Origin of the sequence: Labrys sp. (in: a-proteobacteria) (assembly GCF_047605565.1) — a bacterium.
In the GTDB taxonomy this organism is placed as follows: Bacteria; Pseudomonadota; Alphaproteobacteria; order Rhizobiales; family Labraceae; genus Labrys; species Labrys neptuniae.
Window position 1 is genome coordinate 1 of the sequence record NZ_JASGFM010000003.1, and the last position, 115343, is coordinate 115343.

Annotated in this window: 98 protein-coding genes and 1 pseudogene (1 of these 99 running past the window's edge); 48 read left to right on the forward strand and 51 right to left on the reverse strand. The window is 63.1% G+C overall.

Annotated features, from left to right (window positions below; all coding sequences use genetic code 11):
- Positions 1–715 precede the first annotated feature (715 nt).
- Positions 716–1903, reverse strand: coding sequence for a DUF2778 domain-containing protein (locus QM672_RS03835; protein ID WP_415080742.1), 1188 nt, complete (start codon positions 1901–1903; stop codon positions 716–718).
- Between the two features lie 415 nt (positions 1904–2318).
- The gene (locus tag QM672_RS03840; protein ID WP_415080744.1) at positions 2319–3740 is read right to left on the reverse strand and encodes a PLP-dependent aminotransferase family protein; all 1422 of its coding nucleotides are present in this window, start codon (positions 3738–3740) and stop codon (positions 2319–2321) included.
- Between the two features lie 156 nt (positions 3741–3896).
- On the opposite strand from QM672_RS03840, the gene QM672_RS03845 reads away from it, so the two are divergent.
- Together QM672_RS03845 and QM672_RS03850 are read left to right on the forward strand one after the other, a co-directional pair.
- Positions 3897–4316, forward strand: a complete 420-nt coding sequence (locus QM672_RS03845; protein WP_394315621.1) for a DUF983 domain-containing protein — start codon at positions 3897–3899, stop codon at positions 4314–4316.
- A 128-nt stretch (positions 4317–4444) separates the two neighbouring features.
- A complete protein-coding gene (locus QM672_RS03850; protein ID WP_415080746.1) occupies positions 4445–5353 on the forward strand; it encodes a hypothetical protein in 909 nt (302 codons plus the stop codon).
- A 4-nt stretch (positions 5354–5357) separates the two neighbouring features.
- Here the strand turns inward: QM672_RS03850 and QM672_RS03855 are convergent, their stop codons facing one another.
- The gene (locus QM672_RS03855) at positions 5358–6815 is read right to left on the reverse strand and encodes a DHA2 family efflux MFS transporter permease subunit (protein WP_311944252.1); all 1458 of its coding nucleotides are present in this window, start codon (positions 6813–6815) and stop codon (positions 5358–5360) included.
- Positions 6816–7221: 406 nt separating this feature from the next.
- Between QM672_RS03855 and QM672_RS03860 the strand changes: the two genes are divergently transcribed.
- The 3 genes from QM672_RS03860 (at position 7222) to QM672_RS03870 (ending at position 9062) form a co-directional block, all read left to right on the forward strand.
- Positions 7222–7401, forward strand: coding sequence for a hypothetical protein (locus QM672_RS03860; protein ID WP_394315617.1), 180 nt, complete (start codon positions 7222–7224; stop codon positions 7399–7401).
- 295 nt (positions 7402–7696) lie between these two features.
- Positions 7697–8233 (forward strand): HNH endonuclease, encoded by a 537-nt coding sequence (locus QM672_RS03865; protein WP_311944254.1) that lies wholly within the window; start codon positions 7697–7699, stop codon positions 8231–8233.
- Positions 8234–8336: 103 nt separating this feature from the next.
- Positions 8337–9062: a haloacid dehalogenase type II gene (locus QM672_RS03870; RefSeq protein WP_311944256.1), complete on the forward strand. Its 726-nt coding sequence runs from the start codon at positions 8337–8339 to the stop codon at positions 9060–9062.
- 8 nt (positions 9063–9070) lie between these two features.
- Here QM672_RS03870 and QM672_RS03875 read toward each other — a convergent pair whose 3' ends face one another.
- Entirely contained in the window at positions 9071–10108 is a 1038-nt protein-coding gene (locus tag QM672_RS03875) for an aldo/keto reductase (RefSeq protein ID WP_311944258.1), read from the reverse strand.
- A gap of 92 nt (positions 10109–10200) precedes the next feature.
- Positions 10201–11085, reverse strand: coding sequence for a LysR family transcriptional regulator ArgP (locus QM672_RS03880; protein ID WP_311944259.1), 885 nt, complete (start codon positions 11083–11085; stop codon positions 10201–10203).
- 108 nt (positions 11086–11193) lie between these two features.
- On the opposite strand from QM672_RS03880, the gene QM672_RS03885 reads away from it, so the two are divergent.
- The gene (locus QM672_RS03885; protein ID WP_415081131.1) at positions 11194–11805 is read left to right on the forward strand and encodes a LysE/ArgO family amino acid transporter; all 612 of its coding nucleotides are present in this window, start codon (positions 11194–11196) and stop codon (positions 11803–11805) included.
- A 340-nt stretch (positions 11806–12145) separates the two neighbouring features.
- On the opposite strand, the gene QM672_RS03890 is transcribed toward QM672_RS03885, so the two are convergent.
- From QM672_RS03890 to gloB, 9 genes are all read right to left on the reverse strand, one after another.
- Positions 12146–12826, reverse strand: a complete 681-nt coding sequence (locus tag QM672_RS03890; RefSeq protein WP_394314213.1) for a response regulator — start codon at positions 12824–12826, stop codon at positions 12146–12148.
- A 99-nt stretch (positions 12827–12925) separates the two neighbouring features.
- Positions 12926–15595, reverse strand: coding sequence for a DUF4118 domain-containing protein (locus QM672_RS03895; protein WP_415080751.1), 2670 nt, complete (start codon positions 15593–15595; stop codon positions 12926–12928).
- A gap of 204 nt (positions 15596–15799) precedes the next feature.
- Complete coding sequence (gene kdpC, locus QM672_RS03900; protein WP_311937467.1) at positions 15800–16405, reverse strand: potassium-transporting ATPase subunit KdpC; 606 nt, start codon at positions 16403–16405, stop codon at positions 15800–15802.
- A gap of 167 nt (positions 16406–16572) precedes the next feature.
- On the reverse strand, positions 16573–18624 hold the full coding sequence (gene kdpB, locus QM672_RS03905) for a potassium-transporting ATPase subunit KdpB (protein ID WP_415080753.1): 2052 nt from the start codon (positions 18622–18624) through the stop codon (positions 16573–16575).
- A 12-nt stretch (positions 18625–18636) separates the two neighbouring features.
- The gene (gene kdpA, locus QM672_RS03910) at positions 18637–20346 is read right to left on the reverse strand and encodes a potassium-transporting ATPase subunit KdpA (protein ID WP_415080755.1); all 1710 of its coding nucleotides are present in this window, start codon (positions 20344–20346) and stop codon (positions 18637–18639) included.
- A 196-nt stretch (positions 20347–20542) separates the two neighbouring features.
- Positions 20543–20641 carry a K(+)-transporting ATPase subunit F gene (gene kdpF, locus QM672_RS03915; protein ID WP_195826137.1) on the reverse strand — a complete coding sequence of 33 codons (99 nt, stop codon included), beginning with the start codon at positions 20639–20641 and terminating at the stop codon, positions 20543–20545.
- Between the two features lie 201 nt (positions 20642–20842).
- The gene (locus QM672_RS03920; RefSeq protein ID WP_415080758.1) at positions 20843–21277 is read right to left on the reverse strand and encodes a hypothetical protein; all 435 of its coding nucleotides are present in this window, start codon (positions 21275–21277) and stop codon (positions 20843–20845) included.
- Entirely contained in the window at positions 21274–21699 is a 426-nt protein-coding gene (locus tag QM672_RS03925; protein ID WP_311937452.1) for a cupin domain-containing protein, read from the reverse strand. The genes QM672_RS03920 and QM672_RS03925 overlap by 4 nt, the downstream gene beginning before the upstream one ends.
- 29 nt (positions 21700–21728) lie before the next feature.
- A complete protein-coding gene (gene gloB / locus QM672_RS03930) occupies positions 21729–22496 on the reverse strand; it encodes a hydroxyacylglutathione hydrolase (RefSeq protein ID WP_367624865.1) in 768 nt (255 codons plus the stop codon).
- A gap of 114 nt (positions 22497–22610) precedes the next feature.
- Here gloB and QM672_RS03935 point away from each other — a divergent pair, with 114 nt between their 5' ends.
- The 3 genes from QM672_RS03935 to QM672_RS03945 all read left to right on the forward strand — a co-directional run bounded on the left by QM672_RS03935 (position 22611) and on the right by QM672_RS03945 (position 26925).
- Positions 22611–24098: an HAL/PAL/TAL family ammonia-lyase gene (locus QM672_RS03935; RefSeq protein WP_415080760.1), complete on the forward strand. Its 1488-nt coding sequence runs from the start codon at positions 22611–22613 to the stop codon at positions 24096–24098.
- Positions 24099–24163: 65 nt separating this feature from the next.
- Positions 24164–26035: a hypothetical protein gene (locus QM672_RS03940; RefSeq protein WP_415080762.1), complete on the forward strand. Its 1872-nt coding sequence runs from the start codon at positions 24164–24166 to the stop codon at positions 26033–26035.
- 35 nt (positions 26036–26070) lie between these two features.
- On the forward strand, positions 26071–26925 hold the full coding sequence (locus tag QM672_RS03945; RefSeq protein WP_311937441.1) for an amidohydrolase family protein: 855 nt from the start codon (positions 26071–26073) through the stop codon (positions 26923–26925).
- 197 nt (positions 26926–27122) lie between these two features.
- Here QM672_RS03945 and QM672_RS03950 read toward each other — a convergent pair whose 3' ends face one another.
- Together QM672_RS03950 and QM672_RS03955 are read right to left on the reverse strand one after the other, a co-directional pair.
- A complete protein-coding gene (locus QM672_RS03950) occupies positions 27123–28577 on the reverse strand; it encodes a M48 family metalloprotease (protein WP_311937438.1) in 1455 nt (484 codons plus the stop codon).
- 22 nt (positions 28578–28599) lie between these two features.
- On the reverse strand, positions 28600–29328 hold the full coding sequence (locus tag QM672_RS03955; RefSeq protein WP_367624862.1) for a thermonuclease family protein: 729 nt from the start codon (positions 29326–29328) through the stop codon (positions 28600–28602).
- Between the two features lie 170 nt (positions 29329–29498).
- Between QM672_RS03955 and QM672_RS03960 the strand changes: the two genes are divergently transcribed.
- The 10 genes from QM672_RS03960 (at position 29499) to QM672_RS04005 (ending at position 40861) form a co-directional block, all read left to right on the forward strand.
- A complete protein-coding gene (locus tag QM672_RS03960; RefSeq protein WP_068293571.1) occupies positions 29499–29837 on the forward strand; it encodes a P-II family nitrogen regulator in 339 nt (112 codons plus the stop codon).
- Positions 29838–29884: 47 nt separating this feature from the next.
- On the forward strand, positions 29885–31198 hold the full coding sequence (locus QM672_RS03965) for an ammonium transporter (protein WP_311937432.1): 1314 nt from the start codon (positions 29885–29887) through the stop codon (positions 31196–31198).
- A gap of 349 nt (positions 31199–31547) precedes the next feature.
- Complete coding sequence (locus QM672_RS03970) at positions 31548–33119, forward strand: ABC transporter substrate-binding protein (protein ID WP_311937430.1); 1572 nt, start codon at positions 31548–31550, stop codon at positions 33117–33119.
- A gap of 227 nt (positions 33120–33346) precedes the next feature.
- Positions 33347–34297 (forward strand): ABC transporter permease, encoded by a 951-nt coding sequence (locus QM672_RS03975; protein WP_311937427.1) that lies wholly within the window; start codon positions 33347–33349, stop codon positions 34295–34297.
- Between the two features lie 10 nt (positions 34298–34307).
- The gene (locus QM672_RS03980; RefSeq protein WP_068293556.1) at positions 34308–35141 is read left to right on the forward strand and encodes an ABC transporter permease; all 834 of its coding nucleotides are present in this window, start codon (positions 34308–34310) and stop codon (positions 35139–35141) included.
- A gap of 10 nt (positions 35142–35151) precedes the next feature.
- Entirely contained in the window at positions 35152–36777 is a 1626-nt protein-coding gene (locus QM672_RS03985) for an ABC transporter ATP-binding protein (RefSeq protein WP_311937422.1), read from the forward strand.
- Positions 36778–36847: 70 nt separating this feature from the next.
- Entirely contained in the window at positions 36848–38848 is a 2001-nt protein-coding gene (locus QM672_RS03990; protein WP_415080767.1) for a CocE/NonD family hydrolase, read from the forward strand.
- A 70-nt stretch (positions 38849–38918) separates the two neighbouring features.
- Positions 38919–39269 (forward strand): ferredoxin FdxA, encoded by a 351-nt coding sequence (fdxA, locus tag QM672_RS03995; RefSeq protein ID WP_367624860.1) that lies wholly within the window; start codon positions 38919–38921, stop codon positions 39267–39269.
- A 147-nt stretch (positions 39270–39416) separates the two neighbouring features.
- Positions 39417–39755 (forward strand): ferredoxin FdxA, encoded by a 339-nt coding sequence (gene fdxA / locus QM672_RS04000; protein WP_311937414.1) that lies wholly within the window; start codon positions 39417–39419, stop codon positions 39753–39755.
- Between the two features lie 515 nt (positions 39756–40270).
- Positions 40271–40861 carry a CarD family transcriptional regulator gene (locus tag QM672_RS04005; RefSeq protein WP_367624859.1) on the forward strand — a complete coding sequence of 197 codons (591 nt, stop codon included), beginning with the start codon at positions 40271–40273 and terminating at the stop codon, positions 40859–40861.
- 149 nt (positions 40862–41010) lie between these two features.
- Here QM672_RS04005 and QM672_RS04010 read toward each other — a convergent pair whose 3' ends face one another.
- The gene (locus QM672_RS04010; RefSeq protein WP_394314236.1) at positions 41011–42228 is read right to left on the reverse strand and encodes an MFS transporter; all 1218 of its coding nucleotides are present in this window, start codon (positions 42226–42228) and stop codon (positions 41011–41013) included.
- 229 nt (positions 42229–42457) lie between these two features.
- On the opposite strand from QM672_RS04010, the gene QM672_RS04015 reads away from it, so the two are divergent.
- Positions 42458–43369: a LysR family transcriptional regulator gene (locus QM672_RS04015; RefSeq protein ID WP_415080770.1), complete on the forward strand. Its 912-nt coding sequence runs from the start codon at positions 42458–42460 to the stop codon at positions 43367–43369.
- A 17-nt stretch (positions 43370–43386) separates the two neighbouring features.
- Here QM672_RS04015 and prmC read toward each other — a convergent pair whose 3' ends face one another.
- The 6 genes from prmC to QM672_RS04045 form a co-directional block, all read right to left on the reverse strand.
- Positions 43387–44256: a peptide chain release factor N(5)-glutamine methyltransferase gene (gene prmC, locus QM672_RS04020; protein ID WP_415080772.1), complete on the reverse strand. Its 870-nt coding sequence runs from the start codon at positions 44254–44256 to the stop codon at positions 43387–43389.
- Positions 44253–45332, reverse strand: coding sequence for a peptide chain release factor 1 (prfA, locus tag QM672_RS04025; RefSeq protein ID WP_415080774.1), 1080 nt, complete (start codon positions 45330–45332; stop codon positions 44253–44255). Before prfA ends, prmC begins: the two co-directional genes overlap by 4 nt.
- Before the next feature lie 108 nt (positions 45333–45440).
- Positions 45441–47705: a phosphoenolpyruvate--protein phosphotransferase gene (gene ptsP / locus QM672_RS04030; RefSeq protein ID WP_367624854.1), complete on the reverse strand. Its 2265-nt coding sequence runs from the start codon at positions 47703–47705 to the stop codon at positions 45441–45443.
- A 264-nt stretch (positions 47706–47969) separates the two neighbouring features.
- The gene (locus QM672_RS04035) at positions 47970–49220 is read right to left on the reverse strand and encodes an aspartate kinase (protein ID WP_415080776.1); all 1251 of its coding nucleotides are present in this window, start codon (positions 49218–49220) and stop codon (positions 47970–47972) included.
- A gap of 232 nt (positions 49221–49452) precedes the next feature.
- A complete protein-coding gene (locus QM672_RS04040; protein ID WP_415080778.1) occupies positions 49453–51525 on the reverse strand; it encodes an OmpA family protein in 2073 nt (690 codons plus the stop codon).
- 192 nt (positions 51526–51717) lie between these two features.
- Positions 51718–52146 carry an Lrp/AsnC family transcriptional regulator gene (locus QM672_RS04045; RefSeq protein WP_068293722.1) on the reverse strand — a complete coding sequence of 143 codons (429 nt, stop codon included), beginning with the start codon at positions 52144–52146 and terminating at the stop codon, positions 51718–51720.
- Between the two features lie 123 nt (positions 52147–52269).
- Here QM672_RS04045 and QM672_RS04050 point away from each other — a divergent pair, with 123 nt between their 5' ends.
- The 6 genes from QM672_RS04050 to QM672_RS04075 all read left to right on the forward strand — a co-directional run bounded on the left by QM672_RS04050 (position 52270) and on the right by QM672_RS04075 (position 60831).
- Positions 52270–53358, forward strand: a complete 1089-nt coding sequence (locus QM672_RS04050) for a saccharopine dehydrogenase family protein (RefSeq protein WP_311937392.1) — start codon at positions 52270–52272, stop codon at positions 53356–53358.
- A 182-nt stretch (positions 53359–53540) separates the two neighbouring features.
- A complete protein-coding gene (locus QM672_RS04055; protein ID WP_415080780.1) occupies positions 53541–54812 on the forward strand; it encodes an ROK family protein in 1272 nt (423 codons plus the stop codon).
- A gap of 122 nt (positions 54813–54934) precedes the next feature.
- The gene (locus QM672_RS04060; protein WP_415080782.1) at positions 54935–57511 is read left to right on the forward strand and encodes an ATP-binding cassette domain-containing protein; all 2577 of its coding nucleotides are present in this window, start codon (positions 54935–54937) and stop codon (positions 57509–57511) included.
- On the forward strand, positions 57508–58518 hold the full coding sequence (locus QM672_RS04065) for an ABC transporter permease (RefSeq protein WP_311937384.1): 1011 nt from the start codon (positions 57508–57510) through the stop codon (positions 58516–58518). The genes QM672_RS04060 and QM672_RS04065 overlap by 4 nt, the downstream gene beginning before the upstream one ends.
- Before the next feature lie 54 nt (positions 58519–58572).
- Positions 58573–59583 (forward strand): rhamnose ABC transporter substrate-binding protein, encoded by a 1011-nt coding sequence (locus tag QM672_RS04070; protein ID WP_394314250.1) that lies wholly within the window; start codon positions 58573–58575, stop codon positions 59581–59583.
- Positions 59584–59796: 213 nt separating this feature from the next.
- A complete protein-coding gene (locus QM672_RS04075) occupies positions 59797–60831 on the forward strand; it encodes a hypothetical protein (RefSeq protein ID WP_415080785.1) in 1035 nt (344 codons plus the stop codon).
- A 39-nt stretch (positions 60832–60870) separates the two neighbouring features.
- On the opposite strand, the gene QM672_RS04080 is transcribed toward QM672_RS04075, so the two are convergent.
- On the reverse strand, positions 60871–61518 hold the full coding sequence (locus tag QM672_RS04080) for a glutathione S-transferase family protein (RefSeq protein ID WP_415080787.1): 648 nt from the start codon (positions 61516–61518) through the stop codon (positions 60871–60873).
- Between the two features lie 159 nt (positions 61519–61677).
- Here QM672_RS04080 and QM672_RS04085 point away from each other — a divergent pair, with 159 nt between their 5' ends.
- From QM672_RS04085 to QM672_RS04105, 5 genes are all read left to right on the forward strand, one after another.
- A complete protein-coding gene (locus tag QM672_RS04085; protein WP_415080789.1) occupies positions 61678–62592 on the forward strand; it encodes an aminotransferase class IV in 915 nt (304 codons plus the stop codon).
- Between the two features lie 573 nt (positions 62593–63165).
- On the forward strand, positions 63166–64200 hold the full coding sequence (locus QM672_RS04090) for an alpha/beta hydrolase (protein ID WP_415081133.1): 1035 nt from the start codon (positions 63166–63168) through the stop codon (positions 64198–64200).
- A 147-nt stretch (positions 64201–64347) separates the two neighbouring features.
- Positions 64348–65355 (forward strand): alpha/beta hydrolase, encoded by a 1008-nt coding sequence (locus tag QM672_RS04095; RefSeq protein WP_415081135.1) that lies wholly within the window; start codon positions 64348–64350, stop codon positions 65353–65355.
- Between the two features lie 130 nt (positions 65356–65485).
- A complete protein-coding gene (locus QM672_RS04100; RefSeq protein WP_376717675.1) occupies positions 65486–65923 on the forward strand; it encodes a carboxymuconolactone decarboxylase family protein in 438 nt (145 codons plus the stop codon).
- A 42-nt stretch (positions 65924–65965) separates the two neighbouring features.
- Entirely contained in the window at positions 65966–66400 is a 435-nt protein-coding gene (locus QM672_RS04105; protein ID WP_415081137.1) for a cupin domain-containing protein, read from the forward strand.
- 51 nt (positions 66401–66451) lie between these two features.
- Here the strand turns inward: QM672_RS04105 and QM672_RS04110 are convergent, their stop codons facing one another.
- Complete coding sequence (locus QM672_RS04110) at positions 66452–67342, reverse strand: LysR family transcriptional regulator (protein WP_415080791.1); 891 nt, start codon at positions 67340–67342, stop codon at positions 66452–66454.
- A gap of 469 nt (positions 67343–67811) precedes the next feature.
- Between QM672_RS04110 and sthA the strand changes: the two genes are divergently transcribed.
- Positions 67812–69200: a Si-specific NAD(P)(+) transhydrogenase gene (sthA, locus tag QM672_RS04115; protein WP_415080793.1), complete on the forward strand. Its 1389-nt coding sequence runs from the start codon at positions 67812–67814 to the stop codon at positions 69198–69200.
- A gap of 54 nt (positions 69201–69254) precedes the next feature.
- Positions 69255–69932, forward strand: a complete 678-nt coding sequence (locus QM672_RS04120; RefSeq protein WP_394314261.1) for an HAD family hydrolase — start codon at positions 69255–69257, stop codon at positions 69930–69932.
- Positions 69933–70207: 275 nt separating this feature from the next.
- On the opposite strand, the gene QM672_RS04125 is transcribed toward QM672_RS04120, so the two are convergent.
- Complete coding sequence (locus QM672_RS04125; protein ID WP_311937358.1) at positions 70208–70837, reverse strand: DUF4893 domain-containing protein; 630 nt, start codon at positions 70835–70837, stop codon at positions 70208–70210.
- Positions 70838–70990: 153 nt separating this feature from the next.
- On the opposite strand from QM672_RS04125, the gene QM672_RS04130 reads away from it, so the two are divergent.
- From QM672_RS04130 to QM672_RS04145, 4 genes are all read left to right on the forward strand, one after another.
- On the forward strand, positions 70991–71836 hold the full coding sequence (locus QM672_RS04130; protein ID WP_415080796.1) for a lytic transglycosylase domain-containing protein: 846 nt from the start codon (positions 70991–70993) through the stop codon (positions 71834–71836).
- A 463-nt stretch (positions 71837–72299) separates the two neighbouring features.
- Positions 72300–72566 (forward strand): hypothetical protein, encoded by a 267-nt coding sequence (locus QM672_RS04135; RefSeq protein ID WP_311937349.1) that lies wholly within the window; start codon positions 72300–72302, stop codon positions 72564–72566.
- 419 nt (positions 72567–72985) lie between these two features.
- A complete protein-coding gene (locus tag QM672_RS04140; RefSeq protein WP_311937346.1) occupies positions 72986–73489 on the forward strand; it encodes a class I SAM-dependent methyltransferase in 504 nt (167 codons plus the stop codon).
- Between the two features lie 52 nt (positions 73490–73541).
- Positions 73542–73901, forward strand: a complete 360-nt coding sequence (locus QM672_RS04145) for a DUF4180 domain-containing protein (RefSeq protein WP_367624840.1) — start codon at positions 73542–73544, stop codon at positions 73899–73901.
- Positions 73902–75057: 1156 nt separating this feature from the next.
- Here QM672_RS04145 and QM672_RS04150 read toward each other — a convergent pair.
- From QM672_RS04150 to QM672_RS04175, 6 genes are read right to left on the reverse strand one after another with little or no spacing between them, the layout of a single operon-like run.
- Positions 75058–75396 carry a slr1659 superfamily regulator gene (locus QM672_RS04150; RefSeq protein WP_311937522.1) on the reverse strand — a complete coding sequence of 113 codons (339 nt, stop codon included), beginning with the start codon at positions 75394–75396 and terminating at the stop codon, positions 75058–75060.
- A gap of 21 nt (positions 75397–75417) precedes the next feature.
- Positions 75418–75972: a slr1658 superfamily regulator gene (locus tag QM672_RS04155; protein ID WP_311937338.1), complete on the reverse strand. Its 555-nt coding sequence runs from the start codon at positions 75970–75972 to the stop codon at positions 75418–75420.
- A 4-nt stretch (positions 75973–75976) separates the two neighbouring features.
- Positions 75977–78325, reverse strand: coding sequence for a SpoIIE family protein phosphatase (locus QM672_RS04160; protein ID WP_415080799.1), 2349 nt, complete (start codon positions 78323–78325; stop codon positions 75977–75979).
- Positions 78322–79497 (reverse strand): methyltransferase domain-containing protein, encoded by a 1176-nt coding sequence (locus tag QM672_RS04165; protein ID WP_415081139.1) that lies wholly within the window; start codon positions 79495–79497, stop codon positions 78322–78324. Before QM672_RS04165 ends, QM672_RS04160 begins: the two co-directional genes overlap by 4 nt.
- Before the next feature lie 5 nt (positions 79498–79502).
- Positions 79503–80027 carry a ubiquinone biosynthesis methyltransferase UbiE gene (locus QM672_RS04170; protein WP_311937334.1) on the reverse strand — a complete coding sequence of 175 codons (525 nt, stop codon included), beginning with the start codon at positions 80025–80027 and terminating at the stop codon, positions 79503–79505.
- Positions 80028–80068: 41 nt separating this feature from the next.
- Positions 80069–81787, reverse strand: a complete 1719-nt coding sequence (locus QM672_RS04175) for a putative bifunctional diguanylate cyclase/phosphodiesterase (RefSeq protein WP_311937331.1) — start codon at positions 81785–81787, stop codon at positions 80069–80071.
- A 1179-nt stretch (positions 81788–82966) separates the two neighbouring features.
- Here QM672_RS04175 and QM672_RS04180 point away from each other — a divergent pair.
- Complete coding sequence (locus QM672_RS04180) at positions 82967–83437, forward strand: MucR family transcriptional regulator (protein ID WP_415080802.1); 471 nt, start codon at positions 82967–82969, stop codon at positions 83435–83437.
- Positions 83438–84114: 677 nt separating this feature from the next.
- Positions 84115–86835, forward strand: coding sequence for an excinuclease ABC subunit A (locus QM672_RS04185; protein WP_415080804.1), 2721 nt, complete (start codon positions 84115–84117; stop codon positions 86833–86835).
- Positions 86836–87100: 265 nt separating this feature from the next.
- Here the strand turns inward: QM672_RS04185 and QM672_RS04190 are convergent, their stop codons facing one another.
- The 19 genes from QM672_RS04190 to QM672_RS04280 form a co-directional block, all read right to left on the reverse strand.
- Entirely contained in the window at positions 87101–87853 is a 753-nt protein-coding gene (locus tag QM672_RS04190) for a siderophore-interacting protein (protein ID WP_311937323.1), read from the reverse strand.
- The gene (fhuB, locus tag QM672_RS04195) at positions 87850–89826 is read right to left on the reverse strand and encodes a Fe(3+)-hydroxamate ABC transporter permease FhuB (protein ID WP_415080806.1); all 1977 of its coding nucleotides are present in this window, start codon (positions 89824–89826) and stop codon (positions 87850–87852) included. Before fhuB ends, QM672_RS04190 begins: the two co-directional genes overlap by 4 nt.
- On the reverse strand, positions 89819–90718 hold the full coding sequence (locus QM672_RS04200) for an ABC transporter substrate-binding protein (protein WP_394314282.1): 900 nt from the start codon (positions 90716–90718) through the stop codon (positions 89819–89821). The genes fhuB and QM672_RS04200 overlap by 8 nt, the downstream gene beginning before the upstream one ends.
- A complete protein-coding gene (locus tag QM672_RS04205; RefSeq protein ID WP_415080809.1) occupies positions 90718–93093 on the reverse strand; it encodes a TonB-dependent siderophore receptor in 2376 nt (791 codons plus the stop codon). The genes QM672_RS04200 and QM672_RS04205 overlap by 1 nt, the downstream gene beginning before the upstream one ends.
- Before the next feature lie 204 nt (positions 93094–93297).
- Entirely contained in the window at positions 93298–94296 is a 999-nt protein-coding gene (locus tag QM672_RS04210; protein WP_367624832.1) for a FecR family protein, read from the reverse strand.
- A 98-nt stretch (positions 94297–94394) separates the two neighbouring features.
- Positions 94395–94913 (reverse strand): RNA polymerase sigma factor, encoded by a 519-nt coding sequence (locus QM672_RS04215; protein WP_311937310.1) that lies wholly within the window; start codon positions 94911–94913, stop codon positions 94395–94397.
- A gap of 360 nt (positions 94914–95273) precedes the next feature.
- Complete coding sequence (locus QM672_RS04220) at positions 95274–95450, reverse strand: hypothetical protein (RefSeq protein WP_187829455.1); 177 nt, start codon at positions 95448–95450, stop codon at positions 95274–95276.
- Between the two features lie 122 nt (positions 95451–95572).
- Positions 95573–95914: a helix-turn-helix transcriptional regulator gene (locus tag QM672_RS04225; protein WP_311937305.1), complete on the reverse strand. Its 342-nt coding sequence runs from the start codon at positions 95912–95914 to the stop codon at positions 95573–95575.
- A gap of 511 nt (positions 95915–96425) precedes the next feature.
- Positions 96426–97223: a class I SAM-dependent methyltransferase gene (locus QM672_RS04230; RefSeq protein WP_367624831.1), complete on the reverse strand. Its 798-nt coding sequence runs from the start codon at positions 97221–97223 to the stop codon at positions 96426–96428.
- A 77-nt stretch (positions 97224–97300) separates the two neighbouring features.
- Positions 97301–97519, reverse strand: coding sequence for a hypothetical protein (locus tag QM672_RS04235; protein ID WP_311937299.1), 219 nt, complete (start codon positions 97517–97519; stop codon positions 97301–97303).
- 179 nt (positions 97520–97698) lie between these two features.
- Complete coding sequence (locus QM672_RS04240) at positions 97699–98004, reverse strand: zinc ribbon domain-containing protein YjdM (RefSeq protein ID WP_149249269.1); 306 nt, start codon at positions 98002–98004, stop codon at positions 97699–97701.
- A 30-nt stretch (positions 98005–98034) separates the two neighbouring features.
- Entirely contained in the window at positions 98035–99033 is a 999-nt protein-coding gene (locus QM672_RS04245; RefSeq protein WP_415080812.1) for a spermidine synthase, read from the reverse strand.
- 53 nt (positions 99034–99086) lie between these two features.
- Complete coding sequence (locus QM672_RS04250) at positions 99087–99605, reverse strand: NADH-quinone oxidoreductase subunit B family protein (RefSeq protein WP_311937290.1); 519 nt, start codon at positions 99603–99605, stop codon at positions 99087–99089.
- Positions 99606–99615: 10 nt separating this feature from the next.
- Positions 99616–101139 (reverse strand): hydrogenase expression protein HypE, encoded by a 1524-nt coding sequence (locus tag QM672_RS04255; protein WP_415080815.1) that lies wholly within the window; start codon positions 101137–101139, stop codon positions 99616–99618.
- Positions 101140–101149: 10 nt separating this feature from the next.
- Positions 101150–102598 carry a hydrogenase 4 subunit F gene (locus QM672_RS04260; protein ID WP_415080817.1) on the reverse strand — a complete coding sequence of 483 codons (1449 nt, stop codon included), beginning with the start codon at positions 102596–102598 and terminating at the stop codon, positions 101150–101152.
- Positions 102595–103257: a hydrogenase-4 component E gene (locus QM672_RS04265; RefSeq protein ID WP_149249274.1), complete on the reverse strand. Its 663-nt coding sequence runs from the start codon at positions 103255–103257 to the stop codon at positions 102595–102597. Before QM672_RS04265 ends, QM672_RS04260 begins: the two co-directional genes overlap by 4 nt.
- 1 nt (position 103258) lies before the next feature.
- Positions 103259–104209, reverse strand: coding sequence for a respiratory chain complex I subunit 1 family protein (locus QM672_RS04270; RefSeq protein WP_415080819.1), 951 nt, complete (start codon positions 104207–104209; stop codon positions 103259–103261).
- On the reverse strand, positions 104200–106209 hold the full coding sequence (hyfB, locus tag QM672_RS04275; protein ID WP_415080822.1) for a hydrogenase 4 subunit B: 2010 nt from the start codon (positions 106207–106209) through the stop codon (positions 104200–104202). Before hyfB ends, QM672_RS04270 begins: the two co-directional genes overlap by 10 nt.
- A gap of 4 nt (positions 106210–106213) precedes the next feature.
- Complete coding sequence (locus QM672_RS04280) at positions 106214–106507, reverse strand: helix-turn-helix domain-containing protein (protein WP_415080824.1); 294 nt, start codon at positions 106505–106507, stop codon at positions 106214–106216.
- Between the two features lie 335 nt (positions 106508–106842).
- On the opposite strand from QM672_RS04280, the pseudogene QM672_RS04285 reads away from it, so the two are divergent.
- The 9 genes and pseudogenes from QM672_RS04285 to QM672_RS04325 form a co-directional block, all read left to right on the forward strand.
- A pseudogene (locus tag QM672_RS04285) lies at positions 106843–107601 on the forward strand (YoaK family protein); the annotation flags it as partial.
- A gap of 432 nt (positions 107602–108033) precedes the next feature.
- On the forward strand, positions 108034–108921 hold the full coding sequence (locus QM672_RS04290; RefSeq protein ID WP_415080826.1) for an amino acid ABC transporter permease: 888 nt from the start codon (positions 108034–108036) through the stop codon (positions 108919–108921).
- The gene (locus tag QM672_RS04295; RefSeq protein WP_311937271.1) at positions 108918–109679 is read left to right on the forward strand and encodes an amino acid ABC transporter ATP-binding protein; all 762 of its coding nucleotides are present in this window, start codon (positions 108918–108920) and stop codon (positions 109677–109679) included. The genes QM672_RS04290 and QM672_RS04295 overlap by 4 nt, the downstream gene beginning before the upstream one ends.
- Positions 109680–109705: 26 nt before the next feature.
- Entirely contained in the window at positions 109706–110533 is an 828-nt protein-coding gene (locus tag QM672_RS04300) for an ABC transporter substrate-binding protein (RefSeq protein ID WP_415080828.1), read from the forward strand.
- 84 nt (positions 110534–110617) lie between these two features.
- Complete coding sequence (locus tag QM672_RS04305; protein WP_311937267.1) at positions 110618–111496, forward strand: polysaccharide deacetylase; 879 nt, start codon at positions 110618–110620, stop codon at positions 111494–111496.
- A gap of 1 nt (position 111497) precedes the next feature.
- A complete protein-coding gene (locus QM672_RS04310) occupies positions 111498–112406 on the forward strand; it encodes a polysaccharide deacetylase family protein (RefSeq protein ID WP_415080831.1) in 909 nt (302 codons plus the stop codon).
- Positions 112399–113799, forward strand: coding sequence for an MmgE/PrpD family protein (locus tag QM672_RS04315; protein ID WP_415080833.1), 1401 nt, complete (start codon positions 112399–112401; stop codon positions 113797–113799). Before QM672_RS04310 ends, QM672_RS04315 begins: the two co-directional genes overlap by 8 nt.
- The gene (argH, locus tag QM672_RS04320) at positions 113796–115202 is read left to right on the forward strand and encodes an argininosuccinate lyase (protein ID WP_415080835.1); all 1407 of its coding nucleotides are present in this window, start codon (positions 113796–113798) and stop codon (positions 115200–115202) included. Before QM672_RS04315 ends, argH begins: the two co-directional genes overlap by 4 nt.
- 86 nt (positions 115203–115288) lie before the next feature.
- Positions 115289–115343 carry the 5' end (the start) of a LysR substrate-binding domain-containing protein gene (locus tag QM672_RS04325; RefSeq protein WP_415080837.1) on the forward strand. 854 nt of this gene lie beyond the right edge of the window, so 55 of the gene's 909 nt are visible here — the first part of the coding sequence; the start codon lies at positions 115289–115291; its stop codon lies off the right edge, out of view.

Below are 115343 nucleotides of genomic sequence, written 5' to 3' on the forward strand. Positions count from 1 at the left end.
GCCGTGCCGATCGATGTGGAACTCAAGCCGGTTTCCTCCTTCACGCGTTCTTGTTCGAATGCAATTCCCGGACCAGACGAGCGCGGGGCGACGCCACGATGGCCGGTCGGCCTATGCGGGGGATGGCCCGCATGCAAAACGGGTACTTGGCCTGCTGCTCATCGTCCGCGCGGGGGCGCAGGCAAAGGCAAGCAGACATGACCTAGCGAGTAGCGTGCCGCGGCGCGTTCAAGGGCCTGAGGCGAGAGAGTGCAGCGTTCCGGTCTCCCTTGGCCAGCATGCACTCGAAGAATTGATTTAGCTCTATTGATTGCAGCTATGATCCATCAGGATAGAAGCCCTTGGAAGTGGCTCCCGATCGGAAGGACTTCCGCGCCAGATGTGATAATGCCTGTGTAGCGCGGTGGGCAGGGGCTGCGAATATTGCGGTGCCGGCATCAATACGATGCGGCTACTCGGCCGGTGCAGCCAAGGTGCGAGCCGGATCTGCCAGATTGAATGACAGGCTGTGATCCTAAAGCAAAAAGTGCTTACTCACGAGAGCCATCCCGGACGCACTGCAGCATGCAGCGATGCGGTGCAGATCCAGGATGACCAAAAGGTGAGTAATGAAAGCAAAAGCGTTCGGGCGCAAACGCTTCCTTATCTGCGTGCTTTGGTTCGAAGTCGCTTCGCGATCGACGCTTGCCTTCCGTAGCAAAAGGCTTCGGCAGGCTCAGCGCCCGGACGCAAACCACCAGCGGCTCTTGTTGCGCGAGGCGATCTGGTTGCTCGCCTTGCCGTTCCCGGTGACGACCACCAGCCTGTTGACCTCGCCATTGCGATAGGCGCGCAGGAAGCGGGCATAGTCCTTGAAGGAGACGCAGCCATTCGAATCGCCGCGCGGCCCGAGCATGTAGGTATGCGCCAGCAGGCCGTCGCGTCCGAGCACGGTGCCCGATCCGTTGGCAGGGATCATGCGCAGGGCGGCAACGCCATGGAACAGGGCTTCGCGCGGCTTGAGGTCATAGGTCTGCGGCGGCGTGGCGCCCCGGTTCTTCACATGCACCGAGCCGGGATCGTCGAGATAGGGGCCGAGGCCGGAATGGGCTTCGAGACGCTCGCCACTGGGCAGATAGACCGTGCGGGCGGAGATATCGTAGATGGCGGTGCGATTGCCGGCCATCGGGCGCGACAGCGGAGGCTCGATGGCGGGCCGGTCGAGGGGGCGTGCCTCATCCGGGTCGATGGAGGCGAGGGCCGTCAGGGGGATGGCCGGCCGGGTGGGCGGCAGCGGGACCAGATCGGCCGGATCGTTCTCGGCCAGGCCAGCGCCGATTTGACCCTCGGCGATCTGGCCGCCGTCGAGGGGGCGGATCGGCGGCAGGGGTAGGGCTTCGGCTGCGGTATCAGGCACGCTGCCGGTGGCGACGACATCCGGGGCCGCCGCTTCCGCCGGCGGCGAGGGCAAGGCCGCGACCGTCTGCACGGAACGGATGACGGGGAGGGCCTCATGCGTGCCGTCGTCATCAGGGGCAAAGGCCATCAGGCTGGCGAGCATGGGGGCAGACGGGTGAACGCGGCCGTCTGCGGCTGGCAGGCGCACACCCTGCGCGATTTCGGGACCGGTGTTGTCGGTTGCCGGTTTGGGTGCGGCGGCGGCAACCTCATGTTCCACCGGCAGTGGCGCTGGCCGGAGCACGCTCGCCTGTACCAGGGCCTTGGGCGCAAAGGGATCCTCGGCGCGCAGATGCAGATGGGAAGGCTTGGAAGCGGAGACCATCGAAGGCGCTACCAGTGCGACCGCCGTCCAGGTCGCGGCAGCAGCCCCGAAGCACAGGCCCGCAAGCGCCATCCAGCCGGTGGTGTTCCGGCGAGGCCTGCGGCTTCGGACATAGCTGCCGGTGGAACGGGCGTGGGTCATGCTACTCGCTTCCGGGTGGCCAGGCGGCCTTGCGGCGCGAGGACCCCAAGACGCGTCGAACCAAAGAGCTAGAGCAAAAAAGCGTTCACGCCTGAACGCGCTTTGCTCTAGGGGTGGGTACTGTTTGCGGGTGGTTGCGAGGGGGAACGCCCAGCGCCGTCGATCCGCCGACCGACGCGCAAATCTTTGCCCAATCTTGGTAACCAAACCCTTTACGCACGGGCCCGGATTGTCCCGTTCGCGTAATTGCGCGGTTGGTTGGATGTGGAGAGCATGGAAGTATCAGCCTCACGGCTCTATCCGATGATGGAGCGGGGCTGACATCTCGCCGATCGGCGCATGCTTCGTTTCTACGATGTCAGCCGGAGGCTGACACTCCGCATGGATGTGTCTCTTCGTTCTAACACGCCCTCGGTCAGACGATTCCCGGCACGCCCTCCGGTGGTACCGAAAGCAGGGCTGCCAGCGTGTTGAGGCCTTGGCGCAGGGCGTCGTGGCTCGGTGCCGCACCGAGCGAGATGCGCAACGCCGGCGGCGGGGCGCCGACTGCGAAGGCAGCGCTGCCGACCAGGGCGAGCCCGGCTTTGCGGGCGACGGCGCTGAGATCGGCCCCGACCCAGGCCGGCGGCAAGCTCAGCCAGAGATGGTGCGCATCCGCGGCCGCGCGATAGGTGAAGCCATTCAGCGCCGTCGCGGCGATGGCCTGGCGTGCATGGTTCTCGCGCCGGATGGCGGACGTCAGGCGGGCCATGGTGCCGTCCTTGATCCAGGCGGTCGCCAGGCCGGACATCAACGGGGGCGCCATCAGATTGATGATCCGGGTCTGGGCCGTGATTTCGAGCGCCTCGGCCTGGCCCGGCGTGGCGACATAGGCCAACCTCAGGGCGGGCGTCGCGCATTTGGACAACGTGGCGACGTGCCAGCTTCGTTCGGGGGCAAGGGCTGCAAGCGGGGCCGGCGCGTGTTCGGGCAGCGCGCCATAGGCATCGTCCTCGATGAAGGCGACATCGTACCTGCGGGCGATGGCGACCAAGGCCTGCCGCCGCTCGGCGGGCAAGGTCGCGGTGGTCGGGTTGTCGAGCGTCGGCACGCAATAGAGCGCTTTCGGCCGGTTGGCACGGCAGAGCGCTTCGAAATCGTCCGGCAGGAGGCCGTTCTGGTCGGTGCGCACCGCCGCTAGCCTCACGCCGCAGCGAGCGGCCACCGAACGCAGACCGGGATAGGTAACTTCGGGCGCCGCCAGCACCGATCCCGGTTCGAGCAGGGCCGAAACCACGGCGAAGAGAGCCGCTTGCGAACCCGAAGTCACGACCAGCCGCTCCGGCGCCACCGGACCGAGGCGGGGCGCCAGGAAACGGGCGCCGGCTGCACGGTCGCCGGGAATGCCGGCATTGTCCTGGTAATGCAGCCGCGCCAACGCATGGGGGGAGGCAAGGACGGTGGCGATGCCTTCGGCGATCGCCTCGCGCAGGCCGGCTTCGGCCGGCTGGGGCGGCATGTTCATGCTCAGATCGATCAGGGCCGTCGCCTCGGCCGGGCGGTGCTCGTCGACGATGATCCGGGCAGGCACGGTCCGGGAGGGGCTGACGATGGTGCCGCGTTTGGTGTTGCCCTCCACCAGCCCGGCGCGCCGGACCTCGTTGAACGCTCGCGTCACCGTGGTGAGGTCGACGCCGAGTGCCTTGGCGAGCTGGCGCTGGGGCGGCAATTGCACGCCCGCTGCCAGGCGTCCGGAGCGGATGTCGGCCGACAGCGCCTGGGCGATGGCGAGATATTTGGGTGCATCGCGGGCCAGTTCGGCGGGGAGCCAGAATGCCGCAGGCGAATTGTCTTGCATTTGTATGCCTACAATAATACAAAGCGTGTGTTGATTGACCCAGAAAATCGCAAAATTCTTCGATTCCAGGTCGATCCCTTGATTCTTGATGGCAGGATAGTCACATTTGTATGGAAATTCAATCCATACATTCTGCCGGAACGAAGGAGCCCTTCGATGGAAGAACAATCGGCAGCCTCTCAATCGATCTGGCGCTGCGGTATGCGTGGCCGTTGCCCGCGCTGCGGACACGGCAAGCTCTTCAACGGCTTCCTGACGCTTGCTCCCAAATGCAATGCCTGCGGGCTCGATTACTCCTTTGCCGACCCGGCTGACGGCCCGGCCTTCTTCGTGATGATGACCATGGCCTTTCCGGCCACCGGCTTCGGCATGTGGATGGAACTGAGCTTCGAGCCGCCGCTCTGGGTGCATTTCGTCACCACATTGCCCTTCCTGCTGCTCTCCTGCATTCCCATCCTGCGTCCGATCAAGGGCGTATTGGTGGCGAGCCAGTACATCAACAAGGCGGAGGAGGGGCGCCTGGTGCTGCAGGACGAAGCCCCGCACGAGCAGCCGCGCCTGGCCCGACAGAGCTGACGGGCCCGATTGCCTCACCCGGTCGCAATGGGCCAGAATGACGCTTCTTCCGGTGCAAACGCATTCGTGACCGAGCGCTGGGTTGCGCCGGTCTTGGGTTCGATACCTGAAACAGCGGGGCTCGCCTCATGTATTCGTCCTTCGCCGTTCCGGTGTCGCCGCGCGGTTTCCATGACCGGATCTATGCCGGCGAGATCGCTCGCTTTGGCGGGCTCTCGCCGATGCAGGCATTGGTAGCCTTCACCCGAGACCTGCTGGAAGAGGCCTTCCTTCCGCACCAGCCGCCGGAGATTCATCGTCATCTGTCTCACGACCGGCAGGTCGAGGAGTTTTCCCGGCTGCAGAAGGCGTTCGTCCAATCGGCGGAAGTCAAGCGCCTGTGGAGCGAGGTTTTCGCGGTGCTCGGGCTCGATCCGGAGAAGCTCGCGCGTGACCGGCTGCATCTCCGCTTCCAGCCTCACCAGGCGCCCGAAGCGAACCTGCCGAGGGCTCGCAGCACCGCCACCATCGCCTTTCACCGCGACACCTGGGGCTCCAATCTGTATGCCCAGACCAATTGGTGGGCGCCGATCTATCCGATCACGGCCGGGCGCACCTTCGCGATCTATCCGGATCTGTGGACCCGGGCGGTGCCCAATACCAGCGCCTCCTTCGATTTGGAGGCCGTGCTGGCCCGCGCCAAGATCGCCGGCCGCCATGCCGTCGATGCCGACGATGCCATTCCGCATCTGAGCGGGGCCGTGGATGTCGGGGCCGTCGAACCGGTGGTGGTCGAGCCAGGCGAGGTGATCGCCTTCTCCAGCGCGCATGCCCATGCCGGCGTGCCCAACAGCACCGACTTCACGCGCATTTCGCTGGAGACGAGGACGCTGTGGATCGAGGATGTCGCGGCCGGACGCGGCGCCCCCAATGTCGACGGCGATGCGCCCTGGATGGCCCCCGGCTGGTTTAGGCGCGTCAGCGACGGTGCCAGGCTGACGGAACTCCTGGGCCTCAACGCCCTCGAGCCTTACCGGCGCGAAAGCCCGGCGGCCTGACGTCTCACGTCGCCTGTTCGGCCTCGTGCCGCTTGCGGTGGCCGCTCATCGAGGCCCCCGCATTGTAAGGCAGCTTGGCGTTCACCGGCGAAGCCAGCAGGGAGATCGCGGTGACGAACAGGAAGGCCATCGAGAAATCCGTCAGCGTAGCGTGCTCATGGCCCAGGACCAGCTTCGAGCCGGTCAGAGCGAGGGCGCCGGCGCAGATGCCGAACGATAGCATCAACTGCTGGAAGGTGGTGTAGAAGCTGTTGGCCGAGGAGGTGCGGGTTGGCGGAATGTCGTCGTAGCAGACGGTGTTGTAGGCGGTGAACTGCAGCGACATCGAGAAACCGCAGACCAGCAGCACGGCGAAGATGGCCCAATGCGGCCAGTCGGGGCGGAACAGGGCACAGGCTGCATAGAGCAGGCTGGAAAAGATGCTGTTCCAGATCAGCGTGGTGCGGAAGCCGAAGCGCTTGAGGATCGGCTTGGCCGCCGCCTTCATCAGCATCGAGCCGCAGGCGGTGGCAAGGGTGAGCAGGCCGCTTTCCGCCGCCGACATGCCGAAGCCGATCTGCATCATCAGCGGCAGCAGGAAAGGCTGGGCGCCCTGGGTGATGCGCGAAAGCGAGCCGGCGACCAGCGAGATGCGAAAGGTGCGCACCCGCATCAGGCTGAGGTCGAGGATCGGGGCGAAGTCGCGCGGCTTGCGAGCATGGACGACATAGATCGCACCACTGACCAGGCCGATCACCAGGAGGGCGATGGCGAGCGGCGCCTCCTCGGCGCTGCCGCGGCTGGTCATTTCGAAGCCGAACAGCAGGCAGGCGAGCGAAATGCCGGAGAGCACGAATCCCTTCATGTCGAAGGGCTCGCGCTTGTCTTCCTTCATGTTGGGAATGAAAATCTGGGTCAGCACCAGGCCGAGCAGGCCGATCGGGATGTTGATGTAGAAGATCCAGCGCCAGTCGAGGAAGGTGACGATGAAACCGCCGACCGGCGGGCCGAGGATCGGGCCGATCAGCGCCGGCACCAGCAGCCATCCCATGGCGGAGACGAGGTCCGACTTGTCGACGGTGCGCAGCAGTACCAGGCGGCCGACCGGCACCATCATCGCCCCGCCCGCGCCCTGCAGGAGCCGCGCGGCGACCAGGACGGGCAGAGTCGGCGCCCAGGCGCACAGGATCGAGCCCAGCATGAACACCGCGATGGCGATGGAAAACACGCTGCGGGCGCCATAGCGGTCGGCGATCTTGCCACTGGCGGGAATCAGCACGGCCAGGCTGAGCAGATAGGACGTCAGAGCGATGCTCATATGCGCAGGCGAGACGTCGAAGGATTTGGCCATGGTCGGCAGGGCTGTCGCCAGGATGGTGGCGTCGAGCTGTTCCATGAACATGGCGCTGGCAATGATCAGCGCGGTGGTTCTGAAATTGGGCCGTGCCATCCGGGGCATCAGGCCAGCGGTCACTTCGGACATTGGAGCAGGCAATTCATGACAAGGCCCGTCCCGAGGGGCGGGCCAAAATGGTGGCCGACTCGACGCCGGTCATGACGCTTGATTGGTTATAGGCACGCTTTTGTTCTGACGAAATGGCAAAAGTAGGGAGAGGCAACATATAGTTTCGCATAGCTGAATCGCGCTGCGCGAGACACAGGTCGCTTGGCAGGCCGGATGCGCTACTGCCGGATGTTCCCAATATCTTATCCAGGGATATAAGATATTATCCATTTGGATCGCTCTCCTTGGAAAAGAGCTCGATTCTTCCGAAATTTTTGCTGTTTTTGCGCAGTGATGGTGCTTTCTCGCTTGATTTTTGTCGTTTTCGGGCGGCATAAGCCTAGTCATCGGGAAGGGGATGGGCCTCTTCCTTCAAGAGCCGGACATGCCGTTGCCGACCCATTTCGACATCTTTGCGTTTGCGGATGACGCCTCCTCCCTGCCGGCTTGCATGCCGGGCATGGGCGTGGCTACCCGCAGCCAATGCAAAGGTGCCGGCCGCGACCTGTCGAATGCGAACCGTATGATCGTCGCCCGACTGGCGCAGGATCACACGAGAATCTGAACCGGCGGCAGGGCAGTCCCCTCCGCCTTGATGGCAGGAGGGTATGTACGCCCGCGACACACTCCAGACAATCCGGACAGTCGGCATGCTCCGCATGCCAGTGCGTGACCGCGTGCACATCATCGTGCTGTCATCATTCCGTCTTTTCGTTGCCGGACAACTGTCCAGCTAGACCAGCCAACGGGGCTGGCGGGAGTCAGACAGCGAAAACCAGAAGCACCAGAAGCCGGCCGGGCGACCGGTCATCCATTCCTCCAACCAGTGTTAACTCCAGGAGTCGAGCGTTGAGGTAGTCATGTCGTCCCACCCTGCTTTGATATTGAATGCCGATTTCAGACCCTTGCGGTATTTTCCGCTGTCGCTGCTGTCGTGGCAGGATGCGCTGAGGGCCGTGTTTCTCGACCGCGTGAGCGTGGTGGCGGAATATGATGCCGTGGTGCGCAGCCCGTCGACGACGATGCGTCTGCCCTCGGTGGTTGCCTTGCGCGACTACCAGAAGGTGGAGCGCATGGTGCCGTTCACCCGTTTCAACCTGTTCTTGCGCGACGGCTTCACCTGCCAATATTGCGGCGATGGTTTCCAGGCCCGCGATCTGCAGTTCGAGCATGTGGTTCCCCGCTCCAAGGGCGGGGCGACCTCGTGGGAGAACATCGTCGCGGCCTGCGGCGACTGCAATGCCCGCAAGGCCGACCGCATGGACATGAAGCCCTTGCGCCAGCCGGCGCGGCCTTCGCCCTGGGAACTCCTGGAGGCGAGCCGGCATTATCCGCACAACTATCTGCACGAAAGCTGGGTCGACTATCTCTACTGGGACAGCGAACTGGTTTCGTGACAACCAAAAGGACAGGGAGGGCGGTGGCGACACCGCCCTCCTTGCGTTTGCGGCATGGGCGTCACGGCGTCTGCTGAATTCAGGGATTTTCGAGGAGGAACCAATGCCGGAACTGGCGGACTTCAAGGTCTTGACCTTCGATTGCTATGGCACGCTGATCGACTGGGAAACCGGCATCTGGAATGCGCTCCAGCCCCTGCTCAGTGCCGGCGGGCGGGTGATCGGCCGCGAGGAGGCGCTCGCTGCCTTCGCCCGCCGCGAGACCGAGCAGGAGCTCCAGACGCCTTCGCTGCTCTATTCGTCCCTGCTTTCAGTCACCCATGCGCGGCTGGCGCAGGATTGGGGCATTGCCGCCCATGCCGACCTGCATGAGCGTTTCGGCGCCTCCGTGCCGGACTGGCCTGCCTTTCCGGATTCGGCGGGGGCGCTCTCCTATCTCAAGCGCCACTACCGGCTGGTCGTGCTCTCCAATGTCGATCGCCGCAGCTTCGCGGCCAGCAATACCAAGCTCGGTGGCCTTTTCGATGCGGTCTACACCGCCGAGGATGTCGGTTCCTACAAGCCGGACCCGCGCAATTTCAGCTACCTGCTCGAGCATCTGTCGCTGCAGTTCGGTCTCGAGCCGGCCGATGTCCTGCACACCGCCCAGAGCCTGCACCATGATCATATGCCGGCGGCCCGTATCGGCCTGGCGCGAGCCTGGATCGACCGCCGCGCCGGCAAGCAGGGCGGTGCCACCTTGGTGGTGGAAGGCGTGCCGGAGCCGGATTTTCACTTCCACAGCCTCGACGCATTGGCCGAGGCGCATCGCAAGGATCCTGCCGGCTGAGGGCGACCCTATGGCGCCCTCGCATCGATCAGCCCCTGCTGGCGCAGATCGCTCCAGAAGGCGTCGGGAATGGCGACACCCAGCAGGCTGACATTCTCGGCCGCCTGTTCCGGCGTAACGGCGCCCGAGATCACGCTCGCCACGATCGGGTGGCGCAGCACGAACTGGAAGGCTGCCGCCTTGAGCGGCACCTTGTGGGCAGCGCAGACGGCCTCGATCTTGCGCACCTTCTCGATGATCTCCGGGGCGGCCGGGGTGTAGCGATAATAGGGCGTGGGCACGCCGGCACCGGTGGCGAGAATGCCGGAGGCGAAGGGCGAGCCGATCACCACGCCGACGCCGCGCTCCTGGCAGAGCGGGAATTCGAGGTCGAGCGGGCCCTGGTCGATCAGCGTGTAGGGCATGGCGACCAGGAAGAAATCGAGGTCGAAGCGCTTGAGCATTTCGGGAATGGTGCCGAGCACGTTGACGCCGGCGCCGATGCCCTGGATCTCGCCGTAGTGCTTGAGCATTTCGAGCGCCCGCCAGCCCGAGCGCTCCAGGTCGAGGAAATGCTGGGCGACGAGGTCGGCCGAGCCGACATGCGGAACGTCGAGGTCATGGATGAGCAGGAGGTCGATACGGTTGATGCCGAGCCGCATCTGGCTCTGCTCATAGGCGCGCATCACGCCGTCATAGGTGTAGTCGAAACGCTCCTGGAAGGAGAGGCCGCCATACCAGAACGGTCCCTTGAAAGTATCGACGTCCTTGGGTCGGTGGAAGGTGCGCCCGATCTTGGTGGAGAGGATGAAGTCCGAGCGCGGCCTCTGCCGCAGCGCCTCGCCGAAGCGCAGTTCGCTGAGGCCGCGGCCATACCAGGGCGAAGTGTCGAAATAGCGGATGCCGGCGTCCCAGGCGCCCCTGAAGGTGGCGCGAACCTTGTCCTCGTCGAGGTTCTCGAACATGTCCCCCATCGGGCCGCCGCCGAGGCCGACGGGCGTGAGCATGACGGAGGTCTTGCCGAGCCGGCGGGGCGCGGCATTGCCGGGCATGATGGGGAGTTGCATGGATTTCCGTCCCTGACGTCCTGAAGGTTGGATTCTGATTTGTCCGACAATGGTAGTGGCAAACTCCGTCCTGTCCAGAGGCCATGGCACCATTATGCCTGTTCCAGCCTCGCCCGCGCCGTACGCAGGATGGAGGCGGTGATGTCCTGGAGGCCCTTTTCCACGGCCCGGCTCCAATGCCAGTAGAGCGGCACCAGCAGACGCGAGCCGGGATGTATGGTGACGAGAGACCCCTCGTCGAGATAGGGAGACACCAGCGACAGCGGGTTCATGCCCCAGCCGAGCCCGGCCAGGGCAGCGTCGACGAAGCCGCGCGAGGAGGGGATCCAGTGGCTGGGCCGGCTTATGGGCCGGCCAAAGGTCTCGACCAGCCAGCGGTCCTGCAAGGCGTCCTTGATATCGAAGGTGAGGCAGGGGGCCTGCCGCAGAGCCTCCTCGCTGAGACCGTCGGGAAACCAGCGCCTGACGAAGGCGGGACTGGCCGTGGCGACATAGGTCTGCACGCCCAATGCGCGGCTGCCGCAGCCCTGGAAGGGGCCCGGTGCCATGGCGACTGCCGCGCTGACCTCGCCGCGTCGCAGCCATTCGGCGGTGTTGCTCTCATCGTCGAGCACCAGATCGAACAGGCGCCCCTCCAGCCCCGACAGGGCAGGGAGGAACCAGGTTGCCAGGCTGTCGGCATTGACGGCGATACGCACGGTAGGGGCAGCCCCCGACGGCATCAGGCCGCCAAGTTCGCTGCGCAGCGCATGCTCCATCAGGCCGACTTCCTCGGCATGGCGGCACAGCCGCCTGCCGGCCGATGTCGCCGTGCAGGGTTGGCCCCTGACGACCAGGCCGGTGCCGAGGCGCTCTTCCAGGAGCTTGACCCGCTGCGAAATCGCCGAGGGCGTCACCCCGATCTCCTGCGCCGCCTTGTCGAAGGAGCCGCTACGCACCACGGCGGCCAGGGCTTCCAGCAGGGCGTAATCCAGCATCGGATTAATTTTCCTAATCTAGAGATAGATTAATTAAATTCTCTAATTTCATCGGTGCGTGTAGTCAAACGCCGCCGCGACCAGTGGGTCGGATCGGGACAGCCCGTGATGGGGGAGACCATGACCAACGCGCTCATATCCGGATTTCTGCTCGGCCTCAGCCTGATCGTGGCGATCGGCGCGCAGAACGCCTTCGTGCTGCGGCAGGGCCTCAGGCGCGAGCATGTGTTCTGGGTCTGCCTCGTCTGCGCCCTGTCGGATGCCGTGCTGATCAGCGTCGGCGTTGCCGGCTTCCAGGCTGTCGGCGTAGCCGTGCCCTGGATCGAACCGGTGATGCGCTATGGCGGCGCCGCCTTCCTCATCCTGTACGGTCTCCGCAGCTTCCGCTCGGCGCTTGCCGATCATGGCGGGCTCGATCCGGCCGAGGGTACGGGGCTTGGACTTGGCCGGGCGCTCGCCACCTGCCTCGCCTTCACCTGGCTCAACCCGCATGTCTATCTCGACACGGTGGTGCTGCTCGGCTCGATCTCCACGCAATATCAGGGGGCCAAGCTCGCCTTCGGTGCCGGTGCGGTCACCGCCTCCTTCCTGTTCTTCTTCTCGCTCGGCTATGGCGCGCGCCTGCTGCGCCCGCTTTTCGCCCGGCCCGGCGCCTGGCGGGTGCTGGACGGGCTGATCGGCATGACCATGTGCGGGCTGGCGCTGAAGCTGGTAATGTGAGGGCATTGGGAGCCGGCCCTCGGACCGGGCTGGACCCGCGGCTTTTCCGGCAAAGGACGCCTTGAGAAGGAGGTGCTCTTTCTTCCCTTATTTCGTAGCCCCTCACCCTTACCCTCTCCCCGTAAGAACGGGGCGAGGGGGACGCAAGCGTCTCGACTTGTCTTCGAGACAGACACTCATCTCGCCCGACGGTTGGGCGAGATGAGACCGTGTCGGCAAAAACGAGTCGTCGAAGTTCCCCTCGCCCTGTTCTTACGGGGAGAGGGTAAGGGTGAGGGGCTGCGTTACTGATCAAACAAAGTACTTATTCTTTGGCCGGCCCGAAGACCGGCCCCCGCGCTCACTCCTCGTCCTTCAGGCGATAGCCGATGCCGGCTTCTGTCTGGATGATGCGGGGATTGGCCGGGTCGCGCTCGATCTTGGCCCTGAGCTGGCCGATGAAGACGCGCAGGTAATGCAGGTCCTCGGCATGCGCCGTGCCCCACACCGAGGTCAGCAACTGGCGGTGGGTGACGACGCGGCCGGCATGACGCGCCAGCATGGCGAGCAGGTCATATTCCTTGGGCGTGACGCGGATGGCCTCGCCGTCCCGGCTCACCAGCCGCTTCAGCGTATCGATCACCAGGCCGTCGCTCTCGAAGCGGGTGGCATTGCCCTCCTCATGGGCCCGATGGCGCAGGGCGGTGCGGATGCGGGCGATCAATTCGCCGATACCGAAGGGCTTTTCGACGTAATCGTCGGCACCGAGGTCGAGCGCGGCGATCTTCTCGCTCTCCCGATCCCGGGCCGACAAGACGATTACGGGTACTTTCGACCATTCCCGCACCTTGGTGATGATGTCCTTGCCGTCCATGTCGGGCAGGCCAAGGTCGAGAATGACGAGATCCGGCGCGGTGGTGGCGATCAGGCGCATGGCGTCGGTGCCGTTGACGGCCGGCGTCACCTCATAGCCGGCGGCGATCAACGCCGGTTTGAGGAAGCGCTGGATCTGCGGCTCGTCGTCGACAACCAGGATGTGCATAGGGGAGGGAACTCTCATTCACGGGGTGCGGATTTTCGGACTCGCTTTTTCGATGCGCGTCGTCAGGCGGGTCCGAAGACCCGCCCCCCAATGTCTTCATCATGCCTCGGCTGGCAGGCGGATGACAATGCGGGTGCCGCGCTTGCGCACGGCCGGGCTCTCGGCTGTGATGGTGCCGCCCATGGCCTCGATGAAGCCGCGGCTGATCGAGAGCCCGAGGCCGGTGCCTGGTGCCCGGCCGTCGACCTTGCCCCGCCGATAGAATTTGTCGAAGATCTTTTCCAGATCGGCCGGCGGAATGCCCTTGCCCTGGTCGGTGATGGTAACCACCACTTCGTTGTCCTCGCGCCGGGCGAACACGGCGGTCGAGGAATCCTCCCCGCCATATTTGTGGGCATTGTCGAGCAGGTTGAACAGGACCTGGCCGAGCAACGCCTGGTCACCGCGCACCAGCGGCAGGTCGGTTGCCAGGCTGGTCTCGACCAGGCGGGTCGGAAAGGCTTTTCGCGCGCGCTCCACCGCGCCGCGGACGACGTCGGCGACATCGAGGAGGTCGCGTCGTGCATTGAGGGCGCCGGCCTCCAGGCGGCTCATGTCGAGGAGATTGGCGACGAAGCGGCTCAGCCTGGCTGCTTCCTCCTCGATGGAGGCGAGCAGGTCGTCGCGGCTTTCCTCGTTCATCTTGGTGCCGAGCTGGCGCAGCGTGGTGACGGCCCCTGTAATGGAAGCCAAGGGCGTGCGCAGATCGTGCGAGAGCGAGGAGAGCAGGGCGCTGCGCAGCTTCTCGCTTTCCTCGAGCGCGGCGGTGCGCACATTCTCCTTGGCGAGCTTGGCCCTGTCGATGGCGATGGCGGTCTGGTCGAGAATGGCGACCAGAATACGCTCCTCGGCCGGGGAAAGTGGCTCGGCCCCCTCAGGCTGCGCCAGGCCGAGCACCCCGACGGCGCCATTCGGGGTCAGGATCGGCCTGAACTCGAAGGCGATGTTGGGCAAGGTGCCGGTGCCCCGACCGGCGATCTCCTTCTTCTCGAAGGCCCAGCGCAACGCCGTCATGTCGGTTGAATCGAGGTTGATGTCCGGTGGCCAGGCGGCCGTGACGGTGAGTTCGTCCTCCTGGGGCACGGCGATGACCACCCGTCCGTGCAGCGTCGCCTGCGCATGGGCGACGGCGGCCCAGAGCACGTCGTCCAGGCTGGTGATGCCCGAGAGCTTTCGGGAGAACTCGTAGAGCGACATGATGTTGGCGGCGCGCCGCCCTTCGCCCTCTGCCCGCTCGCGTACCCGGCCGGCAAGGTCGCCCGCCACCACCGCCACGATCAGGAACACCGCCAGGGCGAAGACCTCGTGCGGCTCGGCGATGGTGAAGTTGTAGAGCGGCGGGATGAAGAAGAAATTATAGGCGAAGAAGGACAACACCGCCGCCGTGATGGCACTCCAGCGCCCGACCGTGAGGGCACTGGCGAGCACCGCCATGAGGAAGAGCATGGAAGCGTTGGGCAGATAGACGAAATGCCGGAGGCCGACCCCGATGCCGACGGCGGCCGCCACGCAGCCCACCGCCATGGCGAGGCCGGCGAGCGAGGGCTGCAGGGCAAGCCGGCGCCACCAGCGCCGTGGGGGCGGGGCCTCGGTTCCGGTGTTGGTGATGACGGTGACGTTGATCTCGCCGGAGCGGTGCAGCAGGTCGTCGGCGAGAGAACGCCCGGTGACGCGCTGCCACCAGCTCGCCTTGCCGCTGCCGAGCACGATCTGGGTGACGTTTTCGGCGCTGGCGAGCCTGAGGATCTCGCCGACATAGTCATGGCCGTTGAGCCGCCTGACCTCCGCGCCCAGGCGCTCGGCGAGGCGCAGATTGGCCTCGAGGCCGGCAAGCGCCTCACCGCCGATTTCCTGGCCGGGCCGCTCGACCGTCACGGCCAGCCAATCGGCATTGAGCCCGGTCGCCAGGCGTCCGGCCGCCCGCACCACCTGCTGAGAAAACATGTCGGGCCCGACGCAGACGATCAGTCTGTCGGCCGTTTCCCAGGGCCCTTCGATGGCGTTCTGGCGCAGATAGGCCAGCATCTGGTCGTCGACGCGCTCGGTCGTGCGACGCAAGGCGAGTTCGCGCAAGGCAGTGAGATTGCCGGGCTTGAAGAAGCCGTCGGCAGCGCGCCTCGCATTGTCGGGCAGATAGACCTTGCCGTCCTCCAGGCGCTGGATCAATTCGGTGGGCGTGATGTCGACGACGATGACCTCGTCCGCCTTCTTGATCACGCTGTCCGGCACGCTTTCGCGCACCGTCACGCCGGTGATGCGCGAGACGACGTCGGTGAGGCTTTCCAGGTGCTGGATGTTGAGCGCCGTCCATACGTCGATGCCCGCGCCGATCAGTTCCTCGACATCCTGGTAGCGCTTGGGATGGCGGCTGTCCGTGGCATTGGTGTGGGCGAGTTCGTCGACGATGATCAGGCGCGGCCGGCGGGCGAGCGCAGCGTCGATATCGAACTCCTCGAGCTGGCGGCCGCGATAATCGACCCTGCGCCGCGCCAGCAGCTCGAGCCCGTCCGTCAGGGCGGCGGTTTCGCTGCGGCCATGGGTTTCGACGATGCCGACGACGACGTCGACGCCGGCCTGCTTCTCCCGCCGTGCCCGCGACAGCATGGCATAGGTCTTGCCGACCCCCGGCGCCGCGCCGAGAAACACGGTGAGGCGGCCGCGCCCCTCCCCTCCCGCCAGGCTCAGCAGGGCATTGGGATCGGGACGTCTGTCGGAGGGGCTTACGGGCAAACTTGCTTTCCAGGACTGGCGCCGATGCCTTCTCCACGAAGTGGGGAAGGTGTCATTGCGGAGCAATGACGGATGGGGTGTGGGCCGCTAGCTCTTGCCATCTTGATAGGGAGCATGAGCGGGCCGCACCCCATCCGACCCGACTGCGTCGGGCCACCTTCCCCACTTCGTGGAGAAGGCGCCCGCGCTTGTCCGGCAATCGTGTCACTTCGGCTTCATAGCATCAAGCGCCAGGTTCAGGGCGAGAACATTGACGCGCGGCTCGCCGATCAGGCCGAGGAGCCGGCCCGATGTCTGGCTGTCGACCAGGGCCTTCACGTCGGCTTCCGGCAGGTTGCGGGCCTTGGCGACACGCTGGATCTGCAGGGCGGCGTCGGCCGGCGAGATGTCGGGGTCGAGGCCCGAGCCTGAAGTCGTCACCGCATCGGCGGGAACGGCGCCGGTCACGCCCTGCTTGCGCAGGTCCTCGACCGAGGCGGCGACCCTGTCGGCCAGTGCCTTCGAGGTCGGGCCGAGATTGGAGCCGCTCGAATTGCTCGCATTGTAGGGTTGCGCCACGGTCTTGCTGGCGTCGTTGGGATCGGTGCCCGAGGTTGCCGAGGGCCGGCCCTGGAAATAGCGCTCGGAGGCGAAGTTCTGGCCGATCAGGGACGAACCGATCACCGTGCCATTGCTGGTGATCAGGCTGCCATTGGCCTGGCCGGGGAGGGCGACCTGCGCAATGCCGGTGATGGCGAGCGGATAGAGAATACCCAGCAACAGGGTGAACAGGGCCATCATCACGATGGCGGGGCGAAGATGGATCAACATGGGCTTGCTCCCTTGGAGCGTTGAAGGTTCTACCCTCCCCTGGAGGGGGAGGGTCGGCCAAAGGCCGGGGTGGGGTGGGAAACACATCGGTGGGCTGGCGTTGCGCTGCCACCCCACCCCGACGCTGACGCGTCGACCCTCCCCCTCCAGGGGAGGGTGTGTTGCCGTCACGCCAGGTGCAGGGCGGCGATGACGAGGTCGATCAGCTTGATGCCGATGAACGGCACCAGCAGCCCGCCGAGACCGTAGACCAGGAGGTTGCGCCTGAGCAGCGCGGCCGCGCCGACCGGCCGGTAAGAGACGCCCTTGAGGGCCAGCGGGATCAGGGCGACGATGATCAGGGCGTTGAAGATCACCGCCGAGAGGATGGCCGACTGGGGCGAGGCCAGGTTCATGACATTCAGGGCGCCGAGTTCGGGATAGGTCGCGATGAACAAAGCCGGGATGATGGCGAAATATTTGGCGACGTCATTGGCGATCGAGAAGGTGGTGAGCGAGCCGCGCGTCATCAGCAATTGCTTGCCGATGCCGACGATCTCGATCAGCTTGGTGGGGCTGGAGTCCAGGTCCACCATGTTGCCCGCTTCGCGCGCCGCCTGGGTGCCGGTCTGCATGGCGACGCCGACATCGGCCTGGGCCAGCGCCGGGGCGTCGTTGGTGCCGTCGCCGCACATGGCGATCAAGCGGCCGCCCGTCTGTTCCTTGCGGATATAGGCGAGCTTTTCTTCCGGTGTCGCCTCGGCCAGGAAGTCGTCGACGCCGGCCTCGGAGGCGATTGCGGCGGCGGTGATCGGGTTGTCGCCCGTCACCATCACGGTGCGGATGCCCATCGAACGCAGTTCGGCGAAGCGCTCCTTGATGCCGGGCTTCACCACGTCCTTGAGGTGGACGACGCCGAGGACGCGGCTGCCGTCGGTGACGCCGAGCGGGGTGCCGCCCGTGCGGGCGACCTTTTCGACCGCCTGCCGAAAGGCTGCGGGGGCGGCCTCCAGCGTGGTGCCGGCGAACTTCACGATCGCATCGACCGCGCCCTTGCGGATGGAGCGGCCGTCGATGTCGATGCCCGACAGGCGGGTCTGGGCGGCAAAGGCGATGGTGGTGATCGCCTTGCAGGTCAGGTCCGGCTGGGCCAGGCCATATTCGCCCTGGGCGAGTGCGATAATGGAACGCCCCTCGGGCGTCTCGTCGGCGAGGCTGGCCAGCAGCACGGCCTCGGCCAGGTCCTGTTCGCTGACGCCGGGTACCGGCAGGAACTCGGTCGCCATGCGGTTGCCGAAGGTGATGGTACCGGTCTTGTCGAGCAGCAGGGTGTCGACGTCGCCGGCGGCCTCGACCGCGCGGCCGGAGGTCGCCACCACGTTGAAGCGGATCAGGCGATCCATGCCGGCGATGCCGATGGCCGAAAGCAGGCCGCCGATGGTGGTGGGGATGAGGGTGACCAACAGTGCTACCAGCACGGTGATGGAGAGCAGCGTGCCGGAATAGCCGGCAAGGCCCCACAGCGTGACCACGGCGATCAGGAAGATCAGCGTCATGCCCGACAGCAGGATCGACAGGGCGATCTCGTTGGGGGTCTTCTGGCGCTCGGCGCCCTCGACCAGCGCGATCATGCGATCGATGAAGGAGGAGCCGGGCTGGGTGGTGATGCGCACCTTGATCCAGTCCGACAGCACCTGCGTGCCGCCGGTGACGGCGGAGCGATCGCCGCCGGATTCGCGGATCACCGGGGCGGATTCACCGGTGATGGCGCTTTCGTTCACCGAGGCGACGCCCTCGATCACCTCGCCGTCGCCGGGAATGAGGTCACCGGCTTCGACGATGACGATGTCGCCGACCACGAGCTTGGTGGCGTCGATCACCTGGAAGTTTCCCAAGGCAGCCGCGGCCGAAGGCATGCGCTTGGCCTTGAGGTCGGACTTGGTGCGCTTGAGGCTCTCGGCCTGCGCCTTGCCGCGCCCTTCGGCCACGGCTTCGGCGAAGGTGGCGAACAGTACGGTGAACCACAGCCACGCAGCGATCTGCGCGCTGAAGCCGATGCCGGCGCCTGTAAAGGCGTCACGCAAGCTGAGCACGGTGACCAGGGCAGCCACGACCTCGGTGACGAAGATCACCGGATTGCGGACGAGGAGTCTCGGGTCGAGCTTGACGAAGGCATCCTTGATGGCGGGCAGCAGGATGGCCGCGTCGAACATGGAGGGGAAGGTTGGTTTGGATGACATGATAGCCATTCCTCAAAAAGTCTTGCCGGCGAGCATGACGAAGTGCTCGACGATCGGCCCCAGCGCGAGCGCGGGGAAAAATTGCAGGCCGCCGACGATCAGGATGACGCCGACCAGAAGGCCGACGAACAACGGCGTGTGGGTGGGGAACGTGCCGGCCGAGGCGGGAACCCTGGTCTTGGCGGCCAGGGAGCCGGCAATCGCCATCACCGGCACGACATAGGCAAAGCGTCCGAGCAGCATGGCGATGCCGAGCGTGGCATTGAACCAGGGCGTGTTGGCCGACAGGCTGCCGAAGGCCGAGCCATTGTTGGCTGTCGTCGACGTATAGGCGTAGAGCAGTTCCGAGAGGCCGTGCGGACCGGCATTGCCGAGCTGCGACAGGGCGAAGGGCGCCATGGCCGAGATCGCGGTGAAGCCGAGGATCGCGGTGGGCAGGATCAGGATCGCCAGCACGGCGAATTTCATCTCGCGCGACTCGATCTTCTTGCCGAGGAGTTCCGGCGTGCGGCCGACCATCAGGCCGGCGATGAACACGCTAAGGATGGCGAAGACGATCATGCCGTAGAGGCCGGAGCCGACGCCGCCGGGCAGGACTTCGCCGAGCTGCATCAGGAACATCGGAATGAGGCCGCCGAGCGGGGTCAGCGAGGAATGCATGGCGTTGACGGCGCCGCAGGACAAGCCCGTGGTGACGGCCACGAAGACGGCGGTCATGGCCTGGCCGAAGCGGATCTCCTTGCCTTCCATGTTGCCGAGGTCCCCGTCGAGGCCGAGATGCGCCAGGATCGGATTGCCTGCCGTTTCGGACCAGTACACCACGGCCACACCGGCGATCAGAAGGACGCCCATGGCCGACAGCAGGGCCCAGCCCTGGCGGCGGGAGCCGACCATCTGCCCGAAGGCGTAGACCAAGGCCGCCGATATCGACAGCATCGAGAAGATCGACAGGAAGTTGGCCAGTGCGGTGGGGTTTTCGAAAGGATGGGCCGAATTGACGTTGAAGAAGCCGCCACCATTGGTGCCGAGCTGCTTGATCGCCTCCTGGCTCGCCATCGGCCCCATGGCGATGGTCTGCTTGGCGCCTTCCAGCGTGGTGGCGTCGACACCGGCCTGCAGCGTCTGCGGGATGCCCATGGCGACGAAGGCCAGCGCCACGACGATGGCGATCGGCAGCAGCACATAGAGAGTAGAGCGGGTGAGATCGACCCAGAAATTGCCGAGAGTCGTGCCGCCCGAGCGCATGAAGGCGCGAGTCAGGGCGAGGGCAAGGGCAATGCCGGTGGCGGCCGAGACGAAATTATGCACGGTAAGACCGGCCATCTGGCTGAAATGGCTCATGGTGCTTTCGCCGGCATAGTTCTGCCAGTTGGTGTTGGTGACGAAGCTTATCGCCGTATTGAAAGCCAGATCCGGCGCCACATTGCCGAAACCCTGCGGATTGAGCGGCAGATAAGCCTGCAGCCGCAGGATCGCGTAGAGCGAGGCAAAGCCCGCCGCACTGAAGAACAGCATGGCCAGCGTATAGGCAAGCCAACCCTGTTCCCGGGCGGGATCGATACCGGATAATTTGTAGAAACCCTTCTCGACCGGGGCCAGCACGGGCGTGAGGAAGGTTCTCTCACCGGTGAAGACACGGGCCATGTAGGCACCCAGTGGCTTCACCGCTACGAGCACCAGAGCGAACAGAAGGATGATCTGAAGCCATCCGTTCAAGGACATGGAAATTCTCCAAAACAACGCGAGCCCCGCCGATCCTCAGGGGAGATCGTCCCTTGGGGGATTGGCGTGGAGCCCGAAAAAGCGAGAATGAGCAGGGAGCGGGACCGTTTCCCGATGAGCCGGTCCCGCGCCCCGTCACGCGCCATCGCACCGGTGCGGGGGCAGCCGGCGTGGGAGGGCGGTGAAGCCGTGGAACTCAGAAGCGTTCGGGGCGCACCAGCGTGAAGACGAGATAGGCGCCGAGCAGGACGGCCACGAGGAGGCCGAGGAGGGGATCGAACATGATGCGCCTCACAGCCTGTCGAGGACGCGGGCATAAAGGACCATCAGCAACAGGCCACCGAGCCCCAGCGCCATATAGGCAAGATCTAGCATGACAAACTCCAACCCGATTGGGCATGGGTGTGGTTTGCCACCAAAGGGCGTCAGGGTTCGATTCCGATTATCGAGCCCGGGCGTAAGGAAAGTGTAAGGATTGGGGGCGGCGCCGACGACGTCAGAGTGTCCCCGGAGTCCATTTCAGATCGATGATCTTCCAAGCGTCGTAGAATCGCTCGTCAAAGCGAAGAGCATCCTTGCGCGCGAGACACCGCGTGGCGGCGCGAAGGACGTTGGCCCCGACCGTGGCGCTTGTGGCAGCAACCAATTCAGGTCGTCGCGCAAGCGTGCTGTCGCGATTGAAGAAAATACGCACGGTTGCCCATTGGGTGCCGGATTGCCCGATCGCGGGTGCCACACAGGGGCGCATGGCACGGGTCAAGATCTCCTGCATTTGCATGATCTGCGCAGGGGCGATCCTCGCTCTATCTGCCCGTGCTGCTGCCCCAGGGATCGCGAAGCAGGCAATGAGGGTCAGCCCAACCGCGACCGAGCGCAGGCCCGCGCCTTTCCAGATCAGGTTCGTACATGGCAAATTGCGTCGCAGGATCACTGTCCCGGCGCCCAATCAGGCAACGCCAGTTCGAAGCCTTCGAAGCGGAAGCCGGGGGCAACCGTACAGCCCACCAGAGTCCAGTCGCCGAGGCTGCGAGCCGCCTGCCACACGCCCGTCGGTACCACGCCCTGCGGCCGTTGGCCTGCGGCGAAATCGGTGCCGAGGATCAGGCGCTTGGTGGCAATTCCATCCGCCGAGAGGTCGAGGGCCAGCGGCGCGCCGGCATGGAAATGCCAGATCTCGGCGGCGTCGACCCGATGCCAATGCGAACGTTCGCCGGCCTGGAGCAGGTAATAGATCGCGGTCGAGGCCGACCGGTCGCCGTGAAGGGCGCTGTCTTCGAACGTGCGGACATAGTGGCCGCCCTCGGGGTGGGGCTGCATGTCGAGGAGGGCGATGATCTCGGCGGCGGTCTTCATGATCATTTCCATTGTGTCGAAGAGGGTATTCAGAACCGGTTCTTGCGCTCGCGCAGTTCGGTGAACACGGCGACGGGATCGGCCCCGGCCAGCCCGACGGCCTTGGCGACGCCGGGATCGTCGGCGCGCAGGAACGGATTTTCCTGCTTTTCGGCGCCCAGCAGCACCGGCAGGGTGAAGCGGTGGGCGCCGCGCTGGGCCTCGACCTCGGCGGCGCGCCTGGCCAGAGCCTGGTTGGCGGGATCGACCGTGAGGGCGAAGCGGGCATTGGCAAGCGTGTATTCATGCCCGCAATAGAGCTGCGTATCGTCGGGCAAGGCTCGCAATTTCAGCAGGGACTGCCACATGTCGGCCGGCGAGCCCTCGAACAGCCGGCCGCAGCCCAGCGAGAACAGGGTGTCGGCGGCAAACAGCAGCTTCTGCTCCCGGAACCAGTAGGCGATATGGCCCACCGTGTGGCCCGGGGTGTCGATGATCTCGGCCACGAGCGAGCCGACATTGACGGTGCCGCCCTCCACGACGGTTTCGTCGACGGCCGGGATGCGGTGGGCATCGGCTTTCGCTGCGACCACCCGGCAGCCATAGGAGGTCTTCAACGCCTCGATGCCCTCGACATGGTCGGCGTGATGATGGGTGACCAGGATGTCGGTCAGCCGCCAGCCACGTCGTTCGAGGGCGGCTTCGATCGCTTCGGCCTCCGGTGCGTCGATGGCCGCGGTGCGTCCGGTCGCCTCGTCATGAAGCAGCACGCCGAAATTGTCGCTCCGGCACAAGAACAGTTCGATCAGCGCGCTCATTCTCATCCTCGCGGCATGCACATTTATTTGGAGATGCGTCCCCTTCTATGCGATTGGCGGTGCGAGGTCACGCAAACGATGGCGCGGGCCGACAGTGATGAGGGAACCCTGAAAATGTCCGGCGGAACTGTGGTGATCGGCGATGCGCCCCTGACCATCGATGCGCTCACCGCCATCGCCCGCGAGCGTTGCCATGTGATCCTGTCGCCGGCCGCCCGCGAACGCATCGGTGCGGCGCGCTCGGTGATCGAGCAGGCCATTGCCGAAAACAAGCCGGTCTATGGCCTGACCACCGGGCTTGGCGCGGGCGTCGACACCCGGCTTTCCGCCGACGATCTTGCCGCCTTCCAGCGCCGCGTTGCCTTTGCCCGCGCGGTCGGGGTGGGTGATGAAATGCCGGTCGCCGAGGTCAGGGCCATGATGGCGGCGCGTATCGCCGGCATGAGCGTCGGCCAGACCGGCGTGTCGCTCACGGTCGTGGAAGCGCTGGCCGCGGCCCTCAATGCCGGATTTCATCCCATCGTGCCGACGATCGGTTCGATCGGCGCCGCCGATCTCGCACCGCTTGCCCATATGGCCCTGGCACTGCTCGGCGAAAGCGAAGCCGACTATCGCGGCGAACGCCTGTCCGGTGCCGAGGCGCTGCGGCGGGCCGGGCTGCAGCCGGTGCCGATCGGACCGAAGGACGGGCATGCCCTGGTGGTGGCCAATGCGGCCTCCACCGGCCGCGGCGCCCTGGCGCTCGCCGAAGCGCGCCTGGCGCTCGATACGCTCGACCGCGCCGCGGCCCTGTCGATGGAAGCCTTCGGCGCCAATATCACTCCCCTGTCCGAGGCGGTGAACGCGGCCCGTCCGGCCCCGGGCCAGCGCGAGGCAGCCCGCGCGATCTATGCCCTGCTGGCCGGCGGCCCGCTCGGCGACAACAAGGCGAGCCGGCGGGTTCAGGATCCGCTCTCCTTCCGTTGTGTCGCACCGGTGCACGGTGCCGCGCGCATCGCCTTTGCCGAGGCGGAGGCGATGGTGCTGCTCGAACTCAACCATTCCGGCGACAATCCGGTGATCGTCGAGGGGCAGCTGGTTTCCAACGGCAATTTCGACATGACCGGCTTTACCCTGCGCTTCGAGGCGCTCTCGCAGGCGCTCTCCCATGTGGCGACGATCTCAGCCCAGCGCGCCTTGAAGCTGATGTCGCCCGTCTATTCCGACCAGCCGCGTTTCCTCACCCCGATGGGGCAGAGCCGCACCGGCTTCGCCACGCTGCAGAAGGCGATCGGTGCCCTGGAGGGCGAGATCCGGGCGCGGGCCCAGCCGGCGACCCTGGCCTTGCTGCATGCCGCCGACGGTGTCGAGGACCATGCCGCCAACGCGCCGGCGGCGGTGACCAAGCTCGGAGAAAGCGCGTCGCGGGTGCTGGTGCTGGCGGCCTGCGAGATGGTGGTGGCGGCGCAGAGCATCGACCTGCGCGGTACGGTTGCGCTGGGAGAGGGGACTGCGCGCATCCGCGATTTCGTGCGTGCCCATGTCGAGCGCCTGGAAGAGGATCGCCCGAGCGGCCCCGACGTCTCCCGCCTGGCGGAGGCAATCAGGGCGCGGGGGTGGTGAGGCTTTACGTATCGTTACGCCTACGATAGCTCTTCGAGGCACAGTCAAGTCCTTGAAAGTTGCCCATGTCCTGGTTGCGCCGCTGGTTCGAACGTAAGCCCGTCCGAGCCGTCCCCGTGCGGGACGAGCCCGACGAAGTCGAGGAATCCTCCGGTTGTAGCCATGATCAGGCCGAGATCGAGCAGCGGATCGGCACGCCGGACTTCGATCTCTTCGTCGCCGAGGGCGAATTGGAGATCGGCGGAAATCTGAAACACGGTGCGCATCATCTTGCCTGTCTGTTGCTGATCGATCCGAGCCGGCCCGATTGGCGCCAGTTGGCAGATCGCTATGTGGCGAAGGCCGGCAGTCGGCTCGACCGGCTCATCCCCGAAACCGCCGAGCGCTATGCGGCGACGGAAGCCTTGCGTGCCTATTTCTGGCACGCCCAGGGACGTGTAGAGGAAGCACTCCGGCACCTCGTCGGCGTTACCGAGGCGATGCATGATAAACGCTATCTCGATGCATGGGCGCATGAATGGCTGGCAGTCTCCGGCGCAGTCGAGGCGCTGCCGCCCGATCTCATTCTGAGGCTGCTGGGCTATGTCGTGACGAGGGCGCCAGAGCCTCACAAGGCATCGTTGCCGCAGTTGCGTATGGCCGAGCGCTGGGCGGATCTTGCTTGCCGTGCTCTGCCGGGGGAATTGTCCGGATTGCAGGCCATGTTCAAGGCGGGGTTGTTGCGCAAGGCTGCCCGCTATGAAGAGGCGCTCGTGGCTGTCGGGCCGTTGGCGCAAAGCGATGAAAATCAGGCGATGGCGCGCGGCTTGGTCCTGCGCCGGCTGAACCGTCCCGAGGAATCGCAGGAGGCCTTCGCCCGTGCCATCGAGCTTTCGCCGGGCAATGAGAGTCCTTTTCTGGAAGTTGGTGATACCTGGTTCGATCTTGCCCAGTGGCAGCATGCCCTGACCTGGTATGAAGGTGCGCTCGCCGTTGAGGCTGACCAACCCTGGGCGAAGGCCTCAGCTGCGTTTTGCCACTGGAAGCTGGAAGGAGGCGAGGCCCGCTACCAGCAGTTCATTGAACTAGCCAGGGAGGGGAACGGCAGAGCGAGGCAGATCTGGTACGCCCATTTCGACGCCTTGCCGCAATTCCATGATGCCACCGCCAATTGCTGGCGTCAGATGCGCTCTGATCTTGCGAAGGCAGCGCCGGGCCGGCCGGAGGGCGACCGGTTCGAATTCAAACTGGGGCTTTCGGCTCTGGAGGCTCCGAGCAATCGGCTGGCCATCGCGCTGGATTGTACCGCCGCCGGCAAAGCCCCGGCGATGGAGATCAGCGTCGATGCGATTCCTAGCCCGGATCCTCGTGTTCCTCTTACCACGGTCGACTACCTCCTATGGCGTTACGACGGTACAACGCCATTTGCTGCCGTTGATCCGCCTCGCGAGGCGATCTCGGAGCGCATCGCCGCGATGGCGCGCAAGCGCTATTCGATGGAGGCCAATTGCGCCGAGGCCAGCTTCGCCGCCGCCGAATTAGGCGTGGAAGCAATAGGGGATCTGCTCGCCGTTATGCTCCATCCGCCGGCCGTGCCGGAGGACGATCAGGCCTTGGCGTGGGTGCCTCGCATCCAATTGACGGCGGCTCTCGTCCTGGCGCAGATCGACCAGGGGTGGGACATATCGGAGCGGCGCAAGGCGTTGTATTCGATGTTGTTCGGGCCTTCCGACTGGATTACCGGAGCGGCCATTCGTGCCCTGGCCTGGATTGCGCAGACAGAGCAGGCACATGCCATGGATATCCACGAGCAGTTCCTTTTCCTGGAGCGGCAAATACCGGATATGGGAGGTTGCTGCTGGGCTGACATACTCTATGACCAATGGCGACATCTGCCCTTTCAGTCCGACGCTGAACGAGAACGATATGAGAAACGGCTGCAGGAACTGAGCGAATAGCAGTTTCGCGGCGGCGCGCCTCCACGGAGATCCCCATGCTCGACTACCCCATCATCGACAGCCATGTTCATCTGCTCGATCCGGCGCGCCTGGGCTATGCCTGGGCCGAGGGCATCACAGGCCTGCGCTCGAAGGCGGTGCCGGCGGATGTGTTCGCTGCGGCCAGACCCGTCGAGATCGAACGTTTCGTCTTCGTGGAAGTCGATGTCGATGCTGGCCAGCATCTCGACGAAGCCGCCTGGGTCAGCGAGCTTGCGGCGGCCGAGCCTCGGCTCGGCGCCATGGTCGCGAGCCTGCCGCTCGAAAAAGGGGCGGCGGTCGAGGCGGATCTCGATCGCCTGCGCGAGCACAAGCCGCTGCGTGGCATCAGGCGATTGATCCAGGGCCAGGCCGATCCGGAATTCTGCCTGCAGCCCGGTTTTCTGGCCGGCCTCAAGCTGCTGGCCCGCCACGATCTCTCCTTCGACATCTGCATCCTGCATCACCAACTGCCGAACGCGGTCCGCATGGTGCAGCAATGCCCGGACGTCCGATTCGTGCTCGACCATATCGGCAAGCCGGCGATCAAGGCGGGCGAAATGGAGCCCTGGCGCGCCGATATGAAGCGGCTCGCTGCCTTGCCCAACGTGCATTGCAAGATCTCGGGCGTATGCACCGAGGCCGATCACCGCAGCTGGACGCGCCAGGAGATCACGCCCTATGTCGAGCATGCCCTGGAAAGCTTCGGTTTCGAGCGCGTGATGTTCGGCTCGGACTGGCACGTGCTGGAATTGGCGGGGACCTATCCCGACTGGGTGCATGTCGTCGACGAGATCACGCATGACTGCTCGCCGTCGGAACGGCGCAAGCTGTTCAGGGACAATGCCGCGGCGTTCTATCGGCTGAGGTGAGGAGGCCGAGGATGGCGTTCTGTCGGGCGGCACCCCTCATCCCCCTGCCGGGACCTTCTCCCGCAAGGAGAGAAGGAATTTGATTGGGATGGGCCGCAAAATCTTGCATGCGGCCAGACCGCGCCCCTTGCCAAATGGAGCCCCTTCTCCCCTTGCGGGAGAAGGTGGCGGCAGCCGGATGAGGGGTGGACCGCCCTCTACTGCGTGACGACCTTGACGCGGTCGCCCGGCCTGAGCGGGCTGGTTTCGTCAAAGCCGTTCAACACCAGGAAGCGCTCGAGCTGGTCCTGGGGGCCGGCCATGCGGGCTGCCAGGGACTGCAGCGTGTCACCCGAGCGCACGGTGATGATGTCGATATGCTCGGGCCGCACGTTGCGCAGCTCGTCCGGCGTCATTCGCCGGAAGCTGTTGGCGGTTTCCTGGAACAGGGCGTCGGTGGCGGGGTTGAGGTCGCGGGCCGCCAGGATCAGGCGGTAGACGTCGCTGCCGAAGCGGATGGCATAGAGGCGGAAGCTCCAGTCCGTGCCACGGGCGAGGGCGGTTGCCGCCTCGTTGCCGTTGATGCGCAGGGTGGAGACGGAGGAGGTGTCCACGCCGCTGATCCAGCCGGAGGCAAGATAGTCGGAAAGCGACTGGCCGTCCTTGGTCTTGACCGTGTCGAGGCGCAGCGCACGGCCGTTGCCGTCGACGCCGAGAATGGCCTGCGGCGTGTTGTCGAGGGTGAAATTGGGGGGCGCGGTGAAGGTGAAGGCCAGGCGAGGCTGCCAGAAGATGCGGCCCTGCACATAACCCTGCGCGGGATCCTCGCCATAGGTGATGCCGTCGATCACCGACAGATAGCGGAACTTGTCATGCTCGCCCGAGCCGGGAGCGCCATATTGGGCAGCTTCGGTGTTGGCCTTGGCGATACGTTCGGGCGTGGAGGGATGGGTCGACAGGAAGTCCGGCGTCGCCTGGCGCGAACGCGCCTCCACCTGCCGGCGCATCGAGGTCAGGAAACGCGCGGCGCCATAGGGATCGAAGCCGGCCTTGGCGATCGTGCGAATGCCGATCTCGTCGGCATTCAGCTCCTGCTGGCGCGAAAAGCTCGCCAGGCTGTTCTGGCTCGAGGAGACCAGGCCGGGATTGTGCACCATGCTCGCCACCTTGGAGACGACCAGGGATTGGCGCTCGCGATCGGCACGCGCGGCAGCGTGGCGCGCCGAGACATGCGCCATCTCATGGGCGATCACGGCCGCGATTTCGGCATCGTCATTGGCCAGCGCGAGCAGGCCGCGCGTCACGTAGAGCCGGCCGGAGGGCAGGGCGAAGGCGTTGATCGACGAGGCGTTCAGCACCGTCAGCTTGTAGGGAATGTCGGGCCGGTCGGACTGGGCGGCAAGACGCTGGACGAGATCGTCGAGATAGCGTTCCAGGGCGGCGTTGCGATAGGCGCCGCCATAGGAAGCGAGAACGCGGGCGCTTTCGCGGTCCTCCGCATTGGGGGGAGCGATGACACGCGGGGCTTCGGCCGGAAGGGCTGCGGGCGTGGCGCGCGGAAGATCGCCCGCCTGGTCGTTGTCGCCCACGGTGGCGCAAGACGACAGGCCGAGCGCAAGCGCCAGGGCGCAAGCCCTCCGCCAGTTCGGTTGTCTCGCCGCGCCCCCCAGCATCTCGCTCAGCTTCCCACTCCTCCTACGGCGACACCGGTGCGACCTGTTCGATCGCCGCCGGCTCGGTAATTTCGATGCGGGGCCCGTCGCGCATCGTCACGACGCCACGAGCCCTGACATAGCTGCCCTCGAGAGCGGCAGCGGTGTGACCGGTTGCCTCGAAACGTGGCCATTGTTTGGCGGGTATCGCCAAAGTCACGTCTTCGCGCCAGATTTTGCCGAAATCGATCCACACGGTCGTCTTCGTCACTCCAACATGCAGCACGCGTCCCGCCACGATGGCGAAGCCATCGGCGTGTCGGGCAACGGCCTCAGGAGTCGCCGCATCGGCGACTGCATAGCCCGGTTCGGCCCAGAGGCCAAGCCGAGCCCGGCGGGCATTGTCTTCTGCAGTCATTAATTCTGTGTAACACACATCTTCCCCAACGGAAGGCCGAATGCGCGCCAAGCCGCGGGCTGCGAGATCGGCCGCCAGATCGCGGCCTTCGAAATAGAGCGCTCCGCGCCATGCGCCGTGCCTGTCGGGCGTGGCCGGGCCCACCAGGGTCGCAGTGGCATCGGCAAGATCGGGCAGCCTCAGCGAGGAAAGATCCACGCCCGCAAGCCTTATCCTGCGGCCGTCCGCGAGCAGGAGGTGGCCCTGTTCGTCCTTGCCGGCAATCGTCACATTCTCGCCTGCTTCCGCCGGGACGGCGCACGGATCAGCGAACGCCTTGTGCACGTTGCTCGAAAATATCGCAACGACGGCCATTGTGCCTAATATTTGCGCAACCCTTGGCAAGCGAGTGGTCCTTACATTGGGCAGAGGTAATTTTTATCGTGATTTTTCATGATCTTAGCATGGCGTTTGGCAGTTGGCACGCGGCTTGAAAGAGGATGTCTGACGCCAAATTGCAAAACGCCTTAAGGGGATAGAGCAGCATGAAAATAGTGATGGCCATCATCAAGCCGTTCAAGCTCGAGGAGGTGCGCGATGCCCTCACGGGTCTGGGCGTGCACGGTCTGACCGTGACCGAGGTGAAGGGGTATGGCCGCCAGAAAGGGCATACCGAGATCTACCGCGGCGCCGAATATGCCGTGAGTTTTCTGCCCAAGCTGAAGATCGAGGTCGCGGTGCCCAGCGAGCTGGTCGCCAAGGTGATCGATGCGATCACGGCGGCCGCCAAGACCGGCCAGATCGGCGACGGCAAAATTTTCGTCATGCCGATCGAAACTGCGGTGCGCATCCGCACCGGCGAGCGCGACGGCGACGCGCTCTAGGTCTGCCGCTGATGCCCTCGACTCCCATGAGACAGGATCCTTTCCCGATGACTTCCCTCCGTTTCCTCAAATCCGCCGTCATGGCCCTCATGGGCGCCGGGCTGCTTGCGGGCCCCGCTCTCGCCCAGACCGCAGCGCCGCCGCCCACCCTGAACTCGGGCGACACGGCCTGGATGCTGGTGTCCTGCGCGCTGGTGCTGATGATGATCGCACCGGGCCTCGGCCTGTTCTATGGCGGCCTGGTGCGCGCCAAGAACATGCTCTCCATCCTCATGCAGGTGCTGATCGTCGCCTCGGTGGTGATGGTGATCTGGGTCTTCTACGGCTACACCCTCGCCTTCAGCGACGGCGGTCCCCTCTTCGGCGGCTTCTCCAAGGCCTTCCTCGCCGGCATTACCAAGGACACGCTGAGCGGCACCATTCCTGAATATGTGTTCGTCTGCTTCCAGATGACCTTCGCGGCGATCACGCCCGCCCTCATCGTCGGCGCTTTCGCCGAGCGCATGAAGTTCTCGGCTGTGGTGCTGTTCTGTCTGCTCTGGGTCACCTTCATCTACATCCCGGTCGCCCATTCGGTGTGGCAGTCGACGGGCTGGCTGTTCAAGCTGGGCGCCTTCGATTTCGCCGGCGGTACCGTCGTGCACATCAATGCCGGTGTCGCCGGCCTGGTGGGCTGCCTGATGATCGGCAAGCGCACCGGCTTCGGCAAGGAGCAGATGCCGCCCCATTCGCTCACTCTGTCCTGGGTCGGTGCCGGCATGCTGTGGGTCGGCTGGTTCGGCTTCAACGCCGGTTCGGCCCTCTCGGCCGGCGCCAGCGCGGGCCTGGCCATGATGACCACCTTCGTCGCCACGGCGGGCGCTATCCTGGGCTGGTCGCTGGTCGAATGGTTCACCCATGGCAAGCCCTCGATGCTGGGTGCGGTCTCGGGTGCGGTCGCCGGCCTGGTGGCGGTGACGCCCGCTGCCGGCTTCGTCGGCCCGGCCGGCGCCATCGCGCTTGGCTTCATCGCCGGTATCGTCTGCTTCTTCTTCGTGACGACCGTGAAGAATGCCTTCGGCTATGACGACAGCCTCGACGTCTTCGGCGTGCATGGCATCGGCGGTATCCTCGGCGCTCTCGGCACCGGCGTGCTGGCATCGCCGTCGCTGGGTGGCGTCGGCTATGCCGATGGCGTGACGATGGGCGCCCAGCTCTGGGTGCAGGTCGAGGCGGTTGCCTTCACCATCGTGATGACGGGCGTGGGTTCGGCGATTCTGTTCAAGCTGGTCGATCTCGTCGTCGGCCTGCGTGTCGACCGCCAGACGGAGGCCGAAGGCCTCGATATCGTCGAACATGGTGAACGCGCCTATCACAGCTGACGTGATGGCATACGCAAGATCCGATCCCCGGCCGCATGGCCGGGGGTTTTCTGTTTATGGGCGGATGGATCCGATATCATCCGTTGTCGCTCGCGCCGGGCGAGATCCTTTTTGGCCGAAATTGACGAAAATTAGGCCTGCTGATTGAAAATTGGCCTTTACCCGACGTTCAAATTCGCAAATCGAGCCTGATTTGGGTTTCATGAAAATGAAAGAACGTCGCCCTGCTGTCATTTGATGTCGTTTGTAGGTCTCTTGCACAGCGGCTTGCAGGACACGATAGTGGGCAGGTCGAACGCTCGGGCAACGAGCGCAAATTCCATACAGGCGAGCCGCAGGGAACATTGACATGACGGGTAAGAACTTTACGCAGGGATCGGGCCTGATCCTCGACCGCCGCGAATTGATGAAGAGCGCTGCTGCGCTCGGTTTGAGCCTTGGTGGCCTGGGCGCGCTCGGCGGCTCGGCCCTGGCGGCTGATACCCCCAAGAAGGGCGGCACCTTGAAGCTGGGCATGGAGGGCGGTTCGGCCTCCGACAGTCTCGATCCTCGCACCTATGCCGATTCCGTGCCGATTTCCTACGGCTACCAGATCTGCAACGGGTTCGTCGAAATCGGCGATGACGGACTGCCCAAGGGCGAGTTGTTCGAAAGCTGGGAATACAAGCCCGGCGCCAAGGAATGGATCTTCAACATCCGCAAGGACGTGACGTTCCACAATGGCAAGACGCTCGATGCCGATGATGCGATCTATTCGATCAACCTGCATCGCGGCGACACCAAGTCCGCCGCCAAGGATCTGCTGAGCTCGATCACCGACGTCAAGAAGCTCAGCGCCAACCAGATCCAGATCACCTTGTCCGAGGGCAATCTCGACCTGCCCTACAACCTTTCCGATTATCACGTCCTGTGCGTGCCCAACGGCTATAGTGACTTCTCCAAGCTGGTCGGCACCGGTGCCTACAAGCTCGAAGTGTTCGAGCCCGGCGTGCGCGTGGTCACCAAGAACACCGGCAATTACTGGAAGCCTGGACGCGGCAATTTCGATGGCATCGAACTGCAATACATCCAGGACCAGGCGTCGCGCCTGCAGGCCCTGATTTCCGGCCAGGTCGACGCCATCAACCGTCTCGATGCCAAGACCATGGACATCGTGACCTCCTCGCCCGACGTGAGCGTGGTGCAGAGCAAGGGCACGGGCAACCGCTTCGCCTTCGTGGCGCTGTGCGACACCGATCCCTATACCAATGCCGACCTGCGCTGGGCGCTCAAATATGGCATGGACCGCAAGAAGATCGTCGACACCGTCTACCAGGGCTATGCCACCGTCGGCAACGACACCACCATCAGCCCGTCGCACAAATACTATGCCAAGGACGTGCCGCAGACGCCCTACGATCCGGAGAAAGCCGCCTTCCACTACAAGAAGGCCGGCAGCCCCAAGCTGGAACTCAAGGTTTCGGAAGGCGCTTATAACGGCGCAACCGACGCTGGCTTGCTCTACCAGGAAGCCATGAAGCAGGCGGGCATCGACCTGACCGTCACGCGCGTTTCGGGCGATGGCTACTGGTCGAATATCTGGCTGAAGGAACCCTTCTGCGCAGTCTACTGGGGCGGGCGCCCCAACATCGATCTGCAGCTGTCGCAGACCTTCCTGTCCACCGCCAATTGGAACGACACCCATTGGAAGCGGCCGGAATTCGACAAGCTCTTGATCTCCGCCCGCGTCGAGACCGACGATGCCAAGCGCGCGCAGATCTACTCGGAATGCCAGAAGATGATCCACGACGATGGCGGCATGGTCTGCTACGCGGTCGGCGATTATCTCGACGCCTACTCCAAGAAGATCATGGGGACGGCTCCGCATCCGCGCTACGACATGTGCGACCAGCGTGTCGCCGAAAAGGGCTGGTTCGCCTGAGAGCTCTGGAGCCGGGGGCGTTTGGCGACAAACGCTGCTTCGCCCCTGCTCCTTGTTTCGACGTGTCCTTGCGAATCCTGGCCTAGCCGCCAGATCGCAGGGCGTGTCGGGGGCGACGCGCGTGAGGCGCCTCGCTCTTTTCCTTTCATACTGCAGAGGGACGGGCGCGTGCGGGGGGAACTGCAGCGTGCCCGGCCTCCGTCGGCAACAGGTCGAAAGGGCACATTGTGGGACGTCTTATCGGTTGGCGCATCGTCCAGGGGGTGGCGACGCTCTTCGCCATCTCCCTCATCTTGTTTATTCTAACCCTCAACCTGCAGGGAAATGCGGCGGATGCCGTGCTCGGCCAGGCCGCAACGGCGGAAACCAAAGCCGCCTTCGAACGCAGCATTGGCCTCGATGTGCCGGCCTGGCAGCGCTATCTGAGCTGGCTGTGGAACATCATCACCCATTTTGATTTCGGCCGGTCCTATACCAACCAGAACGTCATCGTGAACGATCTGTGGCCGCGTTTCACCAACACGCTGTTCCTGGCTTGCTATGCTGCCGTGATCGCCGTGCCGCTCGCGGTCATCACCGGCATCACCTGCGCCATCACCGAGGGACGTCTGGCTGACCGGGCCGCCAACGTGCTGGCGCTGATCGCCATCTCGCTGCCGGAGTTCTTCATCGGCGGCGTGCTGATCCTGCTCTTCGCCGGTTATTGGCGCTGGTTCCCGCCGTTGGCGGCCGTCAACCCAGACATGGGTTTCTTTACGCGCCTCTACGTGACTTTCCTGCCGGCGGTGGCGCTGACCTGCCTGGTCACCGCGCATATGATGCGCATGACGCGCAATTCGGTGCTGTCGATCATGTCGACGCCCTATGTCGAAATGGGCTTCCTCAAGGGCCTGACGCGGGCCCGCGTCGTCACCAAGCATGCGCTGCCGAACGCGGCCTCGCCGATCATCTCGGTGGTGGCCCTGAACATCGCCTATCTGGTGGTCGGCGTGGTCGTCATCGAGAAGGTGTTCACCTATCCTGGCGTCGGCCAGTACATGATCGACGCGGTGACCAAGCGCGACGTGCCGGCGATCCTGGCCTGCGGCATCCTGTTTGCGGCCGTGTTCATCATCCTCAATACGATTGCCGACGTGCTGGCGATCATCCTCAATCCGCGTCTGCGGCATCCCCGGTAGAGAGGGCAGCATGGTCATTTTCGGACACAAGGCGCCGCTCACCGCCGTCATCGGCCTGTTCATCATCGCGCTCAATGTCGTCGTCGCCATAGCCGGCCCTTGGCTCGCGCCCTATTCGGAGACGCAGACCGTCGGCAAGACCTGGGCGACGATTTCAGCGACCAGCTGGCTGGGGACCGACCAGATCGGCCGCGACATGCTCACCCGCCTGATCTACGGCGCCCGCCTCACCATCGGCATCGCCCTGGTCACCACCATCCTGTCCTTCGCCATCGGCATCACGCTCGGCCTGGTAGCGGCCGTGACGGGGCGCTGGATCGATGCCGTGCTCTCGCGAACCGTCGACATCGTCATGTCGGTGCCGCTGCTGATCTGGGCGCTGATCATTCTGTCGATCTTCGGCCAGACCCTGACTTCGCTGGTGCTGACCATCGCCTTCCTCGATTCCAGCCGCGTCTATCGTCTCGCCCGCGCGCTCGGCATGAACCTCGCCTCGCTCGATTTCGTCGAGGTGGCCAGGCTGCGCGGCGAGGGCATCTGGTGGGTGGTCTGGCGCGAGATCCTGCCCAATGCCGCAGCACCGCTGATGTCGGAGTTCGGCCTGCGCTTCTGCTTCAACTTCCTGTTCATCGCCGCGCTGAGCTTCATCGGCCTCGGCGTGCCCCTGCCCTATGCGGACTGGGGCGGCATGGTGCGCGACAACATCACCAGCCTCAAGCTCGGGCGGGCAGCGGCCCTTTATCCGGCTGCCGCCATTGCTCTCCTCACCATCGGCATCAATCTGGTGGTCGATTGGTTCCTGTCGATCGATGCCCGCCCGTCCGGCGCGCAGGCGGAAATGTAAGGGGGCTGAGATGGCAAACGACAAGACCTCTTCCGATCTGATCCTCGAACTCGAAAAGCTCAGGGTCGAGACCATCACCGGCCGCGTTCTCGTCGACAATGTCGACGTGACGCTGCGGCGGGGCGAAATCCTCGGCCTCATCGGCGAATCCGGTGCCGGCAAGTCGACCATCGGCCTGGCGTCGATGGCCTATGCCCGGGCCGGCATGCGCATCACCGGCGGCTCGATCAAGCTCGACGGTACCGAGCTGCGCGCCTCCACCGCCGCGCAGCGCCGTAATTTCCGTGGCAAGAGCATCGCCTATATAGCCCAGAGCGCCGCCGCCTCCTTCAACCCGGCCATGACGCTGATGGACCAGGTCTGCGAGGCGCCGGTCGTGCATGGCGTGATGACGCGGCCGGAAGCGGAAGCCTATGCCCGCAAGCTTTTCCGCATCCTGCAGCTGCCCAATCCCGACACGATCGGCGATCGTTACCCCCACCAGGTCTCGGGCGGCCAGCTCCAGCGTGCCATGGCCGCGATGGCGATGAGCTGCCGGCCCGATGTGATCGTGCTGGACGAGCCGACCACGGCGCTCGACGTCACCACCCAGATCGAGGTGCTGGCGCTCTTGCGCGACCTCATCCGGGAATTCGGCACGGCCGGCCTCTACATCACGCATGACCTTGCCGTGGTGGCCCAGATCGCCCATCGCATCATGGTGTTGCGCCATGGCAAGACCGTCGAGGTCGGCGAAGCCCAGCAGGTACTGGAGGCGCCGCGGACCGACTATGCCCGCGCTCTGGTGAACGAGCGGCGCGAGGCCGAGCATCTCCAGCTGACCGCGCCGGCGGAGGGCGCCGAGCCCGTACTCTCCATGACCAACGTCACCGCTGGCTATGGCCCGGTTGCCATCGTCAAGAACGCCTCCTTCAAGCTCGCCAAAGGCGAGACGCTGGCGGTGGTGGGCGAGTCCGGTTCCGGCAAGAGCACGATCGCGCGCATCATTGTCGGCCTGCTGCCGCGCTGGGAGGGCGATGTCTCGCTGAACGGCAAGACCCTGCCGCCGGCACTGCCCCAGCGCAGCAAGGACATCCTGCGACGCCTGCAGATGGTGCACCAGATGCCGGATGTGGCGCTCAATCCGCGCCAGACCCTGGGGCAGATCATCGGGCGCCCGGTGAGCTTCTACTTCAACCGCTCGGCCGGCGACGTGCGCAAGCGCGTGCTCGAACTGCTGCGGCAGGTCGGCCTGCCGGAGGAGTTCGCGGATCGCCGGCCCGGCCAGCTTTCGGGCGGGCAGAAGCAGCGTGTGTGTATCGCCCGCGCCCTCGCCGCCGAGCCGGAGGTGATCATCTGCGACGAGCCGACCTCCGCGCTCGACCCGCTGGTGGCGGAGGACGTGCTCAAGCTCCTCAAGAAGCTGCAGGACGATCTCGGCCTCGCCTACATCTTCATCACCCACGATCTCGGCACGGTGCGCCGCATCGCCCATCGCACGGCGGTGATGTTCAAGGGCGAGATCATCGCCCAGGGGCCGACGGCGGATATCTTCGCCCCGCCGTTCCATCCCTATACGGAGAAACTGATCAGCTCCGTGCCGGAGATGGATACGCATTGGCTCGACAATATTCTCGCCAGCCGCAAGGTGGCGTGATCCAATGGTTCGTTGAAAGGGCCGGTCTTCTGACCGGCCCTTTCGTTCGTTTTTCTTGAAGTATTTTCCAATGTCCCCAGTCCGCACGATCGAACATTTCTTCATTCCCCTCGCCGATGGTACCCGGCTTGCCGCGCGCCTGTGGCTGCCCGAGGATGCCGAAGCCAAGCCGGTGCCGGCGATCCTCGAATATATCCCCTACCGCAAGCGCGACGGCACGCGCGGGCGGGACGAGCCGATGCATGGCTGGTTCGCAGCCAATGGCTATGCCGCCATCCGCGTCGACATGCGCGGCAGCGGCGAGTCCGACGGCCTGCTCGAGGATGAATATCTGCAGCGCGAACTCGACGATGCCTGCGAGGTGATCGCCTGGCTCGCGGCCCAGCCCTGGTGCTCGGGCTCCGTCGGCATGATGGGCAAGAGCTGGGGCGGCTTCAATTGCCTGCAGGTCGCGGCGCTCAACCCGCCGGCCCTCAAGGCCATCATCACCGTCTGCTCCATCGATGACCGTTACGCCGACGACATCCATTTCATGGGCGGCACCTTGCTCAACGACAATCTGTGGTGGGGCTCGATCATGCTGGCCTATCAGGCCAGGCCGGCCGATCCGGCGCTGGTCGGCGAGGCCTGGCGAGCGCAATGGCAGTACCGCCTCGACCATCTGCCCTTCTTCCCGGCGCTCTGGCTCGCGCATCAGAGGCGCGACGCCTATTGGCGGCACGGTTCGATCTGCGAGGATTTCTCGGCGGTACAATGCCCGGTCTTCGCCGTCGGGGGCTGGGGCGATGCCTATACGAATGCCATTCCCCGCCTGCTCGAGGGCCTCACCGTACCCAGGCTCGGCCTGATTGGGCCCTGGGCCCATATCTATCCGCAGGACGGCGTGCCGGGGCCGGCCATCGGCTTCCTGCAGGAAGCAACCCGCTGGTGGGATCACTGGCTGAAGGGGACGGATCGCGGCATCATGGCCGAACCGATGATGCGGGCTTTCGTCGAGGAGTGGACGCCGCCTGGTCGTCGCGATCCGGTGCCTGGCCGCTTCGTCGGCGAGGCGACATGGCCTTCGCCGGCGATCGTCGCCAAGACCGTCCATCTGGCGCCGGGCACCCTGGCGGTTGAAGCTGGACCGGCCAGCGAGATCGCCTTCACCTCGCCGGCCTGGACGGGAGCGGCAGCCGGGGAATGGATGGGTACCGGCGTCACCGGCGAGGAGCCAGCCGATCAGCGCCATGACGACGCCTTCTCCTGCTGTTTCGATGGCGAAGTCCTGACCGAACGGCTCGAACTGCTCGGCGCCCCGGAGATCGAGGTCGAGATTGCTTCCGACAAGCCCCTGGCCCAGCTCTGCGCCAGGCTCTGCGACGTTGCGCCGGACGGCTCCTCGCGCCGTATCGCCTATGCGGTGTTCAACCTGACCCACCGCGACAGCCATGCCGAGCCCGAGGCGCTGGTGCCTGGCCGCTTCTATCCCATCCGCCTCAAGCTCAGCGATTGCGGCTATGCCCTCGCGCCGGGCCATCGCCTCCGGCTTGCCCTGTCGACCGCCTATTGGCCGCTGATCTGGCCGGCGCCCGAACCGGTGACGCTCACCCTGCGCTGCCCGGGCCGATTGGCCCTCCCGGTGCGCCAGGCCCGCGCGAACGACCCCGTCGTTGCCTTCGAGCCGGCGCTGAGCGCTGCCCGCACCCCGACGACCAAGGTCGCCGAAGGCCGCATGGCGCGTACCACCTCGCTCGACCTGCTGACGGATACGGCTACCTATGTCACGGAAGGGGAGGGCGGCCTGTTCGGCGAGGGCGTGCTGCGCTTCGACGAGATCGACACCACGCTCTCCCACAGCCTCCGGCGCGAGCTGACCGTCAGGGGCGATGACCCTCTCAGTGCGCGCTACCGCCTCAGCGAGAGCTATGAGATGGGGCGCGAGGGCTGGCAGATCCGCATCGAGGTGAAGACCGCGATGCAGGCGACCGCCACCGATTTCATCCTGGAGGGCGAACTCAGGGCCTCAGCCAATGGCGAGCTGGCCGCCGAGCGCCGCTGGTACGAGAAAATCCCCCGCGATCTCTTGTGACCGCAATTGCGCCTTAGGCGCGCCATAACCGGCCGTTCCACTGAGGGCTCCCTCCGGATGGAACGGCGCCATGGCCTATGTGGTCACCGAAAACTGCATCAGATGCAAATATATGGACTGCGTGGCCGAGTGCCCGGTCGATTGCTTCCGGGAGGGCGAGAATATGCTCGTCATCGATCCCCTATTATGCATCGATTGCGGCATCTGCGAACCGGCCTGTCCGGCGGATGCCATCCGCTCCGATGCGGAGCGCGGATTGGAGGCCTGGGTTGAATTGAACGCGCGCTATGCCCATCTCTGGCCGGAGATCACGGCGCGGCGCGAGCCGCCATTGGATGCTAAACAATGGGACGGCGAGCTTGGCAAGCTCGCCTTGCTCTCGCCTCGGCCGGGCGCCGGAGACGCAGGACAGGCCGGGTAGAGGACAGGTCCAGTGCTCCGTTTGTGATGAACTGAGTCAAAGCCTCTACCGCGGCGAATGGCTGCTCTGTGCAAGCGCGCCTTGAACCGTCGGCGCAGTTCGGCTAGGCAGTTTTAGCAAGATTATAAACTTTCGGGATTTTCTGGCATGACCTACGTGGTCACTGAGAACTGCATCAAGTGCAAATACATGGACTGCGTGGAAGTCTGCCCGGTGGACTGTTTCTACGAGGGTGAGAATTTTCTCGTCATCCATCCCGACGAATGCATCGATTGCGGTGTCTGCGAGCCCGAATGTCCGGCGGATGCCATCAAGGCCGATACCGAAAAGGGCCTGGAGGCCTGGCTCGAGCTGAATGCGAAATTCGCGCAGAGCTGGCCCAACATCACGGTCAAGCGTGACGGTTTTCCCGATGCCAAGGAGTGGGACGGCAAGCCGGACAAGCTGCCGCTGCTCTCGCCGGAACCGGGCCAGGGCGACGCCTGATTGCAAATTCCGGCCGAATCCGACAGGGTTCGGTTTCCCCTGCACGGGTAGCATGGCTGCCCGTTTTCGGGGCTTCGGCAGCGGGCATCTGTCGAGGCACCCTTTTGGACTGCCCGGCGCTTTTTGCATAGCGGCTATTCACAAAAACCGCGCAGTATCAACCTTAACGAGCGCTTTACGCGCCGTTTTGGCGTGTAAAAGCGTTGATTTTTGCCGATTTTTGGTATATACAGGGGCATGGTCAAGAGAGAGACCGAGTTACCCCGCCGCTGCTCCGCACAGGGGCAATTTTTTTGTGCTCAGCTTCAAGGGACCTCAGTCGGTCGGTGCGGGTAGCGCCGATAGATACATGGAATTTTTGACCGTCCTTCATTTCGACGTTCCTCGCGGCGGCTCTTGAAGCTTTGGCCTGGTTTCACTGTCGAATGGTGTTTGCGGCAACAGGCGTGAGCCTGCCCGTGGTTTGGTGCGGCTGCCGATTCGGCATCCGCCAATGATAGGAGCGTTGAAGCGTCATGACGACAGCGAAGAAGACGTCCACGAAGCAGGGTTTCAAGACGGGCGAGAGCATTGTGTACCCCTCGCATGGCGTCGGCAAAATCGTGTCGATCGACGAGCAGGAAGTAGCCGGTTTCAAGCTTGAGCTGTTCGTGATTTCCTTCTCCAAGGACAAGATGACGCTGCGCGTGCCCACCACCAAGATCGCTTCCGTCGGCATGCGCAAGCTGTCCGAACCGGCCGTGGTCGCCAAGGCGCTCGAAACGCTCAAGGGCCGTGCCCGCATCAAGCGCACCATGTGGTCGCGCCGTGCGCAGGAATACGAAGCCAAGATCAATTCGGGCGATCTGATCGCCATTGCCGAGGTCGTGCGCGATCTCTATCGCTCCGATGCTCAGCCCGAACAGTCCTATTCCGAGCGTCAGCTCTATGAAGCGGCTCTCGATCGTATGGCGCGCGAATTGGCCGCCGTCGACGACCTCATCGATTCCGAGGCCGTAAAGGTGATCGAAGCCAATCTCGCCAAGGGTCCCAAGCGCGGTGGTGCCAAGGAAGCCGAGGCCGAGTTCGACGATGCGACCGAGGAAGAAGAGGAAGCCGCCGCCTGAGGCGTTTCCCCATCAGACATACGGAAAACCCCGCTTCGGCGGGGTTTTCTTTTGGCTGCGAGGCCGAGAATGGCGGAAAGCCCAGACAGCAAGGGAGCAGGTAGGCCCTGGGTCTCGTCGTGCCCGGGTCCTGTCTCGCGGCAATGGCCTCAGGTCGGGTCGGGGCAGTCGGACCAAACCTCCGGCTTGGTTGCCTTCTCGGTGCCGACGAAGGTGAGGGCGAGGCCGACAAGGGCCAGCAATCCGCCGGCAATCGGAATGGCAGCATAGCCCAGGCCCAGGCTGAGGGTCGCGCTGCCGATAGCCGCGCCAAGGGCGTTGCCGAGATTGAAGGCGCCGACATTGATCGAGGAGGCCAGGCCCGGCGCGGCCGACGCCACTTGCATCACCCGCATCTGCAGAGGCGGCACGATGGCGAAGGCGGCCATGCCCCAGACCATGAGGCCGATGGCGGCGCCGTAGCGGGAGGTCAGGGCGAGCGGCAACACAGCCATGATCAGGCCGAGGGCCGCGAGCGAGAGCCTGGCGGCACCGTCGAGTGACCAGTCGGCCAGGCGCCCGCCCAGCGCGTTGCCCAGGGTCAGGCCGATGCCGATCAGGGCAAGGGCGAGGGTGATGAAGCCGGCCCCGGCGTGGGTAATCTCGATCAGGACCGAAGTCACATAGGTATAGAGCACGAACATGGCACCTGCTCCCATCACGGTCGCGGCCATGGCGGTCAGCACGCTGGGCTGGGCGATGGCGCCGAACTCCCGGCGAATGTCGGGCATGCGGCCGGGCTCCCCCTTCGGCAGGGCGAGGAAGAGCGCCAGGATGGCCACCAGCCCGAGCAGGGCCGTCGCTGCGAAGGTCTGCCGCCAGCCGATGGCCTGGCCGATCCAGGTGGCTGCCGGTACGCCGCCGACAGTGGCGATGGTCAGGCCCAGGAACATTGCGGCAATGGCGCTGGCCTGGCGTTCACGCGGCACGAGGCTGGCAGCAACGATGGAACCCAGGCCGAAGAAGGCTCCGTGATTGAGGCTGGTGATGATGCGGGCGGCCATCAGGGTCCAATAACCCGGTGCGATCGCGGCCAGCAGATTGCCGAGCGCGAAGATGCTCATCAAGGCGATCAGGGCCGTGCGTTTGCGTAAACGCGCCAGCAACAGCGTCATGATGGGAGCACCGGCCATCACGCCGATGGCATAGGCGCTGATCAGCAGGCCAGCCGTCGGGATGTCGACGCTGACGCCCTGCGCGATGTCGCGCAGCATGCCCATCGGCGAGAATTCGGTGGTGCCGATGCCGAAGGCCCCGATGGCCAGGGCCGTCAACGGCCAGAAGCTGGAAGGTGTATCGGTGTTGGCGGTGCGTGGTTGTACGGCCATGGCATCCATTGCGTCTCGACTTTCGATTTCATCGGTTCCAGTCAGCCGCGGCCCAGGCGGGGTTGGATATTCTGCGGAGTCCGCCTGATCGTGCCCGTGGCTCGATCAGGAGCCCCCTGCCTGGTCGCTGCTGAAGTCGGGATGGAAATGGGCTCGTCGACGAGCGCTGGAAAGGCGCCCGGGATCACCTTATTTATGAAATCGTTTCATCAATGAGAGAGGCCCGACCATGGACAATCGCTTCGGCGAAATGCAGGTGTTCCGGCTGGTCGTCGAAACAGGCAGCTATTCGCGTGCCGCCCGGCAGCTGCGCATGACGCCCTCCACTGTGAGCAAGCTGATCGCGCGGATCGAGGCGCGCCTGGGATTGCGCTTGTTCGAGCGTTCCACCAGGCGCCTGTCTCTCACCGAGGAGGGACGGGCCTATTACGAGCGCGGCGGCGCCGTCATCGACGATCTCGATGCGATCGAGCGGGATTTGAGTGGGCAAGCCGTCACGCCCACCGGCACCGTGCGCGTGACGACGTCGCTGGCCTTCGGGGCAATGGCGATCGAGCCGATCCTGCCGGCCTTCTGGCAGGCCTATCCGGAGATTGCCGTCGACCTGGCGCTTTCGGAAGAAAAGCTCGACCTCTATCTGGAGCGCATCGACGTCGCTTTCCGTGTGGGCGCCTTGCCCGATTCGCGCCTGCGGGCACGTCGTATCGGCACCTCGCGACGTCTGATCGTCGCCGCCCCTGCCTATCTCGACCGCCACGGCACGCCGCGATCAGTCGACGATCTCGTGCGGCACAATTGCCTGGGCTTCAGTTTCCGCCGCGCTGTGCCGGTGTGGCCGCTCAGCGAGAGCGGTCGTATCGTCGACCGCGCCGTCCGCACGACCCTGCTTGCCAACAATGGCGAGACGCTGCGCCGCATGGCCGTCGCAGGCATAGGCCTGGCGCGCCTCGCCGACTATCATATACGCGACGATCTCAAGGCGGGGCGCCTCGTCGAGATCCTTGCAGACGTCGTCGCGCCGGATGAGGAGGACATGCATGCCCTCTTCTTCGGCGGGGACAACATTCCCCATCGCGTCAGGGTATTCCTGGATTTCTGCGTACCGAGGCTCCAGCGCTTTCTGCGGGAGGCTGCGGGTTGAAGGCATATCCGCGCAAATCAGGCCGGTCGCGGGTTCCCCGGCCACCTGCCTGCCAAGGCGCGGGGAACGCCCCCGAGGTCCCTGCGCGCCGGACCGAGCATCTCGAAGCCTGCACGGCGCATCAGCCCGGCCACAGCCTCTTCCTGGCCGATGCCGAGCTCGAAGACCAGCAGCCCGCCGGAGCGCAGCAGGCGAGGGGCGTCGGCGGCAATGAGGCGATAGGCATCGAGGCCGTCGAGGCCGCCGTCGAGCGCGAGCAGGGGATCATGCTCACGTACCTCCGGTTCCAGCCCGGCAATGTCGGCGGAAGGGATATAGGGCGGGTTGGAGACGATGAGGTCGACTTCATCCTCCAGGCCCTCCATCCAGTTTCCCAGCCGGAAATCGGCTCTATCGGCAACGCCGTTGTCGGTGGCATTCAGGCCTGCGACCGTCAGGGCGTCGGCCGCCTGGTCGATCCCGATCCCGCTCGCGCGCGGTCTTTCATGCAGCAGGGCGATCAGGATGGCGCCGGTGCCGGTGCCGAGATCGAGCAGGCGGTAGGCCGCTTCGCGGTCGGGCAAGAGGGACAGGCAGGTCTCGACGATCGTCTCCGTATCCGGCCTTGGCGACAGCGTGGCTGGGCCCAGGCGAAATTCCAGGCTCCAGAATTCCCGGTGCCCGAGGATACGGTCCACCGGTTCTCCCTGCAGGCGCCGGGCCTGGAAGGAGCGGGCCTTATCCGCAGCCTCGACCGTCACAGAGCCGTCGGGGGAAAGCGTGATTGCGGTCGCCGGCAGGCCGGTGGCTCCAGCCACCAGCCAGCGGGCATCGAGTTCAGGCGTGGGCAGTGCGGCAGTGCGGAAGGCAGCGAGGAGTTCCCGGTAAAGGCCGCCGAGCGTGCTCACGCCCTTGCCTCGCTGGCGGCGAGGAGCCTCGCCTGGTTCTCAGTCACCAGCGCGTCGATCACTTCATTGAGGGCGTCGCCGGCGATGATCTGGTCGAGCTTGTAGAGGGTGAGGCCGATGCGATGGTCGGTCAGGCGTCCCTGCGGAAAATTATAGGTGCGGATGCGTTCGGAACGGTCGCCGGAACCGACCTGGTCGCGCCGATTGGCGGCGCGGGCACTGTCGACGCGTTCGCGTTCAGCTTCGTAGAGGCGCGCGCGCAGCATCGCCATGGCCTGCGCCCGGTTCTTGTGCTGGGAGCGCTCTGCCTGCACCGCCACGGCGATACCGGTGGGCAGATGGGTGATGCGCACGGCGCTGTCAGTGGTATTGACGTGCTGGCCGCCCGCGCCGGAGGCCCTGAAGACATCGACCTTGAGGTCCTTCTCCTCAATGGCGATGTCGACCTCCTCGGCCTCGGGCAGGACCGCGACCGTGGCAGCCGAGGTGTGGATGCGCCCGCCGGCTTCCGTCACCGGCACGCGCTGCACCCGATGCACGCCGGATTCGAATTTCAGCTTGGCGAACACGCCCTTGCCCCTGATGGCCAGCGCGATTTCCTTGTAGCCGCCCATGGTGCCTTCGGATTCGGACAGGATCTCGGTCTTCCAGCCCTGGAGATCGGCATAGCGCATATACATGCGCAGGAGATCGCCGGCGAAGAGCGAGGCTTCGTCGCCGCCGGTGCCGGCGCGCACTTCCAGAATGGCGGATTTTTCGTCGGCGGCATCCTTGGGCAGCAGTGAAAGCTTGATCGCCGTCTCCAACTCGCCGAGGCGATCGAGCAAAGTCTTGCGCTCCTCCTCCGCCATCTCGGCCATCTCGCCGGCCATGGCCGGTTCGGCGATGATGGCCTCGACGCCTTTCAACTCGTCCTGCGCGCCCTGCCATTCGCGGATGAGCGCGGCAACGGGATCGAGCTCGGCAAGTTCGCGCGCCAGGGTCACATAGGTATCGGCGTCCGGGCCGGAGGCGAGCTCGGCCTCGACGAAATCGCGGCGGCGAAGCAGGGCATCAAGGCGGTCGAGGGGAAGCATAGGGCGGTCCTGGGAGTGTCGGAGCGCGGACATCCTGTCCGCATCTGGAAACGATGTGCATGGGGAGAAAAAGCGGACGAGGACGTCCGCGCTCCCAGGGCAGCCTCGCTATAACGGAATGCCGCGTTCGGCGGCGAATTCCCTGAGAGCAAGGCGCAGCGGCCTGTCCGCTTCCGGCTTGAGATGATGATCGACGAGCTCCATGATCTCGGCTGCGTCGATCTCGAGCAGCATGGCCTTGACCGGGCCGATGGCGGACGGCGTCATCGACAATTGCCGGAAGCCGAGGCCGATCAGGGCAAGCGCCTCCAGCGGCTTGGAGGCCAGCTCGCCGCACAGCGTCACCGGCACGCCGGCCGCGTTGGATTTATCGGCGATCATCTTCAGGGCCCGCATCACCGAAGGTGAGAGCGTGTCGAAACGGCCCGCCACGCGCGCATTGCCGCGATCGACCGCATAGAGGAACTGGAAGAGATCGTTCGAGCCGACGGACAGGAAATCGGTGCGCTGCAGGATCTCGTCGAGCTGGAACAGCAGGCTCGGCACTTCCACCATGGCGCCGAGCTTGACGAGATCGGGCAGGGGTTTGCCGTGGCGGCGCAGGAAGGTAATCTCGCGCTCCACCACTTGACGCGCCTGGTCGAATTCCTCGGAGGCCGAGATCATCGGGAACATCACCCTGAGCTCGCGCCCGGCGGCGGCCTGCAGCAAGGCGCGGAGCTGCGAGCGCATCAGGCCGGGACGGTCGAGGCCGAGGCGGATGGCGCGCCAGCCGAGCGCCGGGTTCTCTTCCTCGATCTGGTGCATATAGGGCAGCACCTTGTCGCCGCCGATATCGAGGGTGCGGAAGGTGACCGGCCGGTCGCCGGCAGCCTCCAGCACGGCCTTGTAGAGCGCATATTGCTCGCCGGTGCGCGGGAACTGCGAGGCGATCATGAACTGCAGCTCGGTGCGGAACAGCCCGATGCCATCGGCGCCGCTTTCCTTGATGTGCGGCAGGTCGACCAGGAGGCCGGCATTGATATAGAGCTTGATATCGCAACCGTCGCGGGTGCGGCTGGGCTTGTGGCGCAGGGCGAGATATTGCTCCTGGCGCTTGGCCCGGAAGCGCACCTTCTCGGCATAGGCATGCTCGACATCCGGGGCCGGGCGCACCTGGACCTCGCCGACCGAGCCGTCGACGATGATGGCATCGCCCTGTTCGACCAGGCTGGTGATGCCCTCGACCTCGCCCACGGTGGGAATGCCGAGTGCCCGCGCCACGATGGCGACGTGGCTGGTCGGCCCGCCCTCCTCGAGAATGAGGCCGCGCAGGTTGTCGCGCGAATAGTCGAGCAGGGCCGCCGGCCCCATCGAGCGCGCCACCAGCACTGCATCCTTGGGCATGGACTCGGAGGGGACGTGATGTCCGTCGCCGGTGAGCTGGCGCAGCAGGCGATTGGCGAGATCGTCGAGATCGTAGAGACGCTCGCGCAGGATCGGATCGGCGACGCGCTGCATGCGTGCTCGCGTATCGGACTGCACGCGCTGCACCGCCGCCTCGGCGGTGACGCCGGTGGCGATGACCTCGCGCATCTTGGTGATCCAGCCGCGATCCTGCGCGAACATGCGATAGGCTTCGAGCACGTCGAGCGTCTCGGTGGCGCGGGCGAGGTCGCCGCGGTCGAGCATGGCGTCGATCGCATCGCGCAGGCCGACGATGGCATTGTCGAGGCGATCGGTCTCGCGGCCGACATCGTCGGCGATCAGGGTCTTCACCACCACCCGCGGCTCGTGCAGCACGACATGGCCGAGCCCGACGCCTTCGGAGAGCGGTGCGCCGGTCAGCTGCAAAGCACGGCGGCTGGCGAGGTCGGCGCCCGGACGGGCCAGGGCCTGGAGCTCGCCGGAAGCGATCATCTCGGCCAGCACCATGGCGACCGTGGCGAGCGCCTCGATCTCCTCTTCCGAATAGGCTCGCTGGGCCTTGTTCTGCACGACGAGGACGCCGAGCGTCTCGCCGGCACGCAGGATCGGCACGCCGAGGAAGGCGTTGTAGATCTCTTCGCCCGTTTCCGGCTTGTAGGCGAACAAGGGATGGTGCTGCGCGTCCGAGGTGGTGACCGGCTCGGCTTCCTTGGCGACGAGGCCGACCAGGCCTTCGCCCTTGCGCATGGTGGTCAAATGCACCGCGTTCGGATTGAGGCCTTCGGTGGCATAGAGTTCGAGCGTACCGTCGGTGCGCAGGACATAGACCGAGCAGACCTCCGCGACCATGTTCGCGGCGATCAAGACCACGGTCTTGTCCAGCCTCTCCTGCGCCGAAACAGGCTCCGCCATGACTTCGCGGAGCCGCTTGAGGAGCAGGCGCGGGCCGCCGATCGCGCCACGCATCCGATGCCTCCATGTCCTCGACAGGTCAGGTGACCCGGCGAACCCGGGGCCGTCCGCTGCCTCAGAGGGCCGGCCGGTTCTGGCGAAGCGGCCGGTCATAGAATGAATAGGGGGCGTGCCTCGCGCGAGAATCCAAACGAAGCACGCACTAACTTTTTGTTCTGTCGCAAGATTTCACGGAAATTGAAAGAAGTATTTCCGTTTCTGCCAGGCACTGCGTCATCGGGGCGCTGTGCCGTCGTCGTGAGAACAAGGCGCGGTTGCTCAGGCCTTGTCGAGCCCGTAGAGCGTGTGCAGCGTGCGGACCGCCAGTTCGGTATAGGCCGCATCGATCAGCACCGAAATCTTGATCTCGGAGGTGGTGATGGCACGGATATTGATACCGCGGCCGGCAAGGGCCTGGAAGCAGGTTGCCGCCACGCCGGCATGGCTGCGCATGCCGATGCCGATCACCGAAATCTTCGAGACGTCCATATTGGTCTCGACATTGTCGCACACCACGTCCTTGCGGGCCTTGTCGATCACGTCCTTGGCGCGCTGGAACTCGGCCTGCGGCACCGTGAAGGTGATGTCGGTGGAGGCGCCGTCGGCCGAAATGTTCTGGACGATCATGTCCACATTGATGTTGGCGTCGGCCAGGGGCACGAAGATGGCGGCGGCGACACCCGGGCGGTCGGCCACGTCGCGCAGGGTGATCTGCGCTTCATCCTTCGAATAGGCGATGCCGGTCACAACCTGCTGTTCCATGATGTCTTCCTCGTCGCAGATCAGGGTTCCGGGATTGGGGTTTTCGGGATCGTCGAAGGACGATCTTACATAGGTTTTCACCTTGTGGACCATGGCGAGCTCCACCGAGCGCACCTGCAGCACCTTGGCGCCGAGGGAGGCCATTTCCAGCATTTCCTCGAAGGCGATGCGGTCCATGCGCTGCGCCTTGGGCACGATGCGCGGATCGGTGGTGTAGACGCCGTCGACATCGGTGTAGATGTCGCAGCGCTCGGCGCCGATCGCGCCGGCGATGGCGACGGCCGAGGTGTCGGAACCGCCGCGCCCCAGCGTGGTGATGCGCCCGCTCACGGGCTCGATGCCCTGGAAGCCGGAAATCACCGCGACTTCCCCGGCGGCGAAGCCGTCATCGAGATTCTTGGAAGGGATCGCCGAGATGCGCGCGGAACCGTGGGCGGCCGAGGTCTCGATCGGCACCTGCCAGCCCTGCCAGGAACGGGCCTTGATGCCGATGCTGCTGAGCGTCAGAGCCAGCAGGCCCGAGGTGACCTGTTCGCCGGAAGCGACGATAGTATCGTATTCGCGCTGGTCATATAGCGGCGAGGCCTCGTTGCACCAGCCCACCAGCTCATTGGTCTTGCCGGACATGGCGGAGACCACCACCGCCACGTCATAGCCGGCGGCAACCTCGCGTTTGACATGCTGCGCCACATTCTTGATGCGCTCGACAGTGGCGACAGAGGTGCCGCCAAACTTCATGACAAGACGGGGACGCGGGCTGCCGGACATACGGCCACTAGGCTCCGATGAATTCTCGAACGTTGGTAAGACGCTCTCGATGAGGGGACGCCGCACAAAAGCGGGCCAGGATGCGGTCCCGGCCGTGGCTACATGCATGAGGCGAGGAGATGCGGAGACCTGCGGTCACCGCGCCGCGGGATTTAAGCGAAAGGGCCGAGGATGGCAAGCAAAAGCGGCGCGCATCCGACAGGGATGTGCGCCGCGATCGTGATGGTAGCCGTCAGTTCTGCAACAGGGGCGTGATGCGGCGCAGGGTCACGCGGCGATTCTCCTGCTCGGGCTCGGGCGTCGGGATCTTGAGATAGCGCTCGCCGAGGCCCGCCGTGACCAGGTTGTCGGGCGCGATCACGTAATATTGGGTCAGGGCCTGCTTCACCGCCTCGGCCCGCTCCTTGGACAGGCGCAGATTATAAGCATCGTCACCCACCGCATCGGTATTGCCCTCGATCACGAAGACCTCGTTGGGATGGGCGGCCACGATCCGCTCGATGATGCGGCCGATGCGGTCGAGATTGGCGATCTCCTCCTCGCGCACGAATGATTCGTTGAAGCCGAAATGAATGGTGTCCAGTTCCACGCTGGGGATGGACTGACGGATGGCCGGCTGTTCCATCACCGCTTCGGGCTGGGCAAGGAATTCGGACCGTGCATAACGGCGCGGCAGCGGCTTGAGCGGGCGGGAGGCGAATTGCTGCTCGATCTGGTCGTCGTCGACTTCCGCCGCCCAGACGCTCTGATAGCGCTGTCCGCGCGGATTGATGTCCACGTCGAAGCGTCCGTCGCCTTCATAGCGCCGTAGGCGATCGGTGCGCTGGCCGCGATCGCTCAGCAGGCGGCGGCGCAGGTCGTTGCGATCGTCCTGCAGATATTGTGCGAAGGCCTCGCGGTCCTCGGGGTTGTAGCGCTGGTCGTTGGCGGCATCGCGATAGACCAGGATGCGCCGGTTGAGCTGGTCGACGGTCAGCACGTTGGAGGGGCGCCGGTCCGCCAGGATGGCGGGGATGTCCTGCGGCCGGGGCGAGCCCTGGCGGAACTGGGAGCGGCCGAAGGGCGAACCCTGCCCACTCTGGCCCTGCTGTTGTTCGCCGCCATATTCCTGGTCGGCCACGCGGTTGCGCAGGGCGGCGCGCGCGCCGTTCAGGCGCTGGATCAGGGCCTGTTCGGTGGCTTCCGACAGGTTGCCGGCTGACAGGGCCGAGCGGTAGACGTTGAGGCGCTGGCGCAATTGCTGGTCGTTGAGGCGATCGGGCGGCGTGGCATCACCCAGCAGGCCGATGGCGCGCTGCTCCGCTGCCCGGTCGACCGGGCCCTGCAGGGGGCGGCCCTGGCCTTGCTGGCTGCCGTTCTCCGGCTGCGGCGGAAGGCCCGGTCGGCCTTCCTGACCCTGTTGCGGGCCGTCGGCCGGCAGGGGAATCCCGCCTTGCCCGGGGAGCTGGTTGCGACCGCTGGGGCGACCATCCAGGGGGCGGCTGTCCGGCTGGCCGTTGTCGAGGCCCTGCGGCGCCCCCTCGGTGCCGGGCTGGCCCTGGGTGCGGTCGCGACGCTTGCCGCGCGGTTCAGGCGTGCCACCGTTTTCCGGTCCTGCACCCGGCTGGCCGTCGCCGGCGGCGGGCTGCTGGGGCACAGGCTTGGGCTGGACGGGCTTGGTCTGCGCGGGCGCGCCGCTGCCTTGATCCGCATCCGGCTCGGTGGGAGTGCGGGGTTTTGCTGCGGGCGTGTCTTGTCCCGTGGTGTCGCTAGGCGCTGTGGGCTTTTGGCGCTTGGGCTTTGCAGCCGGGGCCTCCTGTGCAGGTTCTCCCGCGGTTGGCTTGCCGGGAGCTTCCTGGCCGGCCGAATCGGCGGCCGGCTTCTGGCGCTTGGGCTTGGCAGCGGGGGGCGCTTCGCCGGGCACGGGTTCGCCGGGCGCGTCCTGGCCGGCGGCCCCGGGGGTCGGCTTCTGGCGGCGGGGCTTGGCGGCAGGCGTTTCGTCACCGCCTGAACCGGATGCTGCGCCGTCCTGCTCGGCGTTCGGCTTCTGCCGCTTCGGCTTGGCAGCCGGAGCGCCGCCGTCCTGGTCCTGCGATTCGGCGGGAGCTGCCCGTTTTGCCGGCGCGCCCTCGCCATCCTGGCCGCCGCCCTTCTTGTGGCGCTTCAGCACGTCCTCGATCGAGGGCTTGGCACCCGGCGCGGGCGCTTCCGTGGTGGGCGCCTGGGCATCCTGCGCCAGCGCGTCCTGCACCAGCACGATCGCCGTGGGCGAGACGGCGAGCATCAGCGTACCAGCCAGACTGATCAGTTTCTTGCGCAGGAGCATCGCGACCTCTCTTGATTGGGCCGCCATCATCCCGATTGCGGCTGAACCGAAACTGAACGCGGATCGTCGAATATCCGTCGGTGCCGGGACACGCCTCACACGGCCGTGCTCGATTCCGAAATCGAGCCCGTTATCGTAAATCATTGTTATTGCATGGTTTTTCAGGGCCCGGCGCGCGTTTTTCGGTACGCCCTAGCGTTCGATCCGCGTCGACAGGATGAGGGAGGTCGACGTGCGCTCGACGCCTTCCAGCGCGCCGATGCGATCGGCCAGTTCGTCGAGCTCGCCGACCGAGCGAGCCTCGATCACCGCGATCATGTCGAAATTGCCGCTGACCGAATGCAGCGTGCGTACGGCCGGAATCTCGCGCAGGCCCGCCTCCACCTGGCGAATCAGCTTGGGCACGGTGGTGAGCAGCACATGGGCGCGCAGCAGCGAACGGGTATGCTCCTCCGAAAGCCGGATGGTGTAGCCGGCGATCACGCCGCGATGTTCGAGACGAGCCAGGCGGCTCTGCACTGTGGTGCGGGAAACGCCGAGGCGCCGGGCGATCTCGGCTGTGGAGGCGCGGGCGTTCTCGCGCAGGATGGCAATCAGGGCGTCATCGGCGGGCGTCGTCATAACGACGATATAGCGGATGGCATTGTGCAAAGATAGCTCGGCATTTCGTCGAAATGCAGGCTTCGAAAAGCAGGGAGGCAGGCGTAGGCTTTGCTTAGGGAAACACGGCAGGGGAGGCGGACAATGCGCAAGATCGTGGTGGCGGGAGCAGGCAAGATCGGCGCATGCATCGCCGATATCCTGGCGGTCAGCGGGGACTATGAAGTCACGGTGATCGACCGGTCGGCCGCGCAACTGGAGGGCGCCGAACTGTCGGCGGGCGTGGAGCAGCGTGAACTCGATCTCGAGGACGGAGCAGCCCTGCGCACCGTCCTGGACGGTGCCTATGCCGTGCTCAGTGCCGCGCCCTTCCATCTCACCACCCGTATCGCCGAGGCGGCGGCGCGCGCCAACGTTCATTATCTCGACCTGACCGAGGACGTCGCCTCGACCCGCCGGGTGCGTGACCTCGCGGCTTCGGCCAGGAGCGCCTTCATCCCCCAATGCGGTCTGGCGCCCGGCTTCATCTCGATCGTCGCCAACGATCTCGCCCAGCAGTTCGACAGCCTCGATTCCATCCGCATGCGCGTCGGCGCCCTGCCGCAATATCCCTCCAACGCGCTCAACTACAACCTGACTTGGTCGACGGACGGGGTCATCAACGAATATTGCGAGCCTTGCGAGGCGATCGTCGACGGTCATCGCGTCGAGGTGCCGGCGATGGAGGAGCGCGAGGAATTCTCGCTCGACGGCGTCACCTATGAGGCCTTCAACACCTCGGGCGGGCTCGGCAGCCTGTGCGAAACCTATCTGGGGCGGGTGCGCACGTTGAACTACCGTACCATCCGCTATCCCGGCCATGCGGCGATCATGAAGGCGCTGCTCAACGACCTCGATCTCCGGCATCGCCGCGACGTGCTCAAGGACATTCTCGAAAATGCCCTGCCGGCGACGATCCAGGACGTGGTGGTGATCTTCGTTACCGTCAGCGGCAAGCGCCACGGCCATCTGGTGCAGGAAACCTATGCCAACAAGATCTACAACCGCCGCGTCGGCTCGCGCCTGCGCAGCGCCATCCAGGTGACGACGGCCTCGGCCATCTGCGCCGTGCTGGACATGCTGGCCAAGGGCGAGCTGCCGCAGAAGGGCTTCATCCGCCAGGAGGATATCGCGCTCTCGGCCTTCCTCGCCAATCGCTTCGGCAGCGCCTATGCGCAGACGGCGGCGCGATAGGTTTCCAGAGATCGCGGGCGTCCTCGCCCGCATTCGCTTTCCCTGCGTAGCCAGAGTTTTCAAGAGCGGGCAGGGTGCCTGCGGTCCCAGGACGTCCCCCTTGATAATTAAGCATAGTGCTTTAATAATTGAAGGATCTTTCCGGCTCGAGATCCTTCATTCCTTGGAGCACGATGGCGATCATGTCCCAGCCGAACGCGCCCGCGAGCCGCAAGGGCAGCAATTCCGTCCAGGTGCGGCGCTACAATGAGCGCGTGGTGCTCGAGGCGTTGCAGCGCCTTGGCCAGGCTTCCAAGGCAGAGCTCGCCCGTTCCGCCAATCTCACGCCCCAGGCCGTGGCCGTCATCGTCGATCACCTCGAGGAAGTCGGGCTGGTCCGCCATGAGGGCAAGCGCGCCGGACAGGTCGGGCAGCCTTCCACCCTCTATGCGCCGGCGCCCGACGGCGCCTTCTCGATCGGCCTGCATGTCGGCCGGCGGGCCTTCGATGCCGTGCTGGTCGATTTCACCGGCCGCACCCTGCGCATGGAAACCAGCGAATACGAATATCCCGAGCCGCAGATGGTGGCGGAGCTGGCGGCCGCCTATGTCCGCACCTTCCGGGCCGGCCTGGCGCCCGATTTGCGCAGCCGGGTGGTCGGCGTCGGCGTGGCGATGCCCTATTTCATGGATAGCTGGACCAAGGAACTGGGCATGCCGGGCTCGATCACCCAGGCCTGGGAGGATTTCGACTTTGCCAAGGCCCTGAACGACAGCATCGACCTGCCGTTGTTCTTCGAGAACGACGCCTCCGGCGCGGCGACGGCCGAACTGGTCTATGGCCGGGGCCGGGAGGTCCGGGACTTCATCTATCTGTTCATCTCCACCTTCATCGGTGGCGGACTGATCATCAACGGCAATCTGGAGACCGGCCCGAACGGCAATTCGGCGGCCTTCGGTCCCTATCCGGTGACGCCTTCGCTGCTGTCGAGCGTGCCGGCGCCGAAGGGACCCTTCGAGATCCTGCTGCGCCGCGCGTCGATCTATGTGCTGACCAATCATCTGCGCGAGAACGGCGTGCCGATCCGCCGGGCTCTCGAGCTCGACGAAATCGGCGAGAAGGCCGAACCCTTTCTCGGCGAGTGGGTCGAGGACTGTGCCGATGCCCTGGCTCAGGCCATCGTCGGTGCCATCGCCGTGGTCGATGTCTCGGCCATCGTGATCGACGGCATCCTGCCGGCGGCCATCCTGCAGCGCACGGTCGAGGCGGTGTCGCGTCGCTTCGGCGAGATCGTACCCGAAGGCCTGTTCGCGCCCGAGATCGCGGTCGGCACCATGGGGCCGCGCGCCGCAGCGATCGGCGCAGCCATCCTGCCGCTCTATGCCATGTTCGCGCCGGACAGCGCCACGCTGGTGAAGGCCAAGGCGCCGGGCATCGGGCGCGCCAGCCTGAGAACCTATATCGGTGCCGCTTAGGCGCGAGGGCATGCGCTTGACAGTTTGGGGTCATCGATATATCCATTTGCTTTAATAATTAAAGGTGAGGGGACGTTGATGATGGGCGCATCTCGGTCGCATCGTCGCCGGCGGGCAAGGCCATGAAGAGCAGCCTGGCGGATGAGGATTTCGGAGCCTCGATCGCGTCCCCCGTCGCGGCCGCCGGCTTGGTGAACGCCTCCAAGCGCTTCGGAGGAACGATCGCCCTTTCCCACGCCAGTTTCGATCTCCTGCCCGGTGAGGTGCTGGCCCTGTTGGGCGAGAACGGTGCGGGCAAGAGCACCTGCGTCAAGCTGCTTGCCGGCGTCTACAGGCCGGACGAGGGTGCGGTGACCATCGGCGGCGATCCGGTGGAGCATTGGTCGCCCCTCGAAGCGCAGCGACGCGGCATTGCGGTGATGCACCAGCATCCCGGCCTGTTCGGTGACCTGACGGTGTTCGAGAACATTTTCGTCGGCCACATGCCGCAGCGTGCCTTGGGACGCATCGACTATGAACGCATGCGCGAGGAAGCGCGCGCGCTGCTCGATGTGGTCGGGCTGCAGTGCTCGCCCGAGGATCCCTTGAAGGAGCTGCGCACCTCCGAGCAGCAATTGGTCGAGATCGCCCGCGCCCTGTCGGTCAATGCCAAGGTGCTGATCATGGACGAGCCGACCGCGGCGCTGTCCCAGCGCGAAGTCGAGCGTCTCTTCGCCGTGGTCGCCGACCTCAAGGCCCGGCAGGTGGCGATGATGTTCGTCGGCCATCGCATGGAGGAGATCTACCGGATTGCCGACCGCATCGCCGTCCTGCGCGATGGGCACCTCATCGGCGTGAGGCAGGCAGCCGAGCTCGACCGCGACCAGGCCGTGCAGATGATGATCGGGCGGCCGCTCAAGGCCATCTATCCGCAATGGGAATCAAAACCCGGCCAGGAGGTGCTCTCCGTCTCCGGCCTGTCGCGCGAAGGGGCGTTCGAGGATGTCTCCTTCAATGTCCGGGCCGGCGAGATCGTCGGCCTCGGCGGGCTGGTAGGCAGCGGGCGCACCGAGATCGCCCGCGTGTTGTTCGGCATCGACCAGCCGACGGCGGGCCGCATCGAGATGGAGGGCAAGGCGGTGGCCTTTGCCGATCCGCCCGCCGCCATGGCCGCCGGCATCGCCTATGTCTCGGAGGACCGGCTCGGCCAGAGCCTGGTGATGGATTTTCCCATCCTCGACAATGCGTCCCTGCCGGTGATCGAGAAGGCCACGATGGCCGGGCTGGTGATGCGGCGGCAGGAACTGGCTTTGGTCGAGCCGCATCTCAAGCGCCTGAAGCTGAAATTCCGCAGCTTCGACCAGCCTGTGAAGACACTCTCGGGCGGCAATCAGCAGAAGGTGGTGCTGTCGAAATGGCTCGCCACCCAGCCCAGGCTGCTCATCCTCGACGAGCCGACCCAGGGCATCGACGTCGAGAGCAAGTCCGAAGTCCATACCATGATCGCGGAACTTGCCCAGCAGGGGCTGGCGATCATCCTGATCTCCTCGGAGCTGCCGGAACTGGTCAGCATGTGCGACCGCATCGTGGTGCTGCGCGAAGGCCGGATGGCCGGCGCCTTCACCCGCGAGGAGGCCGACCAGGAAAAGGTCATACGCGCGGCCACGGATGCCGGCGGGGTGATTGCGGACAAGCAACCGGCGCTGGCATCGCGGGATGACGCCACCAAGGCCGATGAGGCCAAGGCGGGCTGGCTCAAGGCGCTGCTGCGCCGGCGCGAGGTCGGGCTGGTCGGGGCCATGGCCGCCGTGGTCCTGCCGGTGATGTTCCTCAATCCGCGCATGGTCAGCCCGGAAAACCTCACAGCCATCGCCATGGACGCGGCGCTGCTGATGATCGTCGCCGTGGCCCAGATGCTGGTCCTGCTCACGCGCAACATCGACCTGTCGGTGGCCTCGGTGATCGGCCTGTCGGCCTATGGCGCGGCGAGCTTCATGCATGCCCACCCGGACAGCTCGGTGCTTCTGGGCGTCGGCGTGGCCTGTGTGGTCGGCCTGGCCTGCGGTGCCCTCAACGGGCTGGTGGTGACCCTTGGGCGCGTGCCGGCCATCGTGGTCACGCTCGGGACGCTTTCGGTCTTCCGGGGCCTGAACAGCCTGTGGGCGGGCGGCCGACAGATCAGCGCCGACCAGGTGCCGCAGGCTTGGCTCGACATGACCAGCGCCCGCATCGCCGGCATTCCAGCCGTGATTCTCATCGCCCTTGCCTGCCTGGTGGTGATCGGGCTGATCCTGAGGCACTGGCCTGTCGGCCGGGAGCTCTATGCCATCGGCTCCAATCCGGACGGCGCTGCCCTGATCGGCATCCGCCGTACGGCCCTCGTGCTCGGGGCCTTCATGCTGGCAGGCCTGCTGGCCGGCTTCGACGGCGCCCTTTGGGCCTCGCGCTATGCCACCATCGACGCCCGCGTGGCGCTCGGCTTCGAACTCACCGTGATAGCCTCGGTGGTGGTGGGCGGCGTCGCCATCAGGGGCGGGGCCGGAACGGTGCTCGGCGTCGCCCTGGGGGCGCTCACCTTGCTGGTGATCCAGAACGGACTGACGCTGGTGCGCGTCGATCCCCTCTGGCTGCAAGGGGTCTATGGCCTCGTCATCCTGCTCGCCATCGGTGTCGATACCATCATCGGGCGGCGAACCCATCAGGGACGGAGGGCGCGATGAAGACCAGCCTCATCGAAAGGATCGCCAGCTGGGAGAACTTCCTGGCCCTGTTGACGGTGGCGGTTCTCGCCTATGCGGTGTTCGCCGTGCCGAACTTCGCCACGGTCTTCAACATCTCTCAGGCCATTGCAGGCGCATCCGAGCGGGCGCTGATCGTGCTGCCGATGGTGCTCCTAATCATCGCCCGCGAGATCGACCTCTCCGTCGCCAGCATCCTGGCGCTGTGCAGCGTGGTGTTCGGCGTGCTGATCCGCGAGGGCCTGCCGCTGGAGGGGGCGATCGCGCTGGCGCTGCTGGCGGGCATCCTGGCAGGCGCCTTCAACGGCGTGCTGGTGACCTATCTCGGCCTGCCCTCGCTGGTGGTGACCCTCGGCACCATGGCGATGTTCCGCGGCATCGGCTACATCCTGCTCGGCACCGGCTCGGTGAACGAGTTTCCCGAGAGCTTCACCGATTTCGGCATCGACACGCTGGGCGACACGCCGATCCCCTGGACGATCGTGCCCTTCCTCGTGCTGGCGCCGGTCTTCGCCATCCTCCTGCAGATGAGCAGTATCGGCCGGCGTATCTATGCCATCGGCGGCAGCCCCGATGCGGCACTCTATGCCGGCGTGCGGGTGGCGCGCATCCGCCTCGGCCTGTTCGTGCTCAGCGGCTTCATCTGCGCCATTGCCTCCATCGTATTCACTGCCCGCCTTGCCAATGCGCGGGCCGACAATGCCATCGGCCTGGAGCTCGACGTGATCACCATCGCGCTGCTCGGCGGCGTCAGCGTGTTCGGCGGCAAGGGCAAGCTCACCGGCGTGTTCCTGGCGCTGGTGCTGATCGCCACGCTGCGCAACGTGCTGGGCCTGAGCCAGATCGGCGGCGATGCACAGGGCACGGTGATCGGGCTCTTGCTGATCGTCTCGCTGCTGCTCAGCACCACGGCCCAGCGCCTTTATGGCGGTCTCCAGGCGAAGTTCAAGACAGCCAGCCTGCCGAAAGGGCCGGAACGAACGACCTGACTGAAAGCGTAGACAACAACGACCTCGAGAAAGGCGTGAAGGAGGAGACAAGCCATGAAAAAAGCGACGAGAACCCATCTGATCCTGACCACGGCCATCGTGCTGGGCGCCCTGGCGGCGCCGGCTTTCGCAGCCGAGAAATGCGCGAAGGAACCCGTCACCGTCGGCTTCCTGCCCAAGCTCGACACCGATCCCTATTTCCAGGTGGCCAGGACCGGGGCGGAGGAGGCCCAGAAGGAGATTGGCGGCAAGGTGATCCAGCAGGCGCCGTCCCAGGCGACTGCCGAAGCCCAGATCGAGTTCATCAACAATCTCGTGTCCCAGAAGGTCGACGTCATCGCCATCTCCGGCAATGACGCCAATGCCGTGGCGCCCGCCCTCAAGCGCGCGGCCAAACAGGGCGTCAGGATCGTCTCCTATGATTCCGACGTTTCGGAAGCCGCCCGTTCACTGTTCTTCAACCAGGCCAAGGGCGACAGCCTGGCCGAGATGATGCTGGAGAGCATGGGCCAGATGATCGGCTATGAGGGGGATTTCGCCATCCTGTCCTCGACCCCGACGGCGACCAACCAGAATGCCTGGATCGACTTCATCAAGAACAAGATGAAGGAGCCGAAATTCGCCAAGATGAAGCTGGTGCAGATCGCCTATGGCCAGGAGAGCGAGCAGGTCAACCAGCAGCAGGCCCTGGCGCTCGTCCAGGCCTTCCCGAACCTCAAGGGCATCATCATCCCAGCCGGCATCGGCCTGCCGGCGGCGGCGCGCGCCCTCGACCAGGCGGGCAGCCTCGGCAAGGTCAAGCTGACGGGGCTCGCTCCTGCCACCCTGATCAAGAAATACATCCAGAACGGCTCCGTCCAGGACATCTGGTGGAACGTCAAGGACCTCGGCTACCTGACCTATTACGGCGCCCAGCAACTGGCGCAGTGCAAGATCGCCGGCAAGCCGGGCGACAAGTTCAAGGCCGGGCGCCTCGGCGACTACACGGTGGGCGAGAAGGGCGAGGTGGTCCTCGGTCCTGCCAAGATCGTCACGCCGGCCAATGTCGAGGAATTCAAGTTCTAGCCGAACCGGCGAAGGGAGTGAACTTTGTCATGCCCGGGCTTGACCCGGGCATCCAGTGAGCCGGTCGTCGCCGCTTCGAGCGGAAGGCTGGATTGCCGGGTCAAGCCCGGCAATGACAAGGCTCGCGCCACTTCAAACCGTGTAGCGCGGGACAGTCATGCTGTTGTAATCGCAGCTCGATCTGCCCTCGGTTAGACATTTGGGAACATCCACATGCCGCAAACCTGGTCGCTCGACTGGTCGCATGGCCAGGTGACGGTACATGCCGGCGCCGCCGCCCTGGGCCGCACGCGCTTTCGCCTCGACGATGGCCGTTTCGTCGAACCCTTCCACGAGGCGCCCTGGATCACGGCCGGCGAAGCCGTCGAACCCGGCCTGGAGAACCTCAGGGGCGACTGGCCCTGCCTGCCCTTTGGGCGGCTCTACGGCCGCGATGATCCCCTGGTCGGTGCCTGGAGGGGGCTGGTCGATGCTCCCTTGCCGCAGGCCGCCGATCCGCTCGGCCCGAGCGATCATTTGCTGCATGGCTACAGCGCTGCCTCCGAATGGAAGCTGATGTCGCTCACGCGGGAGGCGATCACCCTCGACCTCGATTATCCCGGCGACTCGCCGATCGAGCGGATCACGCGCACGATCCGGCCGATCGACGGGCAGGCCGGGCTCGATGTTTCCGTCGAGATCCAGGCCCGGCGCCCCTGTGTCAGGCCTTTCGGCTTTCACCCCAACTTCGCCCTGCGTGGAAATCCCGGATCCTTCCGCATCGAGCCCGGACCTTATCGCTTCGGCCTCAGCCATCCCGTGGCCGAGGCGGCGGCCCGGGCCGAGCCCGACAGGAAGTTCACCACGCTTGCCGAGGTCGCAATCAAGTCAGGCGGGCACGAGCGTTTCGACAGGCTGCCCTTCGCCGATGACCGCGAGGACATCCTGCAACTCTGCGGCATCGAGGGCGGCGTGCATCTTGTCGACGAGCACGACCGAGTTGCCTGGGATCTTTCCTGGGACACGGCGAAGCTGCCGTCCTGCCTGCTATGGATGAGCAATCGCGGGCGCAAGTTCGCGCCCTGGAACGGGCGCCACCTATGCGTCGGCGTCGAGCCGGTGGCCTCGGCCTTCGATTTCGGATCGGTGATCGCCGCCTCGGACAATCCCATCGCGCTTGCCGGCGTGCGCACGGCAATCACACTCGAGCCGGGAACGCCGCTCACGCTCGGCTGGCGCATTCGTGGCCACGCCTTGGCGCCAATTTAGCTCGTAGATTCTGTCGGCTGGACTTTGTGAGCGTATGTTTTAACGGTCTGATGGGGCGTTGACCGCAAATTGGGCGGCAAAGGCCCTGACATAGGCGGGCCGGGCTTCGCCGCGAGCGACATAGGCCGCCAGGTTTTGATATTCGTCCAGCAGGCCCGACATTCTCAGGCGCAGCAGCACGGACACCATCAACAAATCGCCTGCGCTGAACGCACCGTCGAGCCACTCGGCGTTGCCCAGCCGTGCTGAAAGCTGGTCGAGCCTAGCCCGAACGCGGTCCTTAACCAGGGGCAGGCGCTCCGCGCTCCAAGGCTTGTCGGCTTCGAATATCCTGGCTGTCGTCAGGTCGAGGATCGGCGGCTCGACGGTGTTGAGCGCGGCAAACATCCAGGTGATCGCCCGCGCCCGTGCATCGCGCCCCTGCGGGAGCAGGCCCGCATGCTTCTCGGCAAGGTGAAAGACGATCGAGCCGGTCTCGAATAGGCACAGAGAACCCTCCTCATAGGTGGGAATCTGGCCGAAGGGATGGAGGGCCAGATGGCCGGGCGCCTTCATGTCTGCGAACGAAACCAGGCGAACCTCATAAGGCTGGCCCACTTCCTCGAGCGCCCAGCGAACGCGCGTATCGCGCGCCAGTCCCTTGCCGCCATCGGGCGAACGTTCAAAGGCCGTGATGGTGATTGTCATCGCATCGGTTTCCTGCCTGGCCGACTTGCTCGGCCGCCTATCGTGACGACGAACGAGCCTGCCGGAGGGCGACATCGGCCTTGAATTATTTTCATTGCCGGGCGCAGATCGCATAGGCCCGATTCCGATCTAGGGGCGTGGGTGCAAGAGCGAGGTCGCATGAACTATCCTGCCGGAACAGCCTATATCGATGGCGCCTTCGTGCCCATGTCGGAAGCCAAGATCTCGGTGCTCGACTGGGGCTTCCTGCATTCGGATGCGACCTATGACGTCGTGCATGTCTGGAAGGGGCGCTTCTTCCGCCTCGACACCCATGTCGAGCGGTTCCTGCGCTCGGCCGACAGGCTGCGCCTCACGCTGCCGGTCTCGCCCGGAAAGCTCGTCCAGATCCTTGGCGAATGCGTCGCCCGCTCCGGGTTCGAGGATGCCTATGTCGAGATGGTGCTGACGCGCGGCCTCTCGCCGACCTTCTCGCGCGATCCCAGGGAGGCCCATAACCAGCTGATCTGCTTTGCCATTCCCTTCGGCTGGATCCTCAAGCCCGAACAGCGCGAGGGCGGGCTTTCCATCGTGCTGTCCGACATCCGCCGCATCCCGCCGGATTCGGTCGATCCCACCGTCAAGAACTATCACTGGCTGGATTTCGTCATGGGGCTCTACGATGCCTATGCCCGTGGTGCGCAAAGCGCCGTGCTGACGGATGTCGATGGCAATCTCGCTGAAGGCCCGGGCTTCAACATCTTCACCGTGCGCCAGGGCCGGATCGCCACGCCGGATCGCGGCGTGCTGCGCGGCGTCACCCGCCAAAGCGCCATCGAACTCGCCGCCGAGTTCGGCTTTCCCCTGGAGGAGCGGGTCGTGGCGGCGGCCGAGGCGCTGGCAGCCGACGAGGTCTTCATCACCTCGACCGCCGGCGGCATCATGCCGGTGACGCGGATCAATGCCGCCGCCGTCGGCGAGGGGCGTATGGGGCCGGTCACAAGGGCGCTGCTCGAGGCCTATTGGGCCAAGCACACGGATAGCGGATGGTCGACGGCGGTCGCGGATGTGCTGCCGGGCCGGCGGGCAGGGTAGGGCGCGACCGGCCCGATGCACTCGGACGAAGTTGATCTTGTCATTCCGCGCGCATGGCAGCACGCAGTGATACGATGCAGAGGCGGGGTCGCCAGACGACAAAGAGATCCTTTCATCGTGGCTCCGGGTCTCTTTGCTTATTCATCGGGTCCACGATTGAGCATCTAAGCAGGCCAGTTCTTCTGCTCACCAGACTTGGCTCATCCCAGAGATTGAGGGACTGTCCGATGCCTTTGAGCTTAGCACTCTGAAGCATTTCGAAGTCCCAGCTGATGTCAAGAACGGCTATACCGAAGGCGATGGAGATCACGCGATTGCTTGGATTCTCGCGTCCGGGATTCTTGTCATTGATCACATTGCCCAGCCTGGTTGCTTCCTTCGAGCCAGGCAGCCTGCTCGGATCGAATGCATCTTAAGATTGTTAAGCTAAACTTAAAGACGCATCCGAATATATGCCACTAATCAAAGAATGCGATTGGCTCTATCCCTTTCTCAACGGTATGCAGGTTGAAAGGGACGGGTGCCTTGAGTTCTCGCAATCGGTTCGTCGCATCGTCGCTCGCGGCTGCAGCGATGCTTGCTTGTGCCGCCGCAACAGCTGATCAAAAAGGAAAAACGGAACCTCTGACCATCCTGGAGCAAGGTAGCTTCGCTACCGGTGGGAAAGTGGTGAGCACTCCAGGTACCTACAACAACAACAAGCCGACGGCCGAGGGGCAGACATTCCACGGCGATCATCTCTACACCTTTTATCAGATCCCGCTGACCCTCAAGGCGCTCCCCATCGTCATGCTGCATGGCGCCTACCAGTCGGGGCGCAGTTGGGAGACCACGCCAGATGGCCGCGAAGGATTTCAGAGCATTTTCCTGCGTCGGCACTTCACGACCTACATTGTCGATCAGCCACGCCGCGGCCGGGCGGGCAACAGCACCGCCGCCGCGACCATTGAGCCGACACCCTATGACCAGCTGTTCTTCGACCAGTTCCGCCTCGGAAAATGGCCGAACTTCTTCGATAACGTGCAGTTCGATCGTAAGTCTGAAACGCTGGATCAATTCTTCCGCTCTGTCACGCCCAACACGGGACCCTACGATGCCGGTGTGATCTCGGATGCGATGTCGGCGCTGTTCGACAAGATCGGTCCCGGCATCCTCTTCACGCATTCGCAGGCTGGCGGACCCGGTTGGCTGACGGCGATCAAGAGCCCCAATGTCAAGGCGATCGTCGCTCTCGAACCAGGCAGCGGCTTCATCTTCCCGGAAGGTGAGTTGCCTCCTGCGATGCAGAGTGCCGCCGGCACCTTGTCGCCCGAGGCCGTTCCGCTGCGGGATTTTCAGAAGCTCACCCGTATTCCGATCGTCATCTATTACGGCGACAACTTCCCGACCGAGCCGACCACTGAGCGGGGACAGGACAACTGGCGGGTGCGGCTCGCCATGGCCAGGCTCTGGGTCGATGCCGTCAACAAGCATGGCGGCGACGCACGGCTGGTGCATCTGCCGGACATCGGTATTCGCGGCAACACGCACTTCCTGATGTCCGATCTGAACAATGTCCAGATCGCCGACCTGATCTCGCAGTTCCTTGCCGAGAAGAAGCTGGATTGACCCGTCCGCGCGAACACTCGGTGGCACAAGTTCGCTGATCAAAGAGTGGAGTTCGATATGGCCAACGAAGTCATCGACGAGAGAAGGCGCGAGTTCCTCGGAGCCTCCGTGCTTGTTCTGTCGGGTGCAACGCTAGGAGTTACAGCAATGACCAATGCTACCGCCGTCGCGGCCGATTTTAAGCAAAATCCGTTCTCGCTGGTCTATGACGGCGCGATCACCGAGAACGCGCCTGGCAAGGTCAATATCCATCCGGTCAAGTACAAGCTCAATGGCCTGGATATCGTTGCCAACGTCTATACGCCGGCGAACTACGATCCGAACCGGAAATATCCGGCGATCGTCGTTGCGCACCCCAATGGCGGCGTGAAGGAACAGGTTGCGGGCCTCTATGCCCAGCATCTGGCGCAACGGGGCTACATCACGATCACGGCGGACGCCGCCTACCAGGGTGGCAGCGGCGGCGAACCGCGAAACGTGGACAAACCCGCATCTCGCATCGAGGACATCCACGGCATGGCGGACTTCATCACCCGCTATCCGGGCGTCGATGCCACACGCCTTGGCCTGCTCGGCATCTGTGGCGGTGGCGGATACTCGTTGGCGGCAGCCAAAACCGACAAGCGCTTCAAGGCCATTGCGACGCTCAGCATGTTCAACTCCGGGCGGGTTCGCCGCAATGGCTTTGCGGATTCGCAACTGGGCACCATCCAGGAACGCCTGAAGCAGGTTTCGGCTGCCCGCGCCCAGCAAATGGCCGGTGGAGACATTCTCTATGCGGGGGATGCCAATCTGACCGACGCGCAGATCGCCGCGCTGCCGTTCGAAATGTATCGCCAGGGGTACGAGTACTACTGGAAGACGCATGCGCATCCCAACTCGACATTCAAATACACCATGAGCAGCCTGCTCGAGCTGATGCGTTGGGACGCAACGGATCAGGTCGACCTGATCGACCAGCCGCTGCTGATGATCGCCGGAAGCAAGGCCGACAGCCTGTATATGACCGAGGAGGCATTCCCCAAGGCCGGTGGAACAAAGGACAAGGAACTGTTCAAGATCGAGGGTGCGACCCACATCGAGACCTATTGGGTTCCCCAATATGTGGACGCCGCATTGGGCAAGCTGACGCCATTCTTTGCCCGAACCATCTAATTGCTGGCCGCGATCAAACCCAATGGCCCAGCATGGTCTCCAGGGGGCAGGCAATAAGAGCCTTCAGCAACACAGCGGCCGAAGGTCTGCCCCATCGCTGAGTCCGCCTCCAACGGCGAGGAAAAATCCATTGAAGAAACACACCCGAAATCTGTTCGTCGCAGCCGGTCTGCTTGTGTCCGGAGGAATTTCCACCATGGCAATCGCCCAGAACCAGCCTCCCGCCACATCCGATGCAGGACCGGCCCAGCAGCCGTCCCGCGCGCAGCAATTGATGGGAGGGACCGCACCCAAGCTCGCTGAACTGACAGACGATGTCCTCTACGGTGATATCTGGGAACGCCCAGGGCTTTCAAAGCGAGATCGGAGCCTTGTCACGATTTCCGCCTTGATCGCACTCAATCGCCCGGATCAGCTTCGATCGCACATCAAGATTGGCCTTCAGAACGGCCTGACCAAGGACGAGGTCGTCGAGACGATCACCCACATGGCCTTTTATTCGGGCTGGCCGAGTGCGGTTTCCGGCGTCGCGGTCGCCAAGGACGTCTTCCAGGAAAATGGAAAGTGAATGGGAAAGGTGAAGTCCCGTGCCGCGATCATCCTTTCTCTCATGTTCACCTCGTCGGCCTCGGCCCAGTCGAATCCAATGATCAGCGTTACGCGTCCAGGCTTACAACCGTCCATCATCGCCCCGGCCGACCATTTTACTGGTTCGGTGCGCGTGGATTCGCGTTTCAAGGGCAGCGACCCAGCCCGGATAAGCGGCGCGATCGTCACATTCGAGCCGGGGGCGCGGACTGCCTGGCACACCCATCCCCTCGGCCAGACGCTCATCGTCGCGGTGGGCGTGGGGCTCGTGCAGGAATGGGGCGGTCCCGCCCAGGAAATCCGGCCCGGCGATGTCGTCTGGATTCCGCCCGGGGTGAAGCATTGGCATGGTGCAAGCCCTGCTGTCGGCATGAGCCATATCGCTTTCTCCGAGGCGCTCGATGGAAGGACCGTCGAGTGGATGGAGAAAGTTTCGGACGAGCAGTACCGACGCTGACCTGATTCACCCCGAAATGGCTCCTCGGGGTGAACGGCCACAAGGCTTCCATCAGTCGCCGCGATATCGGAGGAGGTCCGCAAACAGGGCCAGCGCCGGCGACCGCTGCCGCCGGCTCGGATAGTAGAGGTGATAGCCGGGAAAGGTGGGGCACCAATCCTCAAGAACGCGGATCAGCCTACCATCTGCGATATAGGGCATCGCATGGTCTTCAGGCATATAGGCGACCCCCAGGCCGTCCAGTGCCGAACTCAACCGCATGCTGAGGCTATTGAAGACGAGTTGTCCCTCTCCACGGACCTTGACCTCGCGCCTGTCTTTTTCAAGGTCCCAGGCAAACAGCCCGCCATAGGTTGGAAGGCGAACATTGATACATTTGTGGGCGGTCAGATCCTGCGGGATCTTCGGGGCTGGATTCCGCTCGAAATAGTCGGGCGAGGCGACAACTGCCATGCGCATGTCCGGCCCAATACGGACAGCGATCATGTCTTTGGCGACCTGTTCGCCCATGCGAACGCCCGCATCATAGCCTTCCGCCACGATATCGGTGAGGCCATAGTCGATAATGATCTCGACCTGGATATCGGGGTAGTCCGGTAGAAAGCGTTTGAGTGCCGGTTGCAGGACCGAGATCGCGGCATGTTCGCCGGCGGTAATGCGAACCGTTCCGGCCGGCTTGTCGCGAAGTTCGCTCAAGGCCGCCAGTTCGGCTTCTATCTCTTCGAAGCGCGGCGTGATCGTGCGCAGCAGCCGCTCGCCTGCCTCGGTGGACGCAACGCTGCGCGTGGTGCGGGTCAGGAGCCGCAGCCCCAATCGCTCCTCGAGATTACGGATAGTCTGACTGAGAGCGGACGGCGAAACGCCAAGCTTGGCGGCAGCGCGCGTGAAGCTCCGCTCTCGGGCAACGGCCGCAAACGCAGCGAGGTCGTTGAGGTTTTCCATCGTGATTTATTAGTCCAGCTTAATGGCTCATATGAATTATGTCATCTTATCGCAAGCTCAGGCAGGGGCTAAATTGCAGGCATCAATAAAACAGATCAAAATGGCCGGCCCTTGATGGCGGTCCCATTTCTGCAAATCACCAAATTCCAGGAGAATTGAAGATGGAGACCTTGATCGATCTGGGTTCAGCGGTCGTGCTCATGAGCGTTGCAGGCTTGTTGGCGCACATGGCTTTTTGCTGAATCCGCCATCCTGCCTTGCGGGGAGCAATGCGCCCGCAATGACCATGTCGTGTCGCTCACCCGATTGCCATGGCTGCCTACCTTCCCAGACAGTGCCGTGGCATTTTTTCTTGTCTCTTGGCAGACGGCAGCCCTATGTGCATTCATGCTGTCATGCAGCATGACGATGCTGCGGGGCATTTCCCGCCTTTCGACACCTTGTTCCAACGGCCTAGAGACTTCCCTCCATGTATGATTATGACATGCTCGTCATCGGTTCGGGCCCGTCCGGCCGGCGTGCCGCCGTACAATCGGCCAAGCTTGGCAAGTCGGTCCTGGTGGTGGAGAAGGGGCGGCGCGTCGGCGGCGTGTCGGTGCATACCGGAACGATTCCCTCCAAGACGCTGCGCGAGACGGTGCTCAATCTTTCGGGCTGGCGCGAGCGTGGCTTCTATGGCCGGGCCTATCGGGTCAAGCAGGATATCGGCGCCACCGACCTGATGGTCCGCCTGCAGAAGACGCTCGACCACGAGGTCGAGGTGTTGGAGCACCAGTTCAGCCGCAACACCGTACGCACGGCCCGCGGCGAGGCGCGCTTTCTCGGCCCGCACGAAATCGAGATCACCACCGAGACCGGAACCAAGAGCACGGTAACGGCGAACTACATCCTGATCGCCTGCGGCACGCGCCCCTTCCGCCCCGACTACGTGCCGTTCAATGCCGACAATGTCTTCGACAGCGACGAGATCATCGAGCTGCCCCGGTTGCCGCGCAGCCTCACCGTGATCGGCGCCGGGGTGATCGGCGTCGAATATGCCACCATCTTCAGCGCGCTCGACGTCGCCGTCACGCTGATCGAACCGCGCTCGAGCTTCCTCGATTTCATCGACAAGGAACTGATCGAGGAGTTCATGCATGAACTGCGGGACCGCAACGTCTCGCTACGCCTGGGCTCCCCGGTGGTCTCGATCGAGCGCGAGGACAGCCGCGTCGTCACCAAGCTGGGGGACGGGCGCAGGGTGTCCTCGGAGATGCTGATGTTCGCCGCCGGGCGCGTCGGCAATACGGACAGGCTGAACCTCGATGCGGCCGGCCTGAAGACCGATCACCGGGGACGCATCGGCGTCACGCCCGCCACCCTGCAGACCGAGGTGCCGCATATCTATGCGGCCGGCGACGTCATCGGCTTTCCCAGCCTGGCCTCCACCTCGATGGAGCAGGGGCGGGTGGCCGCCTGCCACGCCTTCGGCCTCGATCCGCCGCCGCCGCCGGAATATTTCCCCTATGGCATCTATTCGGTGCCGGAGATCTCCACCACCGGCCTGACCGAGGAGGAAGTGCGCCAGAAGGGCATTCCCTACGAGGTCGGCATCGCCCGCATGCGCGAGACCTCGCGCGGCCACATCATGGGGCTCGACAGCGGCATCATGAAGATGATCTTCTCGACCAAGACCCGCCGCCTCCTCGGCGTGCACATCCTGGGCGAGGGGGCGACCGAACTGATCCATATCGGCCAGGCCGTGCTCAACCTCAAAGGCACGATCGATTATTTCATCGAGAACACCTTCAACTATCCCACCCTCGCCGAGGCCTACAAGATCGCTGGCCTCGACGCCTGGAACCGGATGGGGCGCTGACGCGGTTCGTTCCGTGCCACGCCCGCCGTTCGCGTAACCTCACAGGAGTTCGCCGTGTCCCCTGACCGCAAGCTCGTCGTCCTTCTCGACGTCGACAACACGCTGCTCGACAATGACCGCTTCGGCGAGGACCTCGGCGACCATATCGAGGAAGCCTTCGGCGCCGACCAGCGCGCACGCTACTGGGCGATCTACGGCAAGATCCGCGACGAATACGGCTATGCCGACTATCTCGCTGCGCTGCAGCTCTTTCGCGCCGGGCTGGACGATGATCCCGACCTCCTGCAGATGTCGAAATTCCTGCTGGAATATCCCTTCGCCGAGCGCGTCTTCCCCAAGGCCCTGGAGGCGATCGCCCATCTCAAGACGTTCAGCGCTCCCGCCGTGCTCTCGGATGGCGACATCGTGTTCCAGCCGCGCAAGGTGCAGCGCGCGGGCCTGTGGGACGCGGTGGAAGGGCGGGTAATGATCTATCTGCACAAGGAGCAGATGCTGGATTCGGTGCAGCGCCACTACCCGGCCGAGCATTACGCCATGGTCGACGACAAGCCGCGCCTGCTCGCCAAGATGAAGGCTGTGATGGGCGACAAGCTCACCACCATCTTCGTGCGCCAGGGCCACTATGCCCTGGAGGCGGACATGAGCACCATCGAGCCCAAGCCCGACGTCACCATCGAGCGCGTCGGTGATCTCCTAGCGCTGGATCGGACGGCCTTTACAAAGGTGGCATGAAACCGGGGGCGAGTTTTCGACCCCCCATCTCAAGGTCCTTCGAAACAAACCGGAGAAAGGCTGGATAGCGCATCACGACCCCTCATCCGCCCCTACCGGGCACCTTTAGTCAACTCAAGAGCGTTGACGACACCCGCAAGGGGAGAAGGCGGCCGGCTCGTGCCACGACTTCAAAACAATCCCCTTCTCCCTTGCGGGAGAAGGGGCCGGCAGGCGGATGAGGGGTTGCACTGCTCTATCGGCACTCCATACCCGGCATTTCTTTCCCGGCAGGCTCAGCGCACCAGTTCGAGGATTTCGAGCGTGCTGCAGCAGGTTTGCGGCAGTTCCAGGCGCAACTTGCGCGGGCCGGCCTTGAACAGATAGGCGACCGCATCGGATTTGGGCGAGGCGCCATAGGCGACCGGCGGATCGTCGCCATTGGCATTGCCGCCGAGGAAGACGAAACGGGTGTTGCTGACGCGATAGAGAAAGCCGCTGACGCGCTGGGAACCGTTCACCTTGGCGAAGAAGAGCTTGCCGCCGCGCTCGCTGATGGCGCATTTGAAATAGGGATAGGTATAGACGCTGCCCTTGCCGTCATTGGCCTTTGAGCCATCGTCGAGCTGGGCGCTGCGGCAGCGCCAGGTGCCGACGAGTTCGCGCGTATTGGCGATCGGCCTGGGATCGCCGGCGAGGATCTCCTCCAGGGCCATGCCGTCGGCGGTGTGGCGGGCATTGGAGCCGAGCACCGCATCGATGGCGCTGCGGCGCGTCGCCTCGAAGTTCATCAGGCGGGTGCGGTCGGCATCCTCGATCGACACGGGCAGCAGCGGCGTGGGATCGAAGTCGGAGGCGGCCAGGGCCGTGCCGGCGGAGGCCGCGAACCAGGCGAAAGCGGCGACGACCCAATGGCATCTAGTCATGATGGAACTTCCAAGTGGCGGGGCGTCCTGTTTGCACCAGTCGACGCGATCCTGGCAAGGCGGGCCCGGCGTCATGGGTCATCGCATGGCATCTGGAGCGCCGCAGTGTTTTCGCCTAAATGCTAGCTTGCCCCCAACGGCGAGACATTGTCTGTGAACGTTCGTTATCTCATTGCAGCAGCGCTGCTGTCGGCAGCTTTCGCTTGCCTTGCCATGCCGGGGAAGGCTCAGGCCCGCCAGGAGAGCCTGGACGAGGCGATCTGCCGCCTGATCGAGACCTCGGCGCGTGCCAACGACATTCCACCCGAGCTCTTCACGCGGCTGATCTGGCGCGAAAGCAGCTTCCGGCCGCACGTCGTCTCCAGTGCCGGCGCGCAGGGCATCGCCCAGTTCATGCCGGGCACGGCCGCCGAATGGCAACTCGACGATCCCTTCGATCCCGAAAAGGCGATACCGGCCTCGGCCGCCTATCTTACCGCCCTGAAGAAGCAGTTCGGCAATTGGGGCCTGGCGCTGGCCGCCTACAATGCCGGGCCCAAGCGCCTCTCCGACTGGCTGGCGGGTGGGCGCTACCTGCCCTCGGAAACGCGCGCCTATGTCTATTTCATCACCCATCGCAATGTCGACGACTGGGTTTCCGGCGATGGCCTCAAAGCCGGGGAGGAACCCGCTGCCAAGCCAGTCGATTGCCTCGCCGTCGTCACGGCCGTGCGCAAGGAGGTGCCGCGCCTGATCGAGGGGCCCTACGCGCCTTTCGGCGTGCAGCTCTCCGGCAATTTCTCCAAGACCATCGCCATCGCCTCCTATGAGCGGGCGGTCAAACGCTTCCCGGCCATCCTGGCGGGCCGGGAGACGCTGATCCTCGGCACGCGCATGGCCGGGCGCGGCCGGCGAGCCTTCTATCGCGTCCGCCTGCCGGCCCGCAGCATGCGCGAGGCCAGCCTCATCTGCGACAAGCTGCACCGGGCCGGCGGCAGTTGCGCGGTGCTGCGCAACTGAAGCCGATACGGCCGGTGCAAAGAAAAAGCCGGATGCGGGGGCACCCGGCAGTTGGGTCGTTGGGTCGGGCCACAGAGCCCGAGGAAACTACGAGTGCGTCAACAGCTCGAAGTCATGCGGGCGGGCCCGCTCGAATGCCAGGAACGGTCTCAAGGCATCCGACTGGAGACTGAACCGGTGGGCCAGGATTTGGTTCCATGCTTCGTGCGAAAATTTTTTGAGCTGCCACGAATGCGCTGCCGAGAGCGTCGGCTAGGGCGTGACGGCTTTGTCGATATTAGAACATATCATGAACAAAAAGCTCGACAGCCACGGCACCCTCGCCTAATTTTCCGGTCTCGATTCCGAAATCCTCCAGCGGTTTGCCGGCAACGGCAGAGACCAGGCCGGGTGGGATTCGTGCATCGTCCCGGTGGAGCGCGATATCCGCTGGTTCCAGTTTTCTGAACAGGGAGATCCGTCAATGACGTCGCAAGCCAGCAAATCCGAACAGGCTTTGCCGGAGGATCTGGAGGCGAGCGTGGAGCGCGTCATCGCCGATTGCGACGGCGATGCGCGGATGGCCGTGCGCGTCCTGCTGGTCGCCAACAGCCACGCCATGGCCGAAATCGCTGCGATCGAAGCCGAGATGGCCAAGCTCCTTGCCGACGTCTCGCGCGGCTATGCCCGCGGCCACTGGGAGTGGCTGCTGGAACGGGCCGAGATCGGCATTCCCTATTCCCGCGGATAACCGAACGGAAGCTGGTGCAGCCCGGCGCCCCTATCAATGCAGGCAGGAAAAGAAAAAGCCCGCTTGCGCGGGCTGGGAGGTTAGACGAGAGAGAGACGAGCTGGAAAGACGCGAACAACACGGCAGGGAGGGGATCTGTTCGGAGATTGCCGCGCCGTTCGCAGAATCAACTTAGCCGGTACGCTGTGTTCGCGCACACCGGCAAATTTGACGGACATTCGGAGGGACCCGCATGCGGTGGCTGTCAGGCCGCCCGGCGTCGTGGAGCCCGCAGGATCGCTTGCCTCGCTCGGGGCCGGTGGCTTATGACGATCGGCATATCCGGTCCGGAGGCTGCATCCGGGAGCCGGCTCCCGGCGCCCGCCGGGACGGCGGCCCGAATGGCCGGCCGGGATTTCTGCAATGATGTGAAATGGATAATGAGCTACCTCGATAATTTCATCAATCGCATGACGGCCCAGCGCAATTGCCTCGACCTTGCCGTCGAACTCGTCCGGGGGATCGAGGGGCCGGTGCTCGAATTCGGCCTTGGCCACGGCCGGACCTATGACCATCTGCGCCAGAACTTTCCCGATCGGGACATCTATGCCTTTGAGAACCGGGTAAGCCCCAATGTCTTCGTGCGCCCGGCGGATGAACTGCTCTTCCTCGGCGACATCGCCGATACGATCCGCACTGCCGCGGCGCGCCTGCCGCGCAAGGCGGCGCTCGCCCATTCCGACCTCGGCCTCAAGGACAGGCAGGGCGCCGTGCCGATCGTGGCCGACATCATCGCCTATCTGCCCGGCTTGATGGCGAAGGGCGGCTTCTACATCTCCAATGTCGACATCGCTCTGGTCGACGGCAGCGTGCCGCCCGCCTTCCGGCGTCGAGACTTTCCGCAGGCGACGGGCGACCAGTATCACATCTACGAGATCGTCTGAGGTCGGAGCCACCGGCACATGCCGCTGCGACGGGCCGCTTAGGAGAATAGTCATGAGCGACAGAGTCGAGGAGATCCGGGGCATCCGGGTGCTCATCTGCGCCGAGGACGGTAAGAAACTCGCCGGCGAAGGCGATATCAACGGTTTTCTCGGCAAGGCCTGGGAGCAGGAAGCGACGATGGTGGCGATCCCTGTCGCCCGGCTTGTCGACGACTTCTTCCGTCTGCGCACGCGGCTCGCCGGCGCCGTGGTGCAGAAGTTCGTCAATTACCGCCTGCGTCTTGCCGTGATCGGCGACATCTCGGCCTGGGTTGCCGAGAGCGACGCCCTACGCGATTTCGTCCGCGAAGCCAATCGCGGCCGGGACATCTGCTTCGCCGCCGATTTGGCCGAGCTGCGCAGCCGGCTGTAAGCCGGCAGGGATTGGACGGGTGTTTCCTGCAGCCACACCTGTTGGCGCCGAGGCTCGCCGAGGTGAAAGTTCCGGGCGGAATCGTAGCAGAGGCCGCAGATGACGGTGACGCCCGCCTGCGCTTCCTTTTCATCGCCCCAGACATAGTCGGCCTTGGCCAGACCGGTCTCGCAGGCATCGCACCAGGCATCGGATCTGGGATTCACCGGATCGTCGCCGAACCAGAAGCCGACACGATAGCCACGTTGGGCACCCTGGACGATGTGCTGGCAGACAAAGGCCGCCTGCTGCCGTCCGTGGATGGGGCAGTGAATGGTTCTGTCTGCTGGATCCACGATCGGCCCCGGCGGCTCTTGGTGACGATGCACGATAGGTTGCCCGGTCCGATCTGACAATCGTGTCGGGCTCGGCACGCCTGCCGGCCTGCCTGTTGCTTAGAGCAAAGCGCGTTCAGGCGTGAACGCTTTTTTACTCTAACTCTTTGATTCGACGCGACTTTGCGATTCTTGGTGGTTCAACCAAATCGCAAAACGCTTTAGTGCTTCGATGGTCTCCATGGAAGATAGGAGGGGCCCTGTTGTATTGGCGACAGTTCCCAACGCTTCGCGGATCCTTGTTCCCAGTTGATCATCCGAGCCAGTCGCCGAACGGATGTTGATGGCGAGTGCGAGAAAAATGGTGCGAGGCCATGGCCGTTTCTCCACGTCGGAGCGAATGGAGGCGACGATGTTTGAGTGTCCATTTCCTGGCACCGAGTTTACCCGGTAGCCCACCTGTCAAAGGTGCCGGCGCCTGTAACTCCCAGTATGACGGCATTGGGCGTGGCGGTGTCGATGGCATCGCCTTCGGTCGGCAGCACGGCAGGCATCCAGCTGGCTGCACCTGTCGAGTTCTGCGCCTTTAACCATGCCGACCAAACAATACGCGGTCAGCATCATTGTCACAAGTAGATCATCGAAATGGGGACAAGTGTGACACATTTTCTTCGCTGCAATGTGTCACCCAGAGCCATGAACCACGTCTTTCAAGTAGAATTTCTATGGAAGAACAAGATGATCTCTATTCGATTTGAAGGCTGCCTTGCAGAGATCTCTTGCTAAGCAATCCAGATCTTGAAGCCGACGCTTACGACCATCGCCTGCCTTGGCCGAACGGGTCAATCGATCTGCAGGGAGATCGCCTGGTGGAGCTTCTTGAGATTGGGTAGGGACTTGCTCTGCCAGGGAATCTCGGAACTGCCGCGCACGACGAGCGTCACGTCTGGGTGCTTGCGCACCTCGATTGTAAACTTTGCCAACAAGTTAATTCCTGAAGAATTGAGGAACTCGAGATCGGTCAGGTCGAGGACAATCGTCGGCGGCGCGGCCGTCAGGATGTCAGTCATGAGTGTCATGATCGGAGCATAAGCATCCGTTCCCGACAGGCGCATCGTGCCGTCGAAATGGATGACATTGTCTTCGGCCCAGACTCGATATTCGTCAGTCGTGATCTCAATATTTGGCTTCATGGTTCACTGTTAAAAATGAGTGACGGGAAGGGTGGCGAATGTTCCTACATGCACCCGGCTGCCATCTTCAACGGGGTTGAAAATCCAGGCCAGGCGAGCGCCATAGTCATTCATCAAGGTCAGCAATCCAAGACCCGATCCGGAAGTCTCTGGATCTGCAGCGTTGGCTTCGATGCGCTCGATGAGCAGGTCACCAGGGTCACCAACAGTAATTTCAGCGAGTAGTGCCTGGAATGAGGTGGCCGCGTTGGCACTGACAACATTGGAAACCTTCACTTTAAAGGCATCGGTATCCATCGCCGCCTCGACTCTGATCTCACCGGGCTCATGGAACTTGACCGCATTCTCGATCAACTCGTTTACCAGGTACCCGATATTGTGCCGGACCGCGCGATAGTCGTTGCGTGAAGTTCGGAATGGCAGGGCGAATATGTCGGCGATGAAATCCGATGTCGTTGCGCAATGGTGCCATCGCAGGTCGAGGGGACCGTCGAATAGGCTCACGCGGCTCACGCGTTCGTTCATACCGATCACAATGTCTTTCGATCCGTACAAAGTGGTCATGATGTTACCTGTGCCTAATAACGACGAGCGTTATGTCGTCGTGGATCTTACTGGTTCCAATGTAGTCCATCAGATCTTGAATAATCCCGTTCTTTATTTCCTCAGCGCTCGAGCCATGACGCTGACGTGCGCTCTCGACAAGACGATCCAAGCCGAACAGTTCGCCCTTCCCACCTTCGGCCTCGGTCACACCATCGGTATGTAGCACCACCACGTCACCGCTTGCGAAAGCTATGTTGCGGGTGGCGACAAAAGGCAAAATGTCCTTTTCGAGTCCAATCGGAAATCCCAGATCAATGGTATCGATACGCTCAACTCCACCGCCTGCACGCACCACCACGACTTCCTCGTGCTGGCCCGAAAGCGTGAGCTTACCATCCTCATAGTCTAGAAATGAGAGCGACAGATGCTTGTCCGAATTGGTTCGCTCGAGATTTTTGAATATTGCTCGGTTGAGCCGATCTAGGAACTGGGCGGGATTATTCTCGCCGGTTTCTTGGAGCGCACGCGCTACCGACTGCACCATCAGCATTAGAACGCCGCTCTCCAAGCCGTGGCCGGTGACGTCACCGATGCCCACCTTAAGCTTCTTGCCGTCCCGCAATACGTCGTAATAGTCGCCCCCCACCTCGTCCGCGGGGCGCATGTAGGCTGCGATCTCTACCCCTGGCATTGCGGCTAGTTCGCGCTCTTTGGGGAGCACCATTTTCTGGATCTGGCGGGCCACGTCGAGTTCGGCACCGAGCCGCAAATTTTCGCTGCGCAGCTGTTCGTTAAGCGATGAAATTTCCAGGTTGGCGCTCTCGAGATCGCGCGTGCGATCCTCGACGAGCTTCTCCAGGTTCTCGGTATGGTAGCTTATCTCCTCGGCCATTCGATTGAATGCCACCCCAACCTCGCCGACCTCATCCTTGGTCGGAATGTGGACCCGAACAGAATAATCCTTGGCCTGCAGCTTACGCGCCGCTCCGGCCAAGGCGCTGAGGCCAGCCGTGATGCGTTTCGACAGACCGAATACCGCTGCAAATACAATGCATAACGCAACGAAAATTGCTGCGAGTTGATAAAGAAGAATACGGTTTGTCGCCTTGGAAATACTATCCTGAGCGGCAATCAAGGTGGCGTATATCTCGTGCTCGGGAACGACGATGCCGACCGTCATTGTTTCCTTTGTTATCGGGCCGGCACTCCACATGTTCGTCGGTCTGAGTTTTTTGAGGACGACGATGTAGTTGACCTTTTCGCCGTTCCGGTCGAGCGAAATGGTCTGTATGACGCCATCGTTGTTCTGATCGAGTGGTAGCGCCGCGACTGCAGCGTCGGTGCTTTTGCGCAGTGACCGGTCGAACACCGTCGGGCTCGAATTGCCGATGCCCAGTGTTTTCTCACCCTCGGGCGTGACGGCGAGTACGTTCCCATTGGACATAGCGAGGAATGCAAACCCGGTGTCTGCAATCTTCACGCTTTGCACGATGTCTGCCATCTGATCCAATGTAAGGTCAGCACCAACGACGCCGGCGAGGTCCTTGCGGTCCTTGGTCCATACGGGTTCGAAGAAACTGACGATCAGCTTGCCCGTGACTCCGTCCTTATAGGGCGAAAGCGTCGTGATTTTCTCGTCGACCGGCTTGCTCGCGGGATCCTTGAGCCACCGCTGCCAATCCTCGTAAAGTTGAGGAAAAAAGAAGTCCCACCAATTCGTTGCGTTATGGCCCGGATAGACGCGATCGAACGTGGTGCCTTGGTCAGTATAGGGGGTTGAACGCAAAATGGGAGCGCTCTTTGGGCCGATATAGTAGACTTGCAGCTTTCGTGTGCCGTTCGCCTGGACTGCGGGACCGAAAATGTTGAAAGCCGTGCTGTCGCGTACGACTTTTGCAACGTCTGGCGGCAGGTTTTTGGTCGCATTGAGGAGGTACCCCCAAACCGTCACCGCTGACGGGTCACCAGCTCCATTTTGCCACCAATTACTCGATGGATTGTAGGTAAGCGGAGTGGAGAACGTCGGATCGCGCTCGATTGCCTCCCCCACCGTGGCCGCGATTTGGGGATGATCGATCAGGGCCTGCGTCGAGCCAGCAAGAATATTCACCTCCGTATGGACCTGATCGAGCAGAAGATCGGTCCGTTCGGCAGTGGTCTCGATGTAGTTGTGCAGGTATTCGCCGGTTGCCTTCGTCAGGCCGAGGCCGACTTGCTGGGTGGCATCCACCGAAAGTCGGTTCACGTTCCAAAGAGCAAGGCCGCCACTGATCAACAGATCGAACAGGACGGCGCCACCGACAACCAGTACAAACTTCGCTCGGAACGAGCGCAAGCCAAACCGCGACGAATTTCCGCCTTTCGCACTCATAGCGGCTTTCGTCCCGACGCAACCCAGATCGGCCAGCCAGCGTATCCCTTCGGATGCAATGCTGCGAAGATATGGTCCTGAAAGCCTTTGCGAAACTGCTTGATGAACTCGGGATCGTCGCCGCGTTTCTGGGACATTTCTCCCGCGAATGTATCCTCCCACGCCTGGACGATATCGGCGAAATCCTGCGGGTCACCATCGAGATTGGTGACCATGAAGGATTCTGCACGAATATCATCAAAACCGGCATCCATCAGATAATGCCGGCTCTTGGGACCCAGTTCGAGATCCATGTTGAAATGGCCGAAGAGTTTGGACAGTTCGTTATATGTCCATTGAATGGACTCGCCGCGAGGTTCTCCCAAGCATTGCGAGATCTTCTCATTGGTTACATATACGCGGCCGCCGGGCTTACAGATTCTGTACATTTCTTTGAGGATCAGCGCAGGGCGATCGAATATCTGCAACGAGTGGCGACAGGTGACGAGATCGAATTGATTGTCTTCGAGCAGCATCTCCGAGGCGTCGCCGTAAATATACTCGATCCCACTGATCTTGAACTCCGACGCCACCCGACGTGCATAGGCAAGACTGGAGCGCGAGTGGTCGAGGGCGACAATTCGCGCGGGTGTGAACTCCTTTTGAACGAGTGCAGCGAAATCGCCGATCCCGCAACAGATATCCGCCATGTAGACCCCAGCCCGCATGCCGTGGCGAGGCAAGATGTTGCGTTCGTGCCGCCATGTCATCTTAGTTTGGGTGCGCAAAACCGGAATGAAGCCGCCTTCTTCGAGAAAGCTCTGACCTGGATAGAAGCTGGCGTCATATTCCTGGACTTTGATGGCCGGTTCGATCCGACTCAGGCGGCCGAACTTCTCAGTTGTCCATCCGACCACGCTGGAGGTCACGATAATAAACTGCATGTCCGGCCTCGCCCGGCTGGCGTCCAGCATCTCACGTGCGAACGCATGGAATGCCAGGTTGTTCATCTGCGCAAGCCGCCGAACGTTGAGATAGAACACGCCACTCACACGGTTGATCGAATCCCGCAGCAACGCCAAGCTTGACGCCATCTCGTTCAAGGACTGGGGACGCAATGTGCCAGAAAGCGAGTATTCCTGATTGCTAAGGTCGAATTGCGCATTGAAGCGTACATCGTAGGCGAAGGTGATCGCGCTCAATGTGTCAAGCCTCCAAGTGGCAGATCGACAGAGAGCGTTATGGTGTTGTCGCCAACCGTGGTTAGGGTCACCGCAGCGTTGTAGCTGATGGCTAATTCGACCAGGAGCATGTCACGGCTCAGGTCGGCGGCGTTCGACAACGAGTCCATGTAGTTGGCTTCAGCGTGACTGCCTCGAAGGCGGATCACCGCCTGCTTGAAGAAATCACGTTCATCTTCGCTACAGGTGAAGGTGAGCTCGACCCTTTCGGTATCGCCGTGGCGCGAAATCTTGCAGACGAAAGTTCCCCCGACATGGTTGCTGCGGAAGGTGATCTCCAGCAACTCATTGAGTGCAGATGAAAACAAGTTTGCAAATAGTACAGAGTCTGGCCGATTATGGCTAATCACCCGAGCTAAGAAGGTGGCGATATAATCGCAATGTGTCCAATTGGAGTTGAACGCCTCCATTTCCATGTCAATTTGTACCATGATACGAAAATCATGATCCAAGCTATCGTTGTGCGTGACGTTCGGCGCCATATTACTCTCTGCTATTGCGATGCCTGGCGGAATGTGTCGATTCAGTTGACGCGCTCTCGACGTCTTCGTGGGGCTCCGGCCTTGGAAGCGAATATCCGTGCTCTCTCGGCACTCATGGCCTGGCCGAGATGGTGGCCCTGGAGGACGTCACACCCTTCCTTGATCAGCCATTGCGCTTGTACGGCCGTTTCCACCCCTTCGGCTGTCACCATCATGTCCAGACCGTGCGCCATGCCGATGATTGCCCGTACAATTGTCTGGCTTTTATGCTCTTTTTCGACATTTTGAATGAAGTACTGGTCTATTTTCAATGAGTCGAAGGGAAAATTCTTGAGATAGTTGAGCGACGAATATCGCGTGCCGAAGTCGTCTAGGGAGATGCGGATACCGAGTACGTTCAGCGTATTCAGGGTGTCCAAATTATCGACGGTCTCCTCCAGCAGCACTGACTCCGTGATTTCCAGTTCTATTCTGTCTGCGTTGATGCCGGTACTATCGATGACCTGAGCCACGATGTCAGTGATGGACCCGCCGAGAAACTGCGCGGGCGATAGGTTGACGGCGACATTCAGAGTTTCTGGCCAGGTCATCGCTTGTTTGCATGCTTCCTCGAGCACCCAGCGGCCGATTTCATCCATCAATCCATCCGCTTCGGCGATCGGAATGAACACATTGGGCGTTATCCGCCCGATTTCCGGGTGATCCCAACGCACCAGCGCCTCAAAGCCGACGACCTTGCCCGATGAGCGGAGTAGGGGTTGGTACTCAAGCAGAAGTTCGCGTCGCTCCAGCGCCAGTCGAAGGCTGCGTCTTAGGCTTTCTCGCTGTTCGATCAAAAGCATCATCGAGCGATTGAAGGTCCGCGCACAACCCCGCCCCTCTCCCTTGGCAGCATAAAGCGCGATATCAGCCGCCTTCATCAGTTCCTCGCTCTGCGTACCATGCTGAGGGCCGAATGCGATGCCCACGCTGGCGCCAACGAAGAGCGGTATTTCATTGATCATGAAGGGTATCTTGAAAGCATCAACGAGAGCTTGTGCCACACTCTCGGCTTCGATCGGGTCCTTGCCAAACTGGATGATCGCAAACTCATCGCCGGCGTAGCGGAAAGCCGAATCGCCCTCCTGCAGCACACCTCGTATCCGATCGGCAGCCATTTTGAGTAGGGCGTCGCCCGTGCCGTGTCCCAAGGTGTCGTTGACTGATTTAAAATCGTCAAGATCGATCTGCAGCAGCGCCGAACGCGTATGCTGGCCGTCGGTCGCGGCCAAGATCTCCTTGAGCCGATCACTGAGGCGTTGCCGGTTCTGGAGGCCGGTCAACACGTCATGATTGGCTTGATACATCAGCCTGTTGTGCTCGGCCTCCGCGCGCCTTGCAGGAGAATTCGCCACTTCGATCAGGCCGATCCCGTCGGCGGCGGGAAACGCCCAGGCTTCCATTCCTTGGTTGGACGCGGTGGCAATATTGAGGATCATAGGAGCCCTGGTAGCAAGTACCTTGTCCACTGCCTTCCGCGCTTCGCCCGTAGCAACGCCAGGATAGATATCAAACAGGCTCGCACCAATTGACATACTGCCATTGCGCACAGTCCCAAGCTGGGCTGCGAATTGGATAAGTCTTAATTCTCCATCGTAGAAAGAGATTAATTCCTGTGTATGTTTTAGAAATTCTGAGAGAGCTTGCTCGCCCGCTTCAATCTTTTCGACCTCTACTGGGGTCCCTTTTGGTAACCTAAACTTTCTCCAAAAGCGGAACAATTCCAGATCCTCTGACGGTTGTTCAGACAGTCATATATTCACGGTAAATTCCTACTCCGATTTCCGTACGGGATACAATTCAGAATGTCGATTCATTGACGAAAACATTGCGAAGAACGGTCACGGCGCTGGAACGATTCAAATAGGTGAGCCGCAAGGTGACGGCCGACACACGACCGATTGTAGCCATGTGGGGTTTCGCCGAAGTGTAACTGCGAGCGGGGCTGCGGATAGCCGCTCCGTCGCCTGGCCTCCATCAGCTTGGGCCGGCAGACCCGGCTGGAGCTCGAAAGCCCAGGCGTCTGCGGGCGTCGAGTTAAGGTGATGGCACAACTGGCGAAGGGAAGGCTCGTCGAGGGATCGAGGATCAATCCTCCTCCATTGCCGTCTGCGTCGAGATCAATCCACGCCTCGTCAAGATCGGCCGCAAGCTGTTGCCGGAAGCACGATGGATCTGTGCCGACCTGCTCGACCCTCGGTAAGGGTGGAAGGATCAACTTGAGGCAGCCGTGTTCGACTGGGCCATTGTCAGCCCGCTCTTCGGGAAGGAGGCAGCCTCGAGTGATCGTCGCGGCTTCAAATCCTTCGAGTTCGCGGCGATCGATATTGCGTCCGAAATCGCGGACAATGACGTATTCGTCCTGCCGTAAGGCTCGGCCTCGTTTCGCTATTCCAGTCGTCCATGCGTCGAGCGTCTGACCTTGGGAACGTGCATCGGGTTCGAGCAGCGAACAGGCCTATTCATGGACTGCGGCATCGACACCAGCATCTATCGCGGTCAATGGCGCGGCGTCGCACCCTTGTGCGAGATCGTCACGATGAAATTTTCTGGTTGGCTGAGATGTCCTCGGGCCCAAGCCTCGGCGGACGGAAGTGTGCAGCCTATCTTGTTTTAAGGGAACAGGCCAGTGTGCCAACAGGTGCATGTAGATCGAATGTTCTCTAATCACTTATTTTTATAGTGATTTGCACAGAGGGCACGAGCGATCGAAACAGAATCCGAAAAGGCTCGAAATAGTGCACAGGCAGCCATGATCATCCCCGAGGATGATCTTTACAGTTACTGGAATTTGCCGGAGAATCTGAGCCAGCGCAGCGAACGGGTCCACAATGCTGCGTTCATAACAAAAAACAGCACTCACTTCGACATCACTATAAAAAACAAAAAGGTGACTGAACATGCCTGAGGAAGACGCAAGTCTGGTCGACCTGACAGTCGACATCGTCTCTGCCTATGTTTCCAACAACCAGGTTGCCACCGCATCCCTCGCGGATCTGATCCATTCGGTGCACAAAGGACTAACGGATCTGAACAATCCAAGGTCGGCCGAGGTGGTTACCCCGCCAAAGCCCGCCGTTCCGATCAAGAAATCCGTCACCCCCGATTATCTGATCAGTCTGGAAGACGGGCGCAAGTTCAAATCGCTGACCCGGCATTTGCGGACGACCTATGAAATGACGCCCGAGCAGTATCGGGAGAAGTGGGGCCTGCCCAGCGACTATCCCATGGTTGCGCCGAACTATTCAGCTACCCGCGCGCGCCTGGCCAAGGAACTCGGACTGGGCCAGATGAATCGAAAGGCGAGTAGCGCCCCGCCACCGTCACCGCCTCCCGCGCCCAGCAGGGGCAGAAAGAAAAAGGCGTCATAGCGGCCTTGGCGTAGGGCGGAATGAACCCAGCGCATGTGATCACGGACGTTCTTGTCGGCCTGCGGATGTCTACGGATCACCCATAAATACCGGGACGGGACGCCGTTGAAGCGTTCTTGCCATACCGGCACGCCGTCAGGCAGCTTGGGATCGTCTTCCTCGATTTCAAGCTAGGATGGCGTGCCGTCCCTTTGGCGAAGTCGCCGGCACATGGGAGCCCTCCTTGCGCAGCCTTTCCAAGGTTCCGGAAAAGCCTTCGGCAGTGCGGTGAGTTCCTCGCATTTGACGACATTGACGATCTCCGCCCTCGTATCCAGCCACTTCACGGCCCAGAAGCGGACATAGCTCGGCAGCCGGGTATAGATGCCGGTGGCCGAAAATCACATCTGAGCAATCCACAGCGGTCGAGCCTTCGGTTCATTCGGAGGAGTTCTGTGAAAACCTGTCTGATCCTTGTGATCGGATTACCACCGCGGAGCACCGTCTCTTGGCGGCCGTCGATAGCGGTGACGACAAGCACATAGAGGATATTCGCCATCGATTGGACAGGCTATATCGCCAGTTCATCTACCTGTGAGCTTGGTTATGGCGTGATTTCCTGTGATGTCGTCGATTTGGACGCTGTTCCGATGGTGTCGAAATGCGAGGCCGTGCAGGGATGGCGCGGGAAAAGTGGAATGAAGACAAGAACTCCGCCTGTTGGGGCGAGCATTTCTGGCAATGGACAGGTTGAGCGTCCCTCATGCGTGCAGGTTCGCGGAGCGCGTCAGAACAACCTCAAGAATGTCGACGTCGATATTCCGCGCGATGCCTTCGTAGTGTTCACCGGCATATCCGGCTCGGGCAAGTCGTCACTCGCCTTCGGAACCCTCTATGCGGAAGCGCAGCGACGCTACCTGGAATCGGTCGCACCTTATGCGCGTCGCCTGATCGATCAGGCTGGCGTGCCGGAGGTCGATGCGATCGACGGATTGCCGCCCGCCGTCGCGTTGCAGCAGCAGCGCGGTGCGACGAACGCGCGATCCTCCGTCGGCAGCGTGACGACGCTCTCCAGCCTGGTGCGGATGCTCTATTCGCGCGTCGGCGCGTATCCACGCAATCAGCCAATGCTCTATGCGGAGGATTTTTCGCCCAACACCGTGGCCGGGGCTTGCCCGACATGCCATGGGATCGGTCGCGTCTATGACGCGACCGAGAAGACGATGGTGCCGGACGATACGCTCACCATTCGCGAGCGGGCGATCGCCGCCTGGCCGCCGGCGTGGCACGGCCAGAACCAGCGCGATATCCTCGTGTCGCTCGGCTATGACGTCGATACGCCATGGCGCGATCTGCCGAAAAAGGATCGTGACTGGATTCTCTTTACCGACGAACAGCCGACGGCACCGGTCTATGCGGGCCTAACCCCCGAGCAGACCCGTGTCGCACTCAAGCGCCGGATGGAACCGAGCTATCAGGGCACCTTCACCGGCGCCCGTCGCTACGTGCTGGAAACGTTCGCCAACACGAAAAGCGCTTTGATGAAGAAGCGCGTTTCCCAATATATCATCGGTCGCGATTGCCCAACCTGTCATGGCAAGCGCCTGAAGCGCGAAGCTTTGTCGGTGAAATTCGCCGGGCTCGATATCGCCGAGTTCGGTGACCTGACGCTGCTGAAGCTCATGGATTTGCTGACGCCCATCGCGCACGGCGAGTACGGGGAAACCACGGCAACCCCGAAGGGCCATATCCTGAGCAAGGTGGCCCGTGATGCGGCGGTCGAACGCCGGGTCGCTGCAGGTGGTTCGGCGCATAAGAGTGCGCCCGACGTGCGCCGCACTCCCAACCTTTCCGATGAAAAGCGGGCCGCCGCGCAACGCCTCGCGTCCGAATTGCTCGAACGGCTCGGACCGCTGATCGATCTCGGTCTCGGCTATATCTCGCTCGACCGCAGCACGCCGACGCTTTCCTCAGGGGAACTGCAACGTCTGCGCCTTGCGACCCAATTGTCGTCCCAGCTTTTCGGCGTGGTCTATGTGCTGGACGAGCCTTCGGCGGGATTGCATCCGGCGGATGGGGAAGCCTTGCTGTCGATCCTCGAGCGGTTGAAGGCGGCGGGTAACTCCCTGTTCGTTGTCGAGCACGATCTCGACGTGATCCGCCATGCCGAGTGGCTGGTCGATGTAGGACCGGGCGCCGGCGGGAAGGGCGGCGAGGTGATCTATAGCGGGCCGCCCGAGGGGTTGGCCGACGTGGAAGAATCGATCACGCGCCGCTATCTGTTCGCTGCACCCGTGGCCAATAATAGGACACCGCGCCAAGCCAGAGCATGGCTCCGTCTGGAGGGCGTGACCCGCAACAATCTGCACGGTCTCGATGTCGCGTTTCCGATCGGCTGCTTCACGGCGGTCACGGGCGTATCGGGATCGGGCAAGTCCAGCCTTGTGAGCCAGGCGCTGCCGGAACTCGTTGCCGAACATCTCGGCGGCCCCCCGCCGACGACCGAAGACGAGGATGTCGATCCGCTGCTCGACGTCGCGCAGGAGGAAACGGAAGGACGCATCACCGCAGGAATGGAGTACATCCGGCGCCTGGTGCGGGTCGATCAGAAGCCGATTGGCCGCACTCCTCGCTCGAACCTCGCTACCTATAGCGGCCTGTTCGACCACGTGCGCAAGATCTTCGCCGATACGCCCCTGGCCCGCCAGCGCCGCTACAGCCCCGGCAGATTCTCGTTCAATGTGGCACAGGGCCGATGCCCTGTATGCGAGGGCGAAGGCTTCGTGATGGTGGAATTGCTGTTCCTCCCCAGCGTCTATGCGCCCTGTTCGACCTGCCATGGCAGCCGCTACAACCCGCAAACGCTGGAGGTCGAATGGAACGGACGCAACATCGCCCAGGTCCTGGAGATGACGGTGGACGAGGCTTGCGGGTTCTTCGCCGAAGAACTGCCCATCCTGCGACCCCTCGACGTGCTGCGACAGATCGGCTTGGGATATCTGCGGCTCGGCCAGCCTGCGACAGAATTGTCGGGCGGTGAGGCACAGCGCATCAAGCTCGCAACGGAGTTGCAACGCGCGCAGCGCGGCAACACCATCTACATTCTGGACGAGCCGACTTCGGGTCTGCACCCCTCCGACGCCGATCGTCTGATGCGGCATCTGCAGGGACTTGTCGATGCCGGCAATACGGTCGTGGTCGTCGAGCATGACATGCGTGCCGTTGCCCAAGTCGATTGGGTCGTCGACCTGGGACCGGGAGCCGGCGAAGATGGCGGCCATATCGTCGCCAGCGGCAATCCCAACGATGTTGCCGACGCGAAAGGAAGCCTGACCGCGCCCTATCTGAAGGTGGCGTTGCAACCGTTTGGCGCGGCGGCGACAGAAGAGGATGAGACAACGACAGCTGCGCCGATGTGAAGGGGTTCTAGGCGCTTTCTCCGGGCGAGCGGTCGCATCGTAGGAGGCAATGCGGCAGCACGAAGCAATAATCCGGGATCACTATAAAGTAGGGTTTCCAGTGCGTTGCGGTGTTTCTCAAATGATCGAAGGTAATGATTATATCCCGACACGCTGCCAATTCTTCTATGAATCGCTCGTCATCCGACTCTATTTGCCCCGATGGTTTATGGTGCTTGATCGCCGACTTAGGCGAACGAAGCAGTTCCACCGGTTCCTATTTCTATCAGCGCCGCCAGTAACAAACATTGATGTAGCGCGGTTTCGGAATGGCAGCGAGGCGCGGGCGAAAGGCTTCGTAGGCACCGAACTCTCCCGCCAGCCAGATGAAATAGTCTTTTGAGCCCACGCAGACTTCGATCTTCTCCCTGACGGACTCGATGAAGCCTCTGCCCGGCCCCTGATCCCTTGGCCACCGGTCGACCCACCTGATCGTCATGCCGGCCGGTGCGGCGAAGGGCAGCCGGTCTTCCGGTCCGCATGTTTCGATGACGATATCGCCCCGAACATCGGGCGGCAATGTCTCCGCGATCCGCGCGATGGCGGGCAGCGCCGTTTCATCGCCCGCCAGGAGGTAGCGGCTCGCCTTCTTGACGCCGAGACCACAAGGCCCGGAAATACCGCAGATGTCGCCAGGCTTTGCCTGCAAGGCGAAATTGCAGGCGGGGCCCGCATGGGCATGCAGCACGAAATCGATGTCGAGCCAGCCGGTGGCGGCGTCGATGCGCCGGATCGTGTAGTAGCGCGTCACCACGTTCGACGAGGCGCCCTTTCGACGAGGGCCGTCGCCAGCCCCCTCAACAGGCGTCCCGGCTTCCGCCTTGTGCCGCGCTTCGACATGGAGCCGGACATGCAGATTGCCGAGCGTGTCGAAATGGGCGAGATCGTCACCGGCCAGGCGCAGGCGCTGCATGTGCGGCGCGATACGTTCGACGCCCACGACACGCATCATGCGGAAGCCGTCGCCTTGCTTGCTCATCCTCGCCTCGCGATCAGCACCAACAGGAAGGGCCCGCCGACCATGGTGGCGAACAGGCCGGCAGGGATCTGGAATGGAAAAATGATGTTGCGGCCGAGCCAATCGGCGACCAGAAGGATGAGGCCGCCAATGATGGCCGATGCCGCGAGCTGCATGCCCGCCCGATGAAAGCCGGCAAGGCGGGCGATATGCGGCCCCATCAGCCCGGCAAAGCTCAAGGGGCCGACCAGGATGGTCGCCCCTGCCGTGAGCAGGGCCGAGATCGAGAACAGGATGTTGCGGCTATGGGCGATGGGCATGCCCGAGGCCGTCGCCGTGGCAAGGCCGAGCGGGAGCAGTTCGAGCCAGCGCCGGATGAGGGGTATGGAGGCGAGAGCAAGGGCCAGCAGGGCCGCCGACAGCAGGGCCTCTGCCCGCCGCACCGCATAGGTCGAGCCCGACAGCCAGGCCAGCAATTGATCGAGGCGCGGATCCTGCGACGTCATCAATACGGCCATGACGAAGCCGGAAACGGCTCCCAACGTGATACCGATCAGCAGCATTCGATCACCGGAAAAGCCGGGTTTGCGTGATAGGCCGAGCATCAGGAAGAGGACGGCCAGGGCACCGGCAGCACCGGCGGCTATCTGCTCGGCGCGGGTCGGGGCAGTTGCCGTCAGGAGCAGAAGGATCACGCCCAGCATTGCGCCGGAAGAAACACCGAGCACCTCGGGTGAGGCCATGGGGTTGCCCGTCACGCGCTGAAGGATGGCGCCGGCCAGGGCCAGCATGGATCCTCCGCTGAAGGCGGCGAGGGCGCGAGGCCCCCGCCAATCCAGAAAGGGTACGATCTCCTCTCTCGCCGCGAACGACCAGCCATCTGGTCCCCGCCCCAGAGACAATGCCAGCCAGAAGGCGGGGACGAGCAGCGTCGCCAATAGGAAGAGTGCGACGGCCGGATGTCTCAGCCTGCCCGGAACCGCGCCTGGCGCCATGTGCGGGGGAGCCAGCAGTTTCAGGCGCCTGATCAGCATGAACAGCAGCGGAGCGCCCAGCAGGGCCGTCGCCGCTCCCGTCGGAAACAGGCGGTAGGTCACGGGCAAGGAGAGCACGGTCTGGTCGGTGGCCATGAGCAGCAAGGCCCCCAGCAGTGCAGACCAGGCCAGATGCTCGCCCGCCCGCCTGGCACCGGAGGCGCGTGCCAGTGCAGGACCGGCAAGCCCGACGAAGCTGATGATGCCGACCGAGGCAGTGACGATCGCCGCCAGGGCTGCCGCGGCGACCAGCGCGACCAGGCGATAGGCTGCAACGGACAGGCCGAGACTCCTGGCGCTGTCGTCATCGACGCCAAGCAATGTCAGCGGGCGCACGAGAAAGGCGAGGAGGATGGCGACGAGCAGGAGCCTTGGGTACAGAAACTGCACCCCGCTCCAATCCTGCTGGTCGAGATAGCCGGCGCCCCAGAGAAAGATGCCGGTGAGAAAATCGTGATTGAACAAGGTCAGCGCGGCGCTGACCGCCCCGCAATAGAGGCTGACGATCATGCCGGCCAGGGTCACGGTGACGGGCGACAGCCCCTTGCGCCAGGACAGGGAGAGGACCGCAAGAAGGGCCAGGGCGGCGCCGGCAAAGGCAATCCACTCGCGGCCGAATGTAAGCCATGCCGGAAACCACAGGGTGACGATGGACAGAACGAGATAGGCGCCGGCCGAAATGCCGAGCGTGGCTGGCTCGGCCAGGGGGTTGCGCAGAATGCGTTGCAGGACGGCGCCGGCAAGCCCAAGCCCGGCTCCGACCATCAGGCCGACGACGATGCGGGGAAGCACGGTGTGATGCAGCATCATCTGCGCCGTGACATCGGGATCCGGAAAAACGATCGAGCCCCACGAGGCGTTGTCCGACAGCAGCCCCTTGACGTTGAAGGCGGCGAGGGACAGGGCCAGGATCGCAAGAAGAAGTGCCGGGATTGGCGTAACGGCATGCGGCCTAGCCATTCGGTCCACCTGCCGAAAGAGCGGCGGATACCAGCCGCGCGAAGCGGCGCACGGGTGGCAGGCCTCCGTAGAAGAGGACGTCCGGAATGCGCACGATACGGTTCTGCTTCACGAAGGGCAGGCTGGCGATGACGGGAGATTCCAGCAGGCTCTTCAACGTATCGCGGCTGGTGTCGCCCACGCAGAGCAGCCGCGCATCGGGGCGAGCCGCCAGCCGATCGGCGCTGACCGTGGTATGGCCATAGCGGGATACGGAGCCAGCCCAGGCGTTCTCGATGCCGAAATGATCGAGCACGTCCTGAAAAAGGCTGTTCCTGCCGAAGATCAGCAGGCGCCTGCCATCGATCACCGTCGCCACGTAAAGGGGGCGACGGTCATATCGGGCCATCAGCCGTTTTCCCGCCGCCAGTTCCGCGTCCAGCGATTGCATGAAACGCTCGAACGCATCCGACGCGCCGAGCTGCCCGGCAAGGGCCGAAAGAGCCAGGCGGGCGTGCGCCAGGCGGCCGGATTCCCCAAAATGATCGGGATCGAAGGAGCATATCGGCGCGATGGCCGCCAGGCGCTCCCGCATCGGCGCGAGGTCGCCATTCATGACCACCAGTTTGGGCTTCAGGCGATGGATCAGCTCGAGATTGGGCTCCGACCGCAGGCCTAGTTCGCGCATGTCCGATGCTGGCGCCGGTTCCACCACCAATTGGGAGTAGCGTTCGATTTCAGGCATGGCGAGAGGCGCGATACCCAGGGCGAGCAGGTTCTGCCCGCTCACCCAGTCTATCGCCAGGGGCCGCCTGGCAGGCTCCTCGGACGAATGCGCGGCACGGGCAAGGCACATCGCTGCCGCTCCGCCGAGAAGGGCCCGGCGGGACAAGCCTATAGGCTGCATCCCCATCAGAACTTCATCTGGGCAGAAAACGCGACCGTTCTCGGGGCTCCCAGATAATAGCTGTTCTGCCAGTAGTTCTTGTTGGTCACGTTGCTGACATTCAGCCGCAAGGTCAGCGGATTGCCGAACCGCTCGGTCGTGTAGCGCATGCCGACATCGAGGGTAGTATAGGCGGCAAGGCGGTCGTCATTGACATCGTTCGCCCATTGCTTGCCGGTGTAGTAGACGCCGCCAGTCAGCACGAGGCCCTGAATGGCGGGAATCTCATATTCGAGATAGAGCTTTGCCAGCACCTTGGCCACGTTCATCGGCTGTTTGCCGTCAAATTCGCCGCCCTCCACCTTGGCATCCAGCACGGTGACGCCGCCCAGAAGCGTGAGTTCGTCGGTTACCTTGCCCGTTGCCGTGACCTCCACGCCGCGATGCCGCTGCCGCCCGTCCTGGGTGTAGACGCCGCTCGCATTGGTGAATTCATAGGCCTTTTCGATATCGAACAAGGCGCCGGTCAGGAGCATGCCGCCCACTTCCGCCTTGACGCCGATCTCCTTTTGCTTGCTCACCATCGGGGCCATGACCTGCCCGTAATTGCTGCTCGTGTCTGGGGCGACGCCGCCCTGCTCCAGGCCCTCGATGTAGCTGCCATAGACCGTCATCCACGGCACGGGCTTGAAAAGGAGCGAGGCCGAGGGCGAGAGCCGCCCCTCGTCGTAGTCGGGCTGGGTGCGCGTGCCTGTTATGTCGAGCGAGCGACTCATGATGCGGCTGTAGTTGACGCCCACCAAAGCCGACCAGCGCTCGTTGAATTCGATCTGGTCGCCGATGACGAAGTTATGATTGCGCACATAGCCCTGGTAGTAGGGCGACGAAGTATCGACTGGGAAGGTCGGCCTGGGAAGGTGGACGGGCGAGGACATCGGAAACGGCCCGATCCAGCCTGTGTTCGGGCTGTAGGGCGTCTGCCAGGCCCGATCCGAATACATATGGTAGCCGGCGGTGACCTTGTGGGAAATCGGCCCGGTATCGAACGTGACATCCGCAAAGGCCTGCGCCGCGTCGAAGATGTTCTTGGTTTTGCCCGAGTGAATCCCGATCTGATAATATTCCCCCGGCGACCGCACCGAATTCATCGTGTGGTCCTGGACCGGCCGATCGAGATATTCACGCATATAGGCGCCGCGCAGCGTGATGAAGTCGTTGAGTTTGTAGGTCAGCTTGCCGGAAAGGCGCGTCTTCTCGAATTCATCGCGAACCCAGGGCTGGCTCCAGTTCCTGCTGGCGTCCGGCGCCGAGCCATGGGGAACGCCGGGATTGAAAAACCAGTAGGAATTGGGAACGTCCGTCTTGTACTTGCTGTAGGACGCGTTGAGTTCCAGCTTCAACCTGTCGGTAATGTCCCAATCGATGGCCCCGCTGACGAGGAACCGATTGATGTTCTGGTCGTCTATCGCGGTATCGCCGCCTTGCTTGACGATGTTGAGGCGATAGCCGGCACGGCCTTCGGGATCGATGCGGCCGCCGAAATCGCCGTGGATGTATTTCTGCTCGGCGCCATAGGTGCCGATGGTCAGGCTGTTCAGGCGCTCGATCGTCGGGCGCTTGTAGACATAGTTGATCATGCCGGCCGGGGCAGCGGCCCCATACAGGAATCCCGAAAGCCCGGTGAGGACTTCGATACGCTCCTTGTCCTCGAGATTGGTCGCGTGACTATAGGAACGCCGCAGGCCGTCCTCGGCCGTGTCATAGGTGGTGAAGCCGCGCATGTTGACCATCGGCGACCATCCCGACGCCTGCGGCGTCTGAATACGGGTCGTCGGGCTGATCCGGAAGATGTCGTCGGGAGACTGGGCCTGGATATTCTGAATGAGCTCGCGCGGCACGACGCTGACCGAAAAGGGCGTATCCCGGATGGATGTCTGTCCCAGGGGCCCCAGCGAGGAGATGGTGTTCGTGCGGTAGCCATCCTTTGCGAGCCCGTCCTGCTGAATCGCCGCAGTGCCCTTGGCTTCGACGATGACGGGATCGAGGAGGATCGCCCCATCCGCGCTTTCGCCGCCGGCGGGCTCCGCCGACATGGCAAGCAGGGTCACGGCATTGCCGCCGGTAAAGGAATAGCCAAGCCCCGAGTTCGAAAGAAGCCGGGCCAGCGCTGCCTGCGTGGTCATGCCGCCGGTTACGCTCGGTGCGCGCGTATTTGCCGCGATGGAGGTCTTGTAGGCGATCTGAACGCCGGATTGGTCTGCAAGCATACGCAAGGCCCGGGCCAGCGGCTGGCTGGGAATGTTGAAGTTATGCGTGATTGCGGTCTGGGCGGCAGCCGGTGACATCGGTACGAGCAGTGCCGGCACTGCACAAAACGCCGCGCTCACCAGGAGCTTCGTCACCAGACCGCTAGGCGCGCTTCGCCTCGATCCCTTCGCTATCCTGCCGTGCACCACCGAGCCCCCTCAACATGTCCCCTGGAAACAGCCCTCGCGGGCTCAAATGAAGGGAGTGGGTGTGTGCTGCCTCGGCCCTTCGCCATATTGACGCGCGAGCGAGGCGATCGCCTAAAGACGGCGTCTCAATTTTTTTGAAGGGATGCCGCGTCAGGAAATCAGGAGCAGGACACCGGGAATCCGACGCACCGACAGCCCCTGGGTTTTCGCCAGCGCCTGGACGGCAGCAAATGCTTCCGCCGTCGAGAAGACCGCACTGACGGGGACGGATCGATCGATGCCGGGCCGGATCACGATCCGTTCGGGGACATAGCGGCCGAGTTCGGCCATCGCCCGGGAAAACGGCCGCCCCTCGAAGATGATGCGGCCTTTCCGCCATGCGAGCGCCGCCTGGACATCGGCGGACTGGGCCGGTCGCGGCGCTTCTCCCCGCGCATACAGGGTTTGCTGGTTCGCAGCCACCTCGACGCCCGTGACGCCGGGATCGTCGGTTGCGGTCGGGCTGGCCGGGCCGGCAACGTCGATGCGCCCTTCGGCGGAGGTAACCGTTGCCACATCCTCCAAGATCCCGACCGAGAAGCGGCCCGCTTTGGCGGTGCTGTTGCCGCCCAGCGCCGCCACCCGGAACACCGAGTTCCGATCCGGAGCGACCTTGAATTCGGCTTCGCCTTTCAGCAGCTCGACCAGTCTGAGGCCAGGCCGGTAGCCGATGCTGACGGCACTATCCGTGTTGAGGGTGGCGACCGACCCATCCGGCAGGGTGAACTCGCGCTGGTCGCCGACGGCTGTCGAGAGGTCGGCGTTCCACCAGACTTGCAGCCTCGGTACGGCCACGAGGCCGATGGCTGCGGCAGCCACAGCCGCACCGCCGATGACAAAGCTGCGCCGCCCCATCAGGACATGGCGGCTCGGCTCGGCGGCAGCCGGCAAAGGCATGCCGGCCGACCCGGTATCGATGGCCTGTAGTTGCTGCCAGAACGAACGCTCGCGCTCGAAAGCCAGCTTGTGATCGGGAGACAGGTCCCGCCAGGCCTTGAAACGCTGGAGGTCGGCGTCGCTGACATTGCCCGAGGTCAACCGCACGATCCAATCGCGTGCGTCCAGGCCGATGCGGCGTTCAATGTCCTTGCGTTGCTTGTGCTCGTCCATGCGCTCGAAAGCCGGTGCGGATAGGGACTCGATTCGAGCTGTTCTAACCTATTGACGCGTGAACGCACCCGCCACCTAAACACGATCCGGAAAATTTCTCAGTCGGCGAGTTCGCCGCGCAGATCGGCAAGGTGTTCCAGGGCCCGGCGGATATGATAATAGACCGCCTCGCTCGTGATGCCGTGCAGTTCTGCCAGCTGGCGATGCGATATGCCGTCGATCCGGTTCATCAGGAAGATCGTGCGGGTTTTTTCCGGCAGTTCGTCCAAGGCCTTCCTGACTGCCTTCAGATTTTGGCGGCCGATCAGCACCCGTTCCGGCGAAACCAGGTCGCAGTTTTCCCACAAGATGTCGGTGAGTTCATCGTCGATTTCATTGCGCCTGCGCTGGTTGCGCAGATGGCTGGTGACGGCATGCTGCGCAACGCGGGTGATGAACCCGGCCGGATTGCGGATCGCATTGTCTTCCAGACCGGCGTTTTCCAGTTTCAGCCAGGTGTCCTGCATCAAGTCCTCGGCTGTCGCCGAGCAACCGGTGCGTGCCTTGGCCACCGCCTGCAGCCGCGGCCGCATCTTCGCAAAGGCACTGATCAGTTTTCCGAGAGACAGCCTGTCCACGCCAGCCCGCAACATAGATAAGAAGAACAATGCTCCTGAAGGTGAAGCAATCCCAACCTAGAGGATGAGGAAAAACCCTGCAATAGCAATGATTTATAGAGATTCTAACTTGCGCGGCGACCCATGCGGCGGTTCTGCAACTCCGCGCCTCGTCAAAAGATCAGAGCCCCCGGCGCTCGTCCTTCTTCACAAGAAGACCATTGGGGAGCTTATCGCCATCCTTCAGTGCCCAAAGCACGGCGATGGCTTCGTCGCGATATGCTTCCCACACGGGCTTGCCATCGAACCGACTGCTGCCAGAGTGACCATGGTGACGGCACAAAGCCCGGCAGACACGCTCGATGGGGTCTTTTCGAAATATCACAGGATGCCGCTCAGATTGGCTGGGGTCTGGCCATAACGCGCCAGGACCACCGCGCCTTCAAAACCACCGGCGTCCCGATTCACCGTGCGGGACAGGGCCATGGCCCCGACATAGGTGACCGCATCGAATCCCGGCCCCACGCCCCTCGCGATCGTGGCTGACGTCCCGACCATCGTTGAGGCCATCTCCCTTGCCTTCGGCTCATCGGGCATGTCGATGGCAGATTGGGCGAGAAGATCTCCATCAAGAGTGCGGATAAAGGGAAGCGCGAGATAGCGTGTGATCCTGGGCATTGTCAGTTTGCCTCTCCAAGAAACTTGATGAAATTGATGGCCTGCCGATATTTGTCTGCCGGTAGCCGACGCAAAAGCGCCAGCATCTCATTTTCGCTGTTCGGGTCGACACTGATGAGTTCAGCCGGTGTGCACTCAAGAGCCGCCGCCAAAGCTTCCAGAACCTCCTGGCTATAGGGTTGCTTGCTCATCTCGATCCGGTTGATCGAGACATGCGTGATCATGGGTTTGCCGTCCGGCAGTGTTTCAAGACGATCCTCGAGCCTGCGCAAAGACAGCCCTCGCTTCAGTCGCCACTCCTTGATGTAGGTCTTGCTAAGGCTACGGTGCCGTATGCTGCCCATATTGCTCTTTTTCGCTACACAGGAGGTTGCATCGTTCGGACTCTATAGGCCTTTTGCTAAGGCTGAACAACTCAGATGTAACGCATGGTGGAACAATCGTTGATGAGCATTGATCTGGATCAACGCGAATGGCGACGCCCTGTGTCTTCCTGTTTCAGGCGCGATTGCTGCACATAGTCGGCAGGAATGGCGCCTGTTCCATCCGCTCCATTCAGTAGGGAAGATCCATGTCAGGCGGTGAAGTTCTCATGCTCACGATGATCATTGCAGGCACCTCGATCTTGGGTATTGCCCTCGCGATTGCCGGCTGGCGTAATTGATCGAATGAAATCCGGGTGGTGCTGACGCTCGGCTCGGTTCTACAATCTTCGCTGCCGCAGTTGGCTGGCCGATTGCATGATGGCGGTTGACTTGCCGCCTCTCCTTAGGAGGAAAATTCAATCGCCAGCCCTCTTGTCCTTCCCGGATGGAGAACCCGATTGGAGATTTCGCCAATAGCCCGCCAGGCCCTTCAGCGTGCATATTTGTCAGCGCTTTCCAGGTGCGAACGCCTGACAAGCCATCGCGCTGCGTCGGTGGCAACCGTGTCCGGCAAAATCTGCCATTGAATGTCTAGATGGCCTTCTGGAACACAGGCGATCACCGCATTGCGGTCCGGTTCCCTAACGACCTCGTCAATGATCCAGGTCTGCAAGCCAGGGCCGGCAAGTCGCTTGCCGGCGATGTCCGGAAGCAGATCCATCCCGTACTCGATCAGAACATTCATGGCGATCCGGCCACTGTGGCCCAAACGGCCGAGGAGAGTGCGGCAGGTCATTTCGTCGAACTCGGTGGCGTAGTCGAATCCGGGGCCACCGACGTCGACGGCAATCGCATCGAAGCAATCCCGATTGTAGGTGATGAAATCCTTGAAATCGGCGGCGATGCATCGAACGTCCGACGGCATCCAGAAATATTCGCGCGCAAGCGTGAAGCTCAGCGGGTTTCTGTCGATGACTGTAACGGACTTACCCTGCCGATGCAGCATCGTGGCCAGCGTGCCGCCGGCACAACCAAGCACCAGAACGTCTCTGGCCGGCTGCAGGAGAGCCTTCATCAGGTGAACATAGGTGAAGCAGCTCTCTCCGGACCGCCAGGCATGGCTCTGGAAGGAGCCTCCCTCATAGTACCGACGGGCACCCGTGGCTTTCTCCTCGATGACGAAGATCCTGCCATGGATGCCCTCGAAACGGGCTAGCAACTGCACGGTGCCTCCCTCCATATGCGGATAATGTGCCGAATGCTGCTCGGGATACTCAACCGCGTCCATCCAGCATCACCAGCTTCTCGGCGACCGCCCTGCCGTGCATCGACCAGACAAGCGTTCGAAGGTGACTCTGCGACCCTTCATTCGATCACGAACCGACCGTTCGTTGAAAGAAAGACCAATGTCTGTCGATAAAACAGGGGGATGGTCAGAATGGGCTCATTGTCCCGATAGCCTTGGATCGGCGGGCCGATCACGGCAGCGTGGCGCCTCAGATATGCTTCCCATATCGTCGGGAAATCCAGACCTTCCGCGATCATGTCGTTGCATTTTCGAACCAGATTATCGGTTTTTCCCATGTGGCAGCGCCATCATTGAGTTCCTGCATAGAGATCGGGCATGAACTCATTGGCGTGGCATTGATTTGGATCAATGCCACAGCATGCCTGGGCAAGATCAGCATTGCGACAATGGCCGCCTTCCAGGCTAAGTGCGGAAATGGAGATGCGGCTGCCCTCAAAGATGGCGCCGCGACCCATCAACGCTTGCGCACGAACTCCGTGCGCAGAACCAGGCCCTTGATTCCTTCATAGCGGCAGTCGATCTCCTCATCGTTGTCAGTGAGGCGGATCGACCGGACCACCGTCCCCTGCTTCAAGGTGAGACTGGTTCCCTTGACCTTGAGATCCTTGATGAGGGTGACCGCGTCGCCATCGGCAAGGACATTGCCAGCCGAGTCACGAACCGTTTTTTGGCTGGCCTCAGCGGCGGCCTTTACTTGCGAAGCGGGCAGCCATTCGCCGCTCGCCTCATCATAGATATAATCTTCATTGTCGTTGGCCATGGCCACTCCATCTAATGTTGGTCGAGCAGACTATCGTGCAGCGAGAGGCCGTTCGTCCGAGGCTGGTCCGATGTCGAACATGCGCTGCATGAACAATTCGGCCAGTTGCCGCTCCAACCCGCTCACGGGTGTTTTTTGTCTGTGATGATAGGGGGCCAAGGGGCTGCGCGGAGGCCTTTTCGTCCAAGGAACATTGTCCAAGGCAGTCCCGTATACCTCATCTCGCAGGTTGTGATGCTCAGTGGGCGGGAGGCGAACAAGCACGGCGTTGAAGTCCCGCTCTCCGATCTGGTCGTAGATCCACAGGCCGGCACCTTCGGCCATGAGCCCTGAGGCGATATGATCGGCGAGCGTATCGGCGGCCTCGGGAATGATCAGGTTCATGGCCAGGCGGCCGGCTGGGCTTAGCCTCTTGCAGATTGCCTCGCAGGTCGGCGCATCGAACAGATCCTGGAAGGCGACGGTCGGCCCACCGATGTCGACCGCGATGCCGTCAAATTGGGCGCTCTCCGTTTCCAGGTAATCTCGAAAATCCGCTGCCACACATCGTATGGCTGGCGCCATGCCAAAATAGTGGCGTGCGATGCGAAAACTCTCCGGATTGTTGTCGACAACGGTCACGCGCTTGCCGGATCGGTGGAGCATCGTCGCCAGTGAGCCGCCGGCACAGCCCTGCACCAGGACCTCTTTGCAGGGAGAGAGGACATCCGCCATCAGGCGAACATAGGACAACAGGCTGGTTCCATCCGGGTCGGCGTAGGTCTGAATGGCGCTACCTTCCAGATAGATACGGCCGCCTCGACGATCTTCGTAAATCGCGACCACGCCCGATTTTGAGTCGATGAGATCGATCTGACGCATTGAACCCCGATTGAGCGTGCTGGCGATCGGCAGACTTGTTGCCTCCACCATACAAAACCAGCGCAGAACGGACGCCAGTTTGATGTTTAAAACATCAATGATAATGCTATATATAGCAATAAGCAGGTGCAGGCCGCAAGAGGAGTAAATCATCCAGGCCGCGCTCAATCATTCACTGCGCCGCTGAAGTGCGCGCAACCGCCCTCTCGTGGCTGTGACGATTACATCTGCGTTCGGCTCAAAAGCGCCAGAAGGCCTTTGAGAAGCGCGGTGGGTGTGGGCGGACAGCCGGGGATATGGAGATCGACGGGTATGACGTCGGATACCCCCTTCGCGCAGGCATAGCTACCCGCGAACAGGCCGCCATCCAGCGCACATCCTCCGGCAGCAACGACCCATTTGGGCGAGGGCATGGCCTCATAGGTCCTTTGCAACGCCTCGCGCATGTTCAGCGTCACAGGTCCTGTAACCAACAGCACGTCGGCGTGCCGTGGCGAGGCCACGAGATGCAGGCCGAAGCGCTCGAAATCGTAGAAGGCGTTGCCAAGAGCGTTGATCTCAAGCTCGCAGCCATTGCAGGAGCCGGCGTCGACCTCGCGGATGGCGAGGCTCCGGCCCAGGCGCGCCTGGGCAGACCGGCCCAGTTGAGCAATGAGGCCGGCGATTTCCGGGTCGTGGGGGGAGGGGGCCGGTTCGGTGAGCGGGGCTTTGCGCAATGTATCGAACAGCAAACGTCTCATGACCGGAACCTCACAGATCATGTCCGGAATAGGAACAGTTGAAGGATTTGTTGCAGAGCGGAAAATCGGCCACGATGTTGCCGTCGATCGCCGCTTCGAGCAGAGGCCATTGGAACCAGGACGGATCGCGCAGATGGCAGCGGCGGATTCGTCCGTGCTCATCGAGGCTGACCCAGACGAGGATATCGCCGCGAAAACCCTCCACCAGGGCCATCGCCTCGCCGGCTCTTGCCTGGGATAGATCGGCGTGGACGGGGCCTGGGGGGAGGCGCTCGAGGATCTGGTCGATCAGCGACAGGCTCTGCTCGACCTCCCTGATCCGGATCCAGACCCGGGCATTGACGTCGCCATCGGAAAGGACGGGTATTTCGAACCGTAGATCGTCATAGGGGGGATAGGGCAGGACGCGACGCGTGTCGAAACGCCGACCCGACGCCCGGCCGATGAAACCGCCGCATCCGTATTGGCGTGCCAATGCGGGATCGACGATTCCGGTTCCTACCGTCCGGTCCTGCAGCGAGGCCGTATTGTCGTAGAGCTCCACGAGCGCCGGAAAGACGCGGCGAATTTCTGCCAGGAGGTCCTTTAGCGCGACCTCCCCGTCCGCGACCAAATCGTTGCTGACGCCGCCGGGAATGATGCGATCCATCATTAGCCGGTGCCCGAAGCAGCTCATCGCGGTGCGCAGGACGCGTTCGCGCAGTACACTGCAATGCGCGTGCATCAAGGCGAAGGCGGCATCGTTGCAGATGGCCCCGATGTCGCCGAAATGATTGGCGAGCCGCTCGAGTTCGGCCATGAGGCCACGCAGCCATACAGCACGTGCCGGCACTGTGTCGTCGTGGATGGCTTCAACAGCATTCGCAAAGGCCAAGGCATAGGCGACGGTGCTGTCGCCGGACACGCGCCCGGCCAGTTGGGCTGCCCGGTTGAGATCGGCACCGATCATCAGCCCTTCCACGCCCTTGTGGGTGTAACCAAGCCGTTCCTCGAGCCGAACGACGGTCTCGCCGCCGGCCGTGAATCGGAAATGTCCCGGCTCGATCACGCCGGCATGGACAGGACCCACAGGGATCTGGTGCAGGCCTTCGCCTTGCGCGCCGAGGAAGGGATAGGGCACGGCCAATGCGGGGGAAGGGGTCTGGCCGCCGAGCGGATGCCGCACCGGCCACATTCCGTGATCGAGCCATGGCCTCGTGTCAGGCAGGCCGATCGGCAGCAACCCGAAGAGATCGCGCACGGTGCGTTCCAGGCGCATCGCCGGCGGGTGAGACTTGCTCAAGGCAGGATATTGACCACCCGGGCAATCATGGGTGACCACCGCCCCCGTCCGCTGCGCTTCATCGACCACCGCGACGCGAACGACGCCACCACTCTGCCGATTTTCCCCCCATAGACCCAGCAGCGTGACGGCACCCTGTTGCAGTTGTTCGGCCAGGTCGTGCCACAGGGCATCGTCGGCCGTGATGTGGGGCCAGGAAAGATGCGCCCCAGGCGCAGGATTGGCGGTCAGCAGCTCTTGGAGCGTTGCCATGGCGTGCATCCTAACCAAGCATGTTCGCGACGTGCTGGAACCAGGCAACCAGCGGTGCAGGCAGATAGAAGCCTGCGATCAAGACCAGGGCCAGATGGAGGGCCAGGGGAACATAGGATGCCTTGACCGCCGCCATCGTTCCTTTCGGGGCGCCGAAGGCCAGCCCTTGCATGCGCAGGATCAGAGCTCCGAAGGCGACCAGCAATCCCATCACCAGCGCCAAGGCCAGCAGGGGTTGCCGCCCAAACGTGGCGCTCACGATCAGGAATTCGCTCATGAATACCCCGAACGGCGGCAGGCCGGCGATGGCGAGCACACCCAAGACCAGCCCCCAGCCGAGCGGTGGGTGGCTCTGGGTCAGGCCGCCGATCTCGGCCATCTTCTGGGTGCTTTTGGCTTGGGCGACATGACCGACGGCAAAGAAGATCGCCGATTTCGTCAGGCTGTGCATGGTCATGTGCAGGAGGCCGGCAAAATTGGCGAGCGGGCCTCCCATGCCAAAAGCAAAGGCGATGATGCCCATGTGCTCGATGGAGGAGAAGGCGAACATGCGCTTCATGTCGCGGCGCCGATAGAGCATGAAGCCGGCGAAGATGAGCGAGACGAGCCCCATCGTCACCAGCATCGGACCGGGCGCGATGGCCGCGGGGTTGGCGGCGAGCAGGAGCTTGAAACGCAGCACCGCATAGAGGGCGACATTGAGCAGCAGGCCGGAGAGCACGGCCGAGATCGGTGTCGGCCCTTCGGCGTGCGCGTCGGGCAACCACGCGTGCAGGGGCACCAGGCCCGCTTTGGTGCCGTAACCCAGCAGCAGGAAGATGAAGGCGAGATTGAGCAGCGAGGGATCGAAGTCGGCGGCGTGCCGCAGCAGAACGGTCCAGACCATGCCGTCCACGCCTTCGCCCACGATGGGGCGGGCTGCCATATAGACCAGGATGGTGCCAAAAAGGGCCAGTGCAATACCGACACTGCCGAGAATGAAGTATTTCCAGGCCGCCTCGATGGCCTCCTGGGTCTGGTAGATCCCCACCATCAGGACGGTGGTCAGCGTGGCAACCTCGATGGCGACCCAGATCAGGCCGATATTGTTGGCCAGCAGAGCAAGGTTCATCGCAAAGAGCAGGACCTGGTACATCGCGTGATAGAAGCGCAGATGCGAGGGCGTCAGCCTGCCGATTTCCAGCTCATGGCCGATATAGCTGGCGCTGAACACGCTGGTGGTGAAAGCCACGAAGGTGTTGAGGAGAAGGAAGACGATATTGAGATCGTCGACCACGATGAAGGAACCTGGGTCCGGTCTGTAGAACAAGAGAGAGAATGCGGCCGCCAGGGTCAGGAAGGCGGAAAGCGCGTTCAGCCTCGCCGACAGCCGGAAATCCGGCAGGACCGCCATGAGGATGGCGGCCAATATCGGAATGATCAGAATCAATGTCGAACCGTCCAGGGCAAGGCCGCTCATTGACGTTCTCCCTGAAAACGGTCGAGAGCCTTGGAATCCACGGTGTCGAAGCGCTCGCTGATGCGAAACAGGAAGATGCCGATGACGAAAAGGGCAATCAGCACCGAAAAGGCGACACTGATCTCGACCACCAGGGGCATGCCCTTTGCCCCGGTGCCGGCGAGGATCAGGCCGTTCTCGATCGACATGAAGCCCACCACCTGGCTGACGGCGTTGCGGCGTGTCACCATCATGAGAAAACCGAGCAGGACGACCGAGAGAGCGAAGGAAAGGTCCTCACGTGCCAGGGGATCGGCGCCGGCCGTGACGCGCAGCATGATCACCATGGATAGGGCCACTAGGCCGATGCCCGCGAGCATGGTCAATCCCACGCCCACGACCGTCTCCACTTCCCGGTGAATCCCGAGGCGGGCGATGATGCGATGCAAGGCGACGGGAATGATGATCGCCTTGAAGATGAGGGCGATCACCGCGGTGACGTAAAGGTGTGTCGCGCCTTGAACCCAGGCTTGCCAGGCCACTGACAGCGACAGCACCACGGCCTGCAGCGCAAAAATATTGAGCAGCGCGTAGAGGCGGTTCTGGTAGAGCATCATGAAGCTCACCAGCACCAGGCCGCCGGCCAGGACATGGGCTATGTCGAAGGTGAGCCCGTTCATGTCACAAACTCCTCGACACGAAGAGAAGCAGCGCCCCCAGCAGGCTGAGCATCAAGGCTGCGCCAAGAAAATCGGGGACACGGAAGACGCGCATCTTGGCCACCATCGTCTCGAAAACGGCGAGGAGGGCAGCGGCAAGCAGGAGCTTGACGAAGTAGACGATGGCGCCGATCAAATAGGCGCCGGCGGGCGCACCGGCAGGGGCAAGCCACCAGGGAGCGAAGACGCAACCGATCAGCGAGATATAGAGCACGAGCTTGAGGGAGGCCGACAGCTCGATCAGCGCGAGGTGGCGTCCGGAATATTCCAGCACCATCGCCTCATGCACCATTGTGAGTTCGAGATGCGTGGCCGGATTGTCGATGGGGATCCGCCCGTTCTCGGCAATGGCCACCATCACCAATGCGATCAGGGCGAGCGCGAGCGATACCCTCAACCCGACCGAGACCATGAAGCCGGCGAGATAGGAAAGCTGGGTCGAACCGGCGAGGAGAGCGACGGAGAAGACGATCATGATCATCGCCGGCTCAGCCAGCGTGGCGATCATCATTTCCCGGCTGGCGCCGATGCCGCCAAAACTCGTGCCGATATCCATGCCGGCCAGGGCCAGGAAGAAGCGGGCACTGCCCAGGAGAGCGATCACGACGATGAGGTCGGCCGACCAGCTGAACTGCAGTCCGGTGGCAAAGGTCGGCACGAGAGCGGCGGCCACCCATGTCGCGGCGAAGATCGCATAGGGCGTGACGCGAAAGAGCCAGGAAGCATTGTCGGCCAACACCACCTCCTTGCGTAGGAGGCGCAGAAGGTCGCGGTATGGCTGGAATGGGGAGGGCCCGCGCCGGCGCAACAGATGAGCCTTGATCCGCCGCACCAAGCCGGTGACGAGCGGTGCCAGGCAGAGCACGAGAAACATCTGCAGGGCCTGGATGGCCAGGCTTTCGATCACGGCCATGACGCCAGCACCACGAGGAGGAAGACAAGCAGGAGGAAGACCAGGCTCAGATATTGCCGGATGGTGAGATATTGCAGGCGGTCGAGCCGGTCGGCGGCAAGCAGGACGGCCTTGACCAACGGTCCGTAGATCCCATCCCAGACGAGGTCCCGCAAACTCACCAGAAGACGAGCGGGCCGCTGGTCGCCAGGCCTGGGCATGTCAACGCTTTCGCGCGCGCGGAACAGGGTGGCGCCGTAGACGCGCCGGATCGGCTGGGAAAAGCTGGTGGCGCTGTATTGCGTGATCGGATTGGCGTCCGGAAAGCCGCAATCCCAGGCGGGACTTCGCCTTACGGCCCGCGACGCCAGGCGGTGGATGGCGTAGGCGGACAATGACGCCGAAAAGGTGATGAAGACGAAGACGAGCAGGCCATTGTAGGAACTGCGGCTCGCCGCCACCGGTATGATGGTGAGCCAATCCACACCGGCCTGTGCCGGCATGCGCGCCTGAACCGCGTAGGACACCGCCGGTGCGATGCCATCGATGATGAAGCCTGGAAGAATTCCCGCCAGCAGGCACAAGCTGGCAAGTGCGATCATCGCGCTTTGTGACCAGCGATCAACCTCGCGTGCTTCCTGGGCTGCGAGCGTGCGGGGGCGCCCCAGGAAAATCGTGCCAAAGGCGCGAACGAAGCAGGCCGCCGCCAGGGCTGCGGACAAGGCGAGCAGGGCGCCGATGGCCGGCACCAGCAGCTTGAGGCCCCATTGGGGAATCTGCGGGCTGAGCAGGATGGCCTGAAACGTCAGCCATTCGGATGCGAAGCCGTTCAACGGAGGCAGAGCCGAGATGGCGACACAGGCGACCAGTACGACGACGCTCGTCACGGGCATGCGGTGAATGAGCCCGCCCAGCGCGTTGAGGTCACGTTGCCCGGTCGCCGTCAGGATGGCGCCGGCTCCGAAGAACAGCACGCTCTTGAACAGGGTATGATTGAGGATGTGGAACAAGGCAGCCGTCATGGCCAGCGCGGCCGCTGCGCCAAAACCATTGGCCTGAAAAGCCAGTGCCAGGCCGAGGCCGGCGAATATGAGCCCGACATTCTCGATCGTGCTGTAGGCGAGCAGCCGCTTGAGATCGGTCTGCATCAGAGCCTGGAGAATGCCGAGAACCGCCGAGGCACCGGCCGCGACCAGGATCGGGACGCTCCACCACCATTCCGGCGAGCCGAGCAGGTCGAAGACGATGCGGATGAAGGCATAGATCGCAACCTTGGTCATCACGCCGCTCATGAGGGCCGAGACATGGCTCGGTGCTGCCGGGTGAGCCAGGGGCAGCCAGACATGGAGAGGCACCAGGCCAGCCTTCGAGCCGGCACCGAGCGTCACCAGGGCGAGCACTGCGGCGATTGCCGTTTCCGTCGGGGCTTGATGGCGAATTTGATCGAAGGCGTAAGCGCCCTGGCTACCGGCCAGAAGGCCGAAGGCCAGCAGCAGTGCCAGCGAACCGAAACTCGCCATCACGATATAGACATAGCCGGCCTTGAGGTTGTCCTCCTCGCGATGATGCGCGAGCACCAGCGCCCAGGACGCCAGCGACATCAACTCCCAGGAAAACAGGAAGGCGAAGGCATCCGCGGCGAGGACGACAGCGTTCATTCCCGCAAGGAAGGCGGGATAAAATGGCAATACGCGCAAAGGCTCGTGCTCATGCTTTCCGTAGCCGAGCGCGTAGAGGCTTGCAGCGGAAGCACCGAGGTTGACGATGGCCAGGAAGAAGGCGCTCAACGCATCGATATGGAAATTGGCACCAATCCAAGGCAGGCCGAGGGGCAATTTCAGATCCGCTTCGGGAAGCCGGCCGAGCAGTTGGGCGAGCGCCGTCGCAAGAAGCACGAATGAAACACACAGACTGGCCGAATAGATGAACGTGGTTGCAGACGAGAGGCGTCTTGCCAAGAGCGCCGCGAGTGCAATGGCCAGCAGGACCGCGATACACCCCAAAGCGACGGCAAGCGTCATGGCCTCATTCCTCCATTCCGTCCATGGCGACGCTGCGTGGGGCCTTTGGGGCGGATTGCCTGAGGCGAACCCCACGCCCGCCTGACGAACTGATGCTGCCCTCGCCGATCAGTTCGACACCGGCCGCGGCGAGGGCCTCCACAAGCTTCATCAGAGAGTCGACATTGCCCCGGATAAGGCCCGTTCGTGCCTCCATGCGCTGGATCGTCGGCACGGAAAGATCCGACAGTGCGGCCAGCTTTTTCTGGTCGATACCGAGAAGGGCACGGGCTGCCCGCAATTGCGCTGCAGTGATCATTGTCCCACGCTCACTGAGTGCCATAATTTATATGCAATTTAGAGCTTAATACCACTATATAACAATCTCAACACTTATTATTGATGTTTTATGCATCAATGATGCCAATGAGGTGTGGCGGGAGACGATACCCAGATTGGCAATGCACTTGCGACGCGTTGGCGGGAGTTTTTTGAAGATGCGTTATTGGAAAATATTTTGAGCGCAATTGGTGAAATAAGTTATGTATATTTTTCAAATATATATAAATATACCATTGGTATTTTAGTTTGGATTTTTCATTAAAAGTAAAAATATGAATTCGAGTAAACTTTAGATTTGGTGTCTGGCACGTAATGAGCGAATTTTCTGATCATTCGAAAAGGCGTACTTTCGCAGTCCAGTTTGTCGATGGTCTGCAAGGTGCGGTCGGTGTCGAGCGCAACGAAAGCGCGGATACCCGACTCGGCGTCGCCCTATGCTTCATCGCCGGTGGCGTGAATGCAGGAGGGTTCCTCGCTGTCGGACAGTATACCTCCCATATGTCCGGCGTGATCTCGTCTCTGGCCGACAACCTCGCGCTTGGGGCCACACATCTGGTGCTGGGGGGCTTGGGTGCGTTGACGGCATTCCTTCTGGGCGCCGCCTGTTCGGCTTTCCTGATCCATTGGGGGCGGCGGCATCGCGCCTATGGTCAATATGCCTTTCCGCTGGTCGTAGAGGCGATTCTATTGCTCCTCTTTGGTCTGATCGGCGGCCTCTACAATCACCGGGTCTTCTTCGTACCGGTGGCCATTCCATTGCTGTGCTTTATCATGGGCCTGCAAAACGCAATCATCACCAAGATTTCCCGGGCTCGAATCCGGACCACCCATCTGACCGGCATGGTGACGGATCTTGGAATTGAACTGGGCAAGCTTTTCTATTGGAACAGGACGGCAAATACTCCCGGTGCCAGGGTTGTTGCTGATCGAACGAAGCTCTCCTTGCTGTGTTCTTTGCTTGGTGCCTTTCTGACAGGCGGATTGGCGGGCGCTTACGGGTTTCATTTGATTGGTTTTGCAGCCGTGCTTCCATTGGCCACCCTCTTGTTGATCTTAGCGGGGGTACCATTGGCCCTGCGCCATCCGGGGCAGCGATACCCTTAGGCTCAGGACGTTGATATTGCGGCTGTCCCACTCGAGCAGTAAATGACGATCCGAACATTGCCGTCACGCTGCTCGTGCGATCAATTTGCCGTCGCACGGATCGGCTCCGCGCCACCTGCGCCCTGTCCTTCGCCTGAAGGCGTATCGAGGGCATGTTCCCTGCTGCCGGCCTGCCGGTATCGAGGCTTCGACGCGTTCCTCTGATAATACGATCGCGACGTTTAAACAGGAGCCCGGATACATCCGCCCTGGGCAGCATGGGATTTATGCGATTCACGCATTAATTCCATGCCCATAACTCGTTTGTATTGGCCCATCCGCTCAGCGTAGTCTCATTCTGGAACTAAAATAAAGTCAGCATCCACAATAAGCTGGCGAACACCGGAACGGGGATAGTGCATGAATGGTGTGCCCTTGCAGGGTAATGGTGGGTTGACGATCGTCAAGCCAAGGAAGTACGGCACGACTTTGCTGGCATTCCTTTGTATCCTGACGCTCGTTTTTATTGGGAATGCATTTAGAACCGGCGATATTGCTTGGTCTTATGTTGCGGAATATCTGTTCTCCCGACCCGTCATGCTCGGTGTGGTGGGCACAATCGTCATGACATTCTGTGCCATGGCGCTTGGCGTTACGCTCGGCATCGCCGCCGCGATCATGCGGATGTCCGACAACAAGGTGCTGCAGGCGATCTCCAGTGGCTATGTCTGGCTTTTCCGCGGAACGCCGACGCTTCTTCAGTTGCTTTTGTGGTTCAATCTCGCGCTGATCTTCCCCACCATCAGTTTCTTCGGCCTCTATTCGGTCAATACGGTCGATGTGATGACGCCGTTCATGGCGGCTTTGCTCGGGCTCGGCATTCAGCAAGGCGCCTATACGGCCGAAGTGGTGCGCGCCGGCCTGCTCTCCGTTGATCGCGGCCAAACCGAAGCCGCTCTCTCGATCGGAATGACCAAGTTCCGCGCCATGGTCGGCATCGTCTTGCCGCAGGCCATGCGCGTGATCGTGCCGCCTATCGGCAACGAGACCATCGGCATGGTGAAGCTGACGTCGCTCGCCAGCGTCATCCAGTATTCGGAAGTGCTGCGCAGCGTGGAAGACGTCTACTACGCGAATTCGCGCGTGATCGAACTGCTGATCGTCGCAACCATCTGGTACATGGTCGTCGTCACCGTACTCAGCGGTATCCAGATTTATATCGAGCGCTATTTCTCGCGTGGCTGGGGGCGTCGCGACCAAGCCAAGGGGCCGATGCCGAACCTGCCGGCGGAAGAGGTGGCGAAATGACCCCGGTGATCTCCATCAAGGGCGTGCAGAAGTCCTTCGGACAATTCCAGGTCCTCAAAGATATCGACTTCGAGATCGCAAAGGGCGAGGTCGTCTGCGTGATCGGCCCGTCCGGTTCCGGCAAGAGCACGTTCCTGCGCTGCATCAACCAGCTCGAAAGCGTCGATGAAGGCATCATCATCGTCAATGGTGAGATTGCCGGCTATCGCCGCAAGGATGACAAGCTCTATCCCCTCGGTGACCGGGCCGTCGCGCGCCAGCGCCAAGCCGTCGGCATGGTGTTCCAGCGCTTCCATTTGTTTCCCAACAAGACGGTCCTCGAAAACATTACCGAAGGCCCGATCAAGGTGCAAAGGCGCAATGGCGAAGCCTGCCGGGAGGAGGCGCGTTCCCTGTTGCGGCGCGTCGGCCTGGCCGACAAGGCCGGCTCCTATCCCTCGGAACTCTCGGGCGGCCAGCAGCAGCGCGTGGCGATCGCGCGGGCCCTCGCCATGAAGCCGGAGGCGATGCTGTTCGACGAGCCGACTTCGGCGCTCGATCCCGAGCTGGTGGGCGAGGTGCTCGGCGTCATGAAGGAACTGGCCAAGTCGGGCACCACCATGATCGTGGTCACCCATGAAATCGGCTTCTGCCGTGAGGTCGCCGACCGCGTGCTGTTCATGGATCGAGGCACCATCGTGGCCTGCGGCACGCCTGCCGAGATCCTGGAAAACCCGCAGAACCCTCGCGTGAAGAGCTTCGTTTCCGCGGTCCTATGACAACAAACATGAAAGAGGAGAACACCATGAAGGGTTTGTCGCTCTTGGCGGCTACCGTGGCGATACTCGCCGCAACCAGCGCTTTCGCGGACAACAAGCTCAATCTGAAGACCGAGGGAGAGCTGCGTGTCCTGATCAACCCGATCTATCCGCCCATGGAGTTCGTGAACCAGAAGAGCGGCGTGCAGGATGGCTTCGACGTCGATCTGGCCAATGCCATCGGAAAGAAGCTGGGCCTGGAGATCATCTTCATCAATTCCGCCTTTGCCGAGCTGCAAAGCGGCCTGCAGACGGGGCGGGGCGATGTGATCATTTCCGGCATGAGCGACAACCCCAAGCGCCAGGAAGTCATGGATTTCGTGGACTACATCACCAGCGGCCCGATCTTCTTCACCACCAAGGCCAATGCCGACAAATACAAGACCAGTACGGATCTGTGCGGCCAGAAGATCGCTGGAAGCCGCACCGGCACGTTTCCCGACAATGTGAAGGCTTGGAGCGAGAGCAATTGCGTCGGCAAGGGCAAGCCAGCCGTCCAGTTCGACGGCACGGCGGATTCCAATGCGGCTCGCCTCGGCATGCGCCAGGGGCGCTATGATGCCGTCGTTCAGGGCGTCGAGACCATCGCCTATCAGATGAGCGTCGAGCCTGACACCTATGTCATGGTCGGTGAGCCGATCCTCACCAACGACGTCTTTGGCATGGGCTTCAAGAAGTCGAACACGGCCCTGCGCGACGCCGTCGCCCAGACCTTGGACGGTCTGATCAAGGACGGCACCTATGCCAACCTCCTGAAGAAATGGGGCTTGAACCACAATGCCGTGGAGAAAGCCGTCATCAATGGTGTGAAATAGCGACCGGGCAGGCGGCGGGCGACCCCAAGGCGACAATAGGCTGGGGTCGCTGCCCGTCTCGCACCGCTCGTCGGTCATATTCAAATGTTGGACTCTCCTTATGACGGCCGCAGGCGCCCTTCCTGGCCCTCCGGAAAACGATCTGCCGTCGCCCTGGCCTTCGATGTCGACGGACCGACGGGCGATGCCATGCTCGACGGCAGCCTGCGCGACAATCTGCGTTACTTTACCGAGGGCGCCTACGGCCCCTGGCGGGCCGTGCCGCGCCTGCTGGGGCTGCTTGAAGAATACAGTCTCGTCGCCACCTTCTTCGTCCCCACCTGGGTGGTCGAGCATTGGCCGGCCCGATGCGAGGCGATCCTGCGGGCAGGGCACGAAATCGCCTATCACGGCCATCGCCACGAAGTCTTCATCGACTGCACGCCCGACCAGCAGCTCGAGATCATGCACCGCTCGGCGGCCGTGTTCAGACAGAGGCTCGGGATCGGGCCGGTCGGCTTTCGCACGCCGTCGGGGGACTGGAGCCTGCAGACAGCGGCGCTGCTGCGCGATTTCGGCATTGTCTATTCAAGTTCGATGCGTGGGGACGATCGCCCCTATTTCCATCCTTCCTCGGACGGCAAGCCGGGGCTGGTCGAAATACCCGGCCGTTGGGATATCGACGACTATACAGCGCTCGCCTATTTCGAGGATCCGGATTTTCCCGTGGGCCTCGATCGCATTCCCGATTTCCGGGCGGTGGAACGCAATTGGCGGGCCGAATTCGAGGGCTTTCACCGCGACGGATTATGCTGGACCACGATTTTCCATCCCAAAGTGTCCGCCAAACCTGGCCGCCTCGCCATTCTGCGCGGCCTGTTCGAGGCAATCCGCGCCCATGACGATGTCTGGGTCGCCCGCTGCCGCGACGTCGCGCAGTGGTGGCTCGATCTGCACGGTTTTTCCGACGAAGTGATTGCGTGACATGACCGTTTTTAAAAACGTCGATGCGCCCGAGAGGTTTTCCTGGCCGGCGGGCAAATCCTGCGCCGTGGTGGTGAGCGTGCTGTTCGACGATGGCCTGGATGCCATCGCTCGGGCACCCGATCTCAGGAACCGGAGCAAGAGTTTCTCGGTGTGGGAATATGGTGCCAGGCGCGGCGTCGATCGCCTCCTGGAATTGTTCGATGAGCTGGCGCTGCGGACCAGCTGGTTCGTGCCGGGGCTCGTCGCTCAAAAACATGCCGATCTCGTGAGGCGGATCAGCAGCAGCCATGAGATCGCCTGCCGCGGCCTGGCCTTTGAGGATTTCGGGGTGCTTCCGGCCGAAGAGCACAAGGAAATCCTGCTGCGCTCGCGTGCCATCATCGAAGACATCGCAGGCCGCCCGGCCGATGGCTTTCGTCTGCCGCAAGGAAGATGGCCGCGGCATTTCGACCAGTGTTTGGTCGAGGCCGGCTTCAAATGGTCGGCCTCGCTCAACGGTGATGATCTGCCCTATCTGCACCGCTCTTCGCTGGTCGAGATCCCCGTCCATATCGAGCTGGAGGATCGACCCTATTTTCAGTTCAATTTCACGCCTCCCTTCCCGAAGGGCCTTGGGCGTATCGCGTCCTACGACGGCGTCCTGCACAATTGGATCACCGAATTCGACGCCTATCGGCGCTATGGCCTGTGCTACGTGCTCCAGGTCCGCCCCGAAATGCTGGGTACGCCCGGCCGTATCTTCATTCTCCAGGACCTGCTGCATCACATACTCGACCATGACGATGTCTGGTTGACGACGGGCGGAGACCTGGCGGCGTGGGCGGCGCAGCGGGTATCGCCCGCACCTGCCGACCATCCGCTGGAAGTCTTCGAGGCCTACCGCAGGGAAGAGGCCTGCGATGAGTGAATTTCTGGCAGAAAACCTGGCGCGCAAGATCGGGCAGGTCCGGTTCTCGGACTTTCCCGCCGCCACCGTCCACAAGGCGAAACTTCATATCCTCGACACGCTCGGCGCGGCTCTGGCCGGATCGGCTTCGCCGGAAACACGGTCCGTGATCCACGGCCTCGGCCTGGGGCGGGACACCGGCGACACGCCCGTCTGGGGTATTGGCCTCATGCTGGACAACCGGACCGCGAGCTTCGTCAATGGTGTGTCGGCCCACGCCTTCGAGCTCGACGATGCTGGCGGCTGCGATCATTCCGGTGCAGTCGTCCTGCCGGCGGTTCTTGCCGCCTTGACCGATGTCCAGGTTTCCGTCGACGGGGCCGGTTTCCTGAAGAGCATCCTGATCGGCTATGAGGTCGGTCGCCGCGTGCTGGAAGCCTCCGGTGGTTATGAAGCCCATAACGGGCTGGGCTGGCATTCGACCGGCACCTGCGGCGTCTTCGGCGCTGCGGCGGCAGCCGGCGTGCTGCTTGGCCTCGATACGCCGCAATTGACTTCCGCACTAGGCTTGGCCTGTTCCTATGCCGGCGGAACCTGGGCCTTCATCCAGGATGGGAGCCAGGCCAAGAAACTCCACGCCGGGCGCGCAGCCGAGGGGGGCCTGATCGCCGCAAAACTGGCTCGCGCTTCGCTGACCGGTCCGGCGGCACTCTTCGATGCGCAATGCTGGGGAGGTTTCTTTTCGACCTTCGCACGCCACACCGGCGATACGGGCCTGCTGGTCTCGGATTTCGGCCAGAACTGGCGTTTGAACCGCTGCTCGATCAAGCCCTATGCCACCTGCCGCGGAACGCATTCGGCCATCGACGCCATCGGGCTCGTTCTCGGCCGGGAGGGGCTCGTGCCCGAAGACGTCGCGGCAATCGAGGTGCGCATGAGTGCCTTTCAGATCGGCATGTGCGGCGGAAAATCGGTATCAACCCGGGCCGATGCCCAGATGAGCTTGCCCTATGCCCTGGCCGCAAGGCTCCAATACGGACAGGTGACCTTGGCGGAACTCGGGGAGACTGCTCGCATGCATCCCCAGATCGCGCGCTGGTTGTCGTTCATCCGGACAGAAGCCGATCCAGACATGAGCGATGATGCCGAGCCCGTGATTGCCGTCACCACCGGGGACGGTCGCCGCTTCGTCGAGACGGTGGAACAGCCATTGGGCAGTCCGGCAAACCCGATGGCCGATGAAGCCGTGATCGCCAAGTTCACCGGCCTGGCATCCGGCGTCGTAGGGCTCGATCGCAGCGACGCCATCCGGGACTTCGTGCTGAATCTGGAGCGCCAACCGGCAGTTCATTGCCTGTCCGCCTTGCTCCGGCATCCGTCCCCCGCAATTCCAATGTCAGGAGCTAAGGCATGACAACCTCTACCGACAAGACCTGGTCTCCCCTGTTCAAGGAACCGGTGTCCGCCGACTTCCGGGATTTCCACGAATGCCTGGATCAGGACAAGCGCATTGCCCTGCACGATGTGGCCGGATCGCGGGTCCATGCCGATATGCTCGCGCGTGCCGGGATCATTTCGCCAGCCGACAACGAGGCCATCCAGGGTGGGCTTGCGGCGATCGCGCGGGAAATGCGCGAGGGCACCTTCGCATGGAAGAAGGAGCTGGAAGACGTTCACATGAATGTCGAGCAGCGCCTGACCGACCTCGTCGGCGATGCCGGCAAGAGGCTCCACACCGCCCGCTCGCGCAACGACCAGAATGCCACCGATATCCGCCTCTACGCCCGTGACGAGCTCGATGCGCTCGCCGGCGAGATCAAGGTCCTCATCGCGTCCTTCGTCGATCTTGCCGAACAGCATGCCGCGACCATCATGCCGGGCTTCACCCATTTGCAGGTCGCCCAGCCCATCACCTTCGGCCATCATCTGATGGCCTATACCGAAATGTTCCTGCGTGACCTCGAGCGCATGGGCCAGGCGCGGAGCCGCCTCAACGTCTCGCCCCTGGGGGCCGCAGCCCTTGCCGGCAGCGGCTACCCCATCGATCCCGAATATAGTGCGCAGGCCCTCGGCTTTGCCGACGTCTGCCACAACTCGCTAGATGCGGTCTCCGATCGCGACTACATCTGCGACATCGCCAATGCCGGTGCTCTCATCATGGTCCACCTCTCCCGCTTTTGCGAGGAAGTGATCATGTGGTGCACCCCGATGTTTGATTTCATCGAGGTCGGAGACCAGTTCTGCACCGGCTCGTCCATCATGCCCCAGAAACGCAACCCCGATCTCGCCGAACTCGTGCGGGGCAAGGCGGCGCGTGTGATCGGCAATCTGAGCTTTGCGGTGACGCTCAACAAGAACCTGCCGCTGGCGTTCAACAAGGACCAGCAGGAGTGCAAGCCACCGCTTACCGATACGCTGGAGACGACGCGCGGTGCCGTGTCCGTGGTCGCACAGATGATCCGTACCATCAAGGTGCACAAGGACAAGATGCTCGCCGCCGCGGACAAGGGCTATTCGACTGCGACCGACCTTGCGGACTATCTGGTGCGCGCCGGCCTGCCCTTTCGCGATGCCCATCATGCGGTGGCGGCCATTGTCGGCCTGGCCCGGGAGCGGGGGCTTGGAACCTTGTCGCAACTCGCCCTGGCCGACATGCGTCGCTTTGCGTCCGTGATCGGCGATGATGTCTATCAGGTCCTGACCGTGGAAGGCTCCGTGGCCAGCCGCAACCATACTGGCGGAACGGCGCCTGGACAGGTCCACCGCCAGATCGCACGAGTTCGTGCAATGCTGGCCCGACCATCCACCCACCTGTAAGTCAGGAGCCTGTGCCCTTTTGGAAAGCGCAGGCTTTGCCTATGGTTTGACATTGCCGACAGGGACCTTGAACCGACGGGGGTAAATTGGAGCATAAGATCGACGCCAATCGCCTGCCTCCCCTGCAGACGCTTCAAACCT

Coding starts and splice junctions, on each gene's coding strand:
- QM672_RS04055 (WP_415080780.1), top strand. CDS start 53,541: ATGTCCCAGCCGAACGCGCCCGCGAGCCGCAAGGGCAGCAATTCCGTC.
- kdpA (WP_415080755.1), bottom strand. CDS start 20,346: ATGTCCTTGAACGGATGGCTTCAGATCATCCTTCTGTTCGCTCTGGTG.
- QM672_RS04230 (WP_367624831.1), bottom strand. CDS start 97,223: ATGGACGCGGTTGAGTATCCCGAGCAGCATTCGGCACATTATCCGCAT.
- QM672_RS04050 (WP_311937392.1), top strand. CDS start 52,270: ATGCGCAAGATCGTGGTGGCGGGAGCAGGCAAGATCGGCGCATGCATC.
- QM672_RS04220 (WP_187829455.1), bottom strand. CDS start 95,450: ATGGTCGGGACGTCAGCCACGATCGCGAGGGGCGTGGGGCCGGGATTC.
- hyfB (WP_415080822.1), bottom strand. CDS start 106,209: ATGACGCTTGCCGTCGCTTTGGGGTGTATCGCGGTCCTGCTGGCCATT.
- QM672_RS03980 (WP_068293556.1), top strand. CDS start 34,308: ATGGTCATTTTCGGACACAAGGCGCCGCTCACCGCCGTCATCGGCCTG.
- QM672_RS03860 (WP_394315617.1), top strand. CDS start 7,222: ATGCCGTTGCCGACCCATTTCGACATCTTTGCGTTTGCGGATGACGCC.
- QM672_RS04090 (WP_415081133.1), top strand. CDS start 63,166: ATGCTTGCTTGTGCCGCCGCAACAGCTGATCAAAAAGGAAAAACGGAA.
- QM672_RS03865 (WP_311944254.1), top strand. CDS start 7,697: ATGTCGTCCCACCCTGCTTTGATATTGAATGCCGATTTCAGACCCTTG.
- QM672_RS04140 (WP_311937346.1), top strand. CDS start 72,986: ATGAGCTACCTCGATAATTTCATCAATCGCATGACGGCCCAGCGCAAT.
- QM672_RS03850 (WP_415080746.1), top strand. CDS start 4,445: ATGTATTCGTCCTTCGCCGTTCCGGTGTCGCCGCGCGGTTTCCATGAC.
- kdpB (WP_415080753.1), bottom strand. CDS start 18,624: ATGTCATCCAAACCAACCTTCCCCTCCATGTTCGACGCGGCCATCCTG.
- QM672_RS04045 (WP_068293722.1), bottom strand. CDS start 52,146: ATGACGACGCCCGCCGATGACGCCCTGATTGCCATCCTGCGCGAGAAC.
- fdxA (WP_311937414.1), top strand. CDS start 39,417: ATGACCTACGTGGTCACTGAGAACTGCATCAAGTGCAAATACATGGAC.
- QM672_RS03950 (WP_311937438.1), bottom strand. CDS start 28,577: ATGCTGGGGGGCGCGGCGAGACAACCGAACTGGCGGAGGGCTTGCGCC.
- QM672_RS04295 (WP_311937271.1), top strand. CDS start 108,918: ATGACCCCGGTGATCTCCATCAAGGGCGTGCAGAAGTCCTTCGGACAA.
- QM672_RS04095 (WP_415081135.1), top strand. CDS start 64,348: ATGACCAATGCTACCGCCGTCGCGGCCGATTTTAAGCAAAATCCGTTC.
- QM672_RS03885 (WP_415081131.1), top strand. CDS start 11,194: ATGGGGGAGACCATGACCAACGCGCTCATATCCGGATTTCTGCTCGGC.
- QM672_RS04255 (WP_415080815.1), bottom strand. CDS start 101,139: ATGGCAACGCTCCAAGAGCTGCTGACCGCCAATCCTGCGCCTGGGGCG.
- QM672_RS04080 (WP_415080787.1), bottom strand. CDS start 61,518: ATGACAATCACCATCACGGCCTTTGAACGTTCGCCCGATGGCGGCAAG.
- QM672_RS03925 (WP_311937452.1), bottom strand. CDS start 21,699: ATGAAGACCGCCGCCGAGATCATCGCCCTCCTCGACATGCAGCCCCAC.
- QM672_RS04200 (WP_394314282.1), bottom strand. CDS start 90,718: ATGGGGATGCAGCCTATAGGCTTGTCCCGCCGGGCCCTTCTCGGCGGA.
- QM672_RS04155 (WP_311937338.1), bottom strand. CDS start 75,972: ATGACCACTTTGTACGGATCGAAAGACATTGTGATCGGTATGAACGAA.
- QM672_RS04075 (WP_415080785.1), top strand. CDS start 59,797: ATGCCGCAAACCTGGTCGCTCGACTGGTCGCATGGCCAGGTGACGGTA.
- argH (WP_415080835.1), top strand. CDS start 113,796: ATGACAACCTCTACCGACAAGACCTGGTCTCCCCTGTTCAAGGAACCG.
- QM672_RS04190 (WP_311937323.1), bottom strand. CDS start 87,853: ATGAGCAAGCAAGGCGACGGCTTCCGCATGATGCGTGTCGTGGGCGTC.
- QM672_RS04085 (WP_415080789.1), top strand. CDS start 61,678: ATGAACTATCCTGCCGGAACAGCCTATATCGATGGCGCCTTCGTGCCC.
- QM672_RS04125 (WP_311937358.1), bottom strand. CDS start 70,837: ATGACTAGATGCCATTGGGTCGTCGCCGCTTTCGCCTGGTTCGCGGCC.
- QM672_RS04110 (WP_415080791.1), bottom strand. CDS start 67,342: ATGGAAAACCTCAACGACCTCGCTGCGTTTGCGGCCGTTGCCCGAGAG.
- QM672_RS03880 (WP_311944259.1), bottom strand. CDS start 11,085: ATGCTGGATTACGCCCTGCTGGAAGCCCTGGCCGCCGTGGTGCGTAGC.
- QM672_RS03990 (WP_415080767.1), top strand. CDS start 36,848: ATGTCCCCAGTCCGCACGATCGAACATTTCTTCATTCCCCTCGCCGAT.
- QM672_RS03845 (WP_394315621.1), top strand. CDS start 3,897: ATGGAAGAACAATCGGCAGCCTCTCAATCGATCTGGCGCTGCGGTATG.
- QM672_RS04040 (WP_415080778.1), bottom strand. CDS start 51,525: ATGCTCCTGCGCAAGAAACTGATCAGTCTGGCTGGTACGCTGATGCTC.
- QM672_RS03835 (WP_415080742.1), bottom strand. CDS start 1,903: ATGACCCACGCCCGTTCCACCGGCAGCTATGTCCGAAGCCGCAGGCCT.
- QM672_RS04265 (WP_149249274.1), bottom strand. CDS start 103,257: ATGAACGGGCTCACCTTCGACATAGCCCATGTCCTGGCCGGCGGCCTG.
- QM672_RS03965 (WP_311937432.1), top strand. CDS start 29,885: ATGACTTCCCTCCGTTTCCTCAAATCCGCCGTCATGGCCCTCATGGGC.
- QM672_RS04250 (WP_311937290.1), bottom strand. CDS start 99,605: ATGAGACGTTTGCTGTTCGATACATTGCGCAAAGCCCCGCTCACCGAA.
- QM672_RS04270 (WP_415080819.1), bottom strand. CDS start 104,209: ATGGCCGTGATCGAAAGCCTGGCCATCCAGGCCCTGCAGATGTTTCTC.
- QM672_RS04310 (WP_415080831.1), top strand. CDS start 111,498: ATGACCGTTTTTAAAAACGTCGATGCGCCCGAGAGGTTTTCCTGGCCG.
- QM672_RS04280 (WP_415080824.1), bottom strand. CDS start 106,507: ATGATCACTGCAGCGCAATTGCGGGCAGCCCGTGCCCTTCTCGGTATC.
- QM672_RS03840 (WP_415080744.1), bottom strand. CDS start 3,740: ATGCAAGACAATTCGCCTGCGGCATTCTGGCTCCCCGCCGAACTGGCC.
- QM672_RS04290 (WP_415080826.1), top strand. CDS start 108,034: ATGAATGGTGTGCCCTTGCAGGGTAATGGTGGGTTGACGATCGTCAAG.
- gloB (WP_367624865.1), bottom strand. CDS start 22,496: ATGAGCGCGCTGATCGAACTGTTCTTGTGCCGGAGCGACAATTTCGGC.
- QM672_RS04235 (WP_311937299.1), bottom strand. CDS start 97,519: ATGGGAAAAACCGATAATCTGGTTCGAAAATGCAACGACATGATCGCG.
- QM672_RS04005 (WP_367624859.1), top strand. CDS start 40,271: ATGACGACAGCGAAGAAGACGTCCACGAAGCAGGGTTTCAAGACGGGC.
- QM672_RS03940 (WP_415080762.1), top strand. CDS start 24,164: ATGTCCTGGTTGCGCCGCTGGTTCGAACGTAAGCCCGTCCGAGCCGTC.
- QM672_RS04210 (WP_367624832.1), bottom strand. CDS start 94,296: ATGGACGAGCACAAGCAACGCAAGGACATTGAACGCCGCATCGGCCTG.
- QM672_RS04105 (WP_415081137.1), top strand. CDS start 65,966: ATGTTCACCTCGTCGGCCTCGGCCCAGTCGAATCCAATGATCAGCGTT.
- prfA (WP_415080774.1), bottom strand. CDS start 45,332: ATGCTTCCCCTCGACCGCCTTGATGCCCTGCTTCGCCGCCGCGATTTC.
- QM672_RS04135 (WP_311937349.1), top strand. CDS start 72,300: ATGACGTCGCAAGCCAGCAAATCCGAACAGGCTTTGCCGGAGGATCTG.
- QM672_RS03985 (WP_311937422.1), top strand. CDS start 35,152: ATGGCAAACGACAAGACCTCTTCCGATCTGATCCTCGAACTCGAAAAG.
- kdpC (WP_311937467.1), bottom strand. CDS start 16,405: ATGTTGATCCATCTTCGCCCCGCCATCGTGATGATGGCCCTGTTCACC.
- sthA (WP_415080793.1), top strand. CDS start 67,812: ATGTATGATTATGACATGCTCGTCATCGGTTCGGGCCCGTCCGGCCGG.
- QM672_RS03970 (WP_311937430.1), top strand. CDS start 31,548: ATGACGGGTAAGAACTTTACGCAGGGATCGGGCCTGATCCTCGACCGC.
- QM672_RS04180 (WP_415080802.1), top strand. CDS start 82,967: ATGCCTGAGGAAGACGCAAGTCTGGTCGACCTGACAGTCGACATCGTC.
- QM672_RS04240 (WP_149249269.1), bottom strand. CDS start 98,004: ATGGCCAACGACAATGAAGATTATATCTATGATGAGGCGAGCGGCGAA.
- QM672_RS04145 (WP_367624840.1), top strand. CDS start 73,542: ATGAGCGACAGAGTCGAGGAGATCCGGGGCATCCGGGTGCTCATCTGC.
- QM672_RS03855 (WP_311944252.1), bottom strand. CDS start 6,815: ATGTCCGAAGTGACCGCTGGCCTGATGCCCCGGATGGCACGGCCCAAT.
- QM672_RS04060 (WP_415080782.1), top strand. CDS start 54,935: ATGAAGAGCAGCCTGGCGGATGAGGATTTCGGAGCCTCGATCGCGTCC.
- QM672_RS04070 (WP_394314250.1), top strand. CDS start 58,573: ATGAAAAAAGCGACGAGAACCCATCTGATCCTGACCACGGCCATCGTG.
- QM672_RS04225 (WP_311937305.1), bottom strand. CDS start 95,914: ATGGGCAGCATACGGCACCGTAGCCTTAGCAAGACCTACATCAAGGAG.
- QM672_RS04300 (WP_415080828.1), top strand. CDS start 109,706: ATGAAGGGTTTGTCGCTCTTGGCGGCTACCGTGGCGATACTCGCCGCA.
- QM672_RS04065 (WP_311937384.1), top strand. CDS start 57,508: ATGAAGACCAGCCTCATCGAAAGGATCGCCAGCTGGGAGAACTTCCTG.
- QM672_RS03890 (WP_394314213.1), bottom strand. CDS start 12,826: ATGCACATCCTGGTTGTCGACGACGAGCCGCAGATCCAGCGCTTCCTC.
- QM672_RS04315 (WP_415080833.1), top strand. CDS start 112,399: ATGAGTGAATTTCTGGCAGAAAACCTGGCGCGCAAGATCGGGCAGGTC.
- ptsP (WP_367624854.1), bottom strand. CDS start 47,705: ATGCGTGGCGCGATCGGCGGCCCGCGCCTGCTCCTCAAGCGGCTCCGC.
- QM672_RS04010 (WP_394314236.1), bottom strand. CDS start 42,228: ATGGCCGTACAACCACGCACCGCCAACACCGATACACCTTCCAGCTTC.
- QM672_RS03960 (WP_068293571.1), top strand. CDS start 29,499: ATGAAAATAGTGATGGCCATCATCAAGCCGTTCAAGCTCGAGGAGGTG.
- fhuB (WP_415080806.1), bottom strand. CDS start 89,826: ATGGCTAGGCCGCATGCCGTTACGCCAATCCCGGCACTTCTTCTTGCG.
- QM672_RS03875 (WP_311944258.1), bottom strand. CDS start 10,108: ATGCAACTCCCCATCATGCCCGGCAATGCCGCGCCCCGCCGGCTCGGC.
- QM672_RS04260 (WP_415080817.1), bottom strand. CDS start 102,598: ATGAGCGGCCTTGCCCTGGACGGTTCGACATTGATTCTGATCATTCCG.
- QM672_RS04015 (WP_415080770.1), top strand. CDS start 42,458: ATGGACAATCGCTTCGGCGAAATGCAGGTGTTCCGGCTGGTCGTCGAA.
- QM672_RS04185 (WP_415080804.1), top strand. CDS start 84,115: ATGAAGACAAGAACTCCGCCTGTTGGGGCGAGCATTTCTGGCAATGGA.
- QM672_RS04035 (WP_415080776.1), bottom strand. CDS start 49,220: ATGTCCGGCAGCCCGCGTCCCCGTCTTGTCATGAAGTTTGGCGGCACC.
- QM672_RS03870 (WP_311944256.1), top strand. CDS start 8,337: ATGCCGGAACTGGCGGACTTCAAGGTCTTGACCTTCGATTGCTATGGC.
- QM672_RS04305 (WP_311937267.1), top strand. CDS start 110,618: ATGTTGGACTCTCCTTATGACGGCCGCAGGCGCCCTTCCTGGCCCTCC.
- QM672_RS03955 (WP_367624862.1), bottom strand. CDS start 29,328: ATGGCCGTCGTTGCGATATTTTCGAGCAACGTGCACAAGGCGTTCGCT.
- fdxA (WP_367624860.1), top strand. CDS start 38,919: ATGGCCTATGTGGTCACCGAAAACTGCATCAGATGCAAATATATGGAC.
- QM672_RS04170 (WP_311937334.1), bottom strand. CDS start 80,027: ATGGCGCCGAACGTCACGCACAACGATAGCTTGGATCATGATTTTCGT.
- QM672_RS03945 (WP_311937441.1), top strand. CDS start 26,071: ATGCTCGACTACCCCATCATCGACAGCCATGTTCATCTGCTCGATCCG.
- QM672_RS03935 (WP_415080760.1), top strand. CDS start 22,611: ATGTCCGGCGGAACTGTGGTGATCGGCGATGCGCCCCTGACCATCGAT.
- QM672_RS04160 (WP_415080799.1), bottom strand. CDS start 78,325: ATGAGTGCGAAAGGCGGAAATTCGTCGCGGTTTGGCTTGCGCTCGTTC.